This window comes from Brevibacterium sanguinis (assembly GCF_003315415.1).
GTDB classification, from domain to species: Bacteria; Actinomycetota; Actinomycetes; order Actinomycetales; family Brevibacteriaceae; genus Brevibacterium; species Brevibacterium celere_A.
In genome coordinates this window covers 1-112,973 of record NZ_QNSB01000009.1, presented here as the reverse complement: position 1 = coordinate 112,973, position 112,973 = coordinate 1, and the positions used below count along the sequence as shown (strand labels likewise).

General features: G+C 66.8%; 105 protein-coding genes and 2 tRNA genes (1 of these 107 running past the window's edge). 68 read left to right on the top strand and 39 right to left on the bottom strand.

Annotated elements, in window-relative coordinates; all coding sequences use genetic code 11:
- Positions 1-144: the 3' portion of an antitoxin gene (locus DFO65_RS13190; protein WP_113904903.1), read on the top strand. 39 nt of this gene lie to the left of the window's left edge; 144 of the gene's 183 nt are visible here — the last part of the coding sequence; the start codon falls outside the window, past its left edge; the stop codon is at positions 142-144.
- 89 nt (positions 145-233) lie between these two features.
- Here DFO65_RS13190 and DFO65_RS13185 read toward each other — a convergent pair whose 3' ends face one another.
- Entirely contained in the window at positions 234-2,771 is a 2,538-nt protein-coding gene (locus DFO65_RS13185; RefSeq protein ID WP_113904934.1) for a UvrD-helicase domain-containing protein, read from the bottom strand.
- A 151-nt stretch (positions 2,772-2,922) separates the two neighbouring features.
- Complete coding sequence (locus tag DFO65_RS13180; RefSeq protein WP_113904902.1) at positions 2,923-3,342, bottom strand: hypothetical protein; 420 nt, start codon at positions 3,340-3,342, stop codon at positions 2,923-2,925.
- Positions 3,343-3,404: 62 nt separating this feature from the next.
- On the opposite strand from DFO65_RS13180, the gene DFO65_RS13175 reads away from it, so the two are divergent.
- The 6 genes from DFO65_RS13175 (at position 3,405) to pth (ending at position 8,512) form a co-directional block, all read left to right on the top strand.
- A tRNA-Gln gene (locus tag DFO65_RS13175) sits at positions 3,405-3,476 on the top strand.
- A gap of 31 nt (positions 3,477-3,507) precedes the next feature.
- A complete protein-coding gene (gene glmU / locus DFO65_RS13170; protein WP_113904901.1) occupies positions 3,508-4,965 on the top strand; it encodes a bifunctional UDP-N-acetylglucosamine diphosphorylase/glucosamine-1-phosphate N-acetyltransferase GlmU in 1,458 nt (485 codons plus the stop codon).
- Positions 4,958-5,929, top strand: a complete 972-nt coding sequence (locus tag DFO65_RS13165; RefSeq protein WP_113904900.1) for a ribose-phosphate diphosphokinase — start codon at positions 4,958-4,960, stop codon at positions 5,927-5,929. Before glmU ends, DFO65_RS13165 begins: the two co-directional genes overlap by 8 nt.
- Before the next feature lie 101 nt (positions 5,930-6,030).
- Complete coding sequence (locus tag DFO65_RS13160) at positions 6,031-7,014, top strand: alpha/beta fold hydrolase (protein ID WP_113904899.1); 984 nt, start codon at positions 6,031-6,033, stop codon at positions 7,012-7,014.
- A gap of 203 nt (positions 7,015-7,217) precedes the next feature.
- Positions 7,218-7,814: a 50S ribosomal protein L25/general stress protein Ctc gene (locus tag DFO65_RS13155; protein WP_113904898.1), complete on the top strand. Its 597-nt coding sequence runs from the start codon at positions 7,218-7,220 to the stop codon at positions 7,812-7,814.
- A gap of 98 nt (positions 7,815-7,912) precedes the next feature.
- Positions 7,913-8,512 (top strand): aminoacyl-tRNA hydrolase, encoded by a 600-nt coding sequence (pth, locus tag DFO65_RS13150; protein ID WP_113904897.1) that lies wholly within the window; start codon positions 7,913-7,915, stop codon positions 8,510-8,512.
- A gap of 70 nt (positions 8,513-8,582) precedes the next feature.
- Here pth and DFO65_RS13145 read toward each other — a convergent pair whose 3' ends face one another.
- Positions 8,583-9,281 carry a rhomboid family intramembrane serine protease gene (locus DFO65_RS13145; protein ID WP_113904896.1) on the bottom strand — a complete coding sequence of 233 codons (699 nt, stop codon included), beginning with the start codon at positions 9,279-9,281 and terminating at the stop codon, positions 8,583-8,585.
- 164 nt (positions 9,282-9,445) lie between these two features.
- Here DFO65_RS13145 and mfd point away from each other — a divergent pair, with 164 nt between their 5' ends.
- The 4 genes from mfd to eno all read left to right on the top strand — a co-directional run bounded on the left by mfd (position 9,446) and on the right by eno (position 15,806).
- Positions 9,446-13,033 carry a transcription-repair coupling factor gene (gene mfd / locus DFO65_RS13140; protein ID WP_113904895.1) on the top strand — a complete coding sequence of 1,196 codons (3,588 nt, stop codon included), beginning with the start codon at positions 9,446-9,448 and terminating at the stop codon, positions 13,031-13,033.
- On the top strand, positions 13,030-13,506 hold the full coding sequence (locus DFO65_RS13135; protein ID WP_113904894.1) for a MazG nucleotide pyrophosphohydrolase domain-containing protein: 477 nt from the start codon (positions 13,030-13,032) through the stop codon (positions 13,504-13,506). Before mfd ends, DFO65_RS13135 begins: the two co-directional genes overlap by 4 nt.
- Positions 13,503-14,390 (top strand): tyrosine-protein phosphatase, encoded by an 888-nt coding sequence (locus DFO65_RS13130; protein ID WP_113904893.1) that lies wholly within the window; start codon positions 13,503-13,505, stop codon positions 14,388-14,390. The genes DFO65_RS13135 and DFO65_RS13130 overlap by 4 nt, the downstream gene beginning before the upstream one ends.
- A 135-nt stretch (positions 14,391-14,525) precedes the next feature.
- On the top strand, positions 14,526-15,806 hold the full coding sequence (gene eno / locus DFO65_RS13125) for a phosphopyruvate hydratase (RefSeq protein WP_113904892.1): 1,281 nt from the start codon (positions 14,526-14,528) through the stop codon (positions 15,804-15,806).
- A gap of 270 nt (positions 15,807-16,076) precedes the next feature.
- Here eno and DFO65_RS13120 read toward each other — a convergent pair whose 3' ends face one another.
- Positions 16,077-17,243: a DUF559 domain-containing protein gene (locus DFO65_RS13120; protein WP_245940755.1), complete on the bottom strand. Its 1,167-nt coding sequence runs from the start codon at positions 17,241-17,243 to the stop codon at positions 16,077-16,079.
- Positions 17,244-17,786: 543 nt separating this feature from the next.
- On the opposite strand from DFO65_RS13120, the gene DFO65_RS13115 reads away from it, so the two are divergent.
- From DFO65_RS13115 to DFO65_RS13090, 6 genes are all read left to right on the top strand, one after another.
- Positions 17,787-18,191 (top strand): FtsB family cell division protein, encoded by a 405-nt coding sequence (locus DFO65_RS13115; RefSeq protein WP_245940750.1) that lies wholly within the window; start codon positions 17,787-17,789, stop codon positions 18,189-18,191.
- On the top strand, positions 18,191-18,754 hold the full coding sequence (locus tag DFO65_RS13110) for a DUF501 domain-containing protein (RefSeq protein WP_181778726.1): 564 nt from the start codon (positions 18,191-18,193) through the stop codon (positions 18,752-18,754). Before DFO65_RS13115 ends, DFO65_RS13110 begins: the two co-directional genes overlap by 1 nt.
- 54 nt (positions 18,755-18,808) lie before the next feature.
- Positions 18,809-19,756 carry a Ppx/GppA phosphatase family protein gene (locus DFO65_RS13105; protein WP_113904888.1) on the top strand — a complete coding sequence of 316 codons (948 nt, stop codon included), beginning with the start codon at positions 18,809-18,811 and terminating at the stop codon, positions 19,754-19,756.
- 13 nt (positions 19,757-19,769) lie between these two features.
- Entirely contained in the window at positions 19,770-21,062 is a 1,293-nt protein-coding gene (locus tag DFO65_RS13100) for a S8 family serine peptidase (RefSeq protein ID WP_113904887.1), read from the top strand.
- A 79-nt stretch (positions 21,063-21,141) separates the two neighbouring features.
- Positions 21,142-22,521, top strand: coding sequence for an NAD(P)/FAD-dependent oxidoreductase (locus tag DFO65_RS13095; protein ID WP_113904886.1), 1,380 nt, complete (start codon positions 21,142-21,144; stop codon positions 22,519-22,521).
- Positions 22,522-22,672: 151 nt separating this feature from the next.
- Positions 22,673-23,536: a hypothetical protein gene (locus tag DFO65_RS13090; RefSeq protein ID WP_147233362.1), complete on the top strand. Its 864-nt coding sequence runs from the start codon at positions 22,673-22,675 to the stop codon at positions 23,534-23,536.
- A gap of 60 nt (positions 23,537-23,596) precedes the next feature.
- On the opposite strand, the gene DFO65_RS13085 is transcribed toward DFO65_RS13090, so the two are convergent.
- Entirely contained in the window at positions 23,597-24,202 is a 606-nt protein-coding gene (locus DFO65_RS13085; protein WP_113904884.1) for an NAD(P)-dependent oxidoreductase, read from the bottom strand.
- Between the two features lie 88 nt (positions 24,203-24,290).
- Here DFO65_RS13085 and DFO65_RS13080 point away from each other — a divergent pair, with 88 nt between their 5' ends.
- Positions 24,291-24,686: a winged helix-turn-helix transcriptional regulator gene (locus tag DFO65_RS13080; RefSeq protein ID WP_113904883.1), complete on the top strand. Its 396-nt coding sequence runs from the start codon at positions 24,291-24,293 to the stop codon at positions 24,684-24,686.
- On the opposite strand, the gene DFO65_RS13075 is transcribed toward DFO65_RS13080, so the two are convergent.
- Complete coding sequence (locus tag DFO65_RS13075) at positions 24,622-25,113, bottom strand: hypothetical protein (RefSeq protein WP_113904882.1); 492 nt, start codon at positions 25,111-25,113, stop codon at positions 24,622-24,624. The genes DFO65_RS13080 and DFO65_RS13075 overlap by 65 nt on opposite strands.
- Positions 25,114-25,191: 78 nt before the next feature.
- Positions 25,192-25,268: transfer RNA gene (locus DFO65_RS13070), tRNA-Leu, on the bottom strand.
- 100 nt (positions 25,269-25,368) lie between these two features.
- On the opposite strand from DFO65_RS13070, the gene DFO65_RS13065 reads away from it, so the two are divergent.
- The 3 genes from DFO65_RS13065 to DFO65_RS13055 all read left to right on the top strand — a co-directional run bounded on the left by DFO65_RS13065 (position 25,369) and on the right by DFO65_RS13055 (position 28,139).
- Complete coding sequence (locus DFO65_RS13065) at positions 25,369-26,580, top strand: MFS transporter (RefSeq protein WP_113904881.1); 1,212 nt, start codon at positions 25,369-25,371, stop codon at positions 26,578-26,580.
- Between the two features lie 70 nt (positions 26,581-26,650).
- Positions 26,651-27,571 (top strand): polyphosphate kinase 2, encoded by a 921-nt coding sequence (ppk2, locus tag DFO65_RS13060; RefSeq protein ID WP_181778725.1) that lies wholly within the window; start codon positions 26,651-26,653, stop codon positions 27,569-27,571.
- A 145-nt stretch (positions 27,572-27,716) separates the two neighbouring features.
- Positions 27,717-28,139, top strand: coding sequence for a ChaB family protein (locus DFO65_RS13055; RefSeq protein ID WP_113904879.1), 423 nt, complete (start codon positions 27,717-27,719; stop codon positions 28,137-28,139).
- Between the two features lie 112 nt (positions 28,140-28,251).
- On the opposite strand, the gene DFO65_RS13050 is transcribed toward DFO65_RS13055, so the two are convergent.
- From DFO65_RS13050 to DFO65_RS13020, 7 genes are all read right to left on the bottom strand, one after another.
- Entirely contained in the window at positions 28,252-28,533 is a 282-nt protein-coding gene (locus tag DFO65_RS13050; RefSeq protein ID WP_113904878.1) for a hypothetical protein, read from the bottom strand.
- A 151-nt stretch (positions 28,534-28,684) separates the two neighbouring features.
- Positions 28,685-29,590 (bottom strand): SDR family oxidoreductase, encoded by a 906-nt coding sequence (locus DFO65_RS13045; RefSeq protein ID WP_113904877.1) that lies wholly within the window; start codon positions 29,588-29,590, stop codon positions 28,685-28,687.
- 211 nt (positions 29,591-29,801) lie between these two features.
- Positions 29,802-30,890 (bottom strand): TIGR01906 family membrane protein, encoded by a 1,089-nt coding sequence (locus DFO65_RS13040; protein WP_113904876.1) that lies wholly within the window; start codon positions 30,888-30,890, stop codon positions 29,802-29,804.
- 156 nt (positions 30,891-31,046) lie between these two features.
- Positions 31,047-31,973 (bottom strand): AEC family transporter, encoded by a 927-nt coding sequence (locus DFO65_RS13035; protein WP_113904875.1) that lies wholly within the window; start codon positions 31,971-31,973, stop codon positions 31,047-31,049.
- 86 nt (positions 31,974-32,059) lie between these two features.
- Complete coding sequence (locus tag DFO65_RS13030) at positions 32,060-32,380, bottom strand: hypothetical protein (protein WP_113904874.1); 321 nt, start codon at positions 32,378-32,380, stop codon at positions 32,060-32,062.
- A gap of 103 nt (positions 32,381-32,483) precedes the next feature.
- Positions 32,484-32,828, bottom strand: coding sequence for a DUF202 domain-containing protein (locus DFO65_RS13025; RefSeq protein WP_113904873.1), 345 nt, complete (start codon positions 32,826-32,828; stop codon positions 32,484-32,486).
- A complete protein-coding gene (locus tag DFO65_RS13020) occupies positions 32,825-33,205 on the bottom strand; it encodes a YidH family protein (protein ID WP_428844227.1) in 381 nt (126 codons plus the stop codon). The genes DFO65_RS13025 and DFO65_RS13020 overlap by 4 nt, the downstream gene beginning before the upstream one ends.
- A gap of 79 nt (positions 33,206-33,284) precedes the next feature.
- Between DFO65_RS13020 and DFO65_RS13015 the strand changes: the two genes are divergently transcribed.
- A complete protein-coding gene (locus tag DFO65_RS13015) occupies positions 33,285-34,574 on the top strand; it encodes an Nramp family divalent metal transporter (protein WP_113904871.1) in 1,290 nt (429 codons plus the stop codon).
- 31 nt (positions 34,575-34,605) lie between these two features.
- Positions 34,606-35,181 carry a DinB family protein gene (locus DFO65_RS13010; RefSeq protein ID WP_113904870.1) on the top strand — a complete coding sequence of 192 codons (576 nt, stop codon included), beginning with the start codon at positions 34,606-34,608 and terminating at the stop codon, positions 35,179-35,181.
- Here DFO65_RS13010 and DFO65_RS13005 read toward each other — a convergent pair.
- Positions 35,136-35,654, bottom strand: coding sequence for a GNAT family N-acetyltransferase (locus DFO65_RS13005; RefSeq protein ID WP_113904869.1), 519 nt, complete (start codon positions 35,652-35,654; stop codon positions 35,136-35,138). The two genes, DFO65_RS13010 and DFO65_RS13005, sit on opposite strands and share 46 nt — an antisense overlap.
- Positions 35,655-35,956: 302 nt before the next feature.
- Here DFO65_RS13005 and DFO65_RS13000 point away from each other — a divergent pair, with 302 nt between their 5' ends.
- The 5 genes from DFO65_RS13000 to hrpA all read left to right on the top strand — a co-directional run bounded on the left by DFO65_RS13000 (position 35,957) and on the right by hrpA (position 42,082).
- Positions 35,957-36,292, top strand: coding sequence for an ArsR/SmtB family transcription factor (locus tag DFO65_RS13000; RefSeq protein WP_113904868.1), 336 nt, complete (start codon positions 35,957-35,959; stop codon positions 36,290-36,292).
- Positions 36,285-36,719, top strand: coding sequence for an SRPBCC family protein (locus DFO65_RS12995; RefSeq protein WP_113904867.1), 435 nt, complete (start codon positions 36,285-36,287; stop codon positions 36,717-36,719). Before DFO65_RS13000 ends, DFO65_RS12995 begins: the two co-directional genes overlap by 8 nt.
- Before the next feature lie 44 nt (positions 36,720-36,763).
- The gene (locus DFO65_RS12990; protein ID WP_113904866.1) at positions 36,764-37,123 is read left to right on the top strand and encodes a nuclear transport factor 2 family protein; all 360 of its coding nucleotides are present in this window, start codon (positions 36,764-36,766) and stop codon (positions 37,121-37,123) included.
- A gap of 15 nt (positions 37,124-37,138) precedes the next feature.
- On the top strand, positions 37,139-37,486 hold the full coding sequence (locus DFO65_RS12985) for a TfoX/Sxy family protein (protein ID WP_113904865.1): 348 nt from the start codon (positions 37,139-37,141) through the stop codon (positions 37,484-37,486).
- Positions 37,487-37,852: 366 nt separating this feature from the next.
- Positions 37,853-42,082: an ATP-dependent RNA helicase HrpA gene (gene hrpA / locus DFO65_RS12980; RefSeq protein WP_113904864.1), complete on the top strand. Its 4,230-nt coding sequence runs from the start codon at positions 37,853-37,855 to the stop codon at positions 42,080-42,082.
- A gap of 259 nt (positions 42,083-42,341) precedes the next feature.
- On the opposite strand, the gene DFO65_RS12975 is transcribed toward hrpA, so the two are convergent.
- Positions 42,342-42,713: a hypothetical protein gene (locus tag DFO65_RS12975; protein WP_113904863.1), complete on the bottom strand. Its 372-nt coding sequence runs from the start codon at positions 42,711-42,713 to the stop codon at positions 42,342-42,344.
- A gap of 123 nt (positions 42,714-42,836) precedes the next feature.
- On the opposite strand from DFO65_RS12975, the gene DFO65_RS12970 reads away from it, so the two are divergent.
- The 11 genes from DFO65_RS12970 to DFO65_RS12920 all read left to right on the top strand — a co-directional run bounded on the left by DFO65_RS12970 (position 42,837) and on the right by DFO65_RS12920 (position 55,222).
- Positions 42,837-44,429: a peptide chain release factor 3 gene (locus DFO65_RS12970; RefSeq protein ID WP_113904862.1), complete on the top strand. Its 1,593-nt coding sequence runs from the start codon at positions 42,837-42,839 to the stop codon at positions 44,427-44,429.
- 163 nt (positions 44,430-44,592) lie between these two features.
- The gene (locus tag DFO65_RS12965; protein WP_113904861.1) at positions 44,593-45,678 is read left to right on the top strand and encodes an inositol-3-phosphate synthase; all 1,086 of its coding nucleotides are present in this window, start codon (positions 44,593-44,595) and stop codon (positions 45,676-45,678) included.
- 179 nt (positions 45,679-45,857) lie between these two features.
- Positions 45,858-47,441 carry an AbgT family transporter gene (locus DFO65_RS12960; RefSeq protein ID WP_113904860.1) on the top strand — a complete coding sequence of 528 codons (1,584 nt, stop codon included), beginning with the start codon at positions 45,858-45,860 and terminating at the stop codon, positions 47,439-47,441.
- A gap of 209 nt (positions 47,442-47,650) precedes the next feature.
- Positions 47,651-48,433, top strand: a complete 783-nt coding sequence (locus tag DFO65_RS12955) for a Bax inhibitor-1/YccA family protein (protein ID WP_113904859.1) — start codon at positions 47,651-47,653, stop codon at positions 48,431-48,433.
- Between the two features lie 154 nt (positions 48,434-48,587).
- Positions 48,588-49,490 (top strand): dihydrodipicolinate synthase family protein, encoded by a 903-nt coding sequence (locus tag DFO65_RS12950; RefSeq protein ID WP_113904858.1) that lies wholly within the window; start codon positions 48,588-48,590, stop codon positions 49,488-49,490.
- The gene (locus DFO65_RS12945) at positions 49,483-50,967 is read left to right on the top strand and encodes an aldehyde dehydrogenase family protein (protein WP_113904857.1); all 1,485 of its coding nucleotides are present in this window, start codon (positions 49,483-49,485) and stop codon (positions 50,965-50,967) included. Before DFO65_RS12950 ends, DFO65_RS12945 begins: the two co-directional genes overlap by 8 nt.
- 125 nt (positions 50,968-51,092) lie before the next feature.
- Complete coding sequence (locus DFO65_RS12940; protein WP_113904856.1) at positions 51,093-51,446, top strand: hypothetical protein; 354 nt, start codon at positions 51,093-51,095, stop codon at positions 51,444-51,446.
- 203 nt (positions 51,447-51,649) lie between these two features.
- Positions 51,650-51,838 carry a hypothetical protein gene (locus DFO65_RS12935; RefSeq protein WP_113904855.1) on the top strand — a complete coding sequence of 63 codons (189 nt, stop codon included), beginning with the start codon at positions 51,650-51,652 and terminating at the stop codon, positions 51,836-51,838.
- Complete coding sequence (locus DFO65_RS12930) at positions 51,835-53,373, top strand: sodium/proline symporter (protein WP_113904854.1); 1,539 nt, start codon at positions 51,835-51,837, stop codon at positions 53,371-53,373. Before DFO65_RS12935 ends, DFO65_RS12930 begins: the two co-directional genes overlap by 4 nt.
- Positions 53,366-53,953, top strand: coding sequence for a hypothetical protein (locus DFO65_RS12925; protein WP_113904853.1), 588 nt, complete (start codon positions 53,366-53,368; stop codon positions 53,951-53,953). The genes DFO65_RS12930 and DFO65_RS12925 overlap by 8 nt, the downstream gene beginning before the upstream one ends.
- A 123-nt stretch (positions 53,954-54,076) precedes the next feature.
- Positions 54,077-55,222, top strand: coding sequence for an AAA family ATPase (locus DFO65_RS12920; RefSeq protein ID WP_113904852.1), 1,146 nt, complete (start codon positions 54,077-54,079; stop codon positions 55,220-55,222).
- Between the two features lie 7 nt (positions 55,223-55,229).
- On the opposite strand, the gene DFO65_RS12915 is transcribed toward DFO65_RS12920, so the two are convergent.
- On the bottom strand, positions 55,230-55,667 hold the full coding sequence (locus DFO65_RS12915; protein WP_181778724.1) for a VOC family protein: 438 nt from the start codon (positions 55,665-55,667) through the stop codon (positions 55,230-55,232).
- A gap of 64 nt (positions 55,668-55,731) precedes the next feature.
- Positions 55,732-56,736 (bottom strand): GlxA family transcriptional regulator, encoded by a 1,005-nt coding sequence (locus DFO65_RS12910; protein WP_113904851.1) that lies wholly within the window; start codon positions 56,734-56,736, stop codon positions 55,732-55,734.
- A 112-nt stretch (positions 56,737-56,848) separates the two neighbouring features.
- Here DFO65_RS12910 and DFO65_RS12905 point away from each other — a divergent pair, with 112 nt between their 5' ends.
- The 5 genes from DFO65_RS12905 to DFO65_RS12885 all read left to right on the top strand — a co-directional run bounded on the left by DFO65_RS12905 (position 56,849) and on the right by DFO65_RS12885 (position 60,273).
- Complete coding sequence (locus tag DFO65_RS12905) at positions 56,849-57,310, top strand: hypothetical protein (protein ID WP_113904850.1); 462 nt, start codon at positions 56,849-56,851, stop codon at positions 57,308-57,310.
- Positions 57,310-57,918, top strand: coding sequence for a dihydrofolate reductase family protein (locus DFO65_RS12900; protein ID WP_113904849.1), 609 nt, complete (start codon positions 57,310-57,312; stop codon positions 57,916-57,918). The genes DFO65_RS12905 and DFO65_RS12900 overlap by 1 nt, the downstream gene beginning before the upstream one ends.
- Before the next feature lie 64 nt (positions 57,919-57,982).
- Positions 57,983-58,597 (top strand): dihydrofolate reductase family protein, encoded by a 615-nt coding sequence (locus tag DFO65_RS12895; protein WP_113904848.1) that lies wholly within the window; start codon positions 57,983-57,985, stop codon positions 58,595-58,597.
- Positions 58,594-59,337, top strand: a complete 744-nt coding sequence (locus DFO65_RS12890; RefSeq protein WP_113904847.1) for a DUF899 family protein — start codon at positions 58,594-58,596, stop codon at positions 59,335-59,337. The genes DFO65_RS12895 and DFO65_RS12890 overlap by 4 nt, the downstream gene beginning before the upstream one ends.
- Before the next feature lie 75 nt (positions 59,338-59,412).
- The gene (locus DFO65_RS12885; protein ID WP_245940744.1) at positions 59,413-60,273 is read left to right on the top strand and encodes a helix-turn-helix transcriptional regulator; all 861 of its coding nucleotides are present in this window, start codon (positions 59,413-59,415) and stop codon (positions 60,271-60,273) included.
- Here DFO65_RS12885 and DFO65_RS12880 read toward each other — a convergent pair.
- Complete coding sequence (locus tag DFO65_RS12880) at positions 60,270-60,869, bottom strand: TetR/AcrR family transcriptional regulator (protein ID WP_113904846.1); 600 nt, start codon at positions 60,867-60,869, stop codon at positions 60,270-60,272. The genes DFO65_RS12885 and DFO65_RS12880 overlap by 4 nt on opposite strands.
- A 107-nt stretch (positions 60,870-60,976) precedes the next feature.
- On the opposite strand from DFO65_RS12880, the gene DFO65_RS12875 reads away from it, so the two are divergent.
- From DFO65_RS12875 to DFO65_RS12865, 3 genes are all read left to right on the top strand, one after another.
- A complete protein-coding gene (locus tag DFO65_RS12875) occupies positions 60,977-62,662 on the top strand; it encodes an amidohydrolase (protein WP_113904845.1) in 1,686 nt (561 codons plus the stop codon).
- 88 nt (positions 62,663-62,750) lie between these two features.
- On the top strand, positions 62,751-64,157 hold the full coding sequence (locus DFO65_RS12870) for an APC family permease (protein ID WP_245940742.1): 1,407 nt from the start codon (positions 62,751-62,753) through the stop codon (positions 64,155-64,157).
- A gap of 223 nt (positions 64,158-64,380) precedes the next feature.
- Positions 64,381-65,505, top strand: coding sequence for an urea transporter (locus DFO65_RS12865; RefSeq protein ID WP_181778723.1), 1,125 nt, complete (start codon positions 64,381-64,383; stop codon positions 65,503-65,505).
- A gap of 29 nt (positions 65,506-65,534) precedes the next feature.
- Here the strand turns inward: DFO65_RS12865 and DFO65_RS12860 are convergent, their stop codons facing one another.
- The 3 genes from DFO65_RS12860 to DFO65_RS12850 all read right to left on the bottom strand — a co-directional run bounded on the left by DFO65_RS12860 (position 65,535) and on the right by DFO65_RS12850 (position 69,793).
- The gene (locus DFO65_RS12860) at positions 65,535-67,700 is read right to left on the bottom strand and encodes an iron ABC transporter permease (RefSeq protein ID WP_113904842.1); all 2,166 of its coding nucleotides are present in this window, start codon (positions 67,698-67,700) and stop codon (positions 65,535-65,537) included.
- A gap of 3 nt (positions 67,701-67,703) precedes the next feature.
- Positions 67,704-68,756 (bottom strand): ABC transporter substrate-binding protein, encoded by a 1,053-nt coding sequence (locus DFO65_RS12855; protein ID WP_113904841.1) that lies wholly within the window; start codon positions 68,754-68,756, stop codon positions 67,704-67,706.
- A gap of 149 nt (positions 68,757-68,905) precedes the next feature.
- Entirely contained in the window at positions 68,906-69,793 is an 888-nt protein-coding gene (locus DFO65_RS12850) for an ABC transporter ATP-binding protein (RefSeq protein ID WP_113904840.1), read from the bottom strand.
- 222 nt (positions 69,794-70,015) lie between these two features.
- Between DFO65_RS12850 and DFO65_RS12845 the strand changes: the two genes are divergently transcribed.
- Entirely contained in the window at positions 70,016-71,149 is a 1,134-nt protein-coding gene (locus tag DFO65_RS12845) for a metallophosphoesterase family protein (protein ID WP_113904839.1), read from the top strand.
- Entirely contained in the window at positions 71,146-73,806 is a 2,661-nt protein-coding gene (locus tag DFO65_RS12840) for an AAA family ATPase (RefSeq protein WP_113904838.1), read from the top strand. Before DFO65_RS12845 ends, DFO65_RS12840 begins: the two co-directional genes overlap by 4 nt.
- Before the next feature lie 47 nt (positions 73,807-73,853).
- Here DFO65_RS12840 and DFO65_RS12835 read toward each other — a convergent pair whose 3' ends face one another.
- Complete coding sequence (locus tag DFO65_RS12835) at positions 73,854-74,702, bottom strand: MurR/RpiR family transcriptional regulator (RefSeq protein ID WP_147233359.1); 849 nt, start codon at positions 74,700-74,702, stop codon at positions 73,854-73,856.
- A 216-nt stretch (positions 74,703-74,918) separates the two neighbouring features.
- Between DFO65_RS12835 and DFO65_RS12830 the strand changes: the two genes are divergently transcribed.
- From DFO65_RS12830 to DFO65_RS12800, 7 genes are all read left to right on the top strand, one after another.
- A complete protein-coding gene (locus DFO65_RS12830) occupies positions 74,919-76,664 on the top strand; it encodes an ABC transporter substrate-binding protein (protein ID WP_113904836.1) in 1,746 nt (581 codons plus the stop codon).
- Between the two features lie 115 nt (positions 76,665-76,779).
- Complete coding sequence (locus DFO65_RS12825; RefSeq protein WP_245940739.1) at positions 76,780-77,619, top strand: ABC transporter permease; 840 nt, start codon at positions 76,780-76,782, stop codon at positions 77,617-77,619.
- Positions 77,616-78,611, top strand: a complete 996-nt coding sequence (locus DFO65_RS12820; protein ID WP_113904834.1) for an ABC transporter permease — start codon at positions 77,616-77,618, stop codon at positions 78,609-78,611. Before DFO65_RS12825 ends, DFO65_RS12820 begins: the two co-directional genes overlap by 4 nt.
- On the top strand, positions 78,608-79,474 hold the full coding sequence (locus DFO65_RS12815; RefSeq protein ID WP_113904833.1) for an ABC transporter ATP-binding protein: 867 nt from the start codon (positions 78,608-78,610) through the stop codon (positions 79,472-79,474). The genes DFO65_RS12820 and DFO65_RS12815 overlap by 4 nt, the downstream gene beginning before the upstream one ends.
- Positions 79,475-79,557: 83 nt before the next feature.
- Entirely contained in the window at positions 79,558-80,286 is a 729-nt protein-coding gene (locus DFO65_RS12810) for an ATP-binding cassette domain-containing protein (protein WP_245940737.1), read from the top strand.
- Positions 80,287-80,422: 136 nt separating this feature from the next.
- Entirely contained in the window at positions 80,423-81,955 is a 1,533-nt protein-coding gene (locus DFO65_RS12805) for a S10 family peptidase (RefSeq protein ID WP_113904831.1), read from the top strand.
- On the top strand, positions 81,952-83,676 hold the full coding sequence (locus DFO65_RS12800) for a DUF885 domain-containing protein (protein ID WP_113904830.1): 1,725 nt from the start codon (positions 81,952-81,954) through the stop codon (positions 83,674-83,676). Before DFO65_RS12805 ends, DFO65_RS12800 begins: the two co-directional genes overlap by 4 nt.
- 52 nt (positions 83,677-83,728) lie before the next feature.
- On the opposite strand, the gene DFO65_RS12795 is transcribed toward DFO65_RS12800, so the two are convergent.
- On the bottom strand, positions 83,729-85,246 hold the full coding sequence (locus DFO65_RS12795) for an amidohydrolase family protein (protein ID WP_220151295.1): 1,518 nt from the start codon (positions 85,244-85,246) through the stop codon (positions 83,729-83,731).
- Positions 85,247-85,618: 372 nt separating this feature from the next.
- Here DFO65_RS12795 and DFO65_RS12790 point away from each other — a divergent pair, with 372 nt between their 5' ends.
- Positions 85,619-86,614 carry an NADP-dependent oxidoreductase gene (locus tag DFO65_RS12790; protein ID WP_220151294.1) on the top strand — a complete coding sequence of 332 codons (996 nt, stop codon included), beginning with the start codon at positions 85,619-85,621 and terminating at the stop codon, positions 86,612-86,614.
- A gap of 1 nt (position 86,615) precedes the next feature.
- Here DFO65_RS12790 and DFO65_RS12785 read toward each other — a convergent pair whose 3' ends face one another.
- Positions 86,616-86,843, bottom strand: a complete 228-nt coding sequence (locus DFO65_RS12785) for an anti-sigma factor (protein WP_113904829.1) — start codon at positions 86,841-86,843, stop codon at positions 86,616-86,618.
- Positions 86,840-87,493, bottom strand: coding sequence for an RNA polymerase sigma factor (locus DFO65_RS12780; protein ID WP_113904929.1), 654 nt, complete (start codon positions 87,491-87,493; stop codon positions 86,840-86,842). The genes DFO65_RS12785 and DFO65_RS12780 overlap by 4 nt, the downstream gene beginning before the upstream one ends.
- Positions 87,494-87,701: 208 nt before the next feature.
- Between DFO65_RS12780 and DFO65_RS12775 the strand changes: the two genes are divergently transcribed.
- Entirely contained in the window at positions 87,702-88,118 is a 417-nt protein-coding gene (locus tag DFO65_RS12775; protein WP_113904828.1) for a DoxX family membrane protein, read from the top strand.
- A gap of 34 nt (positions 88,119-88,152) precedes the next feature.
- Here the strand turns inward: DFO65_RS12775 and DFO65_RS12770 are convergent, their stop codons facing one another.
- On the bottom strand, positions 88,153-88,887 hold the full coding sequence (locus DFO65_RS12770) for a DUF2848 domain-containing protein (protein ID WP_245940735.1): 735 nt from the start codon (positions 88,885-88,887) through the stop codon (positions 88,153-88,155).
- Between the two features lie 91 nt (positions 88,888-88,978).
- Between DFO65_RS12770 and DFO65_RS12765 the strand changes: the two genes are divergently transcribed.
- Positions 88,979-90,316 carry an MFS transporter gene (locus tag DFO65_RS12765; protein WP_113904826.1) on the top strand — a complete coding sequence of 446 codons (1,338 nt, stop codon included), beginning with the start codon at positions 88,979-88,981 and terminating at the stop codon, positions 90,314-90,316.
- A 6-nt stretch (positions 90,317-90,322) separates the two neighbouring features.
- On the opposite strand, the gene DFO65_RS12760 is transcribed toward DFO65_RS12765, so the two are convergent.
- Entirely contained in the window at positions 90,323-90,976 is a 654-nt protein-coding gene (locus tag DFO65_RS12760; RefSeq protein WP_113904825.1) for a GntR family transcriptional regulator, read from the bottom strand.
- Positions 90,977-91,061: 85 nt separating this feature from the next.
- On the opposite strand from DFO65_RS12760, the gene DFO65_RS12755 reads away from it, so the two are divergent.
- Positions 91,062-91,892: a carbon-nitrogen hydrolase family protein gene (locus tag DFO65_RS12755; protein WP_113904824.1), complete on the top strand. Its 831-nt coding sequence runs from the start codon at positions 91,062-91,064 to the stop codon at positions 91,890-91,892.
- A gap of 78 nt (positions 91,893-91,970) precedes the next feature.
- Here the strand turns inward: DFO65_RS12755 and DFO65_RS12750 are convergent, their stop codons facing one another.
- From DFO65_RS12750 to DFO65_RS12720, 7 genes are all read right to left on the bottom strand, one after another.
- Positions 91,971-92,696 (bottom strand): DeoR/GlpR family DNA-binding transcription regulator, encoded by a 726-nt coding sequence (locus DFO65_RS12750; protein WP_113904823.1) that lies wholly within the window; start codon positions 92,694-92,696, stop codon positions 91,971-91,973.
- A gap of 61 nt (positions 92,697-92,757) precedes the next feature.
- Positions 92,758-93,804, bottom strand: coding sequence for a 4-hydroxythreonine-4-phosphate dehydrogenase PdxA (pdxA, locus tag DFO65_RS12745; protein ID WP_113904822.1), 1,047 nt, complete (start codon positions 93,802-93,804; stop codon positions 92,758-92,760).
- 87 nt (positions 93,805-93,891) lie between these two features.
- Complete coding sequence (locus DFO65_RS12740; protein WP_113904821.1) at positions 93,892-95,325, bottom strand: four-carbon acid sugar kinase family protein; 1,434 nt, start codon at positions 95,323-95,325, stop codon at positions 93,892-93,894.
- On the bottom strand, positions 95,325-96,812 hold the full coding sequence (locus DFO65_RS12735) for a GntP family permease (protein WP_181778722.1): 1,488 nt from the start codon (positions 96,810-96,812) through the stop codon (positions 95,325-95,327). Before DFO65_RS12735 ends, DFO65_RS12740 begins: the two co-directional genes overlap by 1 nt.
- A gap of 121 nt (positions 96,813-96,933) precedes the next feature.
- Positions 96,934-98,301, bottom strand: a complete 1,368-nt coding sequence (locus tag DFO65_RS12730) for a HAMP domain-containing protein (protein WP_113904820.1) — start codon at positions 98,299-98,301, stop codon at positions 96,934-96,936.
- Between the two features lie 22 nt (positions 98,302-98,323).
- A complete protein-coding gene (locus DFO65_RS12725; protein ID WP_113904927.1) occupies positions 98,324-99,823 on the bottom strand; it encodes an SLC13 family permease in 1,500 nt (499 codons plus the stop codon).
- Between the two features lie 11 nt (positions 99,824-99,834).
- Positions 99,835-101,097, bottom strand: a complete 1,263-nt coding sequence (locus tag DFO65_RS12720) for a glycerate kinase family protein (RefSeq protein WP_220151293.1) — start codon at positions 101,095-101,097, stop codon at positions 99,835-99,837.
- A 343-nt stretch (positions 101,098-101,440) separates the two neighbouring features.
- On the opposite strand from DFO65_RS12720, the gene DFO65_RS12715 reads away from it, so the two are divergent.
- From DFO65_RS12715 to DFO65_RS12680, 8 genes are all read left to right on the top strand, one after another.
- The gene (locus DFO65_RS12715; protein WP_220151292.1) at positions 101,441-102,676 is read left to right on the top strand and encodes an amidohydrolase; all 1,236 of its coding nucleotides are present in this window, start codon (positions 101,441-101,443) and stop codon (positions 102,674-102,676) included.
- A gap of 308 nt (positions 102,677-102,984) precedes the next feature.
- A complete protein-coding gene (locus DFO65_RS12710; protein WP_113904818.1) occupies positions 102,985-105,504 on the top strand; it encodes a hypothetical protein in 2,520 nt (839 codons plus the stop codon).
- A 70-nt stretch (positions 105,505-105,574) separates the two neighbouring features.
- Positions 105,575-106,561 carry a dipeptidase gene (locus tag DFO65_RS12705; RefSeq protein WP_113904817.1) on the top strand — a complete coding sequence of 329 codons (987 nt, stop codon included), beginning with the start codon at positions 105,575-105,577 and terminating at the stop codon, positions 106,559-106,561.
- A gap of 70 nt (positions 106,562-106,631) precedes the next feature.
- Positions 106,632-107,387 (top strand): amino acid ABC transporter ATP-binding protein, encoded by a 756-nt coding sequence (locus DFO65_RS12700; RefSeq protein WP_113904816.1) that lies wholly within the window; start codon positions 106,632-106,634, stop codon positions 107,385-107,387.
- Between the two features lies 1 nt (position 107,388).
- Positions 107,389-108,033: an amino acid ABC transporter permease gene (locus DFO65_RS12695; protein ID WP_113904815.1), complete on the top strand. Its 645-nt coding sequence runs from the start codon at positions 107,389-107,391 to the stop codon at positions 108,031-108,033.
- Positions 108,030-108,782, top strand: a complete 753-nt coding sequence (locus DFO65_RS12690) for an amino acid ABC transporter permease (protein ID WP_113904814.1) — start codon at positions 108,030-108,032, stop codon at positions 108,780-108,782. The genes DFO65_RS12695 and DFO65_RS12690 overlap by 4 nt, the downstream gene beginning before the upstream one ends.
- Positions 108,783-108,795: 13 nt before the next feature.
- The gene (locus DFO65_RS12685; RefSeq protein WP_113904813.1) at positions 108,796-109,653 is read left to right on the top strand and encodes a substrate-binding periplasmic protein; all 858 of its coding nucleotides are present in this window, start codon (positions 108,796-108,798) and stop codon (positions 109,651-109,653) included.
- Positions 109,654-109,726: 73 nt separating this feature from the next.
- Positions 109,727-110,425 carry an IclR family transcriptional regulator gene (locus DFO65_RS12680; RefSeq protein WP_113904812.1) on the top strand — a complete coding sequence of 233 codons (699 nt, stop codon included), beginning with the start codon at positions 109,727-109,729 and terminating at the stop codon, positions 110,423-110,425.
- A gap of 21 nt (positions 110,426-110,446) precedes the next feature.
- On the opposite strand, the gene DFO65_RS12675 is transcribed toward DFO65_RS12680, so the two are convergent.
- The 4 genes from DFO65_RS12675 to DFO65_RS12660 form a co-directional block, all read right to left on the bottom strand.
- Positions 110,447-110,998: a DUF6630 family protein gene (locus DFO65_RS12675; RefSeq protein ID WP_147233357.1), complete on the bottom strand. Its 552-nt coding sequence runs from the start codon at positions 110,996-110,998 to the stop codon at positions 110,447-110,449.
- A 135-nt stretch (positions 110,999-111,133) separates the two neighbouring features.
- Positions 111,134-111,388, bottom strand: a complete 255-nt coding sequence (locus tag DFO65_RS12670; RefSeq protein ID WP_181778721.1) for a hypothetical protein — start codon at positions 111,386-111,388, stop codon at positions 111,134-111,136.
- A 127-nt stretch (positions 111,389-111,515) separates the two neighbouring features.
- A complete protein-coding gene (locus DFO65_RS12665) occupies positions 111,516-112,400 on the bottom strand; it encodes an amidohydrolase family protein (RefSeq protein WP_113904810.1) in 885 nt (294 codons plus the stop codon).
- A 29-nt stretch (positions 112,401-112,429) separates the two neighbouring features.
- Positions 112,430-112,973: 3-hydroxyacyl-CoA dehydrogenase family protein (locus tag DFO65_RS12660; RefSeq protein ID WP_245940734.1), on the bottom strand; the 544-nt coding region annotated here is incomplete at its 5' end.

The following is a 112,973-nucleotide window of genomic DNA, read 5'->3' as shown; positions in this document are numbered from 1 at the left end:
TTGAGCAGCGATCAGGCAGAGCAGATCAGCGATCAGGGACTCGATCGGGCTGCTGACTTCGGCAACGACCTCTCCGGAGGCAGGTTCGGCGACCAGATCGACCAGGGTCGAGAGGCGGCCGACGGTCACGTCGGCACCGAGTGATCTCTCATCCATGCCGCGTCCGGCATGGAGGAGCGCCGGGGTGAATCACCATTCACCCCGGCGCTTCGCGATTCACCCGTCGTCCGGGGTCAGCCCAGCTTCTCGACCGGGGCGTAGCGCAGCAGCAGCCGCTTCGTGCCCAGCGAACCGAAGTCGACGACGGCGACCGCCTTGTCCCCGACCCCGTTGACCTCGGTGACGGTGCCCAGGCCGAAGGACTCGTGGGAGACCTTCTCTCCCACCTCGACGGAGATGGCCTCCCGGTTGGGGCGGATGCGGTTGGGGAATCCGGCCCCCGGCGACGAGGAGCTCGCACCCGACCGTCCCGACGAGCGCGAGGAGCCTGCGGAGCGAGAGCGGCCGGCCCCTGCGCCGAAGCCACCGGAGCCGAAGCCCGCACCTCCGCCCGAACCATAGCCCCCTGCGCCGAAGGAGGAGCCGGAGGCGCCGAATCCGCCGGCGAAGGATCCCGTGTTCTCCCAGGTGATGAGGGCCTCGGGGATCTCGGAGAGGAACCGGCTCGGCGGATTGTACTGGGGCTGCCCCCACATGCTGCGGGTCTCCGCCCGGGAGACGAGCAGTCGCTGTCTCGCCCGGGTGAGGCCGACGTAGGCGAGCCTTCGTTCCTCGGACAGCTCGCTGGGGGACTCGAATGCGCGGGCGTGCGGGAAGCTGCCGTCCTCGAGCCCGGTGAGGAAGACCACGGGGAACTCCAGTCCCTTCGCGGTGTGCAGGGTCATCAGCGTCACCTGGCCGAGGTCCGCGTCGGGGATCTGATCGGTGTCCGAGGCCAGGGCCACCTGCTCGAGGAACCGATCGATGGCCCCGGGGGCCGCGTCCTCGGTTCCGGACTCCTCGGCGGCGGTCGCCTCGGCGCCGGTGCCCGGCTGATCGGATGGGGCGGGCATCCCGGCCTCCTCGGGTTCTGCTCCCGGGGCGGACTCGCCGTCACGGACGTCCGTCGACTCGGCGTCGGCCGCGGAGGCCCGCGTCGCGTCGAAGTCCTCGGCCACGGCGACGAGTTCGGCGAGGTTGTCGACCCGCGACTCGTCCTGCGGGTCCGTGCTCTTCTGCAGGGACTCGAGGTACCCGCTCTGTTCGAGGATCGCCTCGATGACCCGGGAGACCGGCGCCGCCTCGGCGGTCGCGGCGAGATCGCGCAGCAGTTCGTGAAACCTGCGCACCGAGGTCTTCGCCCGCGGGCTGAGCAGGTCGATCTCGTCGAGACGAGCGAGCGCTGCGGAGAAGCTGATGCCCTCACGATCGGCGAAGTCGGCGATGATGCCCTCGGTGCGGTCGCCGATCGAGCGCTTGGGCACGTTGAGGATGCGCCTCAGATTGACGTCATCGTCCGGGTTCGCCACCACCCGCAGGTAGGCCAGGGCGTCCTTGATCTCCTTGCGCTCGTAGAAGCGGGTCCCGCCGACGACCTTGTAGGGGATGCCGGAGCGCACGAGCGCGTCCTCGATCGCCCGCGACTGCGCGTTCGTGCGGTAGAACACCGCGAAGTCCCCGTACGTGTAGTGCTCGTCGTCGATGAGCTTGTCGATGCGGTCGACGATGAACCGGGCCTCGGCCTGCTCGTTCTCGGCCACCCAGCCGACGATCGGCTCACCGGTGCCCGCGGACGTCCACAGGCGCTTCTCCTTGCGGTCCTGGTTGTTGGCGATGACGGCGTTCGCGGCGTCGAGGATGTTCTGGGTCGAGCGGTAGTTCTGCTCGAGCAGGACCACCTCGGCGGTGGGGAAGTCCTTCTCGAACTCGACGATGTTGCGCACCGTCGCCCCGCGGAACGCGTAGATCGACTGGTCGGCGTCGCCGACGACGGTGAGCTCGGCGCCGTCCGGCCCACCGGAGCCGTCCCCGGCCAGCGCGCGGATGAGCGCGTACTGCGCGGGGTTGGTGTCCTGGTACTCGTCGACGAGGATGTGGCGGAAGCGGCGACGGTAGGAGTCGGCGATCTCCGGGAAGGCCCCGAACAGATGGACCGTCTCGGAGATGAGGTCGTCGAAGTCGAAGGCGTTGGCCAGGCGGAGCCGGGAGGTGTAGCGGCGGAACACGTCGGCGAGGACCTCGTCGGCGGGATTGTTCGCCCGCGGGGTGAAGTCGTCCGGCGTCTGCAGCTCGTTCTTGAGATTGGAGATCCGGTGGAGGATGGCGCGCGGAGCGTACTTCTTCGAGTCGAGACCGAGCTCCTTGAGGATCTGCGCGACCAGCCGCTGCGCGTCCTGGGCGTCGTAGATCGTGAAGTTCGAGTTCCTCTCCAGCACCTTGGCCTCGCGGCGCAGGATCCGCACGCACGAGGAGTGGAACGTCGAGACCCACATCGCCCTCGACGCCGGCCCGATGAGCGAGCCGATGCGCTCGGCCATCTCCTTGGCCGCCTTGTTCGTGAACGTGATCGCGAGGACCTCGCCGGGATGGGCGCGACCGGTCGCCAGGGCGTAGGCGATGCGGCGGGTGAGCACGGTCGTCTTGCCCGAACCGGCGCCCGCGACGATGAGGAGGGCCGAGCCCGTGTGGGTCACCGCCTCCCGCTGGCGCGGATTGAGTCCGGACAGGAGCTCGGTGAGGACCGAATCCGCTCCGGCACCGGTGTCTGAGGAGTTATCAGCTGCATAGATCATGTCCGGAACAACGATACCGTCCGGGTCGGACACGAGCGCACCCGCCGAGTCCACCCGAGGCAGCTCACGCACTCCCGTGGCACCATGACGGCGGCCCCGTCTCCCTCGCGAGGGAGACGGGGCCGCCGTGGTGCCGGAAGGGAGGAGCCGCTCAGACGAACACGGCCACGAGGACGTTGACGATCGCGAACGCGAAGGTGAGGTGCGCCATCGTCGCCGAGGGGTTGGCGACGACCGCGGTCGTCGCACCGGCTGCGCCCGCCGACCCGAGAGCCGCACCGGCGGCTGCGTCGGGAGACGCGACGGCCTTCTGCCTCCGGTTGCCGATGAAGGCGAAGACGGTGACGAGGATCGCGACGACGAGCTTGATGCCGACCTTCATGTGGTTGACCTCGTCATCGCCCATCTCGGCGATGCCCACGAGGAGCAGTCCGGTGACCAGCTGCAGGTACGATGCGTGGAGCATTCCCGGCAGGACCCGAGGGGAGCGGATGACCGTGAAATAGCCGCCCACGATGATCGCCATGCCGATCAGGTGGAGGGACAGTAGTATCTCGCGCAGAATTTCCATACCGTTCATCGTAGTGGCATGATGGATTCTCGTGAGCGCGGGCCCTTCATGGTGCACGCTGTTCCGCCCTGGTGTAATGGCAGCACGCCGGCCTTTGGAGCCGTGCAGTATAGGTTCGAATCCTATGGGCGGAGCTTGCCCAATCCGACTTGCGGGGGAACAAGAATGTCACAGACCCGACCCAGTGCCGTGATCGTCCTGGCCGCGGGCCAGGGCACGCGGATGAGATCGACTCTGCCGAAGGTCATGCACCCCATCGGCGGCCGGTCCCTCCTCCACCACGCCATCGCCGCCGCCTCCGGCACCCGGCCCGAGCACCTCGTCGTCGTCGTCCGGCACGAACGCGACCAGCTCGTCGCGCACCTGCAGTCCCTGCCGGAGACCTCCACGCAGACCGTGCTCATCGCCGACCAGGACGAGGTCCCCGGCACCGGTCGGGCGACGGAGTGCGCGCTCAGCCAGCTGCCCGAGGACCTCTCCGGCACCGTCGTCGTCACCTACGGCGACGTCCCCCTGCTCACCGCCGAGACGATCGCCGGCCTCGTCGAGATCCACGAGAGCTCCCACAACGCCGTCACCGTCCTCTCCGCCGAGGTGGACGACCCGACCGGCTACGGGCGCATCGTCCGCGACGCCGCGGGCTCCCTGCTGCGCATCGTCGAGCACAAAGACGCCACCGACGAGGAACGGGCGATCCGGGAGATCAACTCCGGCATCTACGCCTTCGACGCCGCCGCGCTGAGGCAGGGGCTGGCCTCGCTGACGACCGACAACGTCCAGGGGGAGAAGTACCTCACCGACGTCATCGGCTTCTCCCGGCAGGAAGGGCTGGCCGTCGCCGCCACCGCCACGGACGACCTGTGGCAGGTCGAGGGCGCCAACGACCGGGTCCAGCTGGCGAAGCTGGGCAAGGAGCTCAACCGCCGCATCGTCGAGAAGTGGATGCGCGCCGGCGTCAGCGTCATCGACCCGGAGACCACCTGGATCGACGTCGACGTCTCCCTGTCCGAGGACGTGACGATCCTGCCCGGCGTCCAGCTCCTCGGCGCCACCGACGTCCATGCCCACGCCGTCATCGGCCCCGACTCGACGCTCAAGGACACCGAGGTGGGCGCAGGCGCCCAGGTCGTGCGCACCCACGCGGAGCTCGCCGTCGTCGGTCCCGGAGCCTCGGTCGGGCCGTTCGCGTACCTGCGTCCCGGCACCCGCCTCGGCGAGGACGGGAAGATCGGCACGTTCGTCGAGACGAAGAACGCGGACATCGGCACCGGAGCCAAGGTCCCCCACCTGTCCTACGTCGGCGATGCCGAGATCGGGGAGGGCACGAACATCGGAGCCGCCTCGGTGTTCGTCAACTACGACGGCGTGAGCAAGCACCGCACCGTCATCGGCAGACACGCACGCCTGGGGTCGGACAACATGTACGTCGCCCCGGTGACGGTGGGCGACGGCGCCTACTCGGGTGCGGGCACCGTGGTGCGCAAGGATGTCCCTGCAGGAGCGCTCGCCATCACCGTGGCCCCGCAGCGCAACCTGGAGGGGTGGGTCGAAGCCAATCGCCCCGGCACGCCTGCAGCGCAGGCGGCCGCGGCCGCATCCGAAGGGGAACCGGCAAGTGAATGAGATAACGACGGCGGGCGAGAAGAAGCTCGTCCTGGTCAGCGGGCGCGCGAATCCCGAGCTCGCCGAGCAGGTCGCGGAGAATCTGGGGACCGAACTGCTCCCCACCGACATCTACAACTTCGCCAACGGCGAGATCTACGTCCGGTTCTCCGAATCAGTGCGCGGCTGCGACGTCTTCGTCCTCCAGTCCCACTGCTCGCCGATCAACGAGTGGCTGATGGAGCAGCTGATCATGGTCGACGCCCTCAAGCGCGCCTCGGCCAAGCGGATCACCGTCATCGCCCCGTTCTTCCCGTACGCGCGGCAGGACAAGAAGCACCGCGGACGCGAGCCCATCTCCGCCCGCCTCGTCGCTGACATGTACAAGACCGCCGGCGCGGACCGGATCATCACCGTCGACCTGCACACCGCGCAGATCCAGGGCTACTTCGACGGCCCCGTCGATCACCTCATCGCCATGCCGATCCTCGCCGGCTACGTCAAGGACAAGTACCCCGGCGACCTCGCCGTCGTGTCCCCGGACGCCGGGCGCATCAAGGTGGCCGAGAACTGGTCGGCGTCGCTGGGCGGGGTGCCGCTGGCATTCATCCACAAGACCCGCGACATCACGCGCGCCAACGAGACCAAGGCCAACCGCGTCGTCGGCGAGGTCGAGGGTCGTACGTGCATCCTCGTCGACGACATGATCGACACCGGCGGCACGATCGTCCAGGCCGCGGACGCCTGCATGGCCGCCGGGGCGAACAACGTCGTCATCGTCTCGACGCACGCCGTGTTCTCCGGACCGGCCGTCGAGAGGCTGTCGAACTCCGTGGCCGAGGAGGTCATCGTCACGAACACGCTGCCGCTGCCCGACGACAAGACCTTCGACAAGCTCACCGTGCTGTCGATCGCCCCGCTCATCGCGCGCGCCGTCCACGAGGTCTTCGAGGACGGCTCGGTGACCAGCCTCTTCGACGTCTGAGCGACACCCGCCCTCCGCACGGACCCCGAGCAGCGGCTCGGGGTCCGTTGTCGTGTCAGGGGTTGGACCTACACTGGAGGCACGCGAGCGAAGGGAACAGGATGTCGTCCCACGATTACAACCGCTACAAGCTGGCCGTGCCCGGAGGCGACCTCAGCGTCGGTGTCTGGGAGCCGGGTCCCACCGAGCCGGGGCGGGTTCCCACCGTCTGCGTCATCCACGGCATCACCTCCAACCACCTGTTCTTCGCGGGGCTGGTCGCCGCCCTGCCGGGCATCCGGGTGATCGGTCCCGACCTGCGCGGACGCGCCGACTCCCACCACCTCGCCGGCCCCTACGGGATGCGGGTCCACGCCGAGGACGTGCGCCGGGCGGTCGAGGAGTTCGCCGACCCCGGACCGGTGACGCTCGTCGGCCATTCGATGGGCGGGTTCGTCGCGATGACGCTGGCCGCCGCCGACGATGCCGGCGACCGGTTCCGCGGCCCCGTGCTCATCGACGGGGGCCTGCCGCTGCCGATTCCCGACGCCGAGGACTCCGCCGGCCGGTCGATCCACCCGCTCGACGACCTCAACGACGTCGACCTCGACACCGACGACCTCATCGCCGCCGTGCTCGGGCCCGCGGCCGAGCGGCTGAGCATGGAGTTCGACACCGTCGAGGACTATCTCGCCTATTTCGCGGCGCACCCGGCCTTCGTCGAAGGACTCGATCCCGTGGCGGCCGAGAGCTTCGTCTACGATCTCGCCGCGAAGGACGACCACCGGTTCCAGCCCTCGACGCCCGTCGAGGCGATGCAGGCCGACTCGGCGGACATGTACACCGGTGCCGACTACCGGGACGCACTTGAGCGGGTGATGGCCGAGCGGCAGGAGGACGTGACGTTCCTCGTCGCCGAACGGGACCTCCTCGCCTCCGAACCGGGGATCTACCCGCCGAGCCTCCTCGAGACCTACCGGAGGACCTGGCCGCGGATGGACATCGTCGAGGTTCCGGGAACCAACCACTACGACATCCTGCTCAGCCCGGTCGGCATCGACGCGTGCGCCGAGGCGGTTCTCGGGACCCTCCCGCCCGCGGAGTGAGGCGGCGCCACTCGAGGCGCACGGAATTGGACTGTGGGGCGGGGTCGATTAGACTGGTGTGGTTGCCTCGGCGAGGGAGACTGTCGTCTCCGTTATCGACGCGGTCCGGATCCACCTTCGCGAATGCCCCCCTGTGCGCATGCGGAGTGAGGATTGCGGCTGTTTCGCCGTGGTGCGTCCAATGAGCACACCAAGGAGAGAAAATGGCTGACTTCACACTCACCGCCGAACCCCGGAACGAATTCGGCAAGGGCGCGGCCCGCAAGATCCGCCGCGCCGGTCGCATCCCCGCGGTCGTCTACGGCCACGGCGGCGAACCCGTCCACATCTCGCTCGAGGGCCACGCCACCATGCTGGCCCTCAAGCACGCCAACGCGCTGCTCGAGATCAAGAGCACCGACGGGTCGAAGAACGTCCTCGCGATCGCCCGCGACGTCCAGATCGAGCCCGTGCGCCGGGAGATCGAGCACCTCGACCTCATCGTCGTCAAGCGCGGCGAGCTCATCGAGGTCGACGTCCCGATCCACGTCGTCGGCGAACCTGCTCCGGGCACCATGATCTCGCAGGAGGAGTCGACCATCGTCATCAAGGCCGACGCCACCAAGCTGCCCGAGGTCATTGAGGCCTCGGTCGCCGGGCGCACCGTCGGCGAGCACGTCCTCGCCAAGGAGATCGAGCTGCCCTCGGGCGTCGAGCTCGTCTCCGACCCGGAGCTCCTCGTCGTCAACGTCGCCGAGCCGACCCGCGAAGAGCCCGAAGAGGGCGCGGAGACCGAGGGCGAAGAGTCCGAATCCGAGTGATCCACCGGCGCCGAGTCGCCTCGGCGCGGTGAGAACCGTGACGGCGGGCCATGTGCGAACATGGCCCGCCGTTCGTGAGCGGAAGCGAGTGAGGAGCGATGGCGAACGACGCATGGCTGGTCTACGGTCTCGGCAACCCGGGGCGTGAGTACGAATCCACCCGGCACAACATCGGGCAGATGGTCGTCGCCGAGCTCGCAGGACGGATCGGCGCGGGACTGGGCCGAAGCAGGCAGCGCGCCCGCGTGGGCACCGGTCGCCTCGGCTCCGGCGCGGTTCCCGGCCTGCCCGGACCGCGAGTCGTGCTCGCCGTCTCGACCGGGTACATGAACGACTCCGGCGGTCCCCTGCGCCGACTCATGGACTTCCACTCGATCCCGGTCGAGAGGACCATCGTCGTCCACGACGACGTCGACCTGCCGTTCGACACGATCAGGGCGAAGCTCGGCGGGGGAGAGGGCGGGCACAACGGCCTGCGCTCCATCTCCTCGGTGCTGGGCACCCGCGACTACGTGCGCATCCGCGCGGGCGTCGGACGGCCGCCCGGACGACAGGAGACGGCCGACTACGTCCTCCGGCCCTTCTCCAAGGACGAGCGCACGGTCCTGCCCATCTTCGTCTCCGACTTGGCCGACGCGGTGGAGCTGTGCATCGCCGAGGGCCTGCTCACCGTCCAGCAGAGGTACCACTCGCGCTGAACCGCCGGGTCCGGGACCCGGCGGTTCAGCGGCGGTTCAGGACTGGCTGCGGTTCAGGACTGGCGGCAGTTCAGGACTGGCGCGCTCGACGGTGGACGAGGCGTGCGGCGACGAGGCCGCCGATGAACCCGAACAGGTGGCCCTGCCATGAGACGCCGTTGGCCTGCGGGAGCATGCCGAACACCATCGCGGCTCCGTAGGTGACGAAGACGAAGAGTCCGATCGCGAAGTAGATGATCTTCCGGAGCAGATCGTCGACGTACCACGTGCGCATGGCGAGGTAGCCGAAGAAGCCGAAGACGATGCCCGAGGCGCCGACGATGTGGTGGCCGGGCAGGGTCGTCAGCCAGGCGCCGAGTCCGGACACGAGCGCGGTGATCGCGGAGACGGTCCAGAATCTGCGCGACCCCTCCATCGCGATGAAGATTCCGAGGACGAGGAACGGGAACGTATTGGCCGTGAGATGGTTGAAACCCGAGTGGAGCAGCGGCGAGGTGACGAGACCGTAGAGGGACAGCGGGTTCCACGACTCGAGTCCGAAGAGATCGAAGTCGACGGGCAGGAGTGTGTCGACGATCTCGACGACCCACATGATCGCGAGGAGCACGAAGACGGGAACGAACCGCGACAGCCCGTGGTCACCGTCGAGCACGCTGCGCAGGCCGGCGTTCTGCGCTCCGACCTGCGATGAGGGTCGGGGTGCGGAATCAGTGCCGAACAGGTACCGTGTCTCAGCGGCGGAGAATTGCGGGGACTGATGGGATCTCATACTCCGATTGTCCTCGATGAAGTTTGGAGAACCCCGAACGACAGCGGGTCGGAGGCAATCGTTTCCGATCCGTTAGACGTGTTATCGGATCGAGACTCTCGGCGGTCGCCGTGACCTGAGCGCGGTCGCCGCCTTCCCGCGTCAGTGCCGTGTTCTAGACTTGTGTGGTGCTCAACGGACTCGATCTCACACGGCAGAACCCGACCATCAACGACCTCGTCGAGGCGTTCTCCGACCCGGGGACGACCGGGGGGACGATCGATGCGATCAGGGGTCTGTGGCCCTCGATCCTGCGCAGGACGGTCGAGACCTCGGGGTCGGGGACGTCGGCGCCCCAGCTCATCGTCACCGCCACGACCCGCGAGGCCGAGGATCTCGCGCGCTCGATGGCCGACTGGATCCCCGCGGAGTCCATCGCGGTCTTCCCCAGCTGGGAGACCCTGCCGCACGAGCGGCTCTCGCCGCGCTCCGACACCGTCGGCCAGCGGCTGTCGATCCTCCGCCGGCTCACGCATCCCAGGCCCGGCCAGGAGCTCGCGCTCATCATCGCCCCGGTCCGCGCCTTCCTCCAGCCCCTGGTCAAGGGCCTCGGGGAGATCGAGCCGATCGAACTGGCCCGCGGTGACGAGTACGGCATCGACGACCTCGCCCAGAGACTGACGGAGCTCGCCTACTCCCGTGTCGACATGGTCTCCCGCCGCGGCGAGTACGCCGTGCGCGGCGGAATCGTCGACGTCTTCCCGCCGACGGCCGACCACGCCCTGCGCATCGAGTTCTTCGGCGACGAGGTCGACGAGATCCGGGAGTTCGCCGTCTCCGACCAGCGCTCCATCCCCGCCGAGGCGGATGCGGCACCGCTCAGCCTCGTCGCCCCGCCGTGTCGTGAACTCCTCCTCACCGACTCCGTCCGCCGACGGGCCGCCGAGCTGGCCCCGGCACTGCCGTCCGCCGCCGACATGCTCGAGAAGATCGCCGGCGGGGTCGCGGTCGAGGGAATGGAGTCGCTGTCGGCCGTGCTCGCCGACGGGATGGAGCCGCTCATCGCGCTCCTGCCCGCCGGCACGAAGATCGTCATCACGGAGCCCGAACGGGTCCAGGCGCGGGCCGCCGACCTCGTCGTGACGACGAACGAGTTCCTCGAGGCCGCCTGGTCCGGGGCCGCCGCAGGAGGCGAGTCGCCCATCGACCTCTCCGCGGCGACCTTCCGCACCGTCGATGAGATGCGCGAGGGCGCCCTGCTCATCGGCCTCGCATGGTGGGAGCTCGGAGGATTCTCGACGGACGAGGACCTCGTCACCGCCACCGACAACGTCTTCGCCGTCCCCGCCCGCGCCCCTCGCGGCTATGCCGGCGACGTCGAGGCCATCCTCGCCGACGTCAGAGGCCTCATCCACGACAGGTGGCGCATCCTCGTCCTCACCGAGGGCCAGGGCCCGGGACTGCGCATGGTCGAGGTGTTCTCGGAAGCGGGGCTGCCGGCGACCTTCGTCGACGATCCCACCGACCTCGCCGAGGCCGTCGTCACGGTGACGACGGCGGCTCCCTTCGGCGGCTTCGTCTTCGACGACCTCAAGCTCGCGGTGCTCACCGAAGCCGACGTGCTCGGACGGGCGGCGGCCACCTCGACGCGGGACATGCGCCGACTGCCGACCCGCCGCAAGCGCAACCAGGTCGATCCGCTCAACCTCACGCCCGGCGACTTCGTCGTCCACGAGCAGCACGGGGTGGGCCGGTTCGTCGAGATGACGCAGCGCACGAGCGGCAAGGGTCCGAACAAGCACACCCGCGAATACCTCATCATCGAGTACGCCCCGGCCAAGCGCGGCCAGCCCGGCGACCGGCTCTACGTGCCCAGCGACTCCCTCGACCAGGTGAGCAGGTACGTCGGCGGGGAGAACCCGAGCCTCAACAAGATGGGCGGCGCCGACTGGCAGTCGACGAAGGCGAAGGCGCGGAAGGCGGTCAAGGAGATCGCCGGGGAGCTCGTCCGCCTCTACTCGGCGCGGCAGGCCACACAGGGCCATGCCTTCAGCCCCGACACCCCCTGGCAGCGGGAGCTCGAGGACGCCTTCCACTACGTCGAGACGAACGACCAGCTCACGACCATCGACGAGGTCAAGGCCGACATGGAGAAGACGGTTCCGATGGACCGTCTGATCTGTGGTGACGTCGGCTACGGCAAGACCGAGATCGCGGTGCGCGCGGCATTCAAGGCGATCCAGGACGGCAAGCAGGTCGCCGTCCTCGTGCCCACGACCCTCCTCGTCCAGCAGCACTTCGAGACCTTCGCCGAGCGCTATTCCGGATTCCCCGTCACGGTCGGGGCCCTCTCCCGGTTCCAGACCAAGCAGGAGTCCGAGAAAGTCGTCGAGGACCTCGCCGCGGGCAAGCTCGACCTCGTCATCGGCACCCATCGCCTCCTCAGCGGAGAGGTCCGCTTCAAGGACCTCGGCCTCGTCATCATCGACGAGGAGCAGCGCTTCGGCGTCGAGCACAAGGAGACGCTCAAGGCCATGCGCACGAACGTCGACGTCCTCGCGATGTCGGCGACGCCGATCCCGCGCACCCTCGAGATGGCGGTGACCGGCATCCGCGAGATGTCGACCCTGGCGACCCCGCCCGAGGAGCGCCACCCGGTGCTCACCTATGTCGGCAAGTACGATGACAAGCAGATCAAGGCCGCGATCCGCCGTGAGCTCATGCGTGAGGGGCAGGTCTTCTATATCCACAACAAGGTCAGGGACATCGAGTCGATCGCCGGTCACATCGCCGAGCTCGTCCCCGAGGCGCGGATCGCGATCGCCCACGGGAAGATGAACGAGCAGCGACTCGAACAGGTCATCGTCGACTTCTGGGAGAAGAAGTACGACGTCCTCGTGTGCACGACGATCGTCGAGACGGGAATCGACATCGCGAACGCGAACACGCTGATCATCGACCAGGCCGACAGGTTCGGGCTCTCCCAGCTGCACCAGCTGCGCGGACGGGTGGGCCGCGGTCGCGAACGCGCCTACGCCTACTTCCTCTACCCGCGTGACACCCAGCTGACGGAGACCGCCCACGACCGGCTGACGACCCTGGCCGCGCACACGGAGCTCGGCGCCGGAATGCAGGTGGCGATGAAGGACCTCGAGATCCGCGGAGCCGGCAACCTCCTCGGCGGTCAGCAGTCGGGGCACATCGAAGGAGTCGGGTTCGACCTCTACGTGCGCCTCGTCGGGGAGGCGGTCGCGAACTTCCGCGGAGAGGCCACCGAGCCCGAAGCAGAGATGCGCATCGAGCTCCCCGTCGACGCGCACCTGCCCGCCGAATACGTCGACCACGAACGGCTGCGACTCGAGGCGTACCGGAAGCTCGCGGCCGCGGCGAACGAGGAGGAGCTGCGCGAGGTCCTCGACGAACTCGTCGACCGCTACGGGCCCTATCCCGGACCCGTCGGCGTCCTCGCCGATGTCGCCCGACTGCGCATCCGGGCGAAGGCCTCCGGCGTCAGCGACATCGTCATGCAGGGCAATTTCATCCGGTTCGGGCCGCTCGAACTGGCCGACTCGCAGGTCGTGCGCCTCAAGCGGCTGTACCCGAAGTCCCTGCTCAAGCCGACGATCCGCTCCGTGCTCGTGCCGAAGCCGCTGGCAGGTGACGGGTTCGGGGCCAAGGAGATGACCGACTCGGATGTCCTGCGCTGGGCCCACCAGTTCCTCGACGCCATCGTTCCCGTCGTCAAGGCCGAACCCGCCGAGGTGAGCGGATGACGGGCGCGGCCGGATTCGACCGCGTGGTCGAGGCGATGGCGACCCTGCGCAGGCGCTGCCCGTGGTCGAGTGCGCAGGACCACGAGAGCCTCGAGAAGTTCGCCCGCGAGGAGACCGAGGAGCTCATCGAGGCGCTTGAGGACTACCGGGCGGAACCGACCGCGAGGCACCGCGATGCGGTCATCGAGGAACTCGGCGACGTCTTCTACCAGGTGCTGTTCCACTCGGCCCTGCTCGACGAGAGCGGCGACAGTGTCGACGGTGGGACGAACGACAGCGCGGCAGGCGGCACCCCCTACGGTCGGACGCTGCAGCTCATCGTCGACCGGCTCGAGGAGAAGCTCGTCCGCAGGCACCCGTTCGCGTTCGGGGAGGGAGCCGACGACTCGACGATGGCTCCGCTCGCCGCCGTCGAGGCCGAGTACAGTCGCATCAAGTCTCTGGAGAAGCAACGGAAGGACGCCGCGGGATGAGTCTCGACCGCATCGACATCGAAGGAACGTTCAACTTCCGCGACATCGGGGGAGCGCCGATCTCGACCCCGGCGAAGGCCGCGGTGCTCGCGAGCCTCGACGGCTCGGACGACTTCCGCCTGAGCTCAGCGGGGGAGACCGACGCACCGATCGCCTCGGCGCGGGGACTGTCCGTGGCCACCGGAGCGGTGTTCCGGGCGGACGGGCTCGCCCAGCTCACCGACAGGTCGCGCGCGCAGATCGCACGGCTCGGCATCGGCACGGTCGTCGACCTGCGCGACATCGGCGAGCGGGCGAAGCTCCCCGATGCGCTCGACGGGCTCGACGTCGAGTACATCGAGCTGCCGGTCTTCGAGGACCAGTTCTTCCCCGCGAAGCGCCCGAGCCGGGAGGAGATGGAGAAGGCCGCGAAGGTCACCGGCATGGACCTCACCGACCGGTCGCTGGAGAAGATCTACACCCTGATGATCTCGCACTTCGGGCCGCGGCTGGCGCTCGCGGTCGACACCATCGCCGAACACGCCGAATCCGGTGTCGTCTTCCACTGCTCGGCCGGCAAGGACCGCACCGGAGTGGTCGCGGCCTTCATCCACGAGCTTCTCGGAGTCGACCGGGAGGACATCCTCGCCGAGTACTCGGTCACTCAGCAGCACCTGTCCGGGGCCTTCCTCGAGGCGATCATGCGGGACTTCGCCGATGCCGGCATCTCGGGCGATCTCGCCACCACGGCGACGGCGGCACCCCCGGAGCTCCTCGCGGCGACGCTCGATCGCATCACCGAGGCCTACGGCGATCGGGGAGTCGAGGGCTACCTGCTCGACCAGGGGATGGATCCGGAGACGCCGGCCCGGCTGCGCCGAGCGCTCGTCGTGCCCGCGGACTGAGTCGAGCACTCGCATCCAGCCGACTGAGTCGGGCGCTCGCGTGCCCGCGGACCGAAATGAGCCGGGCTCGCAGGTGCACTAAGCTGGCCTGCAGGCGCATGTTCCCCATGTGATACCAATACGAAGGAGTTGTCAGTGGCTGAGATCATTGCCGCAAATGCCCGTGAGATCCTCGATTCCCGGGGAAATCCCACCGTCGAGGTGGAAGTGCTGCTGGCCGACGAGTCCGTCGGTCGCGCCGGAGTGCCCTCGGGTGCGTCCACCGGTGAGTTCGAGGCTGTCGAGCTGCGCGACGGCGACCCGGAGCGCTACCTCGGCAAGGGCGTCACCAGCGCCGTCGATGCGGTGATCGATGAGATCAACGAGGTCATCGTCGGCCTGGAGAGCGACGACCAGCGTCTCGTCGACCAGGCGATGATCGAACTCGACGGAACCGCGAACAAGTCCCGGCTCGGCGCAAATGCCCTCCTCGGCACCTCACTGGCCGTCGCCCGTGCGGCTGCGGTGTCGGCGGACCTGCCTCTCTACCGGTACCTGGGCGGACCGAACGCGCACGTCATGCCGGTGCCGATGATGAACATCCTCAATGGCGGCTCCCATGCCGACTCCAACGTCGACATCCAGGAATTCATGATCGCCCCGATCGGCGCCGCGAGCTTCCACGAGGGACTGCAGTGGAGCGTCGAGGTCTACCACGCGCTCAAGAACGTGCTCAAGGACCGCGGACTGGCGACCGGGCTGGGCGACGAGGGCGGATTCGCTCCGAACCTCGAATCCAACGCCGCCGCGCTCGACCTCATCCTCGAGGCCATCGACGCCGCCGGCCACCGGGCGGGACGCGACATCGCGCTGGCCCTCGACGTCGCCTCGTCGGAGTTCTACAGCGACGGCGCCTACGAGTTCGAGGGTGCGAAGAAGTCGGCCGAGGAGATGGCCGCCTACTACGAGGATCTGCTCGGCCGGTACCCGCTCGTGTCGATCGAGGATCCGCTCGATGAGAACGACTGGGACGGCTGGGCGACGCTGAGCGCCTCGGTCGGGTCGAAGGTCCAGCTCGTCGGCGACGACCTGTTCGTCACCAACCCCGAGCGCCTGCAGCGCGGCATCGAGAACGACACCGCCAACTCGCTGCTCGTCAAGGTCAACCAGATCGGCACCCTCACCGAGACCCTCGACGCGGTCTCCCTCGCGCAGACCAACGGCTACACGACGATGATCTCGCACCGTTCCGGTGAGACCGAGGACACGACGATCGCCGATCTCGCCGTCGCGACCAACGCCGGCCAGATCAAGGCGGGCGCACCGGCCCGCTCGGAGCGCGTGGCGAAGTACAACCAGCTCCTGCGCATCGAGGAGCAGCTCGGCGATGCCGCCCGCTACGCCGGCCGGAAGGCGTTCCCGCGCTTCCAGGCCTGAGCCGAACGACCCGAACCCCGCTGAGGCGGGGATCGGAACCTCGCCGAGGCGGGGGTGGGACGAGCCGCAGTGCTCGCCTCGCCCCCGCCTCGGCGCATACTGCCGCACTGCCCACCGTGCGCCGCAGGCCCTATGCAGCGCACTGCCCACGCGCGGCACGGCAAGTCCTACATTCGGCCGCACTGCTTACGGCAGGCTCTCCACGTCCGACAGCTGGCCGCAATGCGCCTCCGTGCAGCGCGAAGTTTTTTGCCTGAGGGTGCCGAGTGTTCACGCCGCGCGCATGAGAACCTGCTTGATCTCCTGGAACTTGCGCTCCTGGAAGAGCTCCTTCCAGGTGATGCGGATGACGCGGTAGCCGTGTTCGCGGAGCCAATGCTCGCGTCGGCGCTCCTTCTCGAGTTCCTCACGGGGTACGCCGGAACCGAGGTACAGTTTGCCGATTCCATCGACCTCGACGATCAACCGAGCACTGCGGTGACAGAAGTCGACGCGGACGCTGAATGACTCGGATCCGAGGACCACCTGCGGATCGAGTCCGCTGAGGCCGTGCTGATAGAACCTGACCGCCGCGATCGACTCGGCGGGGGATTCGCGCCTGCCATCGGCCAGGTCGAGGGCGAGACGAACCCTCTTGGTGTTCCTCTTCTCCGCACATTCCGACAAGGTCGTGGTGATCCGGTCCAGCGTCGTGAGATTGCGATGCAAAGCGCTGTCGAGCATTGCGACCGAGATATCGAGGCTGTAGCTGCGCGCGACATCGATGAGCGTCCGCTCCAAGGTCGTCACCCGAGCCCCCATCACGCGGACCTGGTGCTTCTTCGGCACCGTGCTGCTGCGCACATGGATGCTCTTGAACCGCCGGTCGACGCCTGGACGGAACACCTCGACCTGGTGAGTGACCGGGTAGGCGATGGGCAGCCCGTGAATGAGCGCGGCCGACACGTGTGAGAAGATCTCAGGCTTCTCCTCGCTGCGCTGTCCAGGAGCCGCGGCATATCCGGATGATCTGTGATCGCCTGCGGAATCCTGGCGTCGGCGGAACTTCAGTTCGCATCGTGCCATGACGGCGGCATGCAGCGCTTCGGTCTGATCGCGGATGTCACCGTACCGGGTGAACTCGTCATGAGCGTTCTCCTCGATGCTCGCCCACAAGGGCCGGTGACTGTGGATGGTGCAGACGTGGCGAGCGACGTACACACCTCGAGAGAGTCGGAGGAGGCAGCATCGGCGGGCGCGCCGGATCTCCTCGGAGGTGAATCCGAGTCGCGTGAGGTCCTGCGTGGTGAGAATTCTGTACATGACAACAAACTCCATCAAACAGAGACTTTCGTCAACCACGTTGTTAAAACCTGTTGATAACTCTGTGGATAAAGCGCTCGGACGTGGCGTCGATGGCCGGCGCAGTGAGTGGTACCGCGAGCGGCGCGTTCGCATACCCCACCGTCAGCGCCATTCCTCCTCCTAGGACGGGGATGGTGTGCGGCTGCCGGGAGGGAGCGCGCGGCGATCAGGGTGGTGTGTAGCTACAGGTAGGCAGTGTGCGGCGAACGGGGTGGTGTGTAGCTACAGGTAGGCAGTGTGCGGCGAACGGGGTGGTGTGCAGCTACTGGCAGGGAGTGCGCGGCGAACGAGAGGTTGTGCGGCCGCCGGTGCGGGGTGCGGGATGGTCGCCTGCGCCGCACGCCCTGCCGCCGGCTCGGGGCGTTGTGCAGCTCGGGGTGCGGAGTGTGAGATGGACCGTCGCGAGCGGCCCCGCACCTCTTTGCGGACGCGGCATTTCGGATGGCGGGACCGAACACGCCATGACACGGAAATCCTCGCACCGGGATGGCGAACACGGCACACTTGGAAGTGCTGCCGCCGCCTTCCCAATCCTCGGCTGCAGCGGAAAGAGACATGGTCCCGAGCAAGCCCAAGAACAGCGCACCGCGATCGGCTCCGGGCAGAGCCGCACCTCGGCGACGCCCTGCTCCGGTGGTGGAGGCTCACGCCCCGAGCGACCGACGCCGGGTGTCCTGGCGCACGGGCATCTTCCTCGTCGTCATCGCGCTCGTCCTCGTCATGTTCCTGCCCTCGATCAATTCCGCGCTCAAGCAGGCCCAGCAGATCGCCGCGCTCAACAATGAGATCGATTCCACTCGATCGGAAGTCGAGGCTCTGGAGGAGAAGAACGAGCAGCTCAAGGACCCCACCTACATCGCGCGCAAGGCCAGGGAAGAGCAGTACTACGTCGAGAAGGGCAAGAACGCCGTCATCGTCACCAATCGCGAGCCCCGATCGGAGGACGAGAAGGAGGCGGAGCGAACCGGGGGCAAGCAGGCCTGGTACCTTGAGTTGCTGGAGTCGATACACGAGGTCGGCAATACCGTGGAGAAGGGCTGATGATCACAGAGTGCACCGAGGCGGATTTCGCCACTCTCCGAGAGCAGTTGGGGCGCATTCCCCGCGGGGTCGTCGGGATCGCCGCCCGCAGCACCTCCGGCGAGCCCCTCGTCGTCGCCACTGCTCCGCGCCTCGAGGATGGGACCCCGTTCCCCACGACGTTCTACCTCACCCATCCCGCGTTCGTCGCCGAGTGCTCGCGCCTGGAAGCGGCAGGGATCATGGCCGAATGGACGGCCGAGCTCACGACCGATGACGAGCTCGCCGCATCCTACCGGAAGGCCCACGAGGAGTATCTGGCCACGCGGTCGGCGATCGGGTCGCGGGCCGGAATCGCCGAGGTGAAGGAGATCGATGACTTCTCCGCCGGAGGGATGCCGACGCGGGTCAAATGCCTGCACGCCCTCGTCGGACACGCGCTGGCCGCCGGACCAGGGGTCAACCCCATCGGCGACCGGGCGATCTCCCTGATGACCGACGTGCCCACCCCCGCCGTCACCCGTGCCGAGGCCGACGAGGACCCGGACGGGACCACCACCTCGGCGAACGAGGCCAGCGAGTAGGCTGGGAACACGACCGACGAGCCGTAGGACCGATTCGAGAAACAGGACCAATCCATGCGTGTAGCTGCATTCGACTGCGGGACCAACTCCCTGCGCCTGCTCATCGCCGACGTCGACGAGGACGGGAACCTGCACGAGCTGCGCCGGGAGACGCGCATCGTCCGGCTCGGCCAGGGTGTCGACGCGACCGGTGAGTTCGCGCCCGAGGCGCTGGAGCGCACGTTCGCGGCAGCCCAGGAGTTCGCCGAGGCGGCCGCCGAGTTCTCGCCCGAGAAGCTTCGTTTCGTCGCCACCTCCGCCAGCCGGGACGCACAGAACCGCGACGAGTTCTTCGCCGGAATCTTCCGGATACTCGGGGTCGTGCCCGATGTCATCACCGGAGACGAGGAGGCGCAGCTGTCGTTCCTCGGCGCCACCGTCGGCCGCGGCATGGACTCCGGACCATTCATGGTCATGGACCTCGGCGGCGGTTCGACCGAACTCGTCCTCGGCACGAGCGGCGTCGAATCCGCGGTGAGCATGGACATCGGCTCGGTGCGACTGACCGAGAGGCACATGGCGACCGACCGCCCCGACTCCGAGCAGATCGCGGCCGCAGTCGCCGACATCGAAGAACACCTCGATCAGGCCGCGACGATCCTCGACTTCTCCGCTCCCCGGACCTTCATCGGCGTCGCCGGAACCGTGACCACCCTGACCGCGGGGATCCTCGGACTCGACAGCTACCAGCGGGAGCGGATCCACGGCGCGCATCTGAACGTCGGCGACATCGAGCGCCAGGCCGACGAGCTGCTGAGCATGGACCGCGAGGCCCGGGCCGCACTGCCGTACATGCACCCGGGCCGCGTCGACGTCATCGGCGCCGGAGGACTCCTCTTCTCCCGGGTCGCCCGCCGGATCGATGCCGCGGTCGTGTCGACGGGTGCGGAGCTCGACATCACGGTCTCGGAGACCGACATCCTCGACGGCATCGCCCTCGACCTCACGCGGCCGCCCCAGTGATGCGGAGCCGCTGATGATCTCGGTCCCGGTCGTCCGCAGCGCCCGATCCTCGACTCACCGCGCACAGGCGGCGGCGAGACTCGCCTGCGTCTCCCTTCTCGTGCTCGGACTCGTCATGGGGCCCGCGCAGTCGGTCGCGGCCGCGCCGAAGGCCGGGCCGGGCCAGTGGTTCATCAAGGACTACGGCATCGACAAGCTGTGGGAGACGTCCACCGGCGACGGCGTCAAGGTCGCCGTCATCGACTCCGGCGTCAACGCCGACCACGAGAACCTCAAGGACGTCGTCGGGGAGTCCAAGGACTTCAGCGGCCTGGGCAAGGACGGCACGACCCCGATCGGCGGTCAGGACACGATCCATCACGGGACCGCGGTCGCCGGAGTCATCGCCGGGCAGGGTGGGGGAGCCGGCCCCACGGGAGTCGCGCCCGACGCCGAGATCCTCTCCGCCTCGATGTGGCTGGGACCGGACCGGCCCAAGGACTCCGGTTCGACGAGGGACCAGGCCGCCAAGGCCCTGAGATGGGCCGTGGACTCCGGGGCGAAGGTCGTCAACATGTCCCTCGGCTGGGACGATCCCGCCTGGCCGCAGAGCTGGGACGAGGCCTTCGCCTACGCGTACGAGAAGGACGTCGTCGTCATCGCCTGCGTGGGAAATGCCTCCCAGGGGGCGACGCAGGCCTGGTCGCCCTCGACCGTGCCCGGCGTCGTCGGCGTGGGAGGACTGGGCAAGGACGGCAGGGTGCTCGGCGAATCGACCGCTCCGGGAACCGCCGTCGACCTCATGGGCCCGGCCGCGGACATTCCCATCCCGTACTACTCGGGCGGCTACGCCGAGGGTCAGGGCTGCTCCTTCGCCTCCCCGGTGGTCTCCGGGGTGGCCGCGCTCATGCGGGCCGAGAACCCCGACCTCAGTGCCGACGAGGTGACCGCCAAGCTGCTCACCACCGCGAAGCCGGTCGAGGGCCACAAGGGGCGGAGCACCGCCGACAAGCCCGACCCGATCGTCGGCTGGGGCCGGCTCGACCCCGTCGCCGCGATCGAGGCGGATGTGCCGAAGTCGGTGCCGAGCGCCGCCGATGCGCTCGCCGATTGGGTGAAGATGCACAGGCGGGGCTCAGCGGACGCATCGGAGACCGGAACCGCGGCTCCCGACGAGGAGAGCAGCCCGAAGGCGGTCGCCCCGAAGGACGTCGTGTCCTCCCAGTCGACGCCGATCCTCGGCTATTCCGTCCTCGCCGTCGGCGGCTTCGCAGCCCTGGTCCTGCTGGTCGCAGCGGGCCTGTCGCACCGTCGCCGACGCCGCTGAGATTTCGCCCGATTGCGGGCCTGATCTGGGCTGGCGCCCCGAATTCGTGAATGTTTTCACAAGGCTCTAGGATGGGCTCATGGCACTCATCAGAAACTCGAAACTGCGTCCACGAATCCTTGTCGTCGGCGGCGGCTACCTCGGTCTGGTCACCGCACAGAATCTGCTGAAGAATCTCGGCCGCGGTGAAGCCACCGTGACGGTCGTCGATCCCAATCCCTACATGACGTACCAGCCCTTCCTCCCCGAGGTGGCTGCGGGCTCGATCGAACCGCGTCACGCCGTCGTGCCGCTGCGCCGCAATCTGCCCGGCGCCGAGGTCATCACCGCCAAGGTCACCTCGATCAACCACGCCGACAAGTACGTCGTCGTCGAGCCCGAGAACGACGAAGCGTTCGAACTCGACTACGACCACATCGTCCTCGCCGCGGGCTCCGTCGCCCGCGTGCTGCCGATCCCCGGCCTCAAGGAGAACGCGATCGGCCTCAAGCGCATCGAGGAAGCCGTCGCCCTGCGCGACCACCTCCTCTCGCGCGTCGCGGACGCCTCGCTGATGGAGGACGACGACGAGCGCCGCAAGGCTCTCACCTTCGTCTTCGTCGGCGGCGGATTCGCGGGCATCGAGGCCCTCACCGAACTCGAGGACGTCGTCCGCTCGGCCGTGGCCCAGTACGAGACCCTCACCGACGCCGACGTCCGCTTCGTGCTCGTCGAGGCGATGGATCGCGTCATGCCCGAGGTCGGCGAGGCGCAGGCCCGCTGGGTCGTCGAGCACATGCGCGAACGAGGCATCGACGTCTACCTCGAGACCTTCCTCAAGGACTGCACGGACAAGCGCGTCAAGCTCTCCAGCGGCGAGGAGTTCGACGCCGACACCATCGTGTGGTCGGCCGGCGTCAAGGCCAACCCGCTCCTCATCGACTCGGACCTGCCGATCGACGAACGCGGTCGCGTGACCGTGCGCGCCGATCTCCGGGTCGAGGGCGAGGATGGAGTCGTCGAGGGCGCTTGGGCCGCCGGCGACAACGCCGCCGTTCCCGACCTGTCCGGCGGAGGCGTCGGCGGCTACTGCGTTCCGAACGCTCAGCACGTCGTGCGTCAGGCCCCCGTCCTGGCCGCCAACGTCCTCGCCGCTCTGCGCGGAGAGACCGAGTTCAAGCAGTACTTCCACAAGACCATCGGCTCCGTCGCCGGTCTGGGACTGTACAAGGGCGTCTCGCAGATGGGTGATTTCGAAGCCCGCGGATTCCTCGCCTGGCTCATGCACCGCGCCTACCACGGCTACGCGATCCCGAGCATCGACCGCAAGGTCAAGGTGTTCGGCAACTGGATCCTCAACGCCGTACTCGGTCGCGACAACCTCCCGCTCGTCGACCTCGACGTTCCGCGGAAGAACTTCGTCGAAGCCGCGAACTCGAAGCCGGCACCGCAGAAGAAGAAGGAACCTGCCAACGCCTGATCCGCTGCGCAGGTTCGTGAGCTCGAACTGATGACTGACCCGCCGAGGCGGTGCCGCTGACCCGCGGCACCGCCTCGGCGTCTGTCGTGCCCGGACCCGACAGACGCCGCTGACCGCCCTCACCGCGGACGACGCACGGTAGCCTGGGTGGATGAGGACACGTGCAGTGATCATCCTGGGGGCGCTGGCCCTCCTCATGGCCGGCTGCAGCGCTCCGCCCTGGCAGCCTCTCGCCACGCAGACGACTCCCGCGGATCCGCCGGCCGGGACCGGAGCCGCTTCCCGTCAGGGCGAGGACCTCGTCGAGCGGGATGCCCTGCCGGCCGGACACTGCGGGCAGGCCCCCGCCGAGTTCGAGTCGAAGGTGTACCAGGGCACTCCCGGGACCGAGTGCGCCGAGGCGATCAGGGCACTGGAGGCGATGGCGCAGGGCCGCGACGACGACTCCCTGCATGTCGAGGGACACGGCACCGACGTGCTCGGCTGGTCGTGCCTGTTCCCGATGGACACCGAGATCACCGACTACTCGCTCACCATCGTCTGCGAGAAGGCGGGGCAGAAGTTCTTCGTCCGCCCTGCCTCGGTCGACGTGCCCGCCGGCTACCATGTCGCACCGTGGGACTACCTCGGCAACGGGATGGGATCGGGCGGAGACGTCTACTTCACGACGGAGACCCGGAAGCATCAGTGCGGCTTCATCGAGGACCGCGTCGGCTGCGACAACCACAGCTTTCCCGACGACCTTCCGACGGTCGACTATATGGGCGCTCAGCAGCAGCCGACCGCGATCGAGCTCGCAGACTCGGGCCCGGCTCGGTTCACCGCCTACGGCGACCCCGTCTACAGCCTGCTCTCGGACACGGGAGAGTGGGGAGCCGAGACGGAGGTGCTCGGCTACGGCCAGATCCTCATCGTCCGGGGAATCACCTGCACGACCGATGAGGAGCGCGGAGTCGTGTGCACGAACGGGGGCCACGGCTTCGAGATCTCCTCGAGCGACTATGCGCTGCACTGACCACGGGCGCCGAGGTGACTGTCGGGCGGATGCCTGGCCGCCACCTCGGCGAGGAGGAAGTCAGTTCGCGACGGTGAAGCGGGCGTCGACGTGCCGCGGGTTCTCGATCTCATCGACCATGGCGATCGCGAAGTCCTCCGCCGAGATCGTGTCGCCGACCGGCGAATCGAGGCCGAGGGTGAACGTGCCGGTGCGCTCGCCCGGGGCGATGACCGGGGCCGGAGAGATGAGCGTCCAGGGCGAGTAGTCGCCGGAGCGCAGGATCTCCAGGGCACGCGCACCGGTCTCGGCCTCGGCCCTGTACATCTCCGGAAAGTCGAGTGAGTCCTTGAGCATGACGCCGTCGACGAGGAGAGACCCTGCGCCGCCGACGACGAAGATCCGCTTGTCACCGCTCGCGGCTGCGATGGTCCTGACAGCGTCGAGCCATTCGCCGTGGTCGCCTCCGGTGCGGCTCGGGCCGGTCGTTGAGACGATGATGTCGTGGTCGGTGACGACCGCAGCGGCGAATGCGGCGTCGCCCATGTCGCCCTGGATGGTCCGGCTCGCACCGGGAACCTCCGTGCCCGAGCGAGTGATCGCGGTGACCTCGAGTCCGCGATCAGTGGCTTCCTTCGCCACGCGTGAGCCGACCATTCCCGATGCTCCGAAGAGTGCGATTCTCATGGTGAGTCCTTACGTCGTTGGTGGTGGTGACGCCTCGACGGTATCCTTGAGATATCACGTACCTCAAAGATACTAATGGAGTCGTTCGATGGGAATCAGCTGGGAAGGCAACGCCTTCGACCCGGACTGTCCGACTCGGGTGATCCTCGACCGGATCGGGGACAAGTGGACCGTGCTCATCATCGACATCCTCGAGTCGGGACCACTGCGCTTCAACGAGATCCGCCAGGCGATCGGGGGCATCACACCCAAAGTGCTCACCTCGACTCTGCGATCGCTCGCCGCCGACGGGCTCATCACCCGAGAGGCACACGCCGAGGTGCCGCCACGCGTCGAATACCGGTTGACGGACCTCGGACGGTCTCTGCGCGAACCCGTCTCCACGCTTCGCCGGTGGGCCGAACTCAATGCCTCGGCGATCACCGACAGCCGTGAGCGCGACAGCGGTCCTGATGAGAGCCGATCGCGGCGAGCACCTCGGTGAGCTCCCGCAGCTCACCGGCGATCCGGTACCGACGCGGACGGCCGGAGTAGACCCAGCTCTGCGTGATCATCGATGCGCTCGCGCCGCCCGTCGTCGCCTTGAAGTCCTCGACGTCGAGGACCGCGGTCCGATCGGTGAGCAGGCGCTTGCGCAGGTCGGGGGAGAGGGCGGACCAGTGATCGGCAGCCTCATAGCCGATGACATGCCACGGCCGGCCGGCCTCCCGATAGGCCAGGGGCCTTGCGCTCAGGGTGGAGATCGCATCGAGGTCGGTGACCGAGAGCGATCCTTCCGGACAGGTTTCCGAGGGCAGCGAGCCCTCGGTGGATACGACCATCGCCGGACCGGCGGTCGCGCCCACCCTCGGATCGTCTGCGCCGGTCACAGGCTGCGGCGGATTCCCGGGTGAGAGGAGCATCGAAGTCATAGGGACATCATGCCCGAGGGGAAGCGGGCGCGGCCAACCGAGCACGGCAGTGATCCCGGCACAGCATGGTCCGTCTCCTGGTCCCCCCAGTGGGACTCGAACCCACACTGAATCGATTTTAAGTCGACTGCCTCTGCCGATTGGGCTATAGGGGGGCGGCACCGAAGCACCGAGGACACTGTATACCGGCCGGAGCTCCCGCCGCGATCCGAGACATGGCCCCCGCAGGCAACCGGACCCGTCTAACCTCGAGGTATGACCGAGAATGCGCCCCGTGCACAAGCGTGGGTCATCCTCGTCATCAGCGTGGTCGCGCAGATGGCGGCGACGGTCGCGATCACCGGTCCCGCGTTCCTCATCCCCCACCTGAGCACCGAGCTCGGATATTCGCTGACGCAGGCGGGCACCATCGCGGTCGCGCCGAGCTACGGGCTTATCCTCACCCTCATCGCCTGGGGCGCCTTCGCCGATCGCTTCGGTGAACGTCTCGCAATCATCCTCGGCATCACGCTCACGGCCCTGTCGACGCGTCTCGCCCTGCCGCTCGTCGGCTCCCCGCTGTGGATGACGGTGCTCATCGCCGCCTCGGGCGCGGCGGCCGCCTCGGTGAACTCGGCGAGCGGACGCATGATCATGGGGTGGTTCCCCCGTCACCGGCGCGGACTCGCCATGGGCATCCGGCAGATGGCACCGCCACTGGGCACGAGCGTGGCGGCACTGGCCGTCCCGCCCATCGCCGCGGACCACGGTCTTGCCGGGTACCTGTGGTTCATCGTCGCCGTCAACGGAGTCATGGCGCTCGTGTGCGTGGTCGTCATCCGCAATCCCCCTCACGCCGAGGTGGTTCCCGCGGAGACCGAATCCGCCGGGCCGGTCGCCGCGGCGCAGAATCCCTACCGCAGCGACTCCTTCCTGTGGAGGATCCACGCGGCCTCCGCGCTCCTCGTCATCCCGCAGTTCGCGTTCTCGACCTACGGCCTCATCTGGCTGATCAGCACCCAGAGCCTCGACGCGGGACTCGCCGGCGGCGTTGTGGCCGCCTCCCAGCTCGTCGGAGCGCTGGGCCGGATGGTCGTCGGCGGCATCTCCGACAGGGTGGACTCCCGGGTCGGGCTCATGCGCATCGTCGCGGTGCTCGCTGTCATCCTCGTCAGCGGCGTCGCCCTCGTCTCCCTCGAGCCCATGCCGCTCGTCGCGGGAATCGTGTTCATCCTCGCGGCGACGATCTCGGTGGCCGACAACGGGCTCGCCTTCGCCTCGGTGGCCGAAGCCGCCGGAGGCCGGTGGGCGGGAAAGGCCCTCGGCGCCCAGAACACCGGCCAGTTCGTCATGTCCGCGGCACTCGGCCCGGGCCTCGGAGCACTCATCACCCTGTGGGGATACCCGCTGGCCTTCGCCGCCGTCGCCCTTGCCCCGCTGCTGAGCCTGACGATCATTCCGAAGAGGGATCTCGATCGGATAACCTGACATTCACCTTGGAGCAGTACCGTGCCGAAGGCGCGCGCCCTCACCCGAGACGGCGCTGCAGTGGAAGTCGATGTCGAGGAGGGCACTTGTGACCAGTCTGCCGAACGAGAACCTGCGAGAGTACATCGACAAGCTTCGCCTCGAAGGCTACCGGGTCGACGACGGTCACACTCCTGATCCGCGGCTCATCGACCCCCTCGGCCGTGCCGTCGAGACCTGGCGTGAAGGCTATCCCTACCCCGAGCTCATGGAGCGGGAGGAGTACGAGGTCGAGAAGTACCATCTGCAGGTCGAGCTGCTCAAGTTCCAATACTGGGGTCAGGACCACGACCTCAAGCACGTCGTCGTCTTCGAAGGCCGCGACGCCGCCGGCAAGGGCGGGACGATCAAACGATTCACCGAGCATCTCAACCCTCGCGCGGCGAAGGTTGTCGCCCTCAACAAGCCCTCCGACCGTGAGGCCGGGCAGTGGTACTTCCAGCGCTACGTCCAGCATCTGCCGACGAACGGCGAGATCGTCATGTTCGACCGCTCGTGGTACAACCGGGCCAACGTCGAACGGGTCATGGGCTTCTGCACGGACGACGAGTACGAGACCTTCATGGAGCAGGCGCCGGTGTTCGAGAAGATGCTCATCGACTCCGGCATCCACGTGACCAAGTTCTGGTTCTCCGTCACCCAGCGTGAGCAGCGGACCCGCTTCGCGATCCGGCAGATCGACCCCGTGCGGCAGTGGAAGCTCTCACCGATGGACCTCGAGTCCCTGGACAGATGGGAGGACTACACCGCGGCGAAGGAGGAGACGTTCCGCCGCACCGACACCGATCACGCCCCGTGGATCACGGTCAAGAGCAACGACAAGAAGCGCGCCCGCCTCAACGCCATGCGCTACTTCCTCAACCAGTTCGACTATGAGGGCAAGGATCCCGAGGTCGTCTACGCACCCGATCCCCTCATCGTGCGCCGGGGCCGCGACGCCGTCGACGACTGATTCCCCGGCACCTCGGACAGGCCCCTCGGCCGTTCGAATCGGACGGGGCCCTCGACCGTCCGACCTGCACGGGGCCCTTGGCATGACGGGGTGTGAGCGGTAGCGTGCGGAGAACCGAGGATGCGCCGACCGAGAGGTGAGAACCATGCCGAAGACATCGAAGAGCGGGAAGCCGAAGAAGTCCGAGCTCCCGTCGACCCTGCAGAGGTCGGACGAGAAGGCCCAGCGCACGTTCGCGAAGGCACACGACTCCGCCCTCGAGGAGTACGGGGACGAGGAGCGCGCGTACCGCGTCGGATACCAGGCGCTCAAGCACACGCATGAGAAGGTCGGCGACGCCTGGCGCCCGAAGGAGGAGGCGGGCCCCTCGGACGCCCAGAGCGAGGGAGGCAAGTCGACCGAGAGGCCGACTGCTGGGGGAGTCGACGCCAATGCGTCGAAGGAGCATCTCTACGAACTGGCGAAGGAGCTCGACATCGCCGGTCGCTCGACGATGTCGAAGGACGAACTGGTCGAGGCGCTGCAGAAGGAGAACGCGCGCCGAACGAAGTCCTCGAAGGGCAGCTAGACACGACTGCGCCCCGGCAGGGCGCTTCACCACCGAGGCACAGAACTCCTGAATGCTCCTCCCGGTTCCTCACGGTCCGACGATCGGACGGTGAGGAGCCGGGACCCGTCGATCAGTCCGGAGGCTCCGAGGGCGGGGTCTCGTCGGAGCGCGTGTCACCGGCCGCGAGGTCGGCATCGTCGGCCTTCGATTCGTCGATCGCCGTGTGCGAACCGTCGGCGTTCTCGATGAGGGTCACACCCTGTTCGTCGGCGACCTGCTGGAGGCGCTCCTCGGAGTCGTCCTCCTGATAGCCCGCATCGGCGCCTGATTCCATGTCGGAGGTGCCGGCGACCGGCTCCAACGACTCATCGAGGCCCTGGGCGGCATCCCGCAGTTTCTTCTCGTTGCTCATGGGACTTCCTTCCGATCATTGTTCGGCCAGCTCGTCCGCTGCGCTCCACCTCGACTTTCGTGCGGATGGCCCCCGGCCCCTGAATGACCAGGAGTCGGGGTGCGGCCATTCTCGCACACGCGTCTGCCGAGCGGAAGCACTGATGACGCGCTCACGGTGCGGGCGTTCCGCCGTTGACATTGAGTGTCTCGCCGAGGACGTAGCTCGATTCCGGCGACGTCAGGAAGACGTAGGCCGGTGCCAGCTCTGTGGGCTGGCCGGCCCGCCCGAGCGGCGTGTTCTTGCCGAACTTCGGCAGCGCCTCCTTGGGCTGACCGTCGGAGACCTGGAGGGGAGTCCAGATCGGTCCCGGTGCCACGGCGTTCACCCGGATGCCGCGGGGTGCGAGCTGCTGGGCAAGCCCCTTGGTGAAGTTGTTGATCGCCGCCTTCGTCGACGCGTAGTCGATGAGGTGTGTCGAGGGCTGGTAGGCCTGGATGGACGTGGTATTGACGATCGTCGACCCCTCGGGCATGACGGGAACGGCGGCCTTGGTGACGTGGAACATGCCGAAGATGTTCGTATGGTAGGTCTTGGCCCACTGCTCGTCGCTGAGGTCCTCGATCGCCTCGACGGCGATCTGCCGGCCCGCGTTGTTGACGAGGGCGTCGAGTCCGCCGAACTCCTTGACGGTGGCGTCGACGAGATCCCGGCAGTACTGCGGATCGGACAGGTCACCTGGGTAGAGGAAGGCGCGCTGGCCGGTCTCCTCGACGTAGTCGCGGATCTCCTCCGCATCGGACTGCTCGGCGGGGAGGTAGGAGAGCGCGACGTCGGCTCCCTCCCGGGCGAAGGCGATGGCCACCGCGGCGCCGATCCCGGAGTCGGCACCGGTGATGAGCGCTTTGCGGCCCTTGAGCCGGCCGGTCCCGCGGTACGAGTTCTGGCCGCGATCGGTCTGCGGGATCAGCTCCTTGTCGAGGCCCGGCTCGGGCTGATCCTGCTTCGGTGGAGTGATGTCCGGGAACCGGGTCACCGGATTCTGGAAGGTCAGTTGATCGGTGTCATGCGTGGACATGTGCGGCTCCTTCGAAGAGATCGACATCGCGGACGTTTTCGACGCTACCGGTCTGACTTCTGGGGCTCAAGGCGTTCCATGCATTTCACAGGTTGACCAGCCGGAATGCAGTGCGGCTGCTCCCCGCGCGAAGGATGGTGCAGAGAGGGCACCGAGGCAGGGATTCGGCCGGGTGGAAGGGGAAAGGCCACCCGGCCGGGTTCGTGGTGGCTCAGCTGGCCTTGGCGCTGTCCTTGGCGGCCCGGCGCAGTGCCCTGCGCTGCTTGTGACCGGCGAAGCTGAAGCAGAAGAGGACGATCGCGAGGAGGACGACGATCCCGCCGACGGCGATCCCCGCATCGACCCAGAACTGGGGCGGGAACAGTCTGATGAGCGAATCGTCGAGGTAGAACTCCCAGGTCCCGTCCGCGAAGAAGATGCGGTGGAAGCCGCGGAAGAAGGTGTCCCAGCCGAGGAACGCGAGCACCGCCGTCGCGGCCAGCGCGACGATCGTGAGGATCGATCCCAGGCGCACGCCGAGGTGGATCCCCGGCCCGTTCCGACGGGAGAGGATGAGCGCGAAGATGATGACTCCGATGACGCCGATGAAGGCGATGAGGTAGAGCAGGGAGATGAGGCCCTTGACATCGGCCATGTGGGAGAGCTCGTCCGAGATGAACACCGGCTCCCCGTTGGGCAGGATGACGTCGGCGAGGTAGCGGCGGGAATCGAGATTGTGGAGGTAGTCGATGACGTACGTGCCGTAGTGCTCCCGGTCGGAGGCGCTGAACCCGAACTCGTCGGCCGGGAACCCGGGACGGAAGTACTCGAACTTGAGGAACAGTCCGGAGGCGACGAAGCGCACGGCCAGGGCGAGCAGGATGAACGGTGTCGCCAGGGCGATCCAGATGATCCCGATGACGTCGAGCGGGCTGCGGCGCCTCTCGGGGACCTCGGGGTCGTTGCGGTCCGTGCCGGTGGCCGCTCGGGTGACCGCGGCCCAGTCCTCTTCGCTCATCACCGAGGCGCCCGCCGGCACGGTGCGGGTCGATCCCGTCGCCACCTCCCGGGTCGGACCGGTGTCGGTGGAGTGCGCGGGGTAGGCGGGGGCGACCCGCACCGCCGAGGTGGATCCGGTGGTGGGTCGTGGCTCCTCGCGGACGATGTCGTCGGTGATCGGATCGAACGCCTCGGTGTCGGTCGAGGGGTCGTTCGCCGCTTCGAGCGGAGGTTCGGAGTGCTTTCCGGCAGCGCTCGTGGAGCCTGAACTCATCCGCCTGCTCAGGAGGTCTTCGGTCTCGTTCTTCTCGTCTGCAGCCACAGTCCCATTGTCATCGACGGTGTCGGGCGACCAGGGGATGACACGCCAGGGAGGCCGAGGATCGCACCGACCGCCGAAGGGCCGGTGCCCGCGTGAGGACGTCGGCAGTGGCGCGCAGGTCCCGTGATCAGCGCAGCGCCGGTGGCCGGAGGAGCGCTAACCGAGCAGGGCCGCGATGATGACGAGCGTGGGCACCGCGAGGACGGTGGTGATGAAGACGGCATCGCGCATGAGCGCTTCGGACTGCTTGTACTGCATCGAGTAGATGTAGACGTTCTGCGCCGTCGGCAGGGCGGAGGTGACGACGATGGCCAGCAGGTCGACGCCGGTGTACCCGAGCAGTGGCCCGCCGATGACCCAGGCGATGAGAGGCTGGAGGAAGAGCTTGGCTACCGTGATGAAGGACAGCTGTTTCCTCGTTCCCGCGACCGGCAGCGACCAGCCGTCCTTGAGGGAGATCCCGAAGGCGAGGAGCGCCCCGGGCACCGCCGTGGCGCCGATCATGTCGATCGGTTCGAAGACGAAGCGGGGGAGTTCGAAGCCCGTCGCCGAGGCGGCCACGCCCGCCCCGGCGCCGAGCACGATGGGGTTGCGCAGGACCTGGAGCACCGCCGAGTACCAGCGCCGGTCGTGCTTCTTCGTCCCGGTCGAATCGAGCACGGCCATGCCGATCGGGGCGAGGACGAGGAGCTGGAACAGCAGCACCGGCGCGACATAGCCGATGTCTCCGAGCACATAGGCGGCGATCGGGATGCCGAGGTTGCCGATGTTGACGTAGCTGACCGCCCATGCCGAGAACAGCGCCTCTCCCGTGCCGCGGCGGCGGATCCAGCGAGTGAGCGCGAAGAGCAGGACGCCGACGATGACGGCCGAGCCGCCGGTGGCGAACAGCGCGGTGTTGAAGATGAGCCCGAGGTCAGTGCCCGCCACCGTGACGTAGAGCAGCGCCGGGGTGCCGGCGTAGAAGACGAGTTTGGCGATGACCTGCTGCCCGGTGGGGCCGAGGACCTCGCTTCGCCCGAGCAGGAACCCGGTGAGGATCACTCCTGCGATGACGGCGAAGCCTTCGAAGACGGCGAGCATGGGCTACCGATCCACCCCGCTTCCGCGAGGCGGGTACTCGATGTTCTCGGGAGGAGTCACTGGTCTGGCGACGGAGACCGGAGAGCTCAGCCGTCGGAAGGCGCGGCGTCGACGGCGAAGTGCGCGGCCGCCGAGACGGCCGCGGTGACCGAGAGCACGGACGGCCAGGCCCCGATCCTCTTGGCCAGTGGGTGGGAGAGGCCGAATCCGCCGAGGTAGCCCAGGGTCAGCGCGGTGGTCGCAGGCCACCCCTTCTTCACGGCCCAGGTCCTGGTGGCGTAGGCGCCGGCGGCGGCGAGCACGACTCCGCCGAGGGGCCGGATCCCTGTCTCGCGAGCGGTGAGGTATCCGCCGACTAGTCCGAGGGCGACGATCTGGGCGGTTGAGACTTCACGAGCATCCTTCATACCCACCAGTGTAGGGAAGGGCACCCATCGCCGCGGCCCTCGGGGAGGTGTCGTCGGGCATGCGTGCCCCGATGTCAACGGCAGGACTCGGGGGATCCGTCGCTCATCCGACGGTGACCTCGAGGACGGTGGCGACGCCGAGGGCGGCGATGAGGCACACGGAGGCGGTGAGGAACAGGACCGCCAGGGGAGTCGGTCGTCCGCGTTCGACCCGGATCGAGTGGACGCCGAGGCGATAGCGGCGCACCTGCAGGGCGATGGCGGCGATCGCCAGTGCGAGGCAGAGGACGAAGATCGCGATCGCGGAGGCGTGGAAGATGTGGATCCACCGGATGAAGAGCAGACTGACGACGATGAGCGTCAGACTCGTGCGCAGCCAGGACTGCGTGGTCCGCTCCGGCTGCAGTCCCGGATCCTCGTGGGGACGGGACGCGGGTGACGAGGTCACAGGAAACCGGCGAAGACGAGGACGAGGAGGCCCGCCCCCAGCGCCGAGGCGAGGCTGACGATCGGGATGATGAGCGGCAGCGGCAGCGAGCGACCGCGCCGCATCGCGGTCTCGATCCGGAACCAGCGCACCGCGGCGCCCGCCGCCAGGACGAACCCGATGCTCATGAGGACGATCGACAGGCTCGCCCGCAGGGTCGGTGCGAAGATCGCCGAGGTGAATGCCTCGACCGCGATGCCCCCGCCGATGAAGGCGAGGGCGGTGCGGATCCAGGACAGGAACGTGCGCTCGTTGGCGAGCGTGAAGCGAGGATCGGGGTCCTCGCCGTCGGGGAACATCCGTCTGGCGATCCTGCTGCGGGAATCGTCGTCAGTCACCCCTCGAGGATAGCCTGTCGCCACGGTGGAGTCCGAGCGACCATGCGCTCGCGGGAGGGGCTGTGATGGAATGGCTCACATGTCGAAGAACTCACAAGCACCGATCGATCCGGAAGCCTTCGACGCTCCCGGACCGGCGAAATGGAAGATCATCGGTCCCGGACTGGTCGTCGCCGCGACGGGAGTCGGAGCCGCCGATATGGTGGCGACGCTCGTCGCCGGCAGCCAGTACGGCTATGCCCTGCTGTGGGCGGTCATCGTCGGCGTGATCCTCAAGATCATCCTCGTCGAGGGCGCCGGACGCTACACCCTGGCCACCGGGCGCACGATCTTCGAAGGGTGGCGGTCACTGGGGCGGTGGACGACGTGGTACTTCGGTCCCTACATCCTCATCTGGGGATTCGTCTACGGCGCGACGGCGATGAGCTCGGCCGCCCTGCCGGTCGTCGCCCTCTTCCCCAGTCTCGATCTCACCATCTGCTCGGTGCTCATGGGACTGGCCGGCTTCGCCATGGTCTGGTTCGGACGCTACGCGTTCTTCGAGAAGGTCACCGCGGTCCTCGTCGGCATCATGTTCGTCACCGTCGTCGGACTCGCCGTCATCGCCGTGCCCAACGTCCCCGACATGCTCAAGGGCCTCATCCCCCTGATCCCCGAGGGCGGGGTCATCTACACCCTCGCGCTCGCCGGCGGGGTCGGCGGCACGATCACCCTGGCCGCCTACGGCTACTGGCTGCGCGAGAAGGGGTGGTACACGCCCAAGTGGATGCGCGTGATGAGGATCGACAACTCGATGGCCTATGTGATGACCGGGATCTTCGTCATCGCCATGCTCATCGTCGGCGCCGAGGTGGTCCGCGCCGCCGGCGTCTCGATCTCCGGCGGGGACGAGGGTCTGCTCGATCTCTCCGACGTCCTCAACGACCGCTACGGCGAGGTCGTCGGCACCGGGTTCCTCATCGGCTTCTGGGCCGCGTCGTTCTCGTCGATCATCGGCGTGTGGAACGGAGTCTCGCTGATGTTCGCCGACTTCTGGGGCCACATGCGGAACAAGCCCGGTGGGCATCCGGACACCCTCACCGGTGGGAAGTACTTCAAGTTCTACCTGCTGTGGCTGACCTTCCCGCCGATGCTCCTGTTCCTGCTCGGCAAGCCGATCGGCCTCATCCTCGCCTACGGTGTGCTCGGTTCGCTGTTCATGCCCTTCCTGGCACTGACGCTGCTCGGACTGCTCAACGGCAAGCGCGTCCCGAAGGAATGGGCGAACAGACTGCACACCAACATCGCCCTGGGCATCACCGCCCTGCTCTTCATCGTCCTCGGCGTCCACCAGCTCTACACGAGCCTCGCCCCGATCTGGGGCGGCTGACCAGGGCCTTCGCCAAGGGTAGGGTGTGACCATGAAGACGATCCTGCGCGATTACCTGCAGTCGAGCCGAGAAGCCCTGCTGTGGAAGCTCGACGGGCTCAGCGAGAGGGAGCTGCGGCTGCCACGGACCCCGACGGGCATGAATCTCCTCGGGATCGTCAAGCACATGGCGCAGGTGGAGATCGGCTACCTCGGCGACACCTTCGGCAGACCCTGGCCGAATCCCGCCGAGGTGATCGCCGACGAGGTGTTCGACTCCGACCCGCAGGCCGACTGGTACGCGACCGCGGACGAATCCGCCGCCTCGGTCTGCGATCTCTACCGACGGGTGTGGGCCTTCGCCGACGAGACTATCGAATCGCTTCCGCTCGACGCGCGCGGACGCGTCCCGCACTGGGCCCCGCCGCAGGACGAGGTCACCCTGCACCGCGCCATCGTCCACGTCCTCGTCGAGCTCAGCCGGCACCTCGGGCAGGCCGACATCCTGCGGGAGGGGATCGACGGCCGGATCGGGATGAAGGTCGACAACACCAACATCCCCGACGACCAGGACTGGGATGCCTACGTCGCGAAGCTGACCGCGCTCGCGGACAGGACGATCCGGTAGATCTCCTTCTGCCCGCCGAACACGATCTCGTTTCGCCACCAGGACATCCCGGCGCTCAGCGCAACCGCGCGAGAGGCCGCATTCGCCGGATCGATGATCGCGATGAGGTCTCCGATGTCCTTCTCGCGTGCGAACTCGATGCAGGCACGGGCCGCCTCTGCGGCATATCCGCGACCCTGAGCAGAGGGCGACAGGTGGTAGCCGACTTCGACCTTCCCTCCATTGATGTCCTGGAGAATCAGACCGCACTCACCGAGGAACCGACCGCTGAGGTCTTCGAGAATCCACAGGCCGAATCCCAAAGCCGCGTAGCTGTCCCGGTTGCGGCGAATCCACAAAGCGCATTCCTCGAGTGTCTTCGGCCGGGGATAGAAGGCCATGACTTGCGGATCGCCGAGCAGCGAATGGACGAGATCGAGATCGGCAGTAGTCATCTCGCGGAAGACGATCCGCTGCGCTGTCGGCAGTCCCATTCCCACAGTCTAAGTGCCGCTGCCGCTGGGCGCTGGAGCTGCTGGCAAGTCCGCAATTGCGGCCGGTGAGGCCTGCTCGGGTGGAGTCGATCGATCTCACAGGAATAGTCCACGCCCTCACTAGGGAGGTCATGCAAGGAGGACCGACATCCGGCTGGAGAAACACTGCTTCGTTTTCAGCCGGGTCTACCGGCGGCAGCCAGGCGTGACGCTGATCGGTTGAAACGGATCGCCCTCGACCAATCTCCATGAGTACAAGCCTGAGTTTGTGTTAGACTGGTCTGATCACGTGAGGAGATGCGATGGGCGCAGAGGCAGCAGCCAACCTTGACTTAGCGTTGCGCGCGTTGGCTGACGGGAACCGCCGGGCGATCCTACGGGTGATCCGATCTGCCCCGCAACCTGTGGGAGTGATCGCTGAAGAGCTCGGTCTCTCTCAGCAGACGGCCTCTCATCACCTGGGGGTGCTTCGCAAGGCCGGCCTTGCAACGAGCACGAGGGAGGGAACCCGGCATCTGTTCGCGGTCGACACCGACGGGCTGGCGGCGGTGCGCTCATACCTGGACGATTTCTGGCCGACGAAGCTGGCCGACTTGAAGTCCGTGATCGAGTCTCGGCAGGTGAAGGATCATGGCTGAGTTCCGCGACTCCATCGACATCGCCGCCGCACCCGAGACGGTGTTCGAGTACCTGACCACGAACGAGGGCATGACTGCGTGGATGGGACAGTACGCCGACCTCGATCCGACTCCCGGTGGGAAGTTCGCCGTCGATATCGCTGGGCACCCCGTGCGAGGTGAGTACCTGCACGTCGAGCCGCCGCACCGTGTGGTCGTGTCGTGGGGCTTTCTCGGGAGCGACGATCTTCCGGCGGGGGCATCGACCGTCGAGTTCCGGCTTACGCGGGTGGATGGCGGTACCCGCGTCGACCTCTGCCATTCCGACTTGCCCGATACCGAGGTGCGGGGCCACGCCGACGGGTGGGCGAACTTCCTGCCCCGCCTCGCCGTCGTCGGAGCCGGCGGTGACGCCGGACCGGACGGCTGGCACCCGCTCCCGGACTGAACACACCCGACGCTGTTTCCGCAGCACCAACATAGGAGGACAACATGACTCAGAGCACCGCATACGACACCGTGCAGCAGTACCACCGGGCGTGGACGAGCGGCGATATCGACACCGCGATGAACCTCGTCTCCGACGAGATCACCTGCCGCGCCCCCGGCGTCGACCTGGAAGGCAAGGAAGCCTACCGAGAGTTCATCGGAGGATTCGCGCCGATGCTCACCGGCATCAGCGACATCGCCGAGTTCGCCGACGGGAACCGGGTGGCGCTGTTCTACTACCCGCAGACCGCCGGCACCTCCACGACCCCGGCGGCCGAGTACTTCACCGTCGAGAACGGGAAGATCGCGTCGAGCGTGCTGATCTTCGACCGGCTCTCCTACGGTACGCCCGAGCAGGGCTGAGAAGCAGGGCCGGCGATGACTCCCGAGCAGAACGTCCTCATCGAGCGTCTCCGTGTCATGCTCGTCGACGAGCCCGTGGTGCGGGAGGTGTCGATGTTCGGTGGCAGGTCCGTGATGGTCAACGAGAAGATGATCGTCAGCGCACTCAAAGACGGGGGCCTCCTCGTGCGAGTCGACGGCGACCGGCATGACAAACTCCTCACTAGACGAGGAGCGATCCAGGCGGAGATGGGGCCGGGTCGCGACATGGGACCAGGGTGGATCGAAGTCGCAGCCGACGCGATCAGCGACGACGAGCAATTGGCAACATGGGTCGAGATCGCGATGGACTACAACCGCCTCGTCACGGGAGTCCATCGATGAACGATATCCGGGGCCTCCCAGCGGTGCTTTCGTCTCCCATCGTGGTGAGCCGACGATGCGACAAGACCGTCCGAGGACCGCGAAGACGCGGTACACAGTCGCGATCGCGACGTTCACCGCCAAAGCGGTTCGGCGCAGGTTGACCCGACTGGAAGGCTCGACGCTCGACGTCTCTCTGTTCTGCAGCCGCGAGGTCACGCACCGACGACGAACAACATGCGCCGTCCGCTATGTGTTCGAACTCGCGGGCATCAGAGAGAACATGCAGCAGATGTCCTCTCGGGAAGATTCGGTATAGCGCACGGATGGACCACGATCCGGGGCAGCGCTGCCTTCCGAGTGCAACGCGACTAAGCTGGGGTCGAGATGTCACAGGACAAGCACATACCTTCGCCCACGGACTCGAGCACGAAGAGCCGGCGACCGCCTCGGCGCAAGACCTCCAGGAGAACCGGCGCCCAGCACCGCGACCGCCGCGCACGTCTGCGGGCCGCCCGCGAGGCGACGACAGTCGAGGTCACCTACCCGCCGGAGCTGCCCGTCAGTGCGGCCAGGGACGAGATCGCCGCGGCGATCGCCGAGAACCAGGTCGTCATCATCGCCGGCGAGACCGGCTCGGGGAAGACGACCCAGCTGCCGAAGATCTGCCTCGAACTGGGCCTGGGCGTCGAGGGCATGATCGGTCACACCCAGCCCCGGCGGATCGCGGCCCGCACCGTGGCCGAACGCATCGCCGACGAGCTCGGCGAGGACCTCGGGTCGACCATCGGCTACCAGGTCCGCTTCACCGCTCAGGTCGCCGACTCGACCCGGGTCAAGGTGATGACCGACGGAATCCTCCTCTCGGAGCTGTCGCGGGACAAGCTCCTGCGCGACTACGAGGTCATCATCATCGACGAGGCGCACGAACGCAGCCTCAACATCGACTTCCTCCTCGGCTATCTCAAGGAAGTGCGCAGGCATCGGCCCGACCTCAAGATCATCATCACCTCGGCGACGATCGACCCCGAGTCCTTCTCCGCCCACTTCGACGACGCCCCGATCATCAGGGTCGAAGGCCGCACCTACCCGGTCGAGGTCCGCTACCGCCCGCTCATCGAGGACGCAGCCGACGACGACGTCGACGGTCCGGGCGACTCCGGGGACTACGAGACCGGAGTCGAGGAGCAGACCGAGGGCATCCTCGCCGCCGTCGACGAGCTCAGCCGGGAAGCTCCCGGCGACATCCTCGTCTTCCTCTCCGGCGAACGGGAGATTCGCGACACCGCCGACGCCCTCGAGGCTCACCTGCGCAGACGGACCAGACTGAGCAACTGGGAGGTCGTTCCCCTGTTCGCCCGCCTGTCCGCGGGAGAGCAGCAGAAGGTGTTCCGACCGCACTCGCGACCGCGCATCGTGCTCGCCACCAACGTCGCCGAGACCTCGCTGACCGTGCCCGGCATCAAGTACGTCATCGACGTCGGCACCGCGCGGATCTCCCGCTACTCCAACCGCACCCGCGTCCAGCGCCTGCCGATCGAACGGGTGTCCCAGGCCAGTGCGAACCAGCGCAAGGGCCGGTCGGGTCGCACCAGCGACGGCATCTGCATCCGCCTGTATTCGGAAGCCGACTTCGAGTCGCGACCGGAGTACACCGATCCCGAGATCCTGCGCACGAACCTCGCCAGTGTCATCCTCCAGATGACCGAGCTCGGTTTCGCCTCGAGTGACGAGGAGATCCTGTCGTTCCCGTTCCTCACCCCTCCCGAGGCGAAGGCCGTGCGCGACGGGCGGACGATGCTCGCCGAACTCGGCGCCCTGACGACGAACAGATCCGGCCGCATCGAGGTCACCCCGATCGGCCGGAAGCTGTCGGTGCTCCCCATCGACCCGCGCTTGGCGCGGATGGTCATCGCCGGCGCCGAGGCGGGGTGCGGGGGAGACGTCACCGTCATCGTCGCCGCGCTGTCCATCCAGGACCCGCGCGAGCGCCCCACCGAGGTGCGGGCGGCCGCCGATGAGAAGCATGCCCGCTTCACCCACCCGGCCAGCGACTTCCTCTCCTACCTCAATCTGTGGAACTACCTCGACGACGCTCAGGCGTCCCTGACGAGCTCGAAGTTCCGTCGACTGTGCAAGAGCGAGTTCCTCAACTTCGTCCGCATCCGGGAATGGCAGGACCTCGTCGGTCAGCTGCGGTCCCTGCTCGGCTCGGCGGGAATCCGAGTCGAGCGACCCAGCTGGCGACAGGACTCCGGTGAGGATGCCACGCTCGAGCCAGGCGACACCGCGAACGGGTCCGGCGCCTCGGCGCGCGGGCGCACGGACCGCAGCCGGCGGGGAGATGAAGGCCGCGGGGCGGACGACGGGCGGTCGGCGCTGCCGACCGGACCCGGACCGCGGGGGAAGGTCGGCTTCGCCGAGCTCAGTGCGGCCAGGAAGACCGCGACGAAGGGCCGCGATCAGACCGAGGGACCCGGGATGAAGGGCGCGAACATGACCCTCGATCCCCACGCCGCCGCGATCCATCGCGCCCTGCTCACCGGTCTGCTGTCGATGATCGGCTCCCGGTCGGAGCGGACGAAGGATTACCAGGGCGCTCGCGGCACCCGATTCGCGATCTTCCCCGGGTCGGGCCTGTTCAAGAAGAACCCGGACTTCGTCATGGCCGCCGAGCTCGTCGAGACCTCCCGGCTGTGGGCGCGCACCGTCGCCGCCATCGACCCCGACTGGGTCGTCGACGCGGCAGGGGACCTCGTCACCCGGCAGTACTCCGAACCGCACTGGTCGACGAAGGCCGGGGCCTCGATGGTCTACGAGAAGATCTCCCTCTACGGGGTCACCCTCGTGAGCGACCGCAGAGTCGGATACGGGACCTTCGACCGGGAGGGTGCGCGCGACATGTTCATCCGCAAGGGACTCATCGAACGCGACTGGCACGAGCGGTTCCCGTTCCTCGAGCACAACCAGTCCGTCATCGAGGAAGCCGAGGAGCTGGCCTCGCGCACCCGCAACCGGCGCGTCCTCGACCAGGACGACGCGCTCTACGACTTCTACGACGAGCGGATCCCCGCTGCAGTCACCTCGGCAGCGGATTTCCGGTCCTGGTGGAAGAAGCAGAAGCGCCGGGACCCGCACATCCTCGATCTCACGACGTCGATCCTGCTCAGCGAGGACAGCGAGGAGCTCACCGCCTCGGTGGCCGATGACTTCCCGATGGAATGGGAACTGGCCGACGGAACGAAGGCGAAGCTGCGGTACTCCTTCGATCCCGGCAGCAGCGAGGACGGGGTGACCGTCGAGCTGCCCGCCGCCGCGGTGCCCCTCGTCGACCCGGACGAGTTCTCGTGGCAGGTGCCGGGCCTGCGGGAGGAGCTCGTCGCCGCCTACATCCGGTCCCTGCCGAAGAGCAAGCGCCGGTACTTCGTGCCCGCACCCGACGTCGCCCGCGACATCCTGCCCAGCCTCACCCCGTATCAAGGCAGCCTGCCGGAGGTCCTCGCCGCGCACCTCAGCGAACGCGCGGGTGGGGGAGGCCTCAACGATCTGGTGCCGATCACCGTGCGCGCGGAGGACTTCGACCGCGACCGCATCCCTGCTCACCTGCGGATCCGGTTCCGGGTCGTCGACGGGACGAAGACCGTCGGCCTCGGCGAGGACCTCGGTCAGCTGACGGCGCAGGCGAAGCCGCAGGTGCGCAAGGCCCGGCAGAAGCAGACCGCCTTCTCGACCCGCACCGGCCTGACGGCGTGGTCCTTCGGAACGCTTGCCGACCCCGACGACGCCGAGGCGGGCGTCATCCCCGGTCTTGCCGACCGCGGTTCCAGCGTCGACCTCGTCGCCTTCGACACACCGGCGCAGTCACGATCGGCGACTCGGGAGGGGCTCATCACTCTGCTCGGCCTGGGCACGGCACAGGTGCGGGGGTACCTGCGGGACGGGCTGACGATGGACGAGAAGCTCATCCTCGCGGGTCATCAGAAGTCCTCCGATGAGCTGCTCTCGGCCCTGATCCGAGCGGGCATCCGCAGCGTCGTCGAGGCGGAGCTCGGTCCCGCTGAATCGGGGTGGGTCGCCACGCCCGAGGAGTTCGCCCGGCTGGAGACGACCGTCCAGGCGGCGCTGCCCGTCGACTGCTCGTCGCTGCTGCCATCCCTGATCAGAGCTCTGAAGGCGACGACGGAGCTCGACAAGAAGGTGTCGAGGGCCTCATCCCTGGCGATCCTGTCCAACCTCGCCGACGTCCAGCAGTGGCGCGGCAGCCGAGTCTCGGCCGAGGCGGTGTCCGGGATGACCGGGCAGATGGTCAGAGACCTGCCGCGCTGGGTGCAGGCCCAGGTGCTGCGGATCGACGCGATGGAGAACTCACCGGTTCGGGACCGGCAGCTGATGGACCGCGTCACCGGAGCCTGCGACGACGTGGCCAAGAAGATCCGCAATCGGTTCCCGGAGCTGGCCAGAGCCGAATGGGCACAGCTCATCGTGTCCCTGCCGAGCACGTGGCGCGAGGTCCTCACCTCGCTCGAAGAGCTGCGCGTGAGCCTCTACGCGAACTCCCTGGGCACGGCCCATCCGGTGTCGGAGAAGCGGATCGCCAAGACGCTCGCGGGGCTGTAGGGATTCGCAGCCGGGCCGGATCACCCCTACAGTTGGGCGCAATCTGCGCCGTTGCGGCGGGAGGTTGTGTGGCTGGCAGGGAGTTTTGTCGAGCGAACGGGTGGGCGTGCGGCTAGCGGTTGGGCGTGCGGCTGACTGCAGGGCGTGCTGTGTGCGGGGCGTTCTGTGACGGGGACGGCTGATCATGCGGCCGGCGCGAGATGGTGGTGCCAACGAGGCGGCCAACCGCCCGTTGGCTCCACCGCCCGGACGCGAGTCGTCAGGCCGGGGCGGAGAAGAAACCCGCGAAGAGCCACCAGGCGGGCAGGATCGCGGCGACGACGACCGTGGCCACCGCCCACCAGATGCGCCACTTCCATGTCCGCCTGCGCGATCCGACGAACAGGCAGACGAGATAGGCGATGAGGCAGAATCCTCCGGACAGGCTGAGCAGCACGAGCCCCGTGGCTTCCCATGCTGACGTGCCGAGGTCGAAGACGTACCGGGTGACCTGTGCGATGTCCAGCGAGAACCGGATCGCGAGCACCAGGAACGGGATCCCGATGAGTGCCGCGGCGATCAGCGGCAGCGCCTTGAGCCAACGCTCCCTCGGCTCCGACCGGCCCGCGTATTCGACGTATTCCTCAGTCATCGCCCATCAGCTTAGACGCGAAATCCGGCAGGACGCTGGACGCCGTGAAGCGTGTCCACGCCGCGCAGCCTGTGTGACTGAACGCTCATACAGTGCTCCGGCGAAGGGCGGTAGGATTGTTTGGTGACTTCTGGCCAACATTCTGACAAGGACATCCGAGCCGAGGCGGCGCGCCGCCGCACGTTCGCTGTCATCTCGCACCCCGACGCGGGCAAGTCGACGACCACCGAGGCGCTCGCCCTGCACGCCCGCGCGATCGGTCAGGCCGGAGCCACTCACGGGAAGGCCGGTCGACGCGCCACCGTCTCCGACTGGATGCAGATGGAGCAGGACCGCGGCATCTCGATCTCCTCGGCCGCTCTCCAGTTCGAGTACCGGGACACCGTTTTCAACCTCGTCGACACCCCCGGCCACGCCGACTTCTCGGAGGACACATACCGGGTGCTCTCCGCCGTCGACTGCGCCGTCATGCTCATCGACGCCGCCAAGGGCCTCGAGACGCAGACGATGAAGCTCTTCGAGGTCTGCGCCCACCGCAACATCCCCATCATCACCGTCGTCAACAAGTGGGACCGTCCGGGTCTCGACGCGCTCGAGCTCATGGATGAGGTCCAGAACCGGACCGGTCTCCTGCCGACACCTCTGACCTGGCCGGTCGGCCACTCCGGCGACTTCCGCGGCGTCCTCGACCGGGTCACCGGCGACTACACGAAGTACACCCGCACCGACGGGGGCGCGACGATCGCCGGGGAGGAGACCTTCACCCCCGCCCAGGCCCTCGACCTCGAAGGTGAGGCCTGGGAGACCGCCGTCGACGAATCGGATCTCCTCGACATGGAGGGACAGAACCACGATCAGGACACATTCCTCGCGGGCAGGTCCACGCCCGTGATGTTCGCCTCGGCGGTGCTCAACTTCGGCATCCGCAAGCTGCTCGACATGCTCGTCGACCTGGCACCGGCCGCCGAGGCGCGCGAGGACAAGGACGGCAACCCGCGTGACGTCGCCGCCCCGTTCTCCGGATTCGTGTTCAAGGTCCAGGCCGGAATGGACTCCAACCACCGTGACCGGCTCGCCTACATCCGGGTGTGCTCAGGAGTGTTCGAACGCGGTTCGGTCCTCACCCACGCGGCGACCGGCAAACCGTTCGCCACGAAGTACGCGCAGCAGGTCTTCGGCCGCGACCGGGACGTCGTCGACGAGGCGTTCCCCGGTGACGTCGTCGGCCTCGTCAACGCCAGCGCCCTGCGAGTCGGCGATTCGCTCTATCTCGACAAGAAGGTCGAGTTCCCGAGCATCCCCACCTTCTCGCCCGAGCACTTCATGGTCATCCGCGCCAAGGACTCCTCGAAGTACAAGCAGTTCCGGCGCGGCATCGAGCAGCTCGACCACGAAGGCGTGATCCAGGTGCTGCGCTCCGATCTGCGCGGCGACCAGGCGCCCGTGCTCGGCGCCGTCGGTCCGATGCAGTTCGAAGTCGCCGAGGATCGGATGACGAACGAGTTCAACGCCCCGTGCAATCTCGAACGGCTCAACTTCTCCCTGGCCAGGCGCACCACCCCGGAATGCGTTCCGACTCTGGCGCGAGAACGCTCGGTCGAGGTGCTCAGCCGCTCCGACGGTGAGCTGCTGGCGCTGTTCTCCGATCGGTGGCGGCTGCAGGGAGTGCAGAAGAACCATCCGGATCTGGTTCTGGAGCCGCTCGTCGTCAGCTGAGCGGAACACCCGCCCGACCGGGCAGCACTGCCCGGGCCGGGCACCGGCCCCGCCGTTTGACGAGGTCATTAAGATGAAATGCTGGGCCAGATCGGGTTCGGCCGCAGTGAGAGCGGACCCGACACTCGGGGAGACCTGAAACGACAAAGGAGAGTTCACAGACGTGGGAACGAAATCGATTCGAGTCGCGATTGCCGGACTGGGCAATTGCGCCTCTTCCCTTATCCAAGGTGTGGAGTACTACCGGGACGCAGCCCCAGGAACCAAGGTTCCGGGACTCATGCACGTGGAATTCGGGGACTATCACGTCGGTGATATCGAATTCGTCGCCGCATTCGATGTGGACGGAAAGAAGGTCGGTGCCGACATCGCCGAGGCGATCGGGGCCAGCGAGAACAACACGATCAAGCTCGCCGAGGTGCCTCCGACCGGCGTCGAGGTGCTGCGCGGTCCGACCCTCGACGGCCTCGGCCACTACTACCGGGAGATGATCGTCGAATCCGACATCGAGCCCGTCGACGTCGCACAGGCCCTGCGTGACGCGAGAGCCGATGTCCTCGTCTGCTACCTCCCCGTCGGCTCCCAGCAGGCGACCGAGTTCTACGCCCAGGCCGCCATCGACGCGAAGGTCGCGTTCGTCAACGCGCTGCCGGTGTTCATCGCGGGAACCAAGGAATGGGACGAGAAGTTCCGCGCGGCGGGCGTGCCGATCGTCGGTGATGACATCAAGAGCCAGATCGGCGCGACCATCACCCACCGCGTGATGGCGAAGCTCTTCGAGGACCGCGGAGTCGTCCTCGACAGGACCTACCAGCTCAACGTCGGCGGCAACATGGACTTCAAGAACATGCTCGAGCGGACCCGCCTCGAGTCGAAGAAGATCTCCAAGACCCAGGCCGTCACCTCGAACACGTCGGCCGACCTCGCCGAGCGCGATGTCCACATCGGGCCCAGTGACTACGTGGCCTGGCTCGACGACCGCAAGTGGGCCTTCGTCCGCCTCGAGGGCCGCAACTTCGGCGATGCGCCGGTCTCACTCGAGTACAAGCTCGAGGTCTGGGACTCGCCGAACTCGGCCGGCGTCATCATCGACGCAGTCCGTGCGGCCAAGATCGGCCTCGATCGGGGAGTCGGCGGTGCCCTCATCTCCGCATCCTCGTACTTCATGAAGTCACCGCCCGAGCAGATCGACGACGACTCCGCCCATGACGCCGTCGAGGCGTTCATCAGGGGAGATCTCGAACGCTGATCAGCTGTCGCTGACCCGCCCGGGATTCCAGAATGTGGAATTCACTGGCGACGACGGTCAGGGGTTCGACAGGATGGAGCGCTCAGAGTTCGCAGCCCGCATCGCGGGCGCCGGACTCTGGGCGCTTTGTGCATGCCCCGCACGGTCGCCCTGATCGTGCCCGATGAGCAGGAGATCCCATGTCGAGCAATGTCGCTGTGACCGATGAGAAGCAGAAGAGACCGTCCGAGCTCAGCTGGCTCATGCGCCTCCTCGTCGTCATCGAGAAGGCCGGCAACAAGCTGCCCCATCCGTTCTGGCTCTTCCTGTCCCTGGCCGTCGTGGTCATGGTGCTCTCGGCGATCTTCTCCGCCACGGGGCTCAGCGCGGTCAATCCCGCCACCGAGGAGACCGTCACCGTCACGAATCTCCTCTCGACCGAATCCCTGCGGGCGATCGTCGCCGGCACGACCGAGAACTTCGTCACCTTCCCGGCGCTGGGACTCGTCCTCATCGTCCTCCTCGGCGTTGCCGTCGCCGAGCATTCGGGACTCATCCCCGCGATGCTGCGCGGCACGATCGCCGGCGCCTCGCCGAAGTGGATCACGTTCATCGTGGCCCTGGCGGGCACCGCCTCGTCGATCGCCTCCGACGCCTCCTACCTCATCATGATCCCGTTGGGCGGACTCGCGTTCAAGGCGGTCGGGCGCAACCCGATGCTCGGCTGCGTCGTCGCTTATGCCGCGACCTCGGGAGGCTACTCGGCTGCGCCCATGGTCAACTCCCTGGACACGATCCTCGGCGGCCTGTCGACCACGGCCGCGCAGATCATCGACCCCGAGTACGTCGTCACTCCCGTCGCGAACTTCTACTTCAACTTCGTGTCGATGTTCGTCGTCGCCGCCGCGGTCACCCTGGTCACCGAACTCGTCCTGTCCAAACGTGCCGACCAGATCGAACTCGACCCCGTGGACGAGGACGACCCGGAGGACTTCGACGTCAGGTTGGCGCTCGACCCGCACGAGAAGCGCGGAATCGCCATCGCCTGCGTCGCCCTCGTCGGCTGTGCCGGACTCCTCTTCTTCCTCGCCTGGCCGAAGGATTCGTTCCTCCGTGACGAAGCGGGATCATTCGGACCCGAGTCCGGCCTCATGGCCGGGATCGCGGGGATCATCGGCTTCGGATTCTTCATCCTCGGCATCATCTACGGGTACGCGACCGGGTCGATCCGCAAGACCTCCGACATTCCGGAGATGATGGCCAAGGGGCTCGTTCCGTTCGTCCCCGTCATCGTCCTGTTCTTCGCCGCCAGCCAGTTCCTCGCCCTATTCAAGATGTCGAACCTCGGAGTGATCCTCGCCATCGAGGGAGCGGCGTTCTTCGGATCGCTCAACACCGGGACCTTCGTCATCCTGCTGGGCGGCTGGGTCCTCGTCGCGATCGGAGCACTGTTCCTCACGTCCGGTTCAGGACTGTGGACGCTCATGGCACCGGTCCTCGTCCCGATGTTCATGCTCCTGTCGATCTCTCCCGAGACCACCCAGGCGCTCTACCGGATCGGGGACTCGACGACGAACATCATCTCGCCCATGAGCCCCTACTTCGTGCTCGTGCTCGGCTTCCTCCAGAAGTACAAGAGGGATGCCGGCATCGGCACGCTGCTGTCGTTCACGATCCCGCTGTCGTTCGCGATGTTCGTCTTCTGGGGACTGCTGTTCTTCATCTGGTGGGCCATCGGCATCCCCTGGGGTCCGGGGGCGGCCACCCACTACCAGCTGGGCTGATCGTGCGCGGACGCTCCGGCCGAACGGCCGGAGCGTCGGTCCGCCTCGGCGCCGAGGCGGGAATGCGGGGCTCCCTGCGCGTGTTGACCTCGGTGAACGCATGAGGAATCGGCCTCCCCTGATTCGCAGTTCTCACCCAGTTGATACGACTAGACTGGGCGGTACAGTGAATCTACTCAGATCGAAAGGAATCGACCGTGAGTAACCCCATGATCAATCGGGCTCTCAACCAGGGAGTCCAGGCGGGTCGTTCGCAGCCTGTCATGTCGGATCAGGAACTCAACAACCTGTTCAACCAGCCTGCCGCCCAGAACCGCAACGCCGGCCCCCAGATCGCGGACCGGACGATGCAGTACGAAGACGTCATGGTCAAGACGGGCATCTGCTTCGGCATCCTGCTCGCCGGTGCCGTGGTCGGCTGGTTCGTTCCCGCCCTGGCGCTGCCCGCGATGCTCATCGCACTGGTCCTCGGACTGGTCAACGCATTCAAGAAGGAGCCGAGCAAGGGCCTGATCCTCGGCTACGCCGCCTTCGAAGGTGTGTTCCTCGGCGGCATCTCCGGCATGTTCGAATCCCTCTACCCGGGGATCGTCATGCAGGCCGTGCTCGCGACGCTCAGCGTCTTCGGCGTCATGCTGGCCCTGTTCAAGTTCAAGGGCATCCGCTACGGCTCGAAGATGATGAAGTTCATGGCCATCGCCGTGGGCGGATACGCCGTCTTCTCGCTCATCAACTTCGGCGTCGCCATGATCACCGGCACCGGGGGAGCGCGCAGCATCGAGGTGATGGGGATGCCGCTGGGCGTCATCATCGGCATCGTCGCCACGGTGCTCGCCGCGATGACCCTCATCGCCGACTTCCAGATGATCGAAGAGGGCGTCAAGCACCGGATCCCGGAGAAGTACTCCTGGATGTGCGCGTTCTCGCTCATGGTCACCCTGGTCTGGCTCTACGTCGAGATCCTGCGCCTGATCTCCTACTTCCGGGAGTAGGAGCGACGATGACAAGGGCGGATTCCGGAGACGGGATCCGCCCTTGTCACGTGTCCGGATCCGAACAGTGCCGCCGGGCTCCTTGTGAAATGTCACATGTTTGCCTAAGCTCGTCAGTGGAATCCTTGCGTCCCCACACCGAAAGGACGATTCGATGACGAATCAGACCATGCGCGGAGTCTTCGCCGTGCCCACCACCCCGTACCGCACCGACGGCAGCCAGAACCTCGACGAGCTCGCCGCGGGGATCGAGCGCGTCATCGCCGCCGGTGTCGGCGGGATCCTCTGCCTCGGCGCCACCGGCGAGGCGCTGGCGCTCAGCGCCGAGGAGCGCGAGGAGCAGATCCGCGCGGTCGTCGCCGCGGCATCCGGACGTGCCACTGTCGTCGTCGGCTGCATGGCCTACGCTCCCGCGGAGATGTCATCCCTCATCGCCCAGGCCAAGGACCTCGGCGCCGACGCCGTGATGATCACTCCTCCCTTCTACGGCGGCCTCGAGCCCGGCCCCGTCATCGCCGCACTGCGTGAGGTCATGTCGACCTCGCCACTGCCGGTCATGGTCTACAACAACCCGCACTCCACCGGCACCGATCTGCTCCCGGCCGACCTTGCCCAGCTGGGGGACACGGGCACGTTCTGGAGCGTGAAGGAGACCTCGGGAGAGGCCACCCGGGTCCGTGAGCTGCGGGAGGCGCTCGGCGATGATGTCGAGGTGTTCGTCGGCGCCGACGGGATCGCTCTCGAAGGCTTCACCCAGGGCGCGAGCGGCTGGGTAGCCGCCTCGGCGTGGCTGCTCCCCGAACCCTGTCAGCGGCTGTGGGACCTCGCCGCGGCGGGGGACTGGTCCGAGGCCGTGTCCCTGTGGAACCGCCTCGGCGGAGCCCTCGGCCAGATCGAAGGCAGCTCCGCGTTCATCTCCCTCATCAAGCAGGCACTGAGCCGACGCGGCTCCGAACAGGGCCCTGTCCGTCTGCCGCTGCCCACCGCCGACACGCACGCGGTCGAGACCCTGCTCGCCGCGATCGACGAACTCGAGAGGAGCACTGCTCATGTTTGAGAACGGCAGGAAGGCACTTGAGGACCTGCTCGGTGGCAACCGGGGGATCTATTCGGACGGCGGCTTCGTCTCCGGTGAGGGTGAGCCGATCGACATCGTCTCCCCGTCGACAGGGGAGACCCTGGGCACCCTGAGCCAGGCCACCGACGCACAGGTCGATGCGGCCGTCGCCGCCGCCCGCTCGGCGTTCGCCACCGGGGACTGGGCCCGTGACGGAGAGCAGCGCGCAGCGATCCTCCGCCGGTTGGCCGACCTCGTCGACGAGCGCGCCGAGGTCATCGCCTATCTCGACGCCGTCGAGGCGGGCAAGGTGTTCGCCGGAAGCGTGGCCGAGGACGTCCCCGACGTCGTCGCCAACATCCGCTTCCACGCCGACCTCATCAGCAGCTACGAGGGCCGCTATCTGCAGGACAGCTCCGGATTCGGCTGGGTGAAGAAGGTCCCGATCGGCGTGGTCGCCGCAGTGCTGCCGTGGAACTTCCCGATCGCGATGCTCGGCTGGAAGGTCGGCCCCGCGCTGGCCGCAGGCAACGCGATGGTCATCAAGCCCTCGGAGGACTCGACCCTCAGCGCCCTGTACTTTGCCCGGCTCGCCACCGAGGCGGGCGTCCCCGATGGGATCGTCAACGTCGTCACCGGCGTCGGAGCCACCGTCGGCCAGGCACTCGGCATGCACCCGGACATCGACGTCATCACGTTCACCGGTTCCGGCCCATCCGGGCGTAAGGTGCTGGAGAACTCGGCGAAGTCGAACCTCAAGAAGGTCTCCCTCGAGCTCGGCGGCCGCGCCGGCTACATCATCGACGACGAGCATGCCTCGGATTACGAGGCGATCGCCGCCGACATCGCCGGTGCCGCTTTCGGTGTCAGCGGACAGAACTGCACGGCCTCCTCCCGCGTGATCTTCGTCGGCGGCGAGGACCGCTGCGCCGAGTTCCGCGACGCCCTCGCGGCAGCCGCTGCCGAGATCACCGTGGGCGACCCGCTGGAGGATGGCACCGACATCGGCCCGGTCATCAACGCCAGGGCCCACCAGCGGATCAACTCCTGGGTCGAGGAAGCCGTGACCAAGGGCGCAACCGTCGTCTATCAGTCCCCGGAGGTTCCCCAGGCCGGCACCTGGTGTCCGGTGACCGTCCTCGAAGGCGTCCCCGCCGATTCCGAGCTCGGCTGCGGAGAGATCTTCGGTCCCGTCACCCAGCTCATCCGCGTCGAGACCCGGGACGAGGCCGCACGCCTGATCAACGACGAGCCCTACGGACTCGCGTCGACCGTCTGGTGCGAGGACATCGGACAGGTGAAGCGGTGGACAGACCTGATCAGGGTCGGCACACTGGCGATCAACGGCTACAGTGAGGGCACCGTGGCGACGCCCTTCGGCGGGATGCGCCAATCGGGATTCTGGGGCCGGGACAATGGACCGGAATCGCTCGACACCTACCAGGAGGCGATGACCGTCTGGATCGCCCAGAGCTGATCCGACGCCACAGAGCCGGGGCGACGGCGGGTCCTCATCTCCCGGGAGGGGGACCCGCCGTCGTCTCGCAGACTGTGCCCGCCGCGCCGACGCTCGTGGCGGCTCCCGCAAGTAGACTGGCGACCATGACCGACCCGGCTCCCGAACTCGCCACCGAGGTCCGCCGGCTGCGCGTGCGGATCATCGGCCTGAGCCCCCGTCACCTCGACGAGCCCGTTGCTTCCGATCCCCATGGCCACGATCATGGCGCACCGCTGACCCGGCGCCTGGCCATCGCCGAGGCGCTCGCCGGCTTCTCCGACCTGGGCTCCGGAGGGCACCGTGTACCGGAGCTCGGCGACGGCAGCCTCGCCGACCAGGTGGTCGTCCTCCTCGAAGAAGGGGCGCGCACCGCATCGACCCTGCCCGACGCGGAGCGCGACGCGCTGCTGCGGGCGCTGACCGAGCGTGCCCGACAGCTGCGTCGGCAGCTCGCCTGAGCGCAGGCATCCGACAGGTTGTCATGCGCTCCTGACAGGTTGTCAGCCGCTCGTCGACGTCCCTGTGCTCGCTGGTCGAACCCTGTATTGTCACGATTGGGGAGGACGTTCGGCGAACACCGCCGTGCGCTCTCTCACGCGAGCCGGACCCGCTCCGGCACGCACCCCAGCCCCATCCGACGCATCACAACGAGGTGGTCTCCATGTTCGGCCTGCCAGCCGCGACAATCGCCGTCATCTTCGGCATCCCCGCGATCTGGGTCATCTACACGATCGTCTTCGTCTACCTGTCCCGCCATTGGAGCGCGGAGGATGTCGACGGCCATCCCGGCGGGGACGTCAGGATCGCCGACCCCGGCATCGCACATCGTGAGAACGGGGGACTGGCATGAACATCGAGACGTGGTTCCTCGTCATCTACTTCATCGCGATGGCCGGCATCGGGGTCTGGACCCTGACGATCGGGACCAAGGACAACGAGGGGTTCCTCCTCGGCGGCCGCAGCCTGGGCCCCGCCGTCACCGCGCTGCGACTGCAGTCCTCGTCGATGTCGGGCTACATGTTCCTCGGCGCAGGATCGCTGGCCTACACGAAGGGCTACTTCTCCCTCTGGTACGCGATGGGCGACATCGGCGGCGGCGTGCTCAACCTCTCGATCCTCGGGCGACGCATGCGCAAGCTCTCGCAGATCCTCGGGTCGCTGACGTCGATCGAATACCTCGAGCACCGGTACCCCTCGAAGTGGATCCGGGCGATCGCCGCCCCGATCGCGCTCTTCTGCATCTTCTTCTACGTCCTCGCCCAGTTCATCGCCGGCGGCCGCGGTCTCGAGATGGTCACCGGCATCTCCTACGGCTGGGCGCTGTTCATCGCCGTCGGCGTCATCGTCTTCTACACCTTCCTCGGCGGATACCTGGCCGTCGCCTACACCGACTTCGTGCAGGCGATCATCATGCTCATCGGAATGCTGTGGATCCTCATCGGGACGATGCGGGCAGTCGGCGGCTGGACCGCGGGCAACGAGGCGGTCGGCGAGATCAATCCCAACCTCCTGACGATGTGGGGGCCCGACGGAATCGGCAGCGTGCAGTGGGGTGTGATCATCGGCGCCGTGCTGGTCTTCTCGATCGGCTACATGGGCTGGCCCCACGTCAATGTCAGCCACATGGCGATGAAGAAGCCGTCCGTCGCCCGCGCCGCGAGCATGTACGCGACCGGATTCAACCTCCTCTTCATCCCGGCGCCCTACATCGTCGGCGTCATGGCGCTCATCATCCTGCCCACCCTGGACAATCCGGAGCTCGCGGTGTTCCAGGTCGCCGACACCGTCCTGCCCGACTTCGCCGTCGGCATCGTCATGGCCGGAATCATGGCCGCGATCATGTCCACCGCCGACGCCCTGCTGCTGCAGTCGGGGACGATCGCCAGCCAGGATCTCATGCAGCGCTTCTTCATCAGGAACCTCTCCGACCGGCAGTCGGTGTGGGTCTCGCGCATCACGGTGTTCGTCCTCGCGGCGATCGGATACCTCGTCGCCGTCAACGATCCACCCGCCGTCGCCGAGGTGGTCATCTTCTCGACGACCGTGCTCGGAGCCGCATTCGTCCCTGTCTACATCGCCGCCGCGTGGTGGAAGAAGGCGAACGTCCCCGGCGCGATCGCCTCGATGCTCGCCGGCACCGTGTCCTCGGTCGTGTGGCAGCTCACGGGACTCGTCGACTCGACGGGCGTCGATCCCATGGGCATCGGGATCGTGTGCTCGACGCTCGGCATCATCGTCGTCTCTCTTGCCACCCAGCGCTCACACCCGGTGCCGGAGCACGTGGTCGCGGCGATGGCGGAGACCGACCGGATCGGCCCGATCCCCGCGCACATGCTCACCGGACAGAACGACGCCCTCGCCGGGCAGGTGCCCAGGAATGCCTGAGACCGGTCCCGCCCCCGCCTCGGCGCTGCGTCTGCGCCCGCATATCACCGGCGCCGAGGCGGCTGCCGTGTTCCGACGGAAAGTGCCGGGGGCACAGATCGAGGTCAAGGAGGTGGTCCACCCGTTCTGGTGGGCCGTGCTCGATGTCCGGACCCGTGGTCTCCTCGGCCGGCGGAGGCGCACGGGCGCCGGTCCAGCGGGACGGAGGATGAACGTCCTCGTCAATGCCCTCTCCGGCAAGGGCCACATCGCCGACTTCGAACCCGACGGCGCGATCGTCGACCCGGCCGATTGGCGGGCAGCACTCGAATCCCTCGTGGGGTCGGGGCCGACCGTCGACGCCGCCGCGGTCGCTCGGACAGCGGCGGCGCTCGTGCGGGCGAAGGTCGTCAGGACCGTCAAGCTCGGCATGGCGATCTCGATCGCCGAGGCGGGACCGCTCCAGGGAGTCCTCAAGCCCAATTGGCTGGTCACGGGGTCGAACGGGAAGTACTCGGCGACGATCCTCGTCGACGGCCTCGACTCCTCGCACTACATCGTGCGAGTGCAGAGACTGCGTGCGGAGCAGCACGTCGGCTGAGGCTTCGGGCAAGCTCCGGCACGCCCGATACGGATCCCTACGAATAATACGGAAGATACGGAGAATACGGTAGGATACGGATCCAGCGTCGTCCACTCGGCGCGCGACCGACAGGGAGCAGCGATGAATCTCATGATCCCACCACCGACGCCCAAGGACCAGCAGTCTCCGTTCCGCCCGGGGTTCGGGTCGACACCGCCGGTCATGGTCGGCAGGCAGCCCGAGGTCACCGCGTTCGCCCGCGCGCTCGACGGCCCCGGCAGCACCGGTCGCACGGTCTTCGTCACCGGTCAGCGCGGAGTCGGCAAGACCGTCCTGCTCAACATCTTCCAGGAGGTCGCCGACACCCGGCAGTGGTGGACGGTGCGAGAGCAGGCGTCCGCCGGGTTCGTCCAGCGACTCACCCAGGCGCGGCTGCCGGAGGTCCTCGAATCCCACGATGCGCACGAGCGATCGAAGTCGACCGTCGTCGGGGTCACCCTCCCGCTGGGCGGAGGAGGGCTCACGGTGCGGTCCGACACGACGAATGCCCTCGTGCCGGATCTGCGCTCTCACCTCATGAAGGTCCTGGAGCTGCTCGACTCCCATGAGACCGGCCTGCTCATCGCCCTCGACGAAGTCCACCGTTCGAATCTCGACGAGTTCCGGCAGATGACCGACGCCCTGGCCCATGCGATGTCGCAGGACGCGCCGTTGGCCTTCGTCGCCGCCGGACTGCCGGCGAGCATCGACAACATCGTCAACGACGACGTCTCGACGTTCCTCCGCCGTGCCGATCGCATCAACCTCGCCGGGCTGTCATCGGAGGAGACGCGAGAAGCGCTCAGGGCCCCGGTGGAGCAGGCGGGGAAGAGGTTCGCCGAGGAGGCACTCGAGTTCGGCGTCGCCCTCTCCCAGGGCTATCCCTACCTCGTCCAGATCGTCGGGGACCTGGCGTGGAACGCGGCACTCGACGCCGACGAGATCACCCGGCGTCACGTCGAGGGGATCGAGGGGGAGGCCAGGCAGGTACTCGGCAGGCAGATCCACGAACCGACCCTCGCGGCGCTCAGCCCGGGTGCCCGACGGTATCTCCGGGCGATGACTCTCGACGACGACATCTCGAGCACGGGCGAGATCGCGGATCGGCTGGGGCTGAAGAAGCAGACCGCCAATGACTACCGGAGGCAGCTCATCGCCCACGGTGTCGTCGAGGTGCCGAGCTTCGGGCACGTGCGGATGGTCATTCCCCATCTGCGCGACCACCTGCTCGACCGCGACGACGAGTGAGTGAGCGTCAGCCCCAGTTCGCGGCGTTCGTGATGCAGAACGGGTGCCCTGCCGGATCGAGGAGGACGATCCAGGTCTCGCCGGGCTGCGGGTCGACGCGAGTGGCGCCGAGCTGGACGCAGCGCGCCGCCGCGGCCTCGATGTCCTCGGCCGCCAGATCGAAGTGGAACTGCTTGTGACCGTCGTCGGGCCACCTCGGCGGGACGAAGTCACTGCTCGTCCCGATGCCGAGAGCATGGGTCGGTCCGGCGAGCATGGCATAGTTCTCGTCCGCGTAGGTGACCGGCCAGCCGAGGACCTCGGACCAGAATCTCCCGAGCGCAGCGGCGTCCGGAGCATCGAGGGTGACCATGGCCAGGCTCGCAACGGGTGTGGCCCCGGTCGTCGCGGAGTCGGAGGTCGTCGGGTCAGGGGGAGTCTGAGTGTCGGTGGTCGTGTCGTCCATGACAGACATTCTCCGTTCGCCGTCGTTGTGGGAATAGGAAAAACCCGTCAGTGTCGTGTTCGGCTCAGGTGCGCGGCTCGCGAGCGGACACCGGGGTGCCCGCCGGCGAGGCGGAGCGGTGCGTGGCACGGTAGCGAGTGGGGCTGGTCCCGAAGCGGGAGACGAAGGTCTGGCGCAGCGATTCGGCCGAAGCGAAGCCGCACGAACGAGCGATGCTCGTCATCGGCTCCGAGGTCTCGGTGAGCAGGCGGGCGACGGCGTCGAGTCGTGTCTCTCGGACGAATCGGGCAGGGCTGCGTCCCAGGTGCTCGATGCAGAGCCGGCTGAGCTGGCGTTCACTCACACCGAGCAGGTCCGCCAGTGCTGCTGCCGAGAGATCATCGGCGAGATGCGCGACGACGTGGTCGATCATCCGACGCACCGTGAGGTCCGCCTGGCGCGGCCGCCGCAGGTACATGCTCATCTGGGCCTGATCGGCCGGCCTCTGCAGATAGGTGACGAGACCCAACGCCACCTGCCGGGTGATCTCGGCGCCATGGTCCTCCTCGATGAAGGCCAGAGTGAGGTCGAGGGCGGCGGTGACGCCTCCCGACGTCGCGATGGGTCCGTCACGGACGTAGATCGGAGCGGCATCGACGAGCACCGCAGGGAACCGGCGGGCGAGATCGTCGGCGTAGAACCAGTGGGTGGTCGCTCGGCGTCCGTCGAGCAGCCCGGCGGCGGCGAGGATCGTGGCGCCGGTGCACACCGAGGCGATTCGGCGGGCGAGCGAGGCCGCATGCCGCAGGAGGGCGAGCAGCCGCTCATCGGACGAGGCCACCTCGTGTCCGGTCCCGCCGGACACGATGAGCGTGTCGATCGGGCCGGTGATCGCGTCGAGCCGCGTCTGCGCGCGTACCTCGAGGCCGGAGTCGCTGCGGATCATCCGGCCGATGGGACTGGCCAGGACCACGTCATAGCGCGGAGAGACGCCTCGGCGATTGGCATGGTCGAAGCCACTGGTCACGCACGCGACATCGAGGAGCTCCACCCCGTCGTAACCGACGACGACCACCGTGCGTCCAGCCATGGCACCAGTATGACTCCACCGACCCCGCCAAGGGGCCAGGAATCCCAGGATTCCGGACGAATCCGCACCGTTCCGGTTCCGTCGCCCGGATGAGAGGTCGACAGTGGAGTCCATGACAACGACGACACACTCCCTGATCCGGTCACCCGCCGCGCTGTTCATTCGGCACTACCTGGAGATGGTGATCGCCATGATCGCGGGGATGATGATCCTCGGGCCGCTCGAATCGCTCCTCTTCGCCCCGTTCGGCTGGGACGACCTCCGGGCGATCCCGGAGATCGACGTCCTCATCATGGCGACGAACATGACCGTGCCGATGGTCGCACTCATGCTCGTCCAGCGGCACTCGGCGAGCGCGACGGCGCTGATGGCGGCGGCGATGTACCTGCCCTTCCTCGTGCTCTTCCCCTTCGTCTGGACGGGCGTGATGTCGCACGGCGCGCTGCTCGGCCTCGGGCACACACTGATGTTCGTCGCCATGTTCGCCGCGATGTGGGTTCGTCGAGACGAGTACATCGGCCACCGCCACCATTCGCGGGACTCCGGTGCGCGGGCTCGAGAGGAGGCGGCGTGATGGGCAGGGTCATCTGCGAGCAGACGATCACCATCGACGGCTGCGCGGCCGGTCTCAACCAGAGCGAGGACCGTCCGTTCGGTGACGACGGCGGGGATGGTTGCGGCAACAGGCTGCATGCGTGGATGTTCGACCGACCCGAGGAGAATCGCGAGGAGCTCGAGCAGCTCGGAGCGGCCGGCGCCTTCATCATGGGTCGGAACATGTTCGGTCCCGTGCGCGGAGAATGGGACGGCCGGTGGAAGGGATGGTGGGGCGACGATCCTCCCTTCCACGCTCCTGTCTACGTGCTGACCCACCATCCTCGTCAGCCGCAGCCGATGGACGGCGGGACGACGTTCCACTTCATCACCGATGGCATCGCATCGGCCCTCGCCCAAGCGCGCGACGCCGCCGGAGACGAGGATGTGCTGATCCAGGGCGGCGCGACGACCGTCAACGAGTATCTCGGCGCGGGCCTCGTCGACGAGCTGCGACTGCACATCGTGCCCTATACGATGGGCGCGGGAGTGCGGATCTTCGACGGAGTGCCGCCGCTCGACCTCGAACAGACGAGGTCCAGGGCCTCCAGCCTGGTCACGCACATGACCTACCGGGTGATCGGCTGACAGTGGAGTCCATGATGAGCGCTCGTCCGAACCCGCGATCCGAGGGCTGTGAGAGGTCGGTTCCATGAGCAGCATCGTGCTCTACATGTGGATATCCCTCGACGGGTTCATCACCGGACCGGACGACCGGCCCGGCCAGGGCCTCGGCAGAGGCGGCGAACGGCTGCATCGGGCCCTGGCTCTCGACGACGGAGCCGAACCGTCGTCGATTCGCCCCGCCGACGAGGTCAGCGCTCAGGTCCTGGCCGAAGGGCTGGACACGGGAGCGGTCATCACCGGACGACGCACCTTCGACCACAGCGGAGGGTGGAACGGGGATCACCGCGCAGGTGTGCCGATCTTCGTCCTCACGCGATCGGTTCCGGTCGAACCGGCCCCGGGCCACGCCCGCTGGATGACCGACGTCCACGAGGCCGCGGCGGCGGCCAGGCAGGCGGCCGGCGACCGCCACGTGCTGCTCCACGGCGCCGAGGCGGCTCGCTCGCTGCTCGCCGCGGGCGAGCTCGACGAGATGTCCCTCCAGATCGTCCCGGTGCTGCTCGGGCAGGGACGGCGGCTGTTCGACGACATGCCTCCCGCGCACGTCGAACTCGAACTGGTGCGAGTGCTCAGTCATCCGGAGGTCCTGCACGCCCGCTATCGAGTCCGCACCGCATACAGTGGGGAGCCATCGCCATGACCGACGACGACAGCGGCGTCGCGCCCCCGATCGTCGACAGGGAGACCTGGTTGCGCGAGCGCGAAGTCCTGCTCGAGCGGGAGAAGGCGCACACCCGTGAAGGTGACGCGATCGCGGCGGCCCGCAGGAGATTGCCGATGACAGAGGTCGGCCCCGTCGCCCTCGACGGGCCGGATGGACCGACACCGCTGGCCGAGATCTTCGACGGGCGGAACCAGCTCGTGGTCTACCGGCACATGTTCTACGTCGGGGAGGGCTTCGACCGCCAGTGCGAAGGGTGCACGCACAACCTGTGGAACATCCGAGATGCCTGGCCATACCTCAACGCGCGCGGCGTCAGCTTCGCCGTCTTCGCCGACGGGCCCTATGAGGAGGTCGCGCAGTACCGCGATTTCATGGGATACACCCATCCCTGGTTCTCCAACCACCGGGTCGACGATCCCGCGGTCGGCGGCGGCGGAATCCTCACCTGCTATCTCCGCCGCGGGGACCGGGTCTTCCTCACCTATGAGAGCACCGCCAGGGGAGTCGAGAAGCTTGCGATCCTCGACCTCCTCGATCGGACACCATACGGCCGGCAGGAGGTCTGGGAGGACTCGCCGCCCGGCTGGCCGCAGGGCCCCACCCACAGCTATCTGCGCACGGATGAACACGGCATCGCCGTCGGGATCGGAATCAACGGCGAGAGGCCTGGCCGACCGACAGCCCAGTGGACTCGTCCCGGCGCGACGACGATCTGAATCGCCGGGGAGTGATCGGGCCAGTGGACTGAGCGTCTCCACCTCGGTGTCAGGGGTCTCTGCCATCCTGGTCTCATGGACGACGTCGACAGCACTGCTCCGACCACGGCTCCGAGACCTCCGGAGCACATGTACGGCCGGGTGCTGCGCCCTCACGAGATGCTCACCCGCACTCGCTACTCCTCGGCGGAGCCGGCGGCCGAGCTGCGCCCGTGGGTGCTCCGCTACTGGTCGGTGGCGTGGGACCTGCCGGAGGGCGAGAGGTACCTGCAGACGACGCTGTCCGAGCCGAGCATCCACCTCACCGTCGAGCGCGGTGACCTGCAGCGGGCGAACACGGACGGTGCGGGCATCTGGCTCACCGGGCCGGTCACCCGCGAGCGCTTCGACGTCGCGATCTTCGGCACCGGCGGGGTCATCGGAGTGAACTTCCGCCTCGGCGGGACGAGGGCCTTCTGCGATCATCGGCCCGCTGGGATCCGCGACACCACGGTTCCCGCCGCCCGGTGGTTCCCCGACGCCGCTGAGCTGGCGGGGCTCGACGACCTCGACACCGCCGCCCAGGTGCTCGACGGCTGGCTGCTGGCCAGGCGACCGCGCACGAGCGAGGCCCTCGCCCGATTCCTCGCAGTCCTCGAGGTGATGGAGGATCCCGAGGTGACCCACCTCGGCGAGCTGTCGCGACGGTGCGGGATGAGTGAGCGGACGCTGCAGCGGCTGTTCCACGACCACTGCGGGGTCGGAGTCAAACGGATGCTCGTGCGAGCCCGGATCCGCGATGCGGTCGCCGCCCTCGACCGCGGGTGGGAGGGGACGCTGTCCGAGCTCGGTGCGAGCCTGGGCTGGTTCGACCAGTCGCACTTCAGCAGCGACTTCCGCCGGACCATCGGGTGCAGTCCGGGGGAGTACCTGGCCGGACGAGACGGCGCTCCCTAGGCAGGGGTCGCGCCGAGACCCGCCGCGGCGGCGCGCATCGCCGCTTCCGCCTCGGCGAGGGTGATGAGGCTGTTCCCCGCGACGATGTGCAGGCCGTAGGCGTCCTCGAGGGCGACGAGGTTCATCGCCAGCTGCGCGATGGGGATCGTGGGGGCGAACGCCCCCGCCTCGACGCCGGACTCGAGCACCCGCCGGTAGATCCCGCGCTGCCTCGTGTACATGTTCTCCACCATCTCGTCATGGGCCTTCGACGTGCCGGCGAGGACGTCGAACTCGTAGAGGAGGCGCATGAGAGCGTCGTCGGGCCCGGACGGCAGTCCTTCGCGGATCGCGGCGGCGAGCTGTCGGCGCGGGTCGGTCTCCCCGGCGATCACCTCGTCGCGGTGGTCGCAGTAGCGTTCGACGCCTGCCCGGTGAGCCTCGACGAGGAGGTCGTCGAGATCCTCGTAGTAGTAGAGGATCGCGCCCCTGGTCAGACCCGCCCGGCGCGCGATGTCGGCCAGGGACAGCGACCGCAGTCCCGACTCGCCCACGGTCTCGAGCGTGGCGGTGATGAGCGCCTCCCGGCGCTGCGACTGGTTCTTCGTCCGTGCCATGTCTTGACAATAACCGCTCGATGATGTGACAGTGGAATCAATTCTTTGACACGTCCGTCAAAGAATTGGCCAGCTCTCTGCAGAGACGCACAGACCCGAGGACGAACATGCTTGATCTCCTGCTCACCGGCGCCCGCGTGCGCACCTTCGACCCCGCGCAGCCCTGGGCGGAAGCGGTCGGGATCGACGGCGGGCGCATCGCCTACGTCGGGCCCGCCGCCGAGGCGCCGAGTGCGAAGGAGACCCGACACCTCGGCGGCAGCCTCGTCACCCCGGGAATCATCGACAGCCACAACCACCTGCTGCTCGGCTTCGATCCCGATGCCGTCAGCCTCGAAGGAGCCGAGACGCTGACCGAGGTGCGGTCACGGATCGCGGGACTGGCGCAGGAGCGTCCCGACCTCGACTGGATCTGCGCGGAGAACGCCGTCTACTCCATCGTCGAGAACCGCCGCCCCAACGCCGCCGACCTCGCCGGGCTCACCGATCGGCCGATCTTCGTCACCACCTACGACCAGCACTCCGTGTGGCTCAACGACGCCGCGCTGTCCGCCCTCGGCATCACCGCGGGCGCGGACATCGCCTGGGGCAACCCCGAATACGACCGCGACGGCCGACCCACGGGCTGGGTCACCGACTTCTACACCTCGGCGATGACGAGCGCGGGACTGGCCGCGCTCCAGCGCGACATCCCGATGTACTCTCCCGAGCTCCGGTACAGGAAGCTCCTCGGCAGCCTCGAGATGGCCACTCGATCGGGCATCACGACGATCGTCGAGCCCCAGGTGCCGATCGCCGAGATCAACCTGTTCGAACGGGCGCTGACCGAGGGGAGGCTGAGCTCGCGGGTCATCGCCGCACTCTTCCATCCTGTCGACTCGGCGCCGGCGTTCCGCACGGACCTGCGCACCGCCGTCGATGACGCCCCGAGGAGCGACCGACTCCGGTTCGGACCGGTCAAGCTCTACGCCGACGACGTCATCGAACCCCACACGGCGTGGATGCTCGAGGACTACGCCAACCGCCCGGGACACCGCGGGCATCCCTCGGTCCCGGTCGGGGAGCTGAGCCGGATCGTCACCGAACTCGATCGCCTCGGGTTCCAGACCCACACCCACGCCACCGGCGACGGCGGCATCCGGCTCGCGCTCGACGCCATCGAGGACGCCCAGCGGACGAACGGCACCCGTGATCGCCGGCACGGCATCGTCCACGTCGAATGCCTCGACCCGGCCGACCTGCCCCGCTTCGCCGAGCTCGGGGTCACGGCCGCCATGCAGCCGCGTCACGCCTCCCCGGACCTTATCGAGGGCACGTGGATGGACAACATCGGCGAACAGCGCTGGGACCGCGCCTGGCGGGTGAGGTCCCTGATGGAGTCCGGTGCCCACGTCGCGCTCTCGAGCGACTGGCAGGTCGGGGAGATGGATCCCCTCGTCGGCATCTACTCCGCCCTCACCCGCGCCGGCCTCGACGGGACGAACTCGTGGACGCAGAACGAGATCATCACCCTCGACCAGGCTCTGGCCGGCTACACCCGCGAAGGGGCGTGGGCCTGGCACGCCGACGACAGCCTCGGCGTCATCCGCATGGGCGCGCAGGCCGACATCGTCGCCTGGTCGGCCGACCTCTACCGGCTCGACCCGGCAGGTCTGCTCGATCAGCGCGCGGAGCTGACGATCGTCGGCGGTGAGATCGTCCACGACGCCCATGGCGACGCCGCCTCCCGGATCGACGTCGCCGCGAAGACTCTCGACCACGGGCAGAGCTGCTCCGGCCACTCCCACGGCTGAGTCGCCCTGGGGGCCGCGATCCCGGCGGCCCCCGAACGGCAGCGGGCATCGACGCCCGCCGCCGACATCGCACACCGAAAGGCCAGTCTTGCGAACCGATTCGACGAAGAGCAGTTCGACCCACCTCGGCGACGATCCCGACGCCAGCCTCGACCACGGCACCGGCGGCCGTGTGCTGCGCAGGCGGCTGAAGCTGCGTCACATCGTCTTCCTGGGGCTGGCCTACATGGCGCCCCTGGCGGTGTTCGACACCTTCGGCATCGTCGCCGAGGCGACCGAGGGGAGGGTCCCGCTCGCCTACCTCCTCATCCTCGTCGCGGTGGCGATCACCGCCTTCAGCTATGCGAGGATGTCGCGGTACTACCCGAGGGCGGGATCGGCGTACACCTACGCGAAGGAGACCATCAACCCGCACGTCGGGTTCATGGTCGGATGGGCGGCGACCCTGGACTACCTGCTGCTGCCGATGCTCAACGCCCTGCTCGCGGCGATCTACATGGGTGCCGTCCTGCCCGCCGTTCCGGCCTGGGTGTGGGTGCTGTCGACCATCGTCATCTGCACCGTGCTCAACGTCGTCGGCGTCAAGCTCGCCGCGCAGGTCAACGTCATCCTCGTCGTCGTCCAGATCGTCGTGGCGGCAGCCTTCCTGTTCTTCGCGATCCGCAGCATCTCGGCAGGCGCCGACGGTGCGAGCGTGAGCCTGCTGCCGTTCGACCCCAGCGGTGTGCCGACCGGCGCCCTGCTCGGCGGCGCCTCCCTGCTGGCCCTGTCATTCCTCGGCTTCGACGCGGTGACGACGATGTCGGAGGAGGCGATCCGACCGAAGACCGACATCCCGCTGGCGATCATGATCATCGTCATCGCCGCCGGCGGCTTCTTCATCGCCATCACCTACACGATGCAGGTGCTGTTCCCGGACGTCGCCGAGGTGGGCGACATCGTCGCCGCCTCCCCGGAGATCGCGCAGCACATCGGCGGAGCCCTCTTCCAGGCGCTGTTCGTCGGCGGGTACATGTTCGCCGTGCTCGGCTGCGGGCTGACCCAGCAGATGAGCGCGGCTCGACTGCTCTATGCGATGGGACGCGACGGTACGCTGCCGAAGCGGATGTTCGGCCGCGTCAGCGCGCGCACCGGCGTGCCCATCGTCAACGTGGTGTTCATCGCGGTGCTGGCCTGCTCGGCGCTGTTCCTCGACCTCGCCTCGGCGGCCTCGCTCATCAACTTCGGCGCCTACATCGCCTTCGGCGCCGTCAACCTGTCGCTGATCTTCGCCACCGTGAAGCACCTGCGGCCGGCCGGGCGGATCGGTGTGTTCTCCGGGATCGTCCTGCCGATGCTCGGGCTGGGCATCAACGTCGCCCTCTGGGTGAGCCTCGACGCGAACGCGAAGATCGTGGGCATCGTGTGGGCTCTCGTCGGCCTCGTGTTCCTGCTCGTGCGCACTCGTCTGTTCCGCGAGCCCGCTCCGGCGATGGCCGAACCCGAACTCGACTGATCCCACGCACCTCGGCGACCGGCCGAGGTGCGTGGTCCGCGTCGTTCATGACCGCGGTGGTGAACGATGGTGACGTTTGGGGTATACCATTCGACAGTGACCTGTTCGTCAGCGATGACGGCCTCTCGGTCACACCCATCACATTGCCGGGCGAGAGCGCCGAGGCCGCGTCGTCGCGCCCTCGGCGCCTCGCCGATCGAGACCTGGACAGACGAGGATGGAAGTGATTCGGCGACCCGCTGCGTTCGGCGCATACTCCGGCACGTTCGAGGCCACTGCGGCCATCGACCGGAGGAGTGCGGTCCTGGGATCGATCGACAGCGCATTGCGCGGGATCGGTCAGGTGATCCTCATCAACAACCCGGTCACCGGGATCATCTTCGTGCTCGGAATCTGCCTCCATTGGCCGTGGGCCGCGGTCCTCACATTGTCCTGCGCTCTCGTCTCGACTCTCGTGGCCACGGCGCTGCGCTACGACCACGAGAGCATCCGCAATGGCCTGTACTCCTTCAACGGGACGCTGTTCGGGGTGCTCGGGGCGGTGTTCCTCCTCGGTGAATGGGCCATTCACGCCGTCGTCATCTCCCTCTTCGCGGCGGCCCTGTCCGTGCCGGTGATGAAGATCACCGTCGAGATCCTCGTCGTCAAGCTCGAGGTGCCGGCGCTCACCCTGACCTTCGCCCTGCTCGGCTCCCTCACGCTGCTGCTTCTGCCCGCCACCGCCAACGGTCGGGCCAACCTCGCCCTGCTCCAGCCGGTGACCCGGTCGCAGGCACCCACCGATCCCGGGCTGCGGGAACAGCTCACGGGCACGCCAGTCGGCCTCGTCGAGGGCCTGTTCCATGCGACCTTCAGGGGGATCGGGCAGGTCGTGCTCATGGACTCCGTGCTCGTCGGGGTGTTCATCGTCCTCGGCATCGCCGCGGCCAGCCGCATCGGCGCGGTGATGGCGGTGCTCGGATCGCTGGCCGGAGCCCTGGCCGGGGTCGGGATCGGTGCCGACGGGTACTCGATCTACCACGGGCTGTGGGGCTACAACGGCGCGGTCGTCGCCGTCGGTCTCTTCGGCGTCATCCTCGAGGCCCGGCGGACGACGTTCGTCGCCTCGGTCGTCGCCGCCGCGGTCTCGGGACTGCTCTACGGCGCGCTCAGCCAGCTCATGGCTCCCTGGGGCATCGTGCCGCTGAGCTTCCCGCTCGTCCTCGCGATCCTCGGCACCGTGTTCGCGCTCAAGGGCCTTCCCGACGCCATCGTGCCCCTGGGCGAGCACTCGACGGCCGAGACCCGGCTGCGCCGGGGACGCGGCGGGGGCGCGGGACGAGGTGCGGTGGAGCCGACGGCGCGCTGACGGCCCGCGTCCGCCGTGGGGCCGAGCCACTACGCCCGGGACCGGGCGAGGAGGTAGACGAAGTACGGGGCGCCGATGAGGGCGACGATGAGACCGGCCGGGATCTGGGCGGGAGCGATGACGGTCCGGCCCAGTGCGTCGGCGAAGACCAGTCCGCCGGCTCCGAGCAGCATCGCAACCGGAATGACCCGCGCATGCCGACCGCCGACGAGGGCCCTGGCCGCATGTGGCGCGACGAGCCCGATGAATCCGACGACGCCGACGGCGGAGACGCTGAGCGCCGCGAGCAGGGCCGCGGTGACGAGCACCCCGAAGCGGACGGGTTCGCGGGCGACGCCGACGAGCATGGGCGTGTCGTCGTCGAGGGCGAGCAGGTCGAGTTCGCGCGTCCACACGATCGCCAGCGGGATCGCGACGACGAGGACGAGGGCGACCGGGAGGACGTCGGCCCACACGCGACCATAGGTGGAGCCGGACAGCCAGGTGAAGATCTTCGGAGTGTCCCAGGGGTTGACGCTGATGAGCAGCATCGTCGTCAGAGCGGTGAAGCCGTACCAGAGCCCGATGCCGATGAGCACGAGGCGGTCGGTGTTCATCCCGCCGCGCCAGGACAGCCCGTAGACGATGCCGAAGGCGAGGAAGGCGCCGATGACGCCGGCGACCGAGATCATCGCGACGCTCGGCCCCGAGACGAAGGTGACGACGATGACGGCCCCGAGACCGGCCCCGCCGGTGATTCCCAGCAGACCCGGTTCGGCCAGCGGGTTCCGGGCGCTGGCCTGGACGAACGTGCCGGACAGCGCCAGGGCGGCGCCGGCGCACAGAGCCGCCGCGATGCGCGGGGCCCGGGAGTCGAAGGCGAACGAGATGACGGGCGCCGCCTGATCGCGTGCCCACAGGACCAGGTCGCCGAGCAGGTAGAAGCGCTCTCCGGACAGCAGGGCGAGAAGGGTGACGACGATGAGCAGGACCGCGCCCGTGGTGACGACGAGGATGAAGCGCAGCCGGCTGCGCAGAGTCCCACGGGTCGTCGACCCCGCCTGGGCCGGGCCCGAGGAGCGCATGGTCCGGGCGAGCGCCACGAGCACGATGGCACCGAGGATCGTCGTCGTCACGCCCGAGGGCAGGGTAATCGCCTCATCCGCGCCGAGGATGGCCCGCAGCACCGCGTCGGCGGCGATGACGATGATGCCCCCGACGAGCGCGGTCGCCGGGATCATCACCGCATGCCGGCCGAGGACGGGAACCAGTCGGCCGAGGAGGCGGGTGATGACCGGCGCGCACAGACCGACGAAGCCGATCGGCCCGGCCAGCGTCACCGCCGTCGCCGTGAGCACCACCGCCAGGAGGATCCCGATCGCCCGCGTCGAGCGGATCGGCACGCCGAGCACGGAGGCGGCATCGTCGCCGAGGCTGAGCAGGTCGAGTCGCCTGGAGATGAGGATCCCGGCGAGGACGATCACGGTGATGACCGGGATGCTGCGGACAGCCGCCGTGCCGTCGAGCTGGTTGAGAGTGCCCGAGCCCCAGGCGTAGAGGCTCTTGGTCTCCTCCGCGAAGAGGATGAGCAGCGCCGAGGTGGCCGCCTGGAGGGCCAGGGCAGTGGCGGTGCCCGCGAGGACGAGACGTGTCGTCGAGGAGGCGGCGCCCCCGGCCAAGCTCATGACCAGGGCAGCGGCGAGCAGACCTCCGGCGAAGGCGACCGCGCCCGACGCCCATACGGGGATCGCCAGTCCGAAGGCGGCAACGGCGGTGACCGCGAAATGGGCGCCCCCGGTCACGGCCAGAGTGTCGGGGGAGGCCAGCTGGTTGCGGGCCAGGGACTGGAACAGCGCCCCGGCCACGCCGAGGGCGACGCCCACGAGGATCCCCGCACCCACGCGCGGGAGCCGGGATCCGATGAGGACGTCGAGAGCCGAGGGCCCCACCTCGGCGGGAGAACCGCCGGCGAGCAGACCGAGCAGATCCCGGAATCCGATCGCGGAGGTGCCCTGGGTGATGTGCCAGGCGGAGATGAGGATGAGGACGGTCAGCAGCACGGCGAGCACGCCGGCGGCGGTGACCGTCCCGCCGAACCCGAATCGGCGCAGGGGAGGTGCCGAGTCGAGCGTCGCCGAGGCGACCGTGGCAGGCGGCGCGGACTCCTCGGTTCGCGCGGTGCCGGCGGTCGCCTCGGCGGAGTCGTGTACTGGCATGGACTACTTGGTCAGCGCATCGGTGTAGGCGTCGAGCACCTGTCCGGAGGACTTAGGCCCGCCGAACGTCCAGATGCCCGCGGGGAACGCATGCGTGCGGTCCTCCTTGACGGCCGGGATATTGGCCCAGATGTCGTTCTTCTTCAGCAGGTCGACATAGCTCTCGGACTCGGGATCCTCGGTGCCGGAGTAGAAGAGGGTGCCGTTGCCGGCCTCGGACAGTCCCTCGATGTCGGTCTGACCGAGACCGTAGGCCGGGTCGACCTCACCGGTCCAGGCGTTGGTCAGTCCCACGGACTCACCGAGCTCTCCCACGAGCGATCCCTGGCCGAAGGGGCGCAGGGCGACATTGGTGCCGTCGACGTAGCCGTCGAAGAAGACGAACTCCTTGCTGGGGATGTCGGCGGAGGCGATCTCGTCCTTCGACTCGGCGAGCTTGGCGTCGAATTCCTTGAGCACGCCCTCGGCGCGTTCCGTGCGGCCCGTGGCCTCACCGATGAGCGAGAACGTGTCCTTCATGTACGCGATCGGGTCCTCGGTGTCGGCGCCCTTGAGGGCGAGCACGGGCACGCCCTGATCCTCGATCTGCTTGACGACCTTGTCGTTGCGCGAGGTCACCTCGGTGATGACGAGGTCGGGGTTCGCGGCGAGGATCGATTCGACGTTGGGCTCCTGACGGGTGCCGACGTCGGCCACGCCCTCGGGAAGCGTCTCCGCGCTCACCCAGGTGCTGTAGCCCTTGGCGTCCGCGACCGCCGCGGGATTGACGCAGAGAGAGAGCAGGTCCTCGGTGAACTGCCATTCCAGGGACACGACCTTGGCCGCGGGCTCGTCGAGCTCGACCTTCTCGCCGAGGTCGTCGGTAACGGTCACGGGCTCGGTCGACGTCGTCGTCGAATCGTTCTCGCACGACTCGGAGGTCGCCGCCTTCGCGGTGGAGTCCCCCGCGGGGTCCTCGGTGGAGGTGGTGCCGCACGCCGAGAGCGCGACGGCGCAGGCGGCGGTCGCCGAGGCGAGCGTGAGCAGGGGCTTGCGCGGCAGGGTTGTCAGTGTCATGTGCTTCTTTCCGATGAGCAGTTGGGATGTACAGAGGTGGTGCGGTGTCCGCCCCTGAGCGGGCGGAACGATGGGAAACGAGTTCCGAGCGGGGCCGGTCGTCGGTGCCGGGCGTCCTGGTCCGGCGACGCGGTCGGCGCCGCGGGGCCTCAGCCGGAGACCGCCGACAGCGGAGCCCGTTCCGGGGTGACGCGTTGTCGCCGTCGGGAGACGGCCTCGATGCGGACCACTCCGGTGTCCTCGTCCACGCGCGCGGTGATGGGAAGTCCGTACACCTCGGAGAGGTCGGCGGCCGTGAGGACCTCCGTGCAGCTGCCGGCGGCTCTGACCCGACCGTGGCTGAGGAGGACGACATGATCGGCCACGGATGCGGCGTGGTTGAGGTCGTGGAGGACGACGCCGATGGCGGTGCCGTGGTCGTCCGCGAGATCGCGCATGAGATCGAGGATCTCGATCTGGTAGCGCAGGTCGAGGTGGTTCGTCGGCTCGTCGAGGAGCAGGACTCCGGTGTCCTGGGCCAGGCACGTCGCCAGCCACACGCGCTGGAGCTCTCCGCCGGAGAGCTGGTCGACGGGCCGCCCGGCCATCTCCGTCGTCCCGGTCAGGGCCAGTGCCTTGTCGATGGCGGCACGGTCGGCGTCGGTGAGAGCGGCGAAGCGGCGGCGATGAGGGTGGCGACCGTAGGCGACGACCTCGCGCACGCTCACCCCTGAGGGATGCGGGCGCGACTGCGAGAGCAGGGTGACGACCCGGGCGAACTCCCGTGAGCTCAGGGTGTGCGCGGGGGTCTCCACTCCTGCGGAGCGAAGGCTCACCGCGCCCGAGGCGATCGGGTGCAGCCGGGCCAGTGAGCGCAGCACCGTCGACTTCCCGCTGCCGTTGGGACCGATCAGCGCGGTCACCTGGCCGGGGGCGATGGTCAGGGAGACATCGGCGACGACCGAGGTGCCGTCGTAGCCCAGAGCCAGGCCGGAGGCAGCCAGGGCAGTGGCGGGCTGCGCCTGCGTGGCTGTCGAGGTCGATGGGATCGCATTCACGAAACGTAGCCTAACCTAAGTGATCCACTGCTTGTGTCGTGAATCTCGCCGGGACGACGGCCGGCGTCCGCGGGCGGCCCGGCGGCGCGGTTCCCCGATCGCTGCTCGCGGCTTCCGGTCGTTCATCGTCCCTGGTCATGAGCTGTGTCACAGTCGATGTCAGGGGCACGGCCTAGGGTGGGAACTGCCCGCTTAGGATGGGGGCGAGCCAAGGAGGAGAGCATGAGATTCATCGCGACCGCGGACTGGCAGCTGGGGATGACCGCCCACTATCTCAGCGACGAGGCTCGACCCCGATTCCATCGGGCCCGTCTCGACGCGGTCAGGCGGATCGGCGAACTCGCCGGCGAGGCCGGCGCGGAGTTCGTCGTCGTCTGCGGAGACGTGTTCGAGTCCAATCAGCTCGATCGGGCGATCGTGGCCCGCACCTTCGAGGTGCTGCGCTCCTTCCCGGTGCCGGTCGTGCTGCTGCCCGGCAATCACGATCCCCTCGACGCGGCGTCGATCTACGATTCGCACGCGTTCGCCTCCCGCGTCCCCGAGCACGTCCATGTGCTGCGGGATTCCGCCCCCACCGAGGTCGTGCCCGGCGTCGAGGTCGTCGGCGCGCCGTGGTTCTCGAAGCGGCCCCAGGCGGACCTCGTCGCCGCCGCCACGAAGGACCTCGCCGAGGTGGCTCCCGGGAGGCTGCGCATCATCGCCGGCCACGGTGCCGTGAGCACGCTCGATCCCGACCGGGAGTCATTGGCGACGATCGACGTCGACCAGCTGCGCTACCTGCTCGGCCAGGACCGCGCCCAGTTCGTCGTCCTCGGCGATCGGCACGCGACGTTCGAGGTCGGGGAGAGGATCTGGTATCCGGGCTCCCCGGAGGTGACCTCACGACGCGAGGACGATCCGGGCAACGTCCTCCTCATCGACATCGACCCCGAGTCCCGCGAGGCCAGCGTGGAGAAGGTGCATGTCGGGCGCTGGTCGTACCTCGTCGTCGAGGAGGACCTCGATTCCCTCGAGGACGTGGTCCGACTCGAACGGCGTCTGGCCGAACTGCCCGACAAGGACCGCACTGCGGTGTGGCTGATCCTCAGGGGCACTCTGTCGACCGCGGCGAAGACGCGACTCGACGAGATCCTCGACGATGCAGCGGACCTCTTCGCCCTGGTCTCGATCTGGGAGCGGCACACCGACATCGCCGTCATCGCCGCCGACGAGGACTTCGCCGGGCTCGGCCTCAGCGGATTCACCCAGCAGGCGCTCGAGGATCTCTCCGACCTCGCCGCCGGGGACGACGCGACCGCCCGGGCCGCCCAGGACGCCTTGGGGCTGCTCTACCGATTTGCGAGGAGCGGATCATGAAACTCCATTCCATCCGGCTGCGGAACTATCGCGGGATCACCGATGCGAGCGTCGAGTTCGCCGCCGGCGTCACCGTCATCGAGGGACCCAACGAGGTCGGGAAGTCCTCGATCGCCCAGGCGATCACTCATCTGCGCGATGACAAGTCGAGCTCGAAGAAGCAGAGCATCAAGGACATCCAGCCGGTCGGCACCGATGTCGGGCCCGAGGTGGAGCTGCACCTGACGACCGGGGACTACGAGCTCAGGTACCGCAAGCGCTGGCTGCGTCAGCACACCACCGAGCTGACGATCCTGCGACCGCGTCCAGAGCAGCTCGCCGGTGATCCGGCCCATGACCGGTTCCTGGCGATCCTCGCCGAGACGGTCGACGTCGACCTTCTCGTGGCCCTCGACGTCGCCCAGGGCGAGAGCCTCGAACAGGCGTCCTTGGCCCAGATCAAGGCGCTGCACAGCGCGTTGAGCGAGTCCGGCGCCGAGATGGGCGACCATGACGAGTTTCTCGAGAGGATCGAGGACGAGTACGCCAGGCACTTCACGAAGTCGGGCCGGCCCACCGGCGACTACCGCGACGCCCTGGCGGCCCTGCCCGAGGCGGAGGCGGACCATCGGGAGATGCTCGAGCGCAGCCGGGGCATGGACGAGCTCGTCGACCACCACGCCCGCGCTCTCGCGCGGCTCGAATCGGTGCGCACGCAGTTGGAGACGGCCAGGGGCGATCTCGAGGCGGCCGAGGCGGCGGCCGTCGAGGTGGCCGAGCTGAAGAAGGGCCTCGACGAGGCCGAGGCCCGCGCGGCCGCCGTCGGCCGTGACCTGCAGATCGCCCGTGAAACCCTTGCCAGGCGTGAGAAGCTCGTCGCCGACCTCGCGGCGAGCGAGACGGCAGCGGCGACGGCCCGAGCGACCGTCGAGACGCTGGAGCCGAACCTGCGCGAACTCGAGGACGCGCTCCAGTCCGCTCAGGCCGATCTCGACGAAGCCCAGGAGCGCTTCGACAACTCGCGCGAGGAGGAGAAGTGGGTGAGTCGGCAGCTGGCGGCCGCCCGAGCGCAGGCGCAGCGGACCGCACTCCGAGAACGCCTCGAGGGCATCCGCGTCCACGAGGAGAAGCGGGCACGGGCGAAGGCCGCCATGAGCTCGAATCCGGTGGCTCAGGCGGACGTCGAGCGCCTCGGCACTCTGGACGCCGAACTGCGGATCGCCGAGAACGCGAGGACAGCTGCCGCCGCTCAGGTCTCGATCACGCGCCTGGGGGAGAGCCCCGTCCTCGTCGACGATGTCGAGATCGACCAGGGTGCGGCCGATGATCGTGCGGTGACCCGTGCCCTGCGGATCGCCATCGAGGGCGTCGCCGACATCACGGTGCGACCCGGAACCTCGCCGCGGGAGTTGGATGCGGCGGTCGAGAAGGCGAAGCGCGCCCTCGACTCCGAATTCGCCCGCCTCGAGGTGGAGTCCCTGGCTCAGGCTCGCGAGAGGGCACGGGAACGGGCGGAGGCCGAGGCGATCGTGTCCGAGGCCGAGTCGATGCTCACGGTGCTGCTCGGCTCGGACCGGAGCGAGGACCTCGAGGCCGCTCTGGCGAAGGCCGAGCAGGTCGTCCGGGAGTGCGACGTTGGGAACGGCTCGGACGGAGTGAGTGGTGGTGCCGCCGACACACGGCGAACGATCGGAGAATCACCGGTCCCGAGCATCGAGGAGCTGGACGCGCTCCTGGCGCGAGCGGCGACGTCCTCGGAGGACCTGCGGGCCGAGGTCGATCGTGCCCGGAACGTACTCGAGCAGAAGCGGACGACTTGCGATCGGGCGCGAGTCGACCTGGTGCGAGCTCAGACAACAGCAGAGGAGGCGGAGGCGCAGTGCGAACGGCTGCGCGCCACGGTGGCGGATGCGCGGGAGGCGGAGTCGGACGACGCGCTGACCGCAGCCGTCGAGGCTCTGGGGCAGCGATCGACGACCGTGGACGACGAGGTCGCCGAGGCGCGGGCCGCCTACGACGCAGCCGATCCCGAGTCACTGGCGATGCAGCTGGAGAATGCCCGGCAGCTGGTCGTGAGCAAGGAGAGACAGCGAGAGGAGGATCGGCAGAAGGTCGATCAGCTCGCCGCGCTCATCGACGACCGCGCCGGGGAGGGGATCTACGAGAAGCTCGCGACGGCCGAGCAGCGGCTCGACCACGCTCGCTCGACCCTGAACAGGCTCGAGCGGCGGGCCAAGGCGATCGATCTGCTGCGCACGACCGTCCTCGAACGGAAGAACGAAGCCCAGCGGAAGTACGTCGCACCGTTCCGCGACCAGATCGAACGACTGGGTCGGCTGGTCTTCGGGCCCGGGTTCGCCGTCGAGGTGTCGGAGGACCTCGAGATCGTCTCCCGGACGATGGGCGAGCGGACCGTGCCGTTCGAGTCGCTGTCCGGAGGGACGAAAGAGCAGCTGTCCCTCATCGGCCGATTGGCGGTGGCCACTCTCGTCGATGCCGATTCCGGAGCGCCCGTCATCATCGACGACGGCTGCGGATTCGCCGACGAGGAGAGGCTCAAGGCGCTGGGCGTCGTCCTCAACGAGGTCGGGCGCAGGGCGCAGGTCATCCTGCTCACCTGCCAGCCGAATCGATTCGCGGGGATCGGCGGCGCCAAGAGTGTCAGCCTGGGGGAGTGATCAGCGTGGTGCGATCCTAGTAACGTGGCGAGAACCGTACCGTACGGTCATTCGGTCACAACTGCCGACGTTCGTGACCAGAGTTCCTGAAGATCCTCGAGCATCCTCGCCGTTCGCTCGGGGTCGATCGCCGCGAGACCACTGACAATGCATTGGACCACGCTGATCGCGCAAGTCACAGAAGCCATCGGCCCGGCTCCCTCCGACGGAACGAGTATCAGCTCGTCGGCGATCTGCGCGAGGTGGGAGCGCTGATCAGCGATAACGACGAGCTTGATGCCGCGCTCTTTCGCAATCTCGCAAAGCTGGTCGATTGTCGAACTGGTCTTCCAAATGGAGAATGTGACTAGGCAATCACCCGGCTCGAGGAGCCGCACTTCGTTGATCATGCTTGTCGCGGACCCCGTACACAACGACACGTTGTACCCAAGCCCCTGCGCATTATGTGCCAGAACGGCTCCGGGAGCAGTGTATGAACCCGTGGCGAGAACTTTCGTGGCTCGAGACGCTGCGATATCAGTCGCTATTCGTTCGATCGATTGTTGTGACAGAGACTCGCTCAGTAACTGCATCAGCTCGAGGTCTTTGAACAGAGAGCTCAGGCCTTGATTTACCTGGAGTTGGCTGTTGCGCTCAAAGTGCTTTCGCGCATCTAAAGATGACAGATAACGATTGCGCACTTCAGTCGATAGATCGGGCCACCCGGAGAAGCCAACTGCCTGCGCAGCTCTCGTGACTGTTGCGACGTTGACATCGGCGGTCTCTGCCAACTGCCCCGCACTGCAATAGGACGCTCGTTCAGGATCGTCGGCGATGGCTTTGAGGACCGCCCTGGTTCCGCGGGAGAGCCTGCGGTCAGCTGTCATAGTCTCAATCCATGTTGCAACAATGCTCAATTCAATTCCTTCTCTTGCAACGTATGTTGCAACTACGATAGAGTACAAGAGTGATCCGAATCACCATCGAGGTGTTCCAGCTCAGGGTACCCACTTCTGACGAGCATCGAGAGTGACTGATCTTGGCTCCAGCCCGCGCATCGGCGGGCCGGAGCCCGGAAGGTCGATGCGGCTCACTTTGAATTCTGTTGATGAACAAGTCGAAGGGGACTTTTCATGAAGAAGAGGGCTTTACCGATCGTTGCTCTGGTTGCAGCCGGCGTCATGCTGCTCAGTTCGTGCGGTTCCGGCGGAACAGATGCACAGGGAGATTCTCAGGCTGTCGTCGATCCCAAGACCGGCTTTGCAACCTACACCGGGGAACCGCAGAAGGGTGGGGTCGTCAATGTGCTGGGCGGGGTCGACTTCTCCCACCTCGACCCCGCCATGGGCAGCGACGGCAACGTCCTCAACCTCTACAACCTGCTCTATCGCAATCTCACGCAGTACAAGTACAACCGGGAGACCGGTGAACTCGAACTCGTCGGTGACCTAGCAGAGGACACGGGAACGCCGAATGCGGACTCCACGGAATGGACATTCAGGCTCAAAGAGGGTGTGACCTTCGAAGACGGCTCGCCCATCACCGCCGAGGACGTGAAGTTCGGCATCGAGCATTCCTTCGACCCGACATTGGCGATCGGACTCGATTACCTGCAGACCTACATCGAGGGCGCTGCCGACTACAAGGGCGTCTTCCAAGACCCGAAGGGACTGGACTCGATCAAGGTCGTCGATGACCGCACTATCACCATTCGCACGAATGAACCGATGGCTGACTTTCCGAATGTCATTGCCACCGCGCCGGGAGCTCCGTTCCCGAAGGACAAGGTGACGAAGGTCGACCAGATCAAGAACGATCCGATCTCCTCGGGACCGTACAAGGTCGAGGAGTACAAGCCGGGCGAATCGCTGACACTGGTGCGCAACGAGAACTGGAACGCCGACACCGATGACATCCGCCCGGCTTACCCCGACGGATACAAGTTCACGGTCAGCCTCGATCAGAATACGATCGACCAGCGCATGATGTCCGGCCAGGGGGAAGACGCCAATGCGGTGTCCGCCTCGACGAACCCCGTCGTGGCAGCGAACCTGGCGAAGATCACCCAAGATCCGAAGCTCGCCGCGCGGACCGTGCAGGGGCTGCCGTCGTGCAACTACTTCATGATCATGAACACCTCGAAGGATCCGCTCCAGGATCGGAAAGTGCGCGAGGCGATCAGCTGGGCCACTGACAAATCGAGTGTCGTCAACGCCAGCGGCGGACCGCAACTCGCCGATGTCGCTCCGAACCTGCTGCTGCCCAACGTCCCGGACTACGAGGACTACAATCCGTACGCCACGGAGGGCGACAAGGGCGACCCGGAGAAAGCCAAGCAGCTTCTCAAGGAAGCAGGAGCGGAGGGGCTCAAACTCACGATGGACGTCCGGGCGCTGCCGATGTGGCAGGCGCAGGCCGAGGCCGTCCAGCAGTCCCTGGGCAAGGCCGGCATCGAGGTCGAACTCAACGTCATCGATCAGGCGAAGTTCTACGAGGTCATCGCGACGAAGAGCCAGCAGAACGAACTCGCCATCAGCGGCTGGTGCTCTAATGGATGGTTCTCGGGGGAGCCCCTTTTGGGACCGCTCTTCGACGGCACCCGCATCACCGACACCGGCAATCTCAATCAGTCCCAGATCGACGATCCAGAACTCAATAAGGCGCTCGCCGAAGCAGCTGTGATCCCCGATCTCGACGAGAAGAACGCCGCCTACGCGGCGATCAACAAGCAGGTCGTCGACCTCGCGCCCGTCGTGCCGCTCGTCCGGCCGCGTCCGCTGCAGTTGGTCGGTTCGAACGTCGGCGGGGCGTTCGCCAACCCCTCGAAGACCGGATACATCGACTACAGCCAACTGGGTCTGCTCGAACCGGAAGGATGATCGACACGTGACCGCCTCGCCCACTGCACAGGTCGGAGAGTTTGGTCAGCCGGTCCCGGTCGAGAGCTTCTCGCCCGGGGCCGGTCGTCTGAGGGCTATCTTCCGGAAACCCTCGGTGATCCTCTCCATCGCCTATCTGCTCGTCATCGTCCTGGTGGCGATCTTCGCTCCACTCATCACTGCGATCTCAGGATGGGGGCCGTTCCAGTATGACGAATCGGCCGTCGATCCAGCCCTCGGCGGTCTGCCGCGCGAACCACTGGGCGGAATCGGCACCGAGCACTGGCTCGGCGTCGAACCGCAGAACGGTCGCGACATCTTCGCCCGCGTGGCCTACGGCGCCAGGGTCTCGATGCTCATCGGCATCGGCGCCACCGCGATCACTATGATCATCGGAGTGACGATGGGCATCATCGCTGGATTCGCCGGCGGAATCATCGACGCCGCGATCTCCCGGGTGATGGACTTCCTCATGGCGTTCCCGGCGCTGATCTTCATGATCGCGATCCTTTCCGCGCTTCCGCAGGGCAATCGGCCTCTCCTGCTCGTCATTGTCCTCAGCCTCTTCAGCTGGCCGGCGACGGCTCGTGTCATCCGAGGTCAGGCGATGTCGCTGGCCAAGCGGGAGTTCGTCGAGGCTGCGCGGACCTCGGGGGCAGGCTGGTTCACCTTGATCTTCCGGGAGGTCCTGCCCAATCTGTCGGGGACGATCGTCGTCATGGCCACCTTGGCCGTACCGACCTTCATCGCCACGGAGGCCGGTCTGTCCTTCCTCGGAGTGGGCATCACACCGCCGAATCCCTCCTGGGGTCAGATGATCGCCGCCGCCGTGCCTTGGTACTCCAGCGACCCCATGTTCTTCGCTATCCCCGGAATGCTGCTCTTCCTCACGGTGCTTTCGTTCACGATTCTCGGCGACAATCTGCAGAAGCTCTGGTCAGGAGGCGTCCGGTGATCCTCTATATACTCAGACGCCTCCTCGCGGCAGCCGCGATCATGCTCCTCGTCATCTTCTTCACCTTCGTCATCTTCTTCCAGCTCTCACCGGATCCCGCAGCCAGCATCTGCGGGCAGACCTGCACCCCCGAGCGCATCGATGCGATCCGCGATCAGCTCGGGCTCAATGAGCCGTTCCTCACCCAGTTCTTCACATTCCTCGCCGCGATCGTCGTCGGTCGTGACTACGGAACGGGCGCCTCGGCGGTCCATTGCGATGCTCCCTGTATCGGTTATTCCTTCCAAACCGGACAGGACGTCCTACAGGGGATCCTCGATCGGCTTCCTGTGTCGGTCACGATCGCCGTCGGCGCTGCCGTGCTCTGGCTGCTCACCGGCATCGCCGCGGGAGTCATCAGTGCGGTGAAGGAGGGCACCTGGTGGGACAAGGGCGCGATGATGGTCGCCCTGGCAGGCATCTCCCTGCCTAACTACTTCGTCGCCCTGGTCCTCCAGTACCTGCTCGTGGTCCAGCTCCAGTGGCTGCCGTTCCCCACGGCCGTGCCGTTCTCGGACAGTCCGGTCCAATGGTTCCAGGCCTACCTCATGCCGTGGATGGTTCTGGCGCTCATGTACGCCTCGATGTATGCGCGGCTGACCAGGACGAACATGATCGACACGATGGGGGAGAACTTCATGCGCACAGCTCGGGCGAAGGGCCTCGACCGCGGTGCGATCCTCATCAGGCATGGACTGCGGCCGTCCCTGACACCAGTCGTAACTCTCCTCGGGGTCGATTTCGCGACCCTCCTCGGCGGCGCCCTCATCACCGAGACTGTCTTCGGCCTCAATGGAGTCGGCCGCTACGCCTACGACGCGATCTCGGTCAATGACCAGCCCGTCATCATGGGCGTGACCCTGGTGGCCGCGTTTGCGGTGATCGCGGCAAACATCGTCGTCGATCTCCTGTACAGGGTCCTCGACCCCCGAGTGAGAGTGAGCGGTTCATGAGTGCGCAATCCTCAGCGGTGCTGTCGGTGTCGGATCTGCGCATCGGCTTCCCTACCGGCGTCGTCGTCGACGGGGTCTCGTTCAATATCGACCGGGGCCAGACCATGGGTCTGGTGGGTGAATCAGGTTCAGGCAAGTCGATGACGTCCTTGGCGATCATGGGCCTGCTGCCGAGGGAGGCGAAGGTGACCGGGTCGGTGTCATTCGACGGCGAGGAGCTGCTCTCGAAATCCGATGCCGTGCTTCGTAAGGTGCGCGGGAACAGGATCTCGATGATCTTTCAGGATCCCCTGTCCTCCCTCAATCCCTACTATTCGGTGGGCTTCCAGATCGCCGAGGCCTACCGCGCCCACAAGGGTGGGACCAAGAGTGAGGCGGTGAGGAAGGCTGTCGATGCGATGGACAGGGTCCGCATACCCGACGCCGCGAACCGAGTCGGCCATTACCCCCACCAGTTCTCCGGAGGAATGCGACAACGGGTAATGATCGCCATGGCGCTGGTGTGCGAACCTGACGTCATCATCGCCGACGAACCGACCACGGCCCTCGATGTCACCGTGCAGGCCCAGATCCTCGACCTGCTCGCCGAGGTCCAGGCCGCCACTCGGGCGGCGATGCTCTTCATTACCCATGACCTCGCGGTGGTCAGCCAGATCTCGGATCACATCACGGTCATGCGGTCGGGCTTGAGCGTCGAGCAAGGGACTGCCGAGCAGATCTTCGCAACTCCAAAGGATCCATACACTCTGCGACTGCTCGATGCCACACCTCGTCTCGACGACGTCGTCGACCTGCCCGAACCGATACTCCAGCCCGAGAGCCCCGGCGCGCCCGGCGCCGGTGAGAAGGAGACCACTCGATGAGAGAATCGCAACCGACACCGCTGTTGCGCGCTACGCGCCTGGAGAAGGTGTTCAGGACGTCACGGAGGTCGCTGTTCACTGCAGTGAGCGACGTGTCCTTCAGCGTCAATCGCCGCGAGACCCTGGGGATCGTCGGCGAATCCGGATCCGGGAAGTCGACGACGGCCCGGATGTTGGCCAGGCTCATCGATCCGACCTCGGGCACGATCGAATTCGACGGCCAAGACATCACCTCAACCTCGGGTCAGGATCTGCGCGGCTTTCGCAGCGGTGTCCAGATGGTGTTTCAGGATCCTTATTCCTCGCTCAACCCGCGGCACACTGTCGAAGAGGTGGTGTCGGCACCGTTGCGCTATCAGAAGCGCAGGGTCTCCGGCGGCTACCGGAGCCTTGTGCGGGCGGCGATGGAGCGGGTGGGGCTCAACCCGAACCACTCGGGCAGGTATCCGCGGCAGTTCTCCGGGGGACAGGCCCAGCGCATCGGCATCGCCAGAGCCCTCGTCGTCGATCCGAAATTGGTCATCTGCGACGAAGCAGTCTCTGCTCTCGACGTCTCGGTGCAGGCTCAGGTCCTCGACCTCCTCGTCGATCTGCAGCGTGAGCGCGACATTTCCTACATCTTCATTGCCCACGACCTCGCCGTCGTTCGGCAGATCGCCCACCGGGTGGCGGTGATGAAGACCGGTGAGATCGTCGAACAGGGACCGCGGGACCAGATCTTCGACGAACCCCGGCACGAGTACACCCGGTCGCTGCTGGCCGCAGTGCCGACTATCAACCCCGACTGGGAAACCGCCCGCGGCCACGGCTGAGCGCCCCTCAGTGCCGGTCGGCGATGGCGAAGCCGGCCCCTGGCACCGACGATGACAATCCACACATCAATCACGATGGACGTCGGATCGCGACGAGCGGACTCGACGCCGAAGGAAAGGACACAGCGGAACTTCCATGACAGAGGCGCAGACGACGGCCCAGCCGCAGGAGACTCCGACCACTGCGAGGCAGAGGCGAGAGCCGAAGGACGACTTCGTCACCACCGAGCATGAACTTCTCATCGGCGATGACGTCCTGCGGTACCGCGCCGAGACCGGACGAATGGTCATCGGCGAGGAGATGCTCGAGGACGGGGTTTTCGAAGGACTGAGGCCCAAGGCCCAGGTCTTCATGACCTCGTACATGGCGATCGAGAAGCCGGGGGCGGATATTCGCCCAGTCATCTTCGTGTTCAACGGCGGACCCGGCTCCTCCTCGGCGTGGCTGCACATCGGTCTGTTCGGACCGCGCCGGGTCGTAGCCAACGACATCGACGACCGCACGCCCCCGCCCTACGGCCTGACCGACAATCTCGAAACCTCGCTGGCCTATGCTGACCTCGTGTTCATCGATCCGGTGACGACCGGATTCTCCCGTACAGTCGAGGGGGAGAAGCCGGAGGAGTTCCACGGCTTCACCGGTGACCGGGATATCGTAGGCGAGGCTATCCGCCAGTGGCTGTGCAGGAACAACCGCTGGCTGGCGCCGAAGTTCCTCGCCGGGGAATCGTACGGGACGACGCGAGCGGCGGCACTAGCCGGTCATCTCGCCCGACGCCACGGCATCGCCTTCAACGGGATCATCCTCATCTCCGCTGTCCTCGACTTCGGAACGATCGATTTCAACGAGGGCAACGAGGCTCCGTATCTCCACTACCTTCCAACCTTCGCCGCGGTCGCGCACTACCACGGGAAGCACCCCGGTCGGGGACTTGAAGACGTTGTCGCCGAAGCAACCGAGTTCGCGTATGGAGACTACAGTCGTGCGCTCGAGCGCGGAAGTCGCCTCGGCGCAGAGGATCGGAACCGCATCGGTTCTCGATTGTCTGGGCTCATCGGGCTCGACGAGGAGTTCGTTCGTCTCGCTGACCTACGGATCGACGAGTTCACATTCTTCACTCAACTGCTGCGGAACCGGGGGCTTCGAATTGGCCGACTTGACTCTCGCTTCACAGCCCACCCTGGCAAGACTAATGGGGAGGTCCTTGGCGACGATCCTTCATACCCGATCATTCAGTACCCATACACCGTTGGGATCAATCATCTGCTGCGTGCCGAACTCGGCTACGAATCCGATCTCACCTACGAGGTGCTGACTTCTCGTGTGCATCCATGGTCGTACAAGGAGTTCGAGAACTCCTCAGTTAACACAGCGGACGACCTCGCCTTTGCCATGCGAATGAACCCAGACCTCAAGGTCTATGTGGCCTTCGGATATCACGATTCGGCCACACCGTTCGCAGCTTCTGAACATGTACTTGCCCACCTAAGAATCTCGCCTGCAGGTCAGGAGAACATCGTCCGACGCTACTATCCGGCCGGCCACATGATGTATGTCAATCAGAAAGTGCGGATCGACCAACTGGCCGACATTGCCGCATTCGTGCATTGGGGCATGCAGTCGGCTCCGCGACCTGAATCCAACCAACCAAAAGCAGGTGTGCAATGAATCAGCAGCGACGCTCGGGGACCGGGACCATCGGGAAGCATACACCGGCCAACGCGAACTTAGGTCGAACGAACGAGGGCCAGCGGCTGTATGAGATCATCGACGCAGAGTGGAAGTGGCGGGAGACTGAATTCGGGAGCCTGTCCCAGAAAGCTGTTGCCAGGCACTTTCTTCCAGATATCAGCCCCGCGTCGCAGGAGAGGCGAACCTCCAAGTGGCGAGAGGTTCGGCAGGCAATCGATTCCATCGACCGGGCCCTGCTGAACGACGATGAGGCCCTCGATCTTGACGTCTACTCCCAGCAACTGAACTCGCTTCTTGAGGCCCAAGAACACAGGATGTGGGAAAGGCCAGCGACCGCAGATTCGGCATTCTGGCGGACACTTGCCTTCGACGCTTACCGACTCGTGCTCGGCGATGAGGAAAGCGCGCGGGCATACCTTGGCCTGCTCCGCGACATCCCCCGCTACTTCGAGCAACAGATTTCAAACATGAGGGATGGAGTCGCGAGAGGATTCGGGCCAGCGCGGGTGTGCATGCTCGGTCGCGAAGAGCCAGTGCGGAGCGTGGCGGAGGTCTCCGACGTCCGAAGCCTGCCCTTTTTCGGCCCGTTCGATCGCATCCGATGGTCAGGTAGGGAAGCAGAACGGGATTCACTGCAGGCCGAGGCGCTTGAAGTGTTGACCTCCGAGGTCGTGCCGGCATACGGGAAGCTGCACCGATTCCTCGTCACGGAGTACTTGCCGGAACTGCCGGAATCGATCGCAGCGGCTGATCAGCCCGACGGGCTGGACTTCTACTGCTCGCAGGTCCGAGAGTATTCGACGACAGAATTGGACCCACAGGAGATCTTTGACCTCGGGATGACGGAAGTGAGGAAGATCAGGGTCGAGCTTGAGGAGACCGCCGCGGAGGTCGGCTTCGCCGATGATCTCGACGGTCTCTTCCACTTCATGCGCACTGAACCCCGGTTCTATGCAATGACTCCGAGGCAACTTCTGGCTGAAGCGGCTTACACCTGCAAGGCGTTTGATCGTGTCATCCACCAGTACTTCGGGAAGCTGCCAGAACAGCGATTCGCCGTCATGGAGACTCCTTCCGAGATTGCCCCCTTCGATACATTTGGTCGGGGAGCTCCTGATCGATACCTTCTCAATACCTACAATCTCCCGGCTCGACCGCTCTACTCCCTGCCAGCACTGACGCTGCACGAGTCCGCTCCCGGGCATTCCTTCCAGATATCCCTCGCTGAGGAACTTGATCTTCCCGATTTCCGAAGGCTCTATATTTCGGCGTTCGGCGAGGGATGGGGTCTGTACACGGAGCGATTGGGCGACGAGATGGGAATCTACGAGACTCCTTACGAGCGGATTGGTATGTTGTCATTCCAGATGTGGCGCGCAGTGAGGTTGGTCGTCGACCCGGGAATGCACGTCTTTGGCTGGTCTCGACAGCAAGCACAGGATTTCCTTCGAGAGAACACTGCCATCGCCGAACACGAGATTGTCACCGAGATCGACCGGTACATTTCCTGGCCGGGACAGGCAACTGCCTATTACCTTGGACTCCTGACGATCCAGCGGCTCCGCCGTGAAGCCGAAGAGGCACTGGAGGAGGACTTCAACATCCGGGACTTCCACGACACGATACTCGGCCTTGGCAGCGTGCCCCTGACCGTCCTGGAGGCACAGGTGCGCAGATACATTGCCGCTGCGGCCTGAATCGCGCAGCTCCTGATTGCGCAGGTGAATGCGTAAGACGCGAAACCGGGGCTCAGGTCGTACGCTGGGATTGCGCGGCTTTCTCCTCCGCCACCATCGCCGCAATGTCGGCACGTAGTTCGGCGGCATCGTAGAGGACGCCGCTTCGCATCGTGAATCTGACTCCGCTGACTCTGCCTACCCCGTTATCAGAGGAACGCAGATGTCCGTTTCCGTAGAGGACCTTGAAGTTACCCACCGGGTTCTCCGAAGCGACGACGAGGTCTGCAACCTTGCCGACTTCAATCGAACCCACTTCTGAATCGATACCGAGCAGTTCGGCACCGTGCAGCGTCGCCGCCCGAATCACCTCGAGGGGATGGAATCCCGCCTCTTGGAGGAGTTCGAGCTCCTCGATGAACCCGAAGCCGTAGACCTTGTAGATGAAGCCTGAATCCGACCCTGCGGTCACCCTGCCACCGAGGTTCTTGAAGTCGTTGACGAAGGACATCCACTTCACATAGGCATGCCGCCAAGCGATCTCGTCGTCGGTCGTCCAATCTCCCATATAGGACCCGTGCTTTTCGGGCGACGGCTGAAAGAACTGCCAAAGGGTTGGTGAAGTGTACTTTTCGTGCCATTCGGAAGTTCGCACCCGGGCAGCGTCTCGGGACCCGATATAAATATTGAATGTCGGACTCAGCGTTGTCCCGAGTTCACATAGTTCCTCCAGAGTCTCCTGCCAGGCAGCATTTCCGCGCTCCGCTGTCTGTAACCAAAGCTGCGCTCCCTGACTGAACCGCTCGGGTTCACTGTTGTGATTGTAGGAGCTTGGAACGTGTTGGACGGTTCGATCGCGGAACATCGCTTCGGGAATCCCGTACCAGTGCTCGATGCTGCCCAGACCCCACCTCGCTGAGGTGAGGGCATTGACCTGAGCGGCGCGACGCTGGTCGTGATGGCAGGCAGAGCCGAGTCCCAGCCGAGATGCTTCGTTGACTGCGGATTCAAAGACGTTGGGGGAGGTGCCGAAGAACTTCACTCCCTTCGCGCCCCGAGCGGCCACCTCGCGCACCCAAGCCATCGATTCGTCGCCTGACGTCGGAGATGTGGGAGTCAACATTCCGGCAATTAACGCTGGATAGACGTGAATCTTAGGTGCAACGATCTCCTGAGCCGCAGCTCGGCGAGCTTCGTTGAGCGTCCAGTCCAGTCCGTTGAACGCACCGAGCTCCCGCACAGTTGTCACTCCGTGTGCGAGCCAGAGCCGGTAGACGTAGTCGGAACTGGGTGCCTGGTCGGGAGTGCCGATGTGCGCGTGGGAATCGATGAAGCCGGGAAGAAGGAAATGATCGCGGAGGTCGAGCTCTTCCGCTCTTTCGGCGCTTGGACGATCGCGCATCGAGTTCGTCCCGGTAGTTTCCCAGATACCTGTAATTCGTTCGCCCTCGACCACGACATCGGCTGGTCCGAATGGAGCCGCACCGGTGCCGTCGATCACCGTGACGTTACGCAATACGAGTTTGCGAAATGGACCACTTCCGGTGGAGCGATCTGAGGCAGAGGTCTGAGGCGTGCGGGCGATTGGCATAGTATGTGTCCTCTGGGCCGGTTGGTCGCAATCTGAGTTCGAAACGGCTGAGGTCGATTGACCTGCACTCGTCATGTCTACAGATCGAATCTATTCCGATTTCAGAAGAAGCGCATCACGTCTCACAGTTCGATTGCCACCAATTGACATTTCCGGATTGCCGTTCGTGGATTCGGCAGTCTCGCCGACGACCTTCCTGGCTGTTCCGCTTGAACTTTCCTGAGATCCACCACTATGGGCTCGAGCAAACCGCCGCAGATTCGGTGGGCCTGCTCGGTCGGGGCACGACGAGCGAATCGCATGAGGACATGCGCTGCAGGCGAGGCACCTGCGACACTGGAGTCCGGCACCGATACGCGAAAGGATGGATCCATGAGCGATGCGAAGAAGGCCACGAACCCGTCGATCGACACAGCTGAGGCGGAGCCGACGATGCGAGCGATCAGCCAGGACCACCTCGGCGGGCCCGAGGTCCTCCACGAGATCGAACTCCCGATACCCAAGCCGGTCCCCGGTCAGATCCTCGTCCGGGTGCGTGCGGCAGGAGTGAACCCCACCGATTGGAAGCATCGAGGCGGTGCCGGCTTCCTGCCTGCGCCACCCTTCGTCCTCGGGTGGGACGTGTGCGGTGTCGTCGAGAAGGTGGGGGTGGGCGTGACGCTGTTCAAGCCCGGCGACGAAGTCTATGGCATGCTCCCGTACCCCTTTGGAGTCGGCTCGCACGCGGAGTTCGTCGTCGGGCCCACTCGTGCCTTCGTCCCGAAGCCGACGACCATCGACGAGGTGCAGGCAGGCGCCCTCCCGCTCGTCTCGCTGACGGCCTGGCAGGCGCTCGTCGACACCGCCGAGGTGGGCGAGGGCGACCGCGTTCTCATCCATGCCGCGGCCGGCGGGGTCGGGCATGTGGCGGTGCAGATCGCCAAGGCCCGCGGTGCGTATGTCATCGGCACGGCCAGCGCGCCCAAGCATGACTTCGTGCGCGACCTCGGTGCCGACGAGGTGGTCGACTACCGTGAGACCGACGTCGCCGAGGGTGTCAAGGACGTCGACGTCGTCCTCGACACCCTCGGGGGACAGAACCAGCTGGAGTCGCTGAAGTCGCTGCGCGACGGAGGCGTGCTGGTCTCGACCCTGCCGTTCCCCAAGCGCGGCCTCTTCGACGCCGCGACCGAGCGCGGCATCCGCGTCGAACTCATCCTCGTCGAGGCCGATCATGCGAGCATGCTCGCGATCTCCGATCTCGTCGAGTCGGGTCAGCTGCGGGCCACCATCGCGCAGACCTTCCCTCTCGCCGAGGCGGCCGAAGCACACCGGGTGGGCGAAGAGGGGCACACGACCGGCAAACTCGTGCTCACGATGGGGGAGTGACTCAGCCCAGCAGCTCGGCCAGGGTGCAGGCCTCCTCGGCGCAGGCCTCGCAACCGGCGAGGTGAACCTCCATGGGCTCGTCACGGAAGTCGGGCTCGGTCAGGCGACGTTCGACGAACTCGTCGAGGCGGTCGAAGCAGTCGTCGCACGACAGGTAGGGGCTCGTGTCGAGGAGCATCCCCAGCACCGTGTCGCGTGAGAGCTCGGCTCGTTTCGGGATGCCGGTCATGACGATCTCCTGCCTGTGGGCGGCTCGAGGTGTCCCGACGCCTGCAGTGCCGCGCGCAGCCGAACGCGGGCATCGTGGACCGTCTTGTACAGCGTGTTGCGCGTGGTGCCCAGTCGTTCGGCGAGGACGTCGATGGGCACCTGGTCGACGAGCAGGGCGAGCATGATCTGGCGCTGACGCGCGGTGAGGGCCGATGTCATCGCCTCCCGCGCCGCTCGGACCAGATCGCCGCCTTCGGCGACCTCGCTGGGGCCGGGATGGTGGTCGACGACCGGAAGATCGTCGAACAGCAGGACCTCGCGGTGTCGCCACGCCTGCCGGCGCACGGCGACGCCCGCGTGGAGAACCCCGAACTTGTACACCCAGGTGCTGAAGCGGCTGCGGCCCTCGAACGAGTCGAGTTTGCGCATCACAGCGAGCAGGGCGTCGTCGGCCGCCTGCTGGGCGAGGTCCTCGAGATCCGCCGCACCAGCTCCCGGCAGCTGGTGCCGCAACCGCCAGACCTGGGTGCGGGTCGCGCGCAACAGCAGGTCGAGCAGGGTCCGCTGCGCCGCGGTGCCCGCGGGATCGGGCTCACCGAGACGGCGGTACCAATCGTCGTCACTGACGACACCGCTGAGGTCGGTCGACATGCTGTCCACGATCGTCATTGTCTCACCGTCCGGTGCCGGCGTGGAGGTGTCATGGTCCATTGGTGTCGTCGAACAGTACGCGTCTTACCTCCGTCGCGTGTCGCAGGTGCGCAGGTCACGGATCGGCCACGGTCCGCCGGTGCGGGTAAGACTTCCGCGGTCGCCGACACAGAGGAGTCAAGGAATGCCAGCGGGTGTTCTCCGTCCACTCCGAAGGGAAGCCGTCATGCTCAACACAACCCCGTCCGCGGTGTCGGCAGGAACGGACGTCGGCGCTCAGCGCGCCTACCTCCTCCTCCGCACGGTCTTCACGGTCGCCCCGATCGTGTTCGGTCTCGACAAGTTCGTCAACCTCCTCGTCGACTGGCCGATCTATCTGGCACCGTGGATCGATGCGATCCTGCCGGGCACCGCGCAGCAGGCGATGTACGCCGTCGGTGTCGTCGAGGTCATCGCCGGCATCGTCGTCGCCATCGCCCCGAGGTTCGGTTCGCTGCTCGTCGCGGCCTGGCTGCTCGGGATCATCGTCAACCTCGTGTCGACCGGTGACTTCCTCGACATCGCCCTGCGCGATTTCGGGCTGTTCGTCGGTGCGCTCGCGCTCGCGGCACTGGCCTGGGGCCGCTCGCGGCGCGCAGACTGAATTCTGCGGGATTCTGTCCCAGTGCGGATGCCGGTCACCCGATGGGGGCCGGCATCTCCTTGACTTCGTAATGCAGTGAGATCGTCTCGCCGGTCACGGGGTCCGAGATCGTGACCTTCCACGCCGGGAGGAACTGGTCGACTCCGGGGATCATCGGCACGGTGCCCGAAATCAGCATCGTGCCGGGGCCGTCAAGCCCGCGCTCTCCCAGATCGTCAAGCCAGTACCGGGGAGGGAGGAGATCCGCGAACGAGCCGTCCTGAATCAGGGTCTCGGTCCCTTCGTCATCAATGACCCAGGCGCGAATGGAAATCTCGTCGATGTGGTCGACGATGTCGTCGTAGCGCCACGCGTGGCCGGCCACGACGTCCGGCGAGGCGTTCTTGGACCATGCGACGCCGTGGACTTCGAGTTCGCGATCCGTGTGGTCGCAGGCTGCGGTGATGTACACGCCGTCGTCGGCGATGATCATCGCCCACTCGGCTTCGCCCGAGGTCCGCGAGTGCTGGACGTCGATCGTTGAAACCTGCTGAGCGAGATAGGGCGATACCGGATACAAGGCCGGGATCGCGCTGGGACCTTCAACGCCGAGTTCGGCGAGTTCGTCGATGTGCGCCTGAACGGATGCCTGATTGCGGCCCGCGTACCCCGCGTTGAGCAGCCGGGTGATGTCGATGGTCTTGGACGAGCCGTCGGGAAGTTGGAATGTGAGCACTGGGCCGACCCTTCTGCTGTTGGAGAAACTGCGATGTGAGCTGTTGCATCTCACTGTATACAATTAATATACAATATCGAGCAGGTCAGTGCTCACACATCCGCCGCTGGGGCGGAGCGCACAGTAATAGATATGGAGGCTCGACATGGAAGTCGACACCAAGGACCGACCGCCGGTGGGCAGACGAGAACTCGCCAAGGCATTCGCCGCGAGTCTGAGCGGCACCACCCTCGAGTGGTACGATTTCGCGATCTACTCTGCGGCCGCGGCGATCGTGTTCCCGACATTGTTCTTCCCGGCCGGAGACTCGATGACCGGCGTCCTGCTCGCCTTCTCGACCTACGCTGTCGGTTACATCTCCCGCCCGGTCGGCGGAGTGGTCTTCGGTCGTCTCGGCGACAAGGTCGGGCGCAAGAAGGTGCTGGTCTGGACCCTCGTCCTGATCGGTGTCACGACCTTCCTCATCGGCGTGCTCCCGACCTATCAGTCCATCTCGATCGCAGCTCCGACCATCCTCGTGCTCCTGCGCTTCGCTCAGGGCGTCGGCGTCGGCGGCGAGTGGGGAGGCGCAGTCCTCCTCTCGAGCGAATACGGAAACCCTCACTATCGGGGCTTCTGGTCCTCGGCCGCCCAGGTCGGACCGCCGGCCGGCAACCTCCTTGCCAACGGCGCCTTTGCGGCCCTGACGCTGATGATGTCAGAAGAGGCCTTCTTCGCCTTCGGGTGGAGGATCGCGTTCCTCGTCTCCGCCCTGCTCGTCATCTTCGGCCTCTGGATCCGGCTCAAGCTCGAGGACACGCCGGTATTCAAGGCCGTCGAGCAGTCCGGCGAACAGCCCAAGGAGCCGATCAAGGAGCTGCTTCGCACCGAACCCAAACAGTTGGCGTCAGGGATCATGGCGCGAGTCGGACCCGATGTCACATATGCGCTCTTCGTCGTCTTCACCCTCGCCTATGGCACGCTGGTCCTCGACATGGACCGGACGGTCGTCCTCGGTGCTGTCATGCTCGGATCGGCGTTCCAGATCGTCTGCATCCCGCTGGCCGGCTACATCTCGGACCTCGTCAATCGTCGCCTCGTTTACGCCATGGCCGCGATCGGAGCCGCGCTCTGGGCCTGGCTCTTCTTCTCCCAGGTCGACACCGACCCGGTTCTGTGGATGTACATCGGCATTCCCGTCGGTCTCCTCTTCCACTCGTTCATGTACGGGCCGCAGGCGGCGTTCGTCGTCGAGCAGTTCCACCCGCGGCTGCGCTACACGGGCTCGTCCCTGGCCTACACCATCGCCGGGGTCGTCGGAGGTGCCGTGGCTCCCGCGATGTTCACGCTCCTGCTCGATTCCACCGGAACCTGGATCTGGGTCGTCGTCTATCTCGCGGGTGCTTGCACGGTCACCCTCATCGGATTGGCCATCGGCCGGAACAACAATGTCCAGGAGGACCTCGACTACCTCGAGGTGCTCGCCTCGCACAAGCGGGATTGAGGTCGCTCAGTCGTCGACGCCGCGCAGCAGCAGAGCCTGGGTGTTGGCGATATGAGCGCTGATCGCGGCGATCGCATCCTCGATGCTCCGGGCCTCCAGTGCGTCGAGGATGCGTGCGTGCTCGACGAGGACCTCGTCCGGGCGGCTGGTGCTCGTCCAGGTGGCGGAGATGCCGAAGCGGACGTGCTTGACGCGCAGCCGCATGTAGATGTCGGTCATCACCGAGTTCCTGGCGGCGGCGACCATCGCCGCGTGGAACATCTGATCGATGGCGATGAACTCCGGAATGTTGTCCTCGGAGACCGTCAGGGCGTCCTGCTCGTGGAGCAGGCGGCGCATCTCCTCGACCGGCACCTCGCCGTTGGAGAGGATCTTGCGCGCCGCCTCGATCTCGATGAGCTGCCGGACCTCCAGAGTGTCGCGGATCTCCCGCCCGCTGCTCGGCGGAACATAGGCGCCGCGGTGGGCGATGAGCTCGACGAATCCCTCCGCGTCGAGCATGATGAGGGCCTCCCGGATCGGAGTCCTCGACAGGCCGATGACGTCGACGAGATTGGCCTCGGTGAGGAAAGTTCCCTGCACGGCGGGATCGGTGAGGACAAGATCTCGGATCTTCTCGTAGGCCGCTTGGCGTGCCGCTGGTCCGGTGGATGTCCGCATGAGGTCCACTCTAGCCGCTGTCGCCTGACGACGCCGCGCACATGTGCGCGGCGTCCTCGCCCCAATCACAACGAAAGGCAGAAGTATGCGTATTGCAATCGCACAGATGAACTCGACCCCTGATGCCGCAGAGAACCTGCGACAGGTCGAGGCGATGACGAAGGAAGCTGCGCGGGAAGGCGCGTCACTCGTGATCTTCCCCGAGGCGACACATGTTCCCTTCGGGACCGATCTGCGAAGGGCTGCCGAGGAACTCGATGGTCCCTGGGCGACCGCACTGACCGAGATCGCACTCGGCTCCTCGGTGACTGTCGTTGCGGGGATGTTCCGACCGGGACACGGGACGAAGGTCGTCAACACTCTCATCGCCACGGGCCTTGATCCGAACGGCGACCGCGTCTTCGCTCACTATGACAAGATCCACCTCTACGATGCCTTCGGCCACCGGGAATCGAGTGATGTGACAGCGGGCGAAGAGGTCCGCACGTTCGGCTTCGGGACTCTGCGTGTCGGACTGGCCGTCTGCTATGACATCCGGTTCCCTGCGCTGTTCACTACGCAGGCTCGTGCCGGTGCCGATCTCATCGTCGTCTCCGCCTCATGGGGCAGCGGGCCGGGAAAGGCGGAGCAGTGGAAGCTGCTGGGGCGCGCCCGTGCTCTCGACTCGACGACGTATATCGCCGCGTGCGGACAGGCAGACCCGGAGACGACTGGAGTACCTGCCGTGGCTGGCAGTCCAACCGGCATCGGCCACTCGTTCATCGCCGGCCCTGATGGCTCGGTGCTCAACGAGTGCGGTACCGGCACCGAGCTGGCCTATGCCACCATCGACCCCGATCTGCTGTCGAGGACGCGCTCAAAGCTGCCGGTCCTCGACAACTCGCGACTCGAAGGTGAGACCCGAGTCTCCGTGTAGGGGCCGACTGCCCGCGCACGCCCGATCCCGCACGGACTCGGCGACGCGTCCGGGGAGCCGGATCTCACCCCTGACCGCTCAGCCAAGCCCCCGGGGTCCCGACTCGTCGATCCACACCCATCCGGCCGGCATCGGCGCCCACGCGGCAACGTCCCGGCCGGACTTCGAGGAATCGGCGAGGACGACGACGGTCCGCGCCCGCCCGGCGACGAGCTCCTTCGTCCTGGCTTCCTCCGGAGTGGGCTCACCGAGCCCCCACCGGGGGTCGACGGCGTCGGCGCCGAGGAAGGCGAGGTCGACGCGGATCCGGCCGAGAGCATGGTCGCTGAACGCCCCCGTCGTGCCATGGGTCATCGTCGAGACCCGACCCCCGACCATGACGACCTCGGGACCGTCCGGGTGGGCCAGGGCGAGAGCGATCTCGAGTCCTCTCGTATGGACGGTGAGATCCCGCCTCGACCGGATCCTTTCGGCGAGGCGCAGGGTGGTCGAGCCGGCGTCGAGGAACACCGTGCGCACCCCGGGATCGTCGAGGTAGGTCAGGGCCGCGGTCGCGATGGCGTCCTTCGCCTCGGCGTTGTGCTCCATCCGCTCCCCGAGCGGGGACTCGACGTAGCGGGTCGCCGCGGCACCGCCGATCGTGCGGATGACCTCTCCGGTCTCCGACATCTCGCGCAGGTCCCGGCGGATCGTCGACTCGGAGGTGCCCATCTCGGCGGCCAGGCGCGCGATGCTCCACGTTCCGGTCTTGAGCAGCGCGGCGATGGTCTCACGCCGCTTCTGCGTACCGCTGCGAACCGCCATCACGCCACCACCCCTGTCGCCTCCAGCCGTCCCGTCCGATCGCGCCCACCGGCAGAGCCGCCTACTGCGGCAGGTACTCCGCCCGGATCCCGTCGACGTATGGCGCGTAGCCGATCGCGGCCGCATAGGCCGAGCGCATGGTGCCGGCATCGGCGATGCCGCGGCCGGCAATGTCGAAGGCGGTGCCGTGGTCGACGGAGGTGCGCAGGATCGGCAGTCCGACCGTGACCGAGATCGTGCCGTCGAAGTCATAGGTCTTCGAGGCGATGTGTCCCTGGTCGTGGTACTGCGAGAGGATGCCGTCGTAGCGGCCGATGAGCCCGTGGTGGAAGACCGAGTCGGCGGGGATCGGACCGGCGACCTCGAGCCCCGACTCGGCGTTGACGCGTTCGACGGCCGGCCGGAGGATCTCGATCTCCTCGTCGCCGAAGGCCCCGTTCTCCCCGCCGTGCGGGTTGAGTGCGGCGACCGCGAGGCGGGGGGAGTCGACACCGTAGAGCTGCAGGGCGCGGTGGGCGCGGAGGATCGAGTCGACCTGGGTGTCGACGGTGAGCGCGTCGAGGGCCTTCCGCAGCGACATGTGGCGGGTGGCGAAGAAGATCTGGAGCTTGTGATCGGGCACCTTCGTGTCCTCGACGACGAACATCGTGTCCTGCTTCGTCACGCCCGTGAGCTCACCGAGCATCTCCGTGTGCCCGAGGTGCTTCGACCCGGACTTCCACACGGCCTCCTTGTTGATGGGTCCGGTGACGATCCCGGCGATCTCCTGGTCCATCGCCGCCTTCGTCGCGACCTCGATCGCCGTGACCGAGGCCTGGCCCGCGCGGGCGTCGACGACGCCCCACTCGGGCAGGTCGTCGCCGAGCACGCCGATGTCGAAGACGTCGATGACGCCGGCACCGACCGACGGCGTCGACCAGTCGGTGATCGTCCGCAGTTCGACGTCGAGGCCGAGCACCTCGACCGCGCGTCGCATGACGGCGAGATCGGCGACGGCCACGCCGTGCTGATCGTCCCGGCCGGCGAATTCGCTGAGCACCTGGGCGGTGATCTCCGGGCCGATTCCGACGGGGTCGCCCACGGTGACGGCGAGTACGGGAGCGGTCATGTCAGTCTCCTAAACGTTGGGTTCCAATGATTATGCCTGTGCGGAAGAGCAGATCGGCCGGCGCTCGACACGACGGTGTCGGGCGTTTCAGGTCTCACCGGCGGCCCTGCCTGCCGCCGTTCGCTGTCGTGCGGACTGGCTCAGGTAGTCCAGGCACAGCGCCGCCGTCGCCGAGTCGCCGATGAGCCCGCCCTTCGTCACGATCGGCACCCCGGAGTGGGCACCGCCGATGAGTCGTCCACCCACGGCGAGCGGGATGATCTGAGTGTCGAGCTCCATCCCCAGGGCGTCGAGCTCGCCGAGCACGGCGGCGGTGATGTCACCGCCGGTCGTGTAGAGGCCGGAGACCGCTCGTCGGTCCATCACCTCGGCGGCGATCCGGGCAAGCCGCCGGGGGAGGAGCTCGGACTGCTCGGGCGTGAGATCGCCGATGTCGGAGGCGTCGATGACGGTGGCGACGATGATCGCCCGCGCTGAGGCGACGGCCATCACCTTCTCGACCGTTGCGTCGACCGCGGGCAGGCCCTCGTCGTCGAGGACCGCGCGCAGCACTGTGATCGTGGGATCCTCTCCGAGTTCGGCCAGCTGGGCTCGGGTCACCTCGGTGGCCGATCCGGAGATCCCGAGGATCACCTCGTCGGTGCGGGCCGGGAGCAGGGCTCGGGCCAGGGACAGGCTGCCCGGTCCCGGATCGATGGCCAGCCACTCGAGCGACTCACCGTGCCGCAGGTTGGCAGCCAGGCGGGCGCTGTCGCCGGGGGCGTCGGCGGGAGTCGACGCGATCTCCCGGGTGAGGTCGGCTGCCACCCGGCCGATGAGGTCGACGTGCTCCGTGGTCAGTGCGTCGCAGACGATGACGTCGACGCCGGATCCGACCGCCCTGAGCATCGCGGCACGCAGCGCCGGGCGACCGTCGAGGACGGTCTCGAGCTCGATGCCCGCGGTGGTGAGCTCGGTGCCGGTCGCGAGGATGTCGGCGACGACCGAGGTCTCCATGGGGGAGCGGACGTCGTGGCGCAGCTCGGTGTCCTCGAGCAGCCGCCCGTCGAGCAGCTGGCGACCGCCGACGGTGGTCCGTCCGGCGGTGGGGAATGCCGGGACGCACAGGCCGATGACCTTCACCCCGTCACCGGCCTGTGCCTGCCGGGAGGCCAGTGCCGCCTCGGCGGTGACTCCGACGTTTCCGCGCAGGGTCGTGTCGATCCGGCAGGTGGCGAGGTCGACGGGGCCGGCGGCCGCGACGATCGCCGAGGTGATATCCGCAGCGGTCTCGGCCGGCAGGTGCCGGGACTCGGCGTTGACGACGACCGCGTCGTAGTCGTCGAGGACGTCGCCGAGGCCGGGCGACTCGGCACCTCCGGTGCCGGTCAGGGTCATGGTCCGCAGTCCCGCCTCGGCGAAGAGCGCTCCGCACGAGTTCCCGCCGGTGAGGTCGTCGGCGATGATGAGGATCCGCGGGGACCGCGCCTCATCCGGTGGCGTGTCGGCGGGGGCGCCCGACGGCTTCGGGGACGACGACATCAGACGACCAGGTCGAGGATGAACAGCAGCGGCAGGGATCCGGCCCAGACCGCGGTCGTGATCCCGGACCACCCGCGGATGGCGGCGGTGCCGTCGAGGCCGGTGAAGCGGGTGACGACCCAGAAGTACGAGTCGTTGAAGTAGGAGAAGACCATCGACCCCGCCGTGCACGCCATCACCGCGACCAGGGGGCTCAGCCCCAAGGGGGCGATGAGCGGGGCGGTGACGGAGGCGGCGGTGATCATCGCGACGGTGCCCGAGCCCTGGGCCAGACGCACCAGCGAGGCGATGATGAAGGGGACGAGGAGTGCGGGCAGGCTGATCGAGGCGATCGCCTCGGCGAGGGCGTCGCCGACCCCCGATTCCCGCAGCACCATGCCGAAGGCGCCGCCGGCACCGGTGATGAGGAGGATGAGACCCGCCGAGGAGGCCGCGTCGGCCAGCCAGCCCTGCACGGTCGACCGCGGGGTGACCCGCGGCAGGAGGACGTAGACGGCGAGGATGAGGCCGATAATGAGCGCGATGACGGGGTTGCCGATGAACGCGATCGGAGCGACCCAGGCCGAGGCCTCGTAGGCGTCGCCGGAGAGCTGTCCCTGGGCGTTCTTGTCGATCGCGGTGCACACGGTGTTGGCGACGATGAGCAGGAGCGGAACGATGAGGGGCAGGAATCCGAGGAACGCCCCCGGCTTCGTCCCCGAGGCGATCCCGGAGGTCACGTCGCCGGATCCGCCTGCATCACCGGAGCCCGCCGAGGTGCTCGGCGCCTCGCCGGTGAGGGTGTCGACTCCGCCGGCGTGGGTGGTGGAGACCGATCCCGTCGAGGCGGCGACGGTGCCGTAGACCTGCTCGCGGACCTGGATGTTGAGCAGGGGTTCGAGCTTCGGGCCGATCCAGCGGGCGTAGATGACGACGACCGGCAGGAGCAGGATGGAGAAGACGAGCCCGGTGAGGATGACCGCTCCGATGTCGGCACCGAGGATGCCGGTGGCGGCCAACGGGCCGGGGGTCGGCGGGACCATGTGGTGGGTCAGCGTCATCCCGCAGCCGAGGGCGAGGGCGAGGGTGACGTAGCCGCCGCGCTTCACCCGGGCGATCGACCGGGCCAGGGGATTCATGATGACGTAGCCGGAGTCGCAGAAGACCGGGATCGACACGAGCGAGCCGACCGTGCCCATCGCCCAGGGCTCACGACCCTTGCCGAAGGCCCGGAGGAACGCCTGGGCGAGCGAATCGGCGGCACCCGAGACCTCGAGGATCTTGCCGATCCCGACGCCGAGGCCGATGACGATGCCGATGCTCGCGAGTGTGTCGCCGAATCCGGTGGTGATCGAGTCGACGAGGGCGAGCAGGTCCTGGCCGGCGACGACGCCGGTGACCACGGCTGCGACGAGCAGCGCGATGAAGGCGTCGAGGCGGGTGGCCAGGACGGTGACGACGATCGTCGCGATTCCGGCGACGAGCGCGAGTATGAGTTGCAGATCCATGAATTCCTCCACGGTGAGGCGGCCAGCTGAACAGAAGTTGAGCAGTATGAGCAAGTATGTGTCATAGATGCTCAGATTTGCAAAGTTCTGCCGAGGCCGGTGCGCTCTGCGCCAGTCGTCCTCAGTGGTCGAGCGCCAACTCCAGACGGGCGTAGGACCCGCCGTCGCCGAAGTCCTCGAGCACGAGGGACCCGCCGTGCTGTTCGGCGACGGCCCTGGTCAGAGCGAGGTTCCCCGAGCGGGATGTCGCCTCGGGCTCGTCATCGGCGTCGGCCGGCTGCGGAGGCGCTGACGCTGCGGAGGAATCGGCGTCGGCGGGCCGGGTGGCCCCGACCTCGATGGCGAGCATCCGATCGGCCCCGGCCCCGGCGTCGGAGATCCTCAGTCCGACACGCGAGCCCCTACCGCCCCGGCCCACGGTGTCGACGATGAGCGTGCTCAGCGCCTGCTGCACCGGGAGGTAGTCGACGGGCACGTGCGACACCGAGGTGGCGAACGCGATGTCGAGGTCGGCGGACTGATCGGCGAGTTCGGAGTGGACCCGGCTGACGACTTCGTAGACGAAGGGGCGCAGGGGTGCGCGCTCGAGCGGAGCAGCGCGACCGGCGGGCGCGACACCGACGGCTGCGGTGCCGACGGCCGCGGCGGGGGAGTCGGGGAGCGGGGAGCCCGCGGCTCCGCGGCCAGGGGATTCGAGGGCGATCCCGGCGGTGGAGGCGGTGGGCGGGATCGCCTCGGCGAGGACGCCCATGAACCGGTTGAACTCCCGGTTCACCTCACCGAACTCGTCGTGGCGGTCCTCGTTGAGACGGACCGAGCGGTCGCCTCGGCGGGCGTGGGCGAGTCCACGGCGGACGTCCCGCAGCGGGGTGAAGACGTCGCTGACGAGATAGGCCCCGAGCAGCAGGGCGATGCAGAACGCACTGATCGCGGTGATGATGAGCATCACCTCGGCGGTGTGCCGGGTCCGGGCGGTGTCGGAGTGGATCGCCTCACGACGGTCCGCGTCGGTGACCTCCGCGTTCGCCGTCACGGACTGGAACGACTCCGCGCTCGCCTCCTCGATCTGCTCGTCGAAGAGCCGCTCCGCCTCGGCGAAGTCACCGGCCTCGATGCGGTCGAACGCGCGGTGGCAGTCGGCGACGAGCGTGTCGAAGGCCTTCTGCACGGTCTCCACCTCCTGCCGCTCCTCCGCGGTGTCGACGAGTTCGGTCCAGGTCCGCAGGGCGTCGGACGCCGGTGCGATCGTCTCCTCGAAGTCCTGCCGGGCATCGGGGTCGTTGCCGGTCAGGCCCTCGGGCACCTCGAGCACCGCCTGGAAGGTCAGGGCCCGGACGCTCTGCAGCTTGAGGCTGCGTTCATAGTGACGCTGGAGGTCGTTCTCGGTCGTCTTCCAGTTGATGACGGCCCAGGTGGTGATCCCGGCAGCGAGGAAGGTCATGGCGACGAGAGAGCCGAAGAGGACGAAGAGCTTGCGGCGGAGGGTCATGTCTGCTCCTGGGGTCGAGGGGTCACAGGGCGAGGCCGGTCCACTGCCAGAAGCCGAAGTAGAAGACGACCATGAGGACGGCGTGGACGACCATGAGGACCGCGCTCAGGCGCATGAGGTCGCTGGGGGTGAATGTCTCCACATCGGTCTCCTGGAAGACGAGGATCGCCTTCGAGCTCACCGGCAGGGTGAGGCAGAAGTCCATGCCGACGGTGGCGATGAACAGCACCGCGACGACGTTGAGGTCCATGCTCGCCGCGAGGTAGAGGAAGGGAGGCACCAGGGCGATCGCGCGCACGGTGTGCGAGGTCAGATAGAGGTGCGAGGTGAGGGTGAGCAGGGCGATGAAGAGGACGACGACGAGCGGGGGACTCGAGGCGCTGAGACCGCCGAGGGAGAAGAGGCTGTCGATGATCCACTGCCCTGCCCCGGATTCGATGAGTGCTCCGCCCAGGGTGAGCGCGGCGCCGACGAAGACGACGAGGTTCCACGACACCGAGGCGAGCCCGCGCTTCCAGGAGATCACCCCGACCCGGGGCATCGTGAGGACGAGGGCGCCGACGAGGGTCACGGTGGCGACCTCGACGCCGTGCAGCGGTTCGCTCAGCCAGAGGACGACCATGGCGAGGAGCACGGCCGCGGTGGCCTTCTCCCCGCGCCCGAGCGGCCCCTGCCCCCGGGCGCCGGTCGAGCTCGACCGCGCGGAGTGGGCGGTCGGGCGCAGGGGTCGAGCACGCAGCTCGGCGTCGAGGAACATGCGGGTGACGACCCAGCAGGAGGCGATCGCGGCCGCGAGTCCGAAGGGGACGCCCCAGAGGGCCCAGTGGGCGAAGGTGATGGTCTCACCGGTGAGCTGGTGGAGGAGGTCGACGGCGATGAGGTGCGAGGCGGCACCGATGATCGTCGAGATCGTCGTGACGAGGATGATCGTCGGCATGAGCAGTGCGAGCGCTCGGGTGATGCGCCGATCATCGAAGAGGTCGGCCAGGGTGCGGAAGAGGGGCAGGACGACGGCTGCGCGTCCGGAGGTCGACGGGATGAAGACGGACAAGGGCAGCAGGACGACGGTGACCAGCCAGAAGGTCTCCTCCACGGTGCGGGGTCGGCGCAGCGCCACGGCGGTGAGGCGTCCGGCCAGTCCGGAAGCCCGCAGCGCGCCGCCGAGGATGAAGGCGCCGATCATCAGCCAGATGACGTCGGAGGCGAGGGAGTCGAAGAGCTGCTCCTGGCTCGCACCCCCGAGGAGGACGACGAGGACGACGACGGCGATCGCCACGTACGCGGCGTTGATCGAGGTCAGCGACCACAGGATCGTCGCCAGGGCGAATCCGAACAAGGACACCCGAGCCGCGGTGGGAAGGGATTCGGGGAGCATGACCGCGACTCCGGCCGCCGCTGTCAGGGTCAGCGGGAAGATGGCGGAGACCACCCAGCGGAAACGGCGGGACGCTCCGATCGTCGCTGGTGAGGGCGCGGCCGACTCGGCCCGCAGGGCGTCGATGCGCGACCAGAGCTCGGTCATGTCCGGACTGCTCACACGCGCTCCGGCAGTCTGGACGCCGAGGCGGTGTGGACCGGCAGGGTGGGGGCGGGCAGTCGCGCGGCGTGCGGATGCTGCGACCCGATCGAGCAGCCGACCATGATCAGGCGCATCGCCTGTTCGGCCGCCGCGGCGAGGAGTTCGCTGCCGGCCGAGATCGCCTCCTCCAACGGCATCGGCACGGAGAGGATGGAGGAGAAGGCGTCGATGCCGACGGTGTGGACGTCGCGGGCGCCGCCGCCGATGCTTCCGGCCAGGGCGAAGACCGGCTTGCCGTGGAGCTTGGCGCGGCGGGCCACCTCGGCGGGGATCTTCCCCTTCGGGGTCTGGAAGTCGACGGCGCCCTCGGCGGTGATGACGAGGTCGGCCGAGGCGATGAGGCCGTCGAGGTCGACGTGGCTGAGCATGACCTCGAAGCGCGGCAGCAGGGTGGCGCCGATCCCGCCGGCCAGTCCCGCGCCGAGGCCGCCGGAGGCACCGGTGCCGATGCCGTGGGCGTAATCGTAGGTCTCGTCCCGCACTCCGGTGCGTTCGAGGATCCGGGCCCAGTTCTCGAGTCCGCGGGCGAGACGATCGACCTGCTCTGGACTCGCTCCCTTCTGCGGACCGAAGACCCGCGCCACCCCCTTGTCGCCGAGGAGGACGTTGTAGGGATTGCAGGCGACGAAGACGTCAACGTCGCCGAGGCGGGGATCGAGTCCGGACAGGTCGAGGGTGCGGACGTCGGCGAGGGCATTGCCCCCGCGGCCGACTTCCGCCCCGCGTGCGTCGAGGGCGCGGGCGCCGAGGGCCTGCAGGGCCCCGAGACCCCCGTCGCAGGTGCCGGAGTCGCCGCAGCCGACGAGGATGCGCCGAGCGCCGGCATCGAGGGCCGCGAGGATGAGCTCGCCGACCCCGAAGGTCGTCGTCGCTCCGGGGTCCCGGAGGTCGCGGGGGACGAGGGTGAGACCGGCGGCCGCTGCCATCTCGACGACGGCGGTTCCTTCACCGGCTCCGCCGAGGAGGGCGAAGTGACTGGGCACGAGCGAGCCGACGGGCCCGGTGACGAAGGTGTCGACGATGCGTCCGCCGGTGGCTTGGGCCAGGGCGGCGGCCGAACCCTCGCCGCCGTCGACGAGGGGGACGGTGTCGATGTGGGCGGCCGGCAGGGCGCAGCGGATTCCCTCGGCGATCGCGCTGGCGACTTCGACGGTGTCGAGGCTCTCCTTGAAGCCGCTGGGAGCGATGAGTATTCGGTGCGGGACGAGCATCGTCATTGGTGTCCTCTTCCGGTTCGATGGGTGGGGGATCCGATCGGGTCCGACCCTCACAGGTGTTCGAATATGAGCTTCGCACAGTCGACCCACCCTTGGCCTTTCTTAAGGACTTTCTCATGTGAACAACAGGTGAACGAGGGCATGATGTTCGAATAGCCGTGTCGGTGCCGGACGCTCCGCGGCGCGTCGGAGACCGTGCCTGCCGTGGCGGAGTCCGGCGGGTGGCTGGGCTCGGTGGCACGGCGCCGAGCGCACGGAGGATTCGGATGCCGGAACGATCGGCACACGGAGCGCGGATCGCGCAGTATTGTGCGTGAGAAGCCTGCCGTCCCGAGGAATGGAGATGACGATGCCGTCTGCCGCCGAAATGAAGAATCGCACGAGCGCGAAGGTCGATTCCCTGCGCGAACTGCTGCTCACCCTCAGTCACACCATTCACGCGAACCCTGAGCTGTCGTGGGAGGAGTTCGAATCCGCGAAGCTCATCGCCGAGACCCTGAATGCGGCCGGCTTCGACACCGAGGTGGGTGCCTACGGGGTCGAGACGGCGGTCGAGGCGGTGACCGGCAGCGGAGACCTCGTCGTCGCGATCTGCTCGGAGTACGACGCACTGCCCGGGATCGGTCACGGATGCGGCCACAACGTCATCGCCTCCGCCGGCGTCGGCGCCGCGCTCGCGCTCGCCGAGGTGGCCGATGAGCTGGGCATCACCGTCAAACTGCTCGGCACCCCCGCCGAGGAGCACGGCGGCGGCAAGGTGGCGATGCTCGAAGCCGGCGCCTGGGAGGACGCGGACATCTCCCTGATGATCCACGGGATGACCGAGACTCCGGGGATGACGGCCGACAGTCACGGTGCCCGCTCGATGAATGCGACCGCGGTCGACCGATTCAAGGTCGACTTCACCGGGAAGACCGCGCACGCGGCCGGGATGCCGGAGCAGGGGATCAACGCGAGCAACGCCGCAGTGCTGGCGCTCAATGCCATTGCCATGCTACGTCAGCATCTGCCCAAGGAGGTCAACCTCAACGCCTTCATCTCCGAGGGTGGGCAGGCGACGAACATCATCCCCGAGCACACGACGGTCCAGGTCGAGGTCCGGGCCTTCGACCTCGACATCTGGCAGGAGACCAAGCAGCGGGTCCTCAAGTGCTTCGAAGGGGCGGCGATCGCCACCGGATGCCAGTGGGACTGGGAATCGACGGAGTACGCCTACGCACCGATCAACCACGACGAGACGCTTGCAGATCTATGGGACGCGAACCTCGCCCTGACCGGCCGCGGGGTCGACACCTCACGCGGGCTCGGCGGAGGGTCGACCGACATGGGCAACGTGTCGCAGGTGGTGCCGTCGATCCATCCCCTGATGACATTCGTCGGGCAGAAGGCTCCGGCCCACAACCCTGCGTTCACGGCCGCGGCGATCACCCCGGCCGCCGACGCCGCTCTGCTCGACGGGGCGAAGACCATGGCCGCCACCGTCATCGACGTCGCCTCAACCCCTGAGCTGCGCGCAAAGTACCAGGAACTCAAGGCCGCCCGCCCGGAGGGGGCGACGCGGGTCGAGTTCCGTGCCTGAGCCGTCTCCTTCCGCGGGAGGAGACCCACCTCCCACTGAGGCGACTTTCGCCGTCGAGGCCGCACCGGTAGTCCGGTGCGGCCTCGTTGCGTCTGGCCCGGCTGACTGCATGCCTAATTCCTCCGCGCTCGGTTCCGGGCCTGACGGAAAAGTTTCTCAAGTCTCTGTTCAAGCGGGGGAAGCTTTGCTAATCTCGAAATTGCGTCAATAGGAACTAGACTTTCGTCAAACAGTAATTGACGATGAATGAAGGGCAGTGCAGAGTGGCACACGATGGATTCCCCGCTTTCAGTGATCCCCATATCGTCATGGATCCCCGCAACCTCGGGGCGATGCAGCCGAACCGGCTCTCGGCCTCACGGAGCTTCATGGCAAAGATGATCAGGGAGAAGTGGCGTATCGAGAGAGAGATCTTCGACGTCGACGGCCGAGGCAACGGGGAGGCTCGCTACTCGATCACGACTCCAGAAGGTGCTCTGACCTTCATCGCGTTCATGCAGGAGCCCTCACACGAGAACCGCACAGGTCGGATCATCGGCACCAGCTGGGACATGACCGGCGCCCTCCTCGACGGGGTGGCCACCACTGACCAGGTGCGTGCCACGCGGGAGGAGATTCCCCGGCTCTACGAAGGCCGAGCGACCGGCAACACATTGGTATGGTTCCGCTCGAACCAGAGTCTGCGTGTCTTCAGCGCCGTTCGAGCCGCCTTGGCTCAGGGCGAACAGCCGGACACGAAGGACCTTCGAACCGTCGGCTATATCATGCGCAACACCGGTCTCGACGGCAACGGGACATTCGGCACGATTCCGTTTGCCGCGATCCGGTCGGGCCATCCGCTCAAGGCCTCCTATCACGCGCAGATGCTCTCCGCCTACCTCATGCGAGAGCTCTCCGTCGACCTCGTCGAGGAACTCGCGCGACTCGATGCGCCGGAGACCGCCGTCCGCCTCGACCCGTCGATCAAACGGCTCATCGGCGTCGGCAATGGTTCGGCGCTGGGCCTGGCGATGCTCTTCTACAACCGGCCGGTCCTCGTCCACTCGTACATCTCCGCGTACCTCACGGTCATCGATCACGTGCTCACAAGCGACGACATCGGCACTGCCGACGACCTCGCCAGTCTCGAGAGCCACCTCGATCGCACCATCCGCTACCGGTCGTTCCTCACGACGTCCTATCGATTCTTCACCAGCAATATGGAGATCGTCGCCGACCTGCGGAGGATCAGAGCGAAGATCCGAGCCGCCATCCGAGGTGAGGTCGTGCCCACGCCCGGACTGACGGTGCTCGGGACCATCCATCGGGAAGCGAGCGCTCAGGTGAGCAAGGAGGCGCTGCACTCGTTCAACACCCTGCTCATGGAACTGGTTCCCGACTACTGCAACCGGGTGGCAGAGGAGTGCCTGTCATTCGACGAACACCTCGATCTCGACCCGACCACGGACCTGAAGACCATTGAGGACATCATCCGCACCGACTACCGATGGGCGCTCGAACTTCCTCTCAACCACGAGGATTACCGGGACCGGGTCTGGTACCAGTCCCGCGCGGCGGAGGAACCCCGGTCGGGACCGCGCGAAGAGGTGCCCGAGGCGCACGAGCTCATCCAGAGCTATCCGGTGCAGGTGCGGGCGCTGCTGAGCGCGATCGAAGTCGCAGAGGCCGGCACCGGCATTGGTGAGCTGCTGGCAGAGAGGCCCGAACTCGAGTACATCGCGCGCCTGGTCCTCGCTCTGAAAGACAAGCCCTATGCCACGGCCCATGCCGACCCCCACGACATCGACTTCGTTCCGGTATGGGTGATCCGGTTCGTCAACTCGTTCATCCACGGGCTTGACCGGACAGAGGACCACATGGGCCGAGATGTCCGTGGACTGATCTTCGAGTCGGCACCGTTCCGGGACGAGATCGCCGAGGCGGACGACTCCACCTGGTGGTGGTCGTACGAGAAGCCGAACGTTCCCGTACGGGCGCCTCGTGCCCCGGCGATCGGGCCGACTGCCTCGGCGCCGGAGCAGCCGAAGGCGAAGGTCGTCCTCACCCCGGTGCAGACACCGATCACCCCGCCCTCGGAACACGCGACCGAAACCATCGGGATGAAGTTCAGGGAAACGCGTCTGATGGCCGGTCGGGCACTCCAAGCACTCAACGTCCCGCACGGCTCCTGGCACGGAGCCCGGGAATTCATCATCACGGCAGTGGCGGCGGACATCGAGGCGGCCGCGGTCTTCGGCAATCTGCTCATCGAGACGATCGATCCCCAGACCGGCAGAGCGAGCGCCTGGCGCCCCCCGTCCTATACCGTCGAGAACGGTGATCTCGTCGTCGACAACCACGGCCAGAGCTTGCTGGTGACCGGACATGTCCTCGTCAATCTCATCGGTGCCCACTCCGCCTCCAGCCCCATCCGAGTCGTGATCCGCAACGCCGCAGCCGATCACGCCGTGGCGGGAATCCGGCTCGAACTGCAACGCTATGGGATCGTCTTCGACGACGTCGGGCGGTCGGACCCGATCATCGGCACCGCGAGGCGGAGCGAGAACCCGATCCCCCTGCAGACGTCCTACCACGACACGATCAGCGACTTCTGCATCGCGGGCAAAGACGTCGACGCAAGGACGTTCTGGAACATCTACTACCGAGCGAACGCCGGCCTCGACGTCGACACCCCGATCTCACGGCAACATACCGGAGGGACGGTCCTCGACGTCATCCAGCCGGGAGAGCGCATCACCAAGCAGTTCACCAGTGAGGAGCTCCACCTCCTCACCGATCCCGACGAACTCGACAACCAGAACATCGCCGCCTTCATCGCCGCTCACTGACCAGATGCCGATCTGAGTCCGGTTCGCACCGCCAGACACCGCCACCCTCACCTACGCGAAGGAACGCACAATGTTGTACGTCGACAGCTTGCTCTGCACACCCTTGGAGAAGGAGAAACCCGACCACCGACCGGCTTTGGAGGAGATCGCCGCGGGCCGCGTGAGTTGCGTCACGGTGACAGTCGGCTTCTGGGAAGATGCCACGGAATCGATGGACAAGATCGTGAAATGGCGCGACATGGCCGAAGACAATTCCGATCTCGTGGAGATCGCCTACACGGCCGACGACATCACCCGGATCGCAGAGTCGGGCCGATGCGCGATCATCCTCGGTTTCCAGAACGTCGCCTTCCTCCAGGGACGGCTGGGCTATGTCGAGCTCTTCGCCCGGATGGGCACGAGAGTGGGTCAGCTGACATACAACATCCAATCCGACATCGGCGGGTCCTGCTACGAGCCGCACGATTCCGGCTTGACACGATACGGCAGGTACGTCGTGCGCGAAATGAATCGCTGTGGAATGGTCGTCGATCTCTCTCACGTCGGGAATACGACGACCCTGGATGCGATCCGGCATTCGCAGGAGCCTGTGGCGATCACCCACTCGAACCCGGCAGAGCTTGCCCCACACCCCAGGAACAAGCCCACGGAGGTCCTCGCTGCCCTCAAAGACAATGGAGGAGTCATCGGCCTGTCCGTCTATCGCAACATCGCCGGTGAGTACACGACGGCACAGAGGTGGTCGGAGCTCGTCGCCTGGACGGTCGAAAGGATCGGTATTGACCACGTGGGCATCGGGACCGATTTCGACCAGACAGGAGGAACTGAGTACCTGGAGTGGATGCGCCAAGGTCGATGGGCCAGAGAGACCCAGTACGGAGCCGGTTCGAAGTCGAACCCAGGGCCCCAGCCACGGCTGGGCTGGTTCGACGACCCCTCGCAGTTCCCCAATGCTGAGGCCTGCCTGCGGGAGCGGGGATTTGACGACGAGGAAGTCGTCAAGATCATGGGCGAGAACTGGCTGAATTTCTACCGCAGAACGTTCAAACAACTCTGAAGGAGAGCGGAGCATGTCCGTATCCCAAGTTTCCCAGGAATATTCGGCTCTCGACGAAGGTGCCACAACCATGGAAGGTCCGTTCGTGTCGGCCGTGCGGCTGACGAAGCAGTTCGGCGAGCACAAGGCCGTCGACGAAGTCTCTCTCGAGGTGGCCAGGGGTGAGGTGATCTCGATCATCGGACCCTCGGGCGCGGGCAAATCGAGCTTCATCCGCTGCCTCAATCTGCTCGAGGTCCCCCAGAGTGGACGACTGCGCATCGATGATGCGGCGATCGACCTCGACGCTGGGCCACCATCCAAGACGGCAGTGAGGAACCTGCGACAGCACACGGGAATGGTGTTCCAATCATTCAACCTGTTCCCGCACTTCACAGCCCTGAAGAACGTCGCGCTCCCGCAGATGCGGGTCCACCATCGGTCCAGAGCGGAGGCCGAGGAACGAGCGATGGCGGAGCTGAGGAGAGTGGGGCTCGAGAGCAAAGCCCATGCTTATCCAGCTCAGTGCTCGGGCGGACAACAGCAGCGGATCGCAATCGCCCGTGCCCTCGCGATGGACCCCGAACTGATGCTCTTCGACGAGCCGACCTCGGGCCTCGATCCCGAGATCGGGGCCGAGATACTTCAGGTGATGCGGAAGCTCGCCGAAGACGATATGACAATGCTCATCGTCACTCATGAGATGGAGTTCGCCCGCCACGTGTCCAACCGAATCGCCGTCATGGTCGACGGAGCGCTGATCGAACAGGGACCGCCCGAGCAGATCATGACCGCGCCGGAGAGCATCCGGACCCAGAAGTTCCTCTCCGCGGTGTTGGGACGCTGAGATGGCCGAGATCTTCGCATACATCGCGCTCGGCGCCGGCTGGACAGTGTTCATGACGTTCGGCTCCGCTGCGATCGGGATCGTCCTGGGACTGCCGTTGCTCGTGCTGGCGGAGTGCAGATTCTCTCTGGTCCGCGGACTCTACAACGGATTCGTCCACGTGATTCGAGGCGTGCCCACACTGGTGTGGCTGTTTATCGCCTTCTTCGGCGTCGGCCAGCTGGGCATCACGCTGACCCCTGTCACCGCGTCGCTGCTCACCCTGTCGATGATTGCGACTGCTTACATGTCCGAGATCTACCGGGGCGGAATGAAGGCGATCCCGGCCGGACAGTGGGAAGCCGCGGGTGCCCTCAACCTCGACCGTACGTCGACGTTGCGATTCATCATCGGGCCGCAACTGTTCAGGGCGGTGAGCCCGTCGGTGGCGACCCAAGTCATCGGCCTGCTCAAGGATTCCGCGTTGGTCTCGACGATTGGCGTTGCAGACCTGGTCTTTCGAGCCGGGATCATGACTCAATACCACGCTCACGGCCTCTATATGTTCGGAATCGCGGGCGCGGTGTACCTGCTGCTCAGTCTGCCTATCGCTGTCTTCTCGCGCAACATCCACGCGCGCATCACGAGGAGGTATGCAGTCGCATGAACGACTTCGCTTGGCTCTACGACTGGCCCCAGTACATACCCGATCTGATTCCGGGCCTCTGGGTTGCCATCATCATGACCTGCGTGTCCTGCCTGGGAGGATATGTTCTCGGGTTCTTCCTCGCCCTCATGGTCGAAGCACCGTCGAAAATCGTGAGCTGGACGGCTCTGATCCTGGTTGAACTCGGCAGGGGCATTCCCATCCTCGTGCTGCTGTTCCTGTTCTATCAGGGCTTGCCTCAGCTGGGCCTGCTTCTCGACCCGTATCCCGCAGCCGTTGCCGCCCTGACCTTCTCCGCGGCCGGGTACTCCTCGGAGATGATCCGGGCCGGGTTGGGTGCAGTGCCCAAAGGGCAGGCCGAGGCCGCGAACTCCCTGTCGATGTCGATCATGGACACCTACCGCTTCATCGTCATCCCGCAGGCGGCGCGGATCTCGATTCCGCCGCTAGTCAACCTCACGATCATCATCTTCCAAGCCACCTCGCTGGCGACCGTGATCACAGTGCCCGAAATCATGCAGCATGCCGGCATCATCGGCTCGGCATCGTTCGAGTACATGTCCGTCTACACAGCGGCAGCCGTGCTCTACCTGTGCATCACGATTCCTGGCGCGGTGCTCAGCGGCTACCTCGAGCAGCGAATGGGCGCCCCGAAGCAGCGGTCGAAGAAACAGGCGCTCAAGTCATTGCTGCCCGGAGGACCGACGCGTCGGGCGGCAGCTGCGCCGGAAAACCAACTCATCAACTGACAAAGGAGTCATCATGAAACGAACCTTCGCTCTTGCCTCGGCGGCAGTGGCCGTACTGCTGGTGCTCAGCGGCTGCGGTGGGAAGCCCCCGGGAGCCCCCGGTGAGGTGGCCGAAGACTGCAAGCCTCGCGACGAGGGCCTGAAGACGCTCGAGGAGGGCGTGCTCACCGTTGCCCAGTACGAATACACTCCGTTCTCGATGTCCGAAGGTCCGGGTACACTGACTGGTCTCGAAGGTGACATCCTGACGAAGTTCGCCGAATTGGAATGCCTCACGCTCAAGATCAACAAGGGCGATTCGGCTGCCATGATCACCTCGGTGGCGACCGGCCGGGCGGATACCACGTTGGGTTCGTGGTACCGGACGAAGGAGCGGGCTGAGAAGGTGCGCCTCTCGGCACCCGTCGTCACCTCACCGTTCTCGGCGGTGACGAAGGACGGCATCGACACCGTCGACGGTCTCAAGGGATTGACGATCGGGGCCGGCCAGGGTCTCGTCGGCGTCGATGACCTCAAGAAGGTCTTCGGCGGCAATCTCAAGATCTACCCCAACGATGACGCGGTCTTCGAGGATATCAACGCTGGTCGAGTCGATGCCACCGTTCAGGGCTACATCGCCGGATCCCAGTACCTGAAGAAGCACGAGATCGAAGGATACACAGTGACTCCGCTTCAACCGGACGATCAGCTGCCGGCGACAAAGGCCCCTGGACAGACGAACTTCCCCGTGTCGAAGGACAACGAAGAACTCGGGAAGTCGATCGACAGTGTCGTCGCAGAACTGCGTGACTCCGGTGAACTCGACAAGATCGCAGAGAAGTACGGTCTGGACCCGAAGGTGATGCATCCCGGCGAGCCGAACCTGCTGTAGAGATGAGCACCCGATGTCCGGCAGGCGATCCCTGTCGGGCATCGTGGTCGAATGACGGGAATAATGACTGAGCATGAGCCTGCAATCCGTGAGCAAGACGATCCTGGTCCTGGAGACGCTCCTCAAGTTCCCCGACGGGCGAACCAGCGTCTCCGAACTGTCTCGCGAACTCGGCTGGTCAAGGGCCGCAACCCATCAGTATGTGTCGACCCTTGCCGAAGCCGGGTGGTTGGTGCAGAACACCAGACGCGACTACCAGCTCTCTCCGCGCGCCGCGGTGTTCGGTCGCTTTGCGATCGAGTACGCCGCGGTCCCCGTCGAGGTGACCCGGACGATGGAGGCATTGGTCGAGGACCTCAATGAGCCGATCTCCTATGCCGTGCTCAACGGCAATGAAGCAACCATCATCGAGCGGCACGAGCCGAAGCGCCCATTCGCCATCATTCGCGCCGCCGAACCTCACCTGGACCTGCGGACTTCCGCGTCGGGCATGGTGCTGCTCGCCTTCGACGCACACATTGATGAGAGCAGGTGGGAAGGAATGGAGGACGCTCTCGAGACAGTTCGGCAACAGGGGTACGCCGAGTCGCATTCCGAATGGCTCGGTGACATCGTGGATGTCGTCGCCGTGCCGGTGATGTCGGCAGGAGAGTGTCTGGGAGCTCTGAGTGTCATCGCTCCCGCTGGGCGATTCGACATTCCGACTGCCCGCGCGGCGTTGCTGGAGGCGCGGCAACGGCTCGAGCAGGAGCTCGGGGTCGGTTCGAGTTGACAGGGCCGCCCCGCACGCCTGTCAGCCGGCATTCGGTGCAAGCAGAGCGTCGACCTCGCTCTTCTCCGCCCGCGGTGCCCGGATCTCGGCCTCGAGATCATCGGCCGTCGCGATCAGCGCCTCGACCCGTTCGGTCGGCACTGCGATGAGAGGGTAGGCGTCGGAATCCTCATCGAGGATGGCGACGGTTACACCGGCGGGGGCGAGAAGGACGTTGACCCACCCGACGACGGTTTCTACCGGAGCCTCGTGGGCATATCCCGGATCGACGAGCACCTCGAGATCGACGCCGCTGTCCGTGACCCGCGAGATCCTCGCGAGAAGCCCGACAACCTCGTCGACGGGCGACTTCCAGTCGAGGTAGGCCACCTCATCGACCTTGCCGAGGGCGTCGATGATGACGACGGGACCCGTGACGTCATCGGGTTCCTCGATGCCGCGCTGGAAGAGTTCGTCCTCATGCTCGGTGAAGTAGCCCTCCGGATCAGTGGCGAACTGCCGGGCAGTGACCCGCACGGTGTCGTTGTCGGAGACGATCACGGCCAGAGACTCCCAAGTCTTCTTCTCACTCATGCTGAGATCTTAGGCCATACAGCGACCGTCACCGACTGGCCGGAGCCGTCGTCCTGCCTTCGGGGCGACAGCTGTGCTCGACGTCGACACCGCGCACGCCCAGCGGCGCCACGGCCGCTAGAAGCAGAGTGACGCCTACGAACACATAGATCGCCTTGGGGGGCTCCAGCCGCCGTCGAGTTTCGTGCCCGCCGCCTTGGGAGCGACGATGGCGCCGAGATGGCCGAGCGCGGTTCCAGAGAGGCTGAACTCCTCGGTGACCTGGTTCGAGGCGAACGCGATGACGAGCACGTCGTACCCTTCGAGGGCATTGATGAAGGTGCGGATTCCGACGATCAGCCACTGATAGGGCGCCATCCGGCTGGTGTTGATCCGTTCTCGCAGGTCCACGGTGATCGCCGGTTCTGGGTGTGAGTAGGGATCCGCGCCAGTGCCGAATCCCTATGTTGATAGGTAGAGCGTGACGCAAGGCGCATTACCAGCACGTCGCCGCCCGGGCAACGCTCGCTCGACTCGGTCACAGCCCGAGGACTCGGAGAGCATTCTCCTTCATAATGAGAGAGACTGCGGCTTCCTTGACCCCGAGGGTCTCGAAGTCGGTGATCCACCGTTCGGGGGTGATGAGTGGGAAATCGGAGCCGAACAGAGCCTTCTCCCTGAGCAGTGAGCCGATCGCGCGGGTTAGCTGCGGCGGGAAGTACTTCGGCGACCATCCGGACAGGTCGATGAACACGTTCGCCTTGTGAGTGGCGATCGAGATCGAGGAATCGACCCACGGAACGGACGGGTGGGCGAGGATCATCGTCAGCTCCGGGAAGTCGGCGGCGACGTCGTCGAGGAGCATCGGGTCCGAGTAGCGCAGCTTGATTCCCCGTCCACCGGGCAGCCCGGCCCCGATTCCCGTCTGCCCGGTGTGGAACAGGGTCACCAGGCCGAGCTCGGCGCAGGCCTCATAGAGCGGATAGTGCGACCGGTCGCTCGGGTCGAATCCCTGCAGGCTGGGGTGGAACTTCATTCCCCGCACCCCGTAGTCGCCGGCGAGGTCGCGGATCCGCGCCAGCGCCTCGGCGGGACGGAGGGGGTCGACCGAACCGAAGGGGATGAGCACGTCGTTGTTCTCGGCCGCCTGTTCGGCGATGAGCTCGCTCGAAATCGGCGGGTGGCCGCCGAGCGAGGTGGTGGCATCGACGGTGAAGACAACTGCTGCCATGTTGCGCTCGCGGTAGTAGGCGGCGAGGTCGGCGACGGTGGGGGTGCGGGGGACCGAGGCGCGGAAGTACCCGGCGGAAGCGTCGAGCAGCTCCTGATCGAGCGAGGTGTGGTGATGGTCGTCGGACTCGACATGGGTGTGGACGTCGATCGCGGTGATCTTGCCGGTGTCGATCGCGGGCTGATAGGTCATGGGTGTCCTTCCTCGGAAACGGGTGCGGGTCACGGGAGTTCGTAGCGGCGTTTGAGTTCGAGCAGGTCCATGAGCATCGCATCCCGGCGCCTGGCCAGCTCCTCGGTGTCGTGGCCGGCGAGCTCCTCGTCGACTCCGGCGATGAGCTTCTCCTTGAGATCCTCGCCGAGGTGGACCTGCTCGAGGTCGTGCATCCACACTTCCTGCGGGGGTCCGAGGTGGTCGAGCAGGTGGCGCATTCCGCCTTCGCCCCCGGACAGGTGCTGAAGGGCCAGCGGCCCGAGCACCGCCCATCGCAGTCCGGGCCCGTAGGCGATGGCGGTGTCGATGTCGGCGACGGAGACGACGCCCTTCTCGACCAGCGAATAGGCTTCCTGCCACAGCGCTGCCTGGAGACGATTGGTGACATGACCCGGCAGCTCGGCGCGAACGAGGATCGGCTTCTTCCCGATGGCGCGGTAGACAGCCAGGATGCGGTCGACGACCTCGGCCGGGGCGTCGACCGCATCCTGGCTGTCTACCGCGCCATCGGGAAGAAGCCGATCCTCGTTCGCGCCGAGCTGCCGGGTCATG

Excerpts from the sequence above, each read along its gene's own strand:
- DFO65_RS13185 (WP_113904934.1), bottom strand. The coding sequence starts at position 2,771 with ATGATCTATGCAGCTGATAACTCCTCAGACACCGGTGCCGGAGCGGAT.
- DFO65_RS13180 (WP_113904902.1), bottom strand. The coding sequence starts at position 3,342 with ATGGAAATTCTGCGCGAGATACTACTGTCCCTCCACCTGATCGGCATG.
- glmU (WP_113904901.1), top strand. The coding sequence starts at position 3,508 with ATGTCACAGACCCGACCCAGTGCCGTGATCGTCCTGGCCGCGGGCCAG.
- DFO65_RS13160 (WP_113904899.1), top strand. The coding sequence starts at position 6,031 with ATGTCGTCCCACGATTACAACCGCTACAAGCTGGCCGTGCCCGGAGGC.
- DFO65_RS13155 (WP_113904898.1), top strand. The coding sequence starts at position 7,218 with ATGGCTGACTTCACACTCACCGCCGAACCCCGGAACGAATTCGGCAAG.
- pth (WP_113904897.1), top strand. The coding sequence starts at position 7,913 with ATGGCGAACGACGCATGGCTGGTCTACGGTCTCGGCAACCCGGGGCGT.
- DFO65_RS13145 (WP_113904896.1), bottom strand. The coding sequence starts at position 9,281 with ATGAGATCCCATCAGTCCCCGCAATTCTCCGCCGCTGAGACACGGTAC.
- DFO65_RS13135 (WP_113904894.1), top strand. The coding sequence starts at position 13,030 with ATGACGGGCGCGGCCGGATTCGACCGCGTGGTCGAGGCGATGGCGACC.
- DFO65_RS13130 (WP_113904893.1), top strand. The coding sequence starts at position 13,503 with ATGAGTCTCGACCGCATCGACATCGAAGGAACGTTCAACTTCCGCGAC.
- DFO65_RS13120 (WP_245940755.1), bottom strand. The coding sequence starts at position 17,243 with ATGCGAACGCGCCGCTCGCGGTACCACTCACTGCGCCGGCCATCGACG.
- DFO65_RS13110 (WP_181778726.1), top strand. The coding sequence starts at position 18,191 with ATGATCACAGAGTGCACCGAGGCGGATTTCGCCACTCTCCGAGAGCAG.
- DFO65_RS13105 (WP_113904888.1), top strand. The coding sequence starts at position 18,809 with ATGCGTGTAGCTGCATTCGACTGCGGGACCAACTCCCTGCGCCTGCTC.
- DFO65_RS13100 (WP_113904887.1), top strand. The coding sequence starts at position 19,770 with ATGATCTCGGTCCCGGTCGTCCGCAGCGCCCGATCCTCGACTCACCGC.
- DFO65_RS13095 (WP_113904886.1), top strand. The coding sequence starts at position 21,142 with ATGGCACTCATCAGAAACTCGAAACTGCGTCCACGAATCCTTGTCGTC.
- DFO65_RS13090 (WP_147233362.1), top strand. The coding sequence starts at position 22,673 with ATGAGGACACGTGCAGTGATCATCCTGGGGGCGCTGGCCCTCCTCATG.
- DFO65_RS13085 (WP_113904884.1), bottom strand. The coding sequence starts at position 24,202 with ATGAGAATCGCACTCTTCGGAGCATCGGGAATGGTCGGCTCACGCGTG.
- DFO65_RS13080 (WP_113904883.1), top strand. The coding sequence starts at position 24,291 with ATGGGAATCAGCTGGGAAGGCAACGCCTTCGACCCGGACTGTCCGACT.
- DFO65_RS13075 (WP_113904882.1), bottom strand. The coding sequence starts at position 25,113 with ATGACTTCGATGCTCCTCTCACCCGGGAATCCGCCGCAGCCTGTGACC.
- DFO65_RS13065 (WP_113904881.1), top strand. The coding sequence starts at position 25,369 with ATGACCGAGAATGCGCCCCGTGCACAAGCGTGGGTCATCCTCGTCATC.
- ppk2 (WP_181778725.1), top strand. The coding sequence starts at position 26,651 with ATGTCGAGGAGGGCACTTGTGACCAGTCTGCCGAACGAGAACCTGCGA.
- DFO65_RS13055 (WP_113904879.1), top strand. The coding sequence starts at position 27,717 with ATGCCGAAGACATCGAAGAGCGGGAAGCCGAAGAAGTCCGAGCTCCCG.
- DFO65_RS13050 (WP_113904878.1), bottom strand. The coding sequence starts at position 28,533 with ATGAGCAACGAGAAGAAACTGCGGGATGCCGCCCAGGGCCTCGATGAG.
- DFO65_RS13045 (WP_113904877.1), bottom strand. The coding sequence starts at position 29,590 with ATGTCCACGCATGACACCGATCAACTGACCTTCCAGAATCCGGTGACC.
- DFO65_RS13035 (WP_113904875.1), bottom strand. The coding sequence starts at position 31,973 with ATGCTCGCCGTCTTCGAAGGCTTCGCCGTCATCGCAGGAGTGATCCTC.
- DFO65_RS13030 (WP_113904874.1), bottom strand. The coding sequence starts at position 32,380 with ATGAAGGATGCTCGTGAAGTCTCAACCGCCCAGATCGTCGCCCTCGGA.
- DFO65_RS13015 (WP_113904871.1), top strand. The coding sequence starts at position 33,285 with ATGTCGAAGAACTCACAAGCACCGATCGATCCGGAAGCCTTCGACGCT.
- DFO65_RS13010 (WP_113904870.1), top strand. The coding sequence starts at position 34,606 with ATGAAGACGATCCTGCGCGATTACCTGCAGTCGAGCCGAGAAGCCCTG.
- DFO65_RS13005 (WP_113904869.1), bottom strand. The coding sequence starts at position 35,654 with ATGGGACTGCCGACAGCGCAGCGGATCGTCTTCCGCGAGATGACTACT.
- DFO65_RS13000 (WP_113904868.1), top strand. The coding sequence starts at position 35,957 with ATGGGCGCAGAGGCAGCAGCCAACCTTGACTTAGCGTTGCGCGCGTTG.
- DFO65_RS12995 (WP_113904867.1), top strand. The coding sequence starts at position 36,285 with ATGGCTGAGTTCCGCGACTCCATCGACATCGCCGCCGCACCCGAGACG.
- DFO65_RS12990 (WP_113904866.1), top strand. The coding sequence starts at position 36,764 with ATGACTCAGAGCACCGCATACGACACCGTGCAGCAGTACCACCGGGCG.
- DFO65_RS12985 (WP_113904865.1), top strand. The coding sequence starts at position 37,139 with ATGACTCCCGAGCAGAACGTCCTCATCGAGCGTCTCCGTGTCATGCTC.
- hrpA (WP_113904864.1), top strand. The coding sequence starts at position 37,853 with ATGTCACAGGACAAGCACATACCTTCGCCCACGGACTCGAGCACGAAG.
- DFO65_RS12975 (WP_113904863.1), bottom strand. The coding sequence starts at position 42,713 with ATGACTGAGGAATACGTCGAATACGCGGGCCGGTCGGAGCCGAGGGAG.
- DFO65_RS12960 (WP_113904860.1), top strand. The coding sequence starts at position 45,858 with ATGTCGAGCAATGTCGCTGTGACCGATGAGAAGCAGAAGAGACCGTCC.
- DFO65_RS12955 (WP_113904859.1), top strand. The coding sequence starts at position 47,651 with ATGATCAATCGGGCTCTCAACCAGGGAGTCCAGGCGGGTCGTTCGCAG.
- DFO65_RS12950 (WP_113904858.1), top strand. The coding sequence starts at position 48,588 with ATGACGAATCAGACCATGCGCGGAGTCTTCGCCGTGCCCACCACCCCG.
- DFO65_RS12945 (WP_113904857.1), top strand. The coding sequence starts at position 49,483 with ATGTTTGAGAACGGCAGGAAGGCACTTGAGGACCTGCTCGGTGGCAAC.
- DFO65_RS12940 (WP_113904856.1), top strand. The coding sequence starts at position 51,093 with ATGACCGACCCGGCTCCCGAACTCGCCACCGAGGTCCGCCGGCTGCGC.
- DFO65_RS12935 (WP_113904855.1), top strand. The coding sequence starts at position 51,650 with ATGTTCGGCCTGCCAGCCGCGACAATCGCCGTCATCTTCGGCATCCCC.
- DFO65_RS12930 (WP_113904854.1), top strand. The coding sequence starts at position 51,835 with ATGAACATCGAGACGTGGTTCCTCGTCATCTACTTCATCGCGATGGCC.
- DFO65_RS12925 (WP_113904853.1), top strand. The coding sequence starts at position 53,366 with ATGCCTGAGACCGGTCCCGCCCCCGCCTCGGCGCTGCGTCTGCGCCCG.
- DFO65_RS12920 (WP_113904852.1), top strand. The coding sequence starts at position 54,077 with ATGAATCTCATGATCCCACCACCGACGCCCAAGGACCAGCAGTCTCCG.
- DFO65_RS12915 (WP_181778724.1), bottom strand. The coding sequence starts at position 55,667 with ATGGACGACACGACCACCGACACTCAGACTCCCCCTGACCCGACGACC.
- DFO65_RS12910 (WP_113904851.1), bottom strand. The coding sequence starts at position 56,736 with ATGGCTGGACGCACGGTGGTCGTCGTCGGTTACGACGGGGTGGAGCTC.
- DFO65_RS12905 (WP_113904850.1), top strand. The coding sequence starts at position 56,849 with ATGACAACGACGACACACTCCCTGATCCGGTCACCCGCCGCGCTGTTC.
- DFO65_RS12900 (WP_113904849.1), top strand. The coding sequence starts at position 57,310 with ATGGGCAGGGTCATCTGCGAGCAGACGATCACCATCGACGGCTGCGCG.
- DFO65_RS12895 (WP_113904848.1), top strand. The coding sequence starts at position 57,983 with ATGAGCAGCATCGTGCTCTACATGTGGATATCCCTCGACGGGTTCATC.
- DFO65_RS12890 (WP_113904847.1), top strand. The coding sequence starts at position 58,594 with ATGACCGACGACGACAGCGGCGTCGCGCCCCCGATCGTCGACAGGGAG.
- DFO65_RS12885 (WP_245940744.1), top strand. The coding sequence starts at position 59,413 with ATGGACGACGTCGACAGCACTGCTCCGACCACGGCTCCGAGACCTCCG.
- DFO65_RS12880 (WP_113904846.1), bottom strand. The coding sequence starts at position 60,869 with ATGGCACGGACGAAGAACCAGTCGCAGCGCCGGGAGGCGCTCATCACC.
- DFO65_RS12875 (WP_113904845.1), top strand. The coding sequence starts at position 60,977 with ATGCTTGATCTCCTGCTCACCGGCGCCCGCGTGCGCACCTTCGACCCC.
- DFO65_RS12860 (WP_113904842.1), bottom strand. The coding sequence starts at position 67,700 with ATGCCAGTACACGACTCCGCCGAGGCGACCGCCGGCACCGCGCGAACC.
- DFO65_RS12855 (WP_113904841.1), bottom strand. The coding sequence starts at position 68,756 with ATGACACTGACAACCCTGCCGCGCAAGCCCCTGCTCACGCTCGCCTCG.
- DFO65_RS12845 (WP_113904839.1), top strand. The coding sequence starts at position 70,016 with ATGAGATTCATCGCGACCGCGGACTGGCAGCTGGGGATGACCGCCCAC.
- DFO65_RS12840 (WP_113904838.1), top strand. The coding sequence starts at position 71,146 with ATGAAACTCCATTCCATCCGGCTGCGGAACTATCGCGGGATCACCGAT.
- DFO65_RS12830 (WP_113904836.1), top strand. The coding sequence starts at position 74,919 with ATGAAGAAGAGGGCTTTACCGATCGTTGCTCTGGTTGCAGCCGGCGTC.
- DFO65_RS12815 (WP_113904833.1), top strand. The coding sequence starts at position 78,608 with ATGAGTGCGCAATCCTCAGCGGTGCTGTCGGTGTCGGATCTGCGCATC.
- DFO65_RS12805 (WP_113904831.1), top strand. The coding sequence starts at position 80,423 with ATGACAGAGGCGCAGACGACGGCCCAGCCGCAGGAGACTCCGACCACT.
- DFO65_RS12800 (WP_113904830.1), top strand. The coding sequence starts at position 81,952 with ATGAATCAGCAGCGACGCTCGGGGACCGGGACCATCGGGAAGCATACA.
- DFO65_RS12795 (WP_220151295.1), bottom strand. The coding sequence starts at position 85,246 with ATGCCAATCGCCCGCACGCCTCAGACCTCTGCCTCAGATCGCTCCACC.
- DFO65_RS12790 (WP_220151294.1), top strand. The coding sequence starts at position 85,619 with ATGAGCGATGCGAAGAAGGCCACGAACCCGTCGATCGACACAGCTGAG.
- DFO65_RS12785 (WP_113904829.1), bottom strand. The coding sequence starts at position 86,843 with ATGACCGGCATCCCGAAACGAGCCGAGCTCTCACGCGACACGGTGCTG.
- DFO65_RS12780 (WP_113904929.1), bottom strand. The coding sequence starts at position 87,493 with ATGACGATCGTGGACAGCATGTCGACCGACCTCAGCGGTGTCGTCAGT.
- DFO65_RS12775 (WP_113904828.1), top strand. The coding sequence starts at position 87,702 with ATGCTCAACACAACCCCGTCCGCGGTGTCGGCAGGAACGGACGTCGGC.
- DFO65_RS12765 (WP_113904826.1), top strand. The coding sequence starts at position 88,979 with ATGGAAGTCGACACCAAGGACCGACCGCCGGTGGGCAGACGAGAACTC.
- DFO65_RS12760 (WP_113904825.1), bottom strand. The coding sequence starts at position 90,976 with ATGCGGACATCCACCGGACCAGCGGCACGCCAAGCGGCCTACGAGAAG.
- DFO65_RS12755 (WP_113904824.1), top strand. The coding sequence starts at position 91,062 with ATGCGTATTGCAATCGCACAGATGAACTCGACCCCTGATGCCGCAGAG.
- DFO65_RS12750 (WP_113904823.1), bottom strand. The coding sequence starts at position 92,696 with ATGGCGGTTCGCAGCGGTACGCAGAAGCGGCGTGAGACCATCGCCGCG.
- pdxA (WP_113904822.1), bottom strand. The coding sequence starts at position 93,804 with ATGACCGCTCCCGTACTCGCCGTCACCGTGGGCGACCCCGTCGGAATC.
- DFO65_RS12740 (WP_113904821.1), bottom strand. The coding sequence starts at position 95,325 with ATGTCGTCGTCCCCGAAGCCGTCGGGCGCCCCCGCCGACACGCCACCG.
- DFO65_RS12735 (WP_181778722.1), bottom strand. The coding sequence starts at position 96,812 with ATGGATCTGCAACTCATACTCGCGCTCGTCGCCGGAATCGCGACGATC.
- DFO65_RS12730 (WP_113904820.1), bottom strand. The coding sequence starts at position 98,301 with ATGACCCTCCGCCGCAAGCTCTTCGTCCTCTTCGGCTCTCTCGTCGCC.
- DFO65_RS12725 (WP_113904927.1), bottom strand. The coding sequence starts at position 99,823 with ATGACCGAGCTCTGGTCGCGCATCGACGCCCTGCGGGCCGAGTCGGCC.
- DFO65_RS12720 (WP_220151293.1), bottom strand. The coding sequence starts at position 101,097 with ATGACGATGCTCGTCCCGCACCGAATACTCATCGCTCCCAGCGGCTTC.
- DFO65_RS12715 (WP_220151292.1), top strand. The coding sequence starts at position 101,441 with ATGACGATGCCGTCTGCCGCCGAAATGAAGAATCGCACGAGCGCGAAG.
- DFO65_RS12710 (WP_113904818.1), top strand. The coding sequence starts at position 102,985 with ATGGATCCCCGCAACCTCGGGGCGATGCAGCCGAACCGGCTCTCGGCC.
- DFO65_RS12705 (WP_113904817.1), top strand. The coding sequence starts at position 105,575 with ATGTTGTACGTCGACAGCTTGCTCTGCACACCCTTGGAGAAGGAGAAA.
- DFO65_RS12700 (WP_113904816.1), top strand. The coding sequence starts at position 106,632 with ATGGAAGGTCCGTTCGTGTCGGCCGTGCGGCTGACGAAGCAGTTCGGC.
- DFO65_RS12695 (WP_113904815.1), top strand. The coding sequence starts at position 107,389 with ATGGCCGAGATCTTCGCATACATCGCGCTCGGCGCCGGCTGGACAGTG.
- DFO65_RS12690 (WP_113904814.1), top strand. The coding sequence starts at position 108,030 with ATGAACGACTTCGCTTGGCTCTACGACTGGCCCCAGTACATACCCGAT.
- DFO65_RS12685 (WP_113904813.1), top strand. The coding sequence starts at position 108,796 with ATGAAACGAACCTTCGCTCTTGCCTCGGCGGCAGTGGCCGTACTGCTG.
- DFO65_RS12680 (WP_113904812.1), top strand. The coding sequence starts at position 109,727 with ATGAGCCTGCAATCCGTGAGCAAGACGATCCTGGTCCTGGAGACGCTC.
- DFO65_RS12675 (WP_147233357.1), bottom strand. The coding sequence starts at position 110,998 with ATGAGTGAGAAGAAGACTTGGGAGTCTCTGGCCGTGATCGTCTCCGAC.
- DFO65_RS12665 (WP_113904810.1), bottom strand. The coding sequence starts at position 112,400 with ATGACCTATCAGCCCGCGATCGACACCGGCAAGATCACCGCGATCGAC.